This window comes from Crossiella cryophila (genome assembly GCF_014204915.1).
GTDB lineage: Bacteria > Actinomycetota > Actinomycetes > Mycobacteriales > Pseudonocardiaceae > Crossiella > Crossiella cryophila.
In genome coordinates this window covers 5815666-5929702 of record NZ_JACHMH010000001.1, presented here as the reverse complement: position 1 = coordinate 5929702, position 114037 = coordinate 5815666, and the positions used below count along the sequence as shown (strand labels likewise).

The 114037-nt window shown below is 70.8% G+C and carries 106 protein-coding genes (2 of these 106 running past the window's edge); 41 read left to right on the top strand and 65 right to left on the bottom strand.

What is annotated here, in order from left to right:
- The 3 genes in view from HNR67_RS25945 to HNR67_RS25940 are tightly spaced (each overlapping or abutting the next) and all read right to left on the bottom strand, a layout consistent with a single transcriptional unit that may run on beyond the window.
- Positions 1-23 carry the beginning of a metallophosphoesterase family protein gene (locus tag HNR67_RS25945; RefSeq protein WP_185004827.1) on the bottom strand. It extends 712 nt beyond the left edge of the window, so 23 of the gene's 735 nt are visible here — the first part of the coding sequence; its start codon is at positions 21-23; the stop codon falls past the left edge of the window.
- Positions 20-277 carry a BON domain-containing protein gene (locus HNR67_RS44860; RefSeq protein ID WP_312988056.1) on the bottom strand — a complete coding sequence of 86 codons (258 nt, stop codon included), beginning with the start codon at positions 275-277 and terminating at the stop codon, positions 20-22. Before HNR67_RS44860 ends, HNR67_RS25945 begins: the two co-directional genes overlap by 4 nt.
- Positions 249-908: a nucleotidyltransferase family protein gene (locus HNR67_RS25940; RefSeq protein ID WP_246492595.1), complete on the bottom strand. Its 660-nt coding sequence runs from the start codon at positions 906-908 to the stop codon at positions 249-251. Before HNR67_RS25940 ends, HNR67_RS44860 begins: the two co-directional genes overlap by 29 nt.
- A gap of 98 nt (positions 909-1006) precedes the next feature.
- Between HNR67_RS25940 and HNR67_RS25935 the strand changes: the two genes are divergently transcribed.
- A complete protein-coding gene (locus HNR67_RS25935; RefSeq protein ID WP_185004826.1) occupies positions 1007-1756 on the top strand; it encodes a class I SAM-dependent methyltransferase in 750 nt (249 codons plus the stop codon).
- The gene (locus tag HNR67_RS25930; RefSeq protein WP_185004825.1) at positions 1743-3758 is read left to right on the top strand and encodes an ATP-binding protein; all 2016 of its coding nucleotides are present in this window, start codon (positions 1743-1745) and stop codon (positions 3756-3758) included. Before HNR67_RS25935 ends, HNR67_RS25930 begins: the two co-directional genes overlap by 14 nt.
- On the opposite strand, the gene HNR67_RS25925 is transcribed toward HNR67_RS25930, so the two are convergent.
- The 4 genes from HNR67_RS25925 to HNR67_RS25910 form a co-directional block, all read right to left on the bottom strand.
- Positions 3732-4379 (bottom strand): maleylpyruvate isomerase family mycothiol-dependent enzyme, encoded by a 648-nt coding sequence (locus HNR67_RS25925; RefSeq protein ID WP_185004824.1) that lies wholly within the window; start codon positions 4377-4379, stop codon positions 3732-3734. The genes HNR67_RS25930 and HNR67_RS25925 overlap by 27 nt on opposite strands.
- A complete protein-coding gene (locus HNR67_RS25920) occupies positions 4369-5628 on the bottom strand; it encodes an RNA polymerase sigma factor (protein ID WP_185004823.1) in 1260 nt (419 codons plus the stop codon). The genes HNR67_RS25925 and HNR67_RS25920 overlap by 11 nt, the downstream gene beginning before the upstream one ends.
- Before the next feature lie 5 nt (positions 5629-5633).
- Entirely contained in the window at positions 5634-5975 is a 342-nt protein-coding gene (locus HNR67_RS25915) for a YciI family protein (RefSeq protein WP_185004822.1), read from the bottom strand.
- A 96-nt stretch (positions 5976-6071) separates the two neighbouring features.
- A complete protein-coding gene (locus HNR67_RS25910; protein ID WP_185004821.1) occupies positions 6072-6551 on the bottom strand; it encodes a hypothetical protein in 480 nt (159 codons plus the stop codon).
- Between the two features lie 83 nt (positions 6552-6634).
- On the opposite strand from HNR67_RS25910, the gene HNR67_RS25905 reads away from it, so the two are divergent.
- The 6 genes from HNR67_RS25905 (at position 6635) to HNR67_RS25880 (ending at position 15730) form a co-directional block, all read left to right on the top strand.
- Positions 6635-7432: an ArsR/SmtB family transcription factor gene (locus tag HNR67_RS25905; RefSeq protein WP_185004820.1), complete on the top strand. Its 798-nt coding sequence runs from the start codon at positions 6635-6637 to the stop codon at positions 7430-7432.
- Positions 7433-9115: 1683 nt separating this feature from the next.
- Positions 9116-10141: a FecCD family ABC transporter permease gene (locus HNR67_RS25900; protein WP_312988052.1), complete on the top strand. Its 1026-nt coding sequence runs from the start codon at positions 9116-9118 to the stop codon at positions 10139-10141.
- Positions 10138-10914: an ABC transporter ATP-binding protein gene (locus HNR67_RS25895; RefSeq protein ID WP_185004819.1), complete on the top strand. Its 777-nt coding sequence runs from the start codon at positions 10138-10140 to the stop codon at positions 10912-10914. Before HNR67_RS25900 ends, HNR67_RS25895 begins: the two co-directional genes overlap by 4 nt.
- The gene (locus tag HNR67_RS25890; RefSeq protein WP_185004818.1) at positions 10911-11948 is read left to right on the top strand and encodes an ABC transporter substrate-binding protein; all 1038 of its coding nucleotides are present in this window, start codon (positions 10911-10913) and stop codon (positions 11946-11948) included. Before HNR67_RS25895 ends, HNR67_RS25890 begins: the two co-directional genes overlap by 4 nt.
- Positions 11949-11981: 33 nt before the next feature.
- Entirely contained in the window at positions 11982-12224 is a 243-nt protein-coding gene (locus tag HNR67_RS25885) for an Rv0909 family putative TA system antitoxin (protein ID WP_185004817.1), read from the top strand.
- 17 nt (positions 12225-12241) lie between these two features.
- On the top strand, positions 12242-15730 hold the full coding sequence (locus tag HNR67_RS25880; RefSeq protein WP_185004816.1) for a TM0106 family RecB-like putative nuclease: 3489 nt from the start codon (positions 12242-12244) through the stop codon (positions 15728-15730).
- Here HNR67_RS25880 and HNR67_RS46360 read toward each other — a convergent pair.
- Both HNR67_RS46360 and HNR67_RS25870 read right to left on the bottom strand, forming a co-directional pair.
- Entirely contained in the window at positions 15720-16898 is a 1179-nt protein-coding gene (locus HNR67_RS46360) for a cytochrome P450 (RefSeq protein WP_185004815.1), read from the bottom strand. The two genes, HNR67_RS25880 and HNR67_RS46360, sit on opposite strands and share 11 nt — an antisense overlap.
- A 471-nt stretch (positions 16899-17369) precedes the next feature.
- On the bottom strand, positions 17370-17540 hold the full coding sequence (locus tag HNR67_RS25870) for a hypothetical protein (protein ID WP_185004814.1): 171 nt from the start codon (positions 17538-17540) through the stop codon (positions 17370-17372).
- A gap of 254 nt (positions 17541-17794) precedes the next feature.
- Here HNR67_RS25870 and HNR67_RS25865 point away from each other — a divergent pair, with 254 nt between their 5' ends.
- Together HNR67_RS25865 and HNR67_RS25860 are read left to right on the top strand one after the other, a co-directional pair.
- Positions 17795-18046, top strand: coding sequence for a hypothetical protein (locus HNR67_RS25865; protein ID WP_185004813.1), 252 nt, complete (start codon positions 17795-17797; stop codon positions 18044-18046).
- A 521-nt stretch (positions 18047-18567) separates the two neighbouring features.
- Positions 18568-19821 (top strand): glycoside hydrolase family 88/105 protein, encoded by a 1254-nt coding sequence (locus HNR67_RS25860; protein ID WP_312988048.1) that lies wholly within the window; start codon positions 18568-18570, stop codon positions 19819-19821.
- 50 nt (positions 19822-19871) lie between these two features.
- Here HNR67_RS25860 and HNR67_RS25855 read toward each other — a convergent pair whose 3' ends face one another.
- Both HNR67_RS25855 and HNR67_RS25850 read right to left on the bottom strand, forming a co-directional pair.
- Positions 19872-21104: an alginate lyase family protein gene (locus HNR67_RS25855; RefSeq protein WP_185004812.1), complete on the bottom strand. Its 1233-nt coding sequence runs from the start codon at positions 21102-21104 to the stop codon at positions 19872-19874.
- A 194-nt stretch (positions 21105-21298) separates the two neighbouring features.
- Positions 21299-24223 carry a glycosyl hydrolase gene (locus HNR67_RS25850; RefSeq protein WP_221490054.1) on the bottom strand — a complete coding sequence of 975 codons (2925 nt, stop codon included), beginning with the start codon at positions 24221-24223 and terminating at the stop codon, positions 21299-21301.
- A 120-nt stretch (positions 24224-24343) separates the two neighbouring features.
- On the opposite strand from HNR67_RS25850, the gene HNR67_RS25845 reads away from it, so the two are divergent.
- Positions 24344-25336 carry a LacI family DNA-binding transcriptional regulator gene (locus HNR67_RS25845; protein WP_221490053.1) on the top strand — a complete coding sequence of 331 codons (993 nt, stop codon included), beginning with the start codon at positions 24344-24346 and terminating at the stop codon, positions 25334-25336.
- 9 nt (positions 25337-25345) lie between these two features.
- Here HNR67_RS25845 and HNR67_RS25840 read toward each other — a convergent pair whose 3' ends face one another.
- Both HNR67_RS25840 and HNR67_RS25835 read right to left on the bottom strand, forming a co-directional pair.
- Positions 25346-27505, bottom strand: a complete 2160-nt coding sequence (locus HNR67_RS25840) for a heavy metal translocating P-type ATPase (RefSeq protein WP_407645184.1) — start codon at positions 27503-27505, stop codon at positions 25346-25348.
- Positions 27506-27725: 220 nt separating this feature from the next.
- Positions 27726-28355 (bottom strand): DUF4360 domain-containing protein, encoded by a 630-nt coding sequence (locus HNR67_RS25835; RefSeq protein WP_185004809.1) that lies wholly within the window; start codon positions 28353-28355, stop codon positions 27726-27728.
- 222 nt (positions 28356-28577) lie between these two features.
- Between HNR67_RS25835 and HNR67_RS25830 the strand changes: the two genes are divergently transcribed.
- From HNR67_RS25830 to HNR67_RS25800, 7 genes are all read left to right on the top strand, one after another.
- Positions 28578-29006, top strand: a complete 429-nt coding sequence (locus tag HNR67_RS25830; protein ID WP_185004808.1) for a MerR family transcriptional regulator — start codon at positions 28578-28580, stop codon at positions 29004-29006.
- 17 nt (positions 29007-29023) lie between these two features.
- Complete coding sequence (locus HNR67_RS25825) at positions 29024-30391, top strand: MFS transporter (protein WP_185004807.1); 1368 nt, start codon at positions 29024-29026, stop codon at positions 30389-30391.
- A gap of 145 nt (positions 30392-30536) precedes the next feature.
- The gene (locus tag HNR67_RS25820; RefSeq protein WP_221490052.1) at positions 30537-30854 is read left to right on the top strand and encodes a PadR family transcriptional regulator; all 318 of its coding nucleotides are present in this window, start codon (positions 30537-30539) and stop codon (positions 30852-30854) included.
- A gap of 1 nt (position 30855) precedes the next feature.
- Positions 30856-31224, top strand: a complete 369-nt coding sequence (locus HNR67_RS25815) for a DUF1048 domain-containing protein (RefSeq protein ID WP_185004805.1) — start codon at positions 30856-30858, stop codon at positions 31222-31224.
- Positions 31221-31985 carry an ABC transporter ATP-binding protein gene (locus HNR67_RS25810; RefSeq protein ID WP_185004804.1) on the top strand — a complete coding sequence of 255 codons (765 nt, stop codon included), beginning with the start codon at positions 31221-31223 and terminating at the stop codon, positions 31983-31985. Before HNR67_RS25815 ends, HNR67_RS25810 begins: the two co-directional genes overlap by 4 nt.
- Positions 31982-32743, top strand: coding sequence for an ABC transporter permease (locus HNR67_RS25805; RefSeq protein WP_185004803.1), 762 nt, complete (start codon positions 31982-31984; stop codon positions 32741-32743). The genes HNR67_RS25810 and HNR67_RS25805 overlap by 4 nt, the downstream gene beginning before the upstream one ends.
- A gap of 104 nt (positions 32744-32847) precedes the next feature.
- Positions 32848-34185, top strand: a complete 1338-nt coding sequence (locus HNR67_RS25800; RefSeq protein WP_185004802.1) for a serine hydrolase domain-containing protein — start codon at positions 32848-32850, stop codon at positions 34183-34185.
- 45 nt (positions 34186-34230) lie between these two features.
- Here HNR67_RS25800 and HNR67_RS25795 read toward each other — a convergent pair whose 3' ends face one another.
- From HNR67_RS25795 to HNR67_RS25785, 3 genes are read right to left on the bottom strand one after another with little or no spacing between them, the layout of a single operon-like run.
- The gene (locus HNR67_RS25795; RefSeq protein WP_185004801.1) at positions 34231-35100 is read right to left on the bottom strand and encodes an LLM class flavin-dependent oxidoreductase; all 870 of its coding nucleotides are present in this window, start codon (positions 35098-35100) and stop codon (positions 34231-34233) included.
- Positions 35097-36041, bottom strand: coding sequence for a zinc-binding dehydrogenase (locus HNR67_RS25790; RefSeq protein WP_185004800.1), 945 nt, complete (start codon positions 36039-36041; stop codon positions 35097-35099). The genes HNR67_RS25795 and HNR67_RS25790 overlap by 4 nt, the downstream gene beginning before the upstream one ends.
- A 59-nt stretch (positions 36042-36100) precedes the next feature.
- A complete protein-coding gene (locus HNR67_RS25785) occupies positions 36101-36976 on the bottom strand; it encodes an NAD(P)-dependent oxidoreductase (protein WP_185004799.1) in 876 nt (291 codons plus the stop codon).
- A 108-nt stretch (positions 36977-37084) separates the two neighbouring features.
- On the opposite strand from HNR67_RS25785, the gene HNR67_RS25780 reads away from it, so the two are divergent.
- The gene (locus tag HNR67_RS25780) at positions 37085-40081 is read left to right on the top strand and encodes a BTAD domain-containing putative transcriptional regulator (RefSeq protein ID WP_185004798.1); all 2997 of its coding nucleotides are present in this window, start codon (positions 37085-37087) and stop codon (positions 40079-40081) included.
- Here the strand turns inward: HNR67_RS25780 and surE are convergent.
- The 13 genes from surE to HNR67_RS25710 all read right to left on the bottom strand — a co-directional run bounded on the left by surE (position 40061) and on the right by HNR67_RS25710 (position 54640).
- Positions 40061-40822 (bottom strand): 5'/3'-nucleotidase SurE, encoded by a 762-nt coding sequence (surE, locus tag HNR67_RS25775; protein ID WP_185004797.1) that lies wholly within the window; start codon positions 40820-40822, stop codon positions 40061-40063. The two genes, HNR67_RS25780 and surE, sit on opposite strands and share 21 nt — an antisense overlap.
- Positions 40819-42975 (bottom strand): NACHT domain-containing protein, encoded by a 2157-nt coding sequence (locus HNR67_RS25770; protein ID WP_185004796.1) that lies wholly within the window; start codon positions 42973-42975, stop codon positions 40819-40821. The genes surE and HNR67_RS25770 overlap by 4 nt, the downstream gene beginning before the upstream one ends.
- Before the next feature lie 38 nt (positions 42976-43013).
- Positions 43014-45305, bottom strand: coding sequence for a M64 family metallopeptidase (locus HNR67_RS25765; protein WP_185004795.1), 2292 nt, complete (start codon positions 45303-45305; stop codon positions 43014-43016).
- Positions 45306-45415: 110 nt separating this feature from the next.
- Positions 45416-45796: a 4-carboxymuconolactone decarboxylase gene (pcaC, locus tag HNR67_RS25760; protein WP_185004794.1), complete on the bottom strand. Its 381-nt coding sequence runs from the start codon at positions 45794-45796 to the stop codon at positions 45416-45418.
- Positions 45789-46565 (bottom strand): 3-oxoadipate enol-lactonase, encoded by a 777-nt coding sequence (gene pcaD, locus HNR67_RS25755; RefSeq protein WP_185004793.1) that lies wholly within the window; start codon positions 46563-46565, stop codon positions 45789-45791. The genes pcaC and pcaD overlap by 8 nt, the downstream gene beginning before the upstream one ends.
- A complete protein-coding gene (locus tag HNR67_RS44850) occupies positions 46562-48583 on the bottom strand; it encodes a lyase family protein (RefSeq protein ID WP_246492593.1) in 2022 nt (673 codons plus the stop codon). The genes pcaD and HNR67_RS44850 overlap by 4 nt, the downstream gene beginning before the upstream one ends.
- A complete protein-coding gene (gene pcaG / locus HNR67_RS25740) occupies positions 48576-49142 on the bottom strand; it encodes a protocatechuate 3,4-dioxygenase subunit alpha (RefSeq protein ID WP_185004792.1) in 567 nt (188 codons plus the stop codon). The genes HNR67_RS44850 and pcaG overlap by 8 nt, the downstream gene beginning before the upstream one ends.
- The gene (gene pcaH, locus HNR67_RS25735; RefSeq protein WP_185004791.1) at positions 49139-49879 is read right to left on the bottom strand and encodes a protocatechuate 3,4-dioxygenase subunit beta; all 741 of its coding nucleotides are present in this window, start codon (positions 49877-49879) and stop codon (positions 49139-49141) included. Before pcaH ends, pcaG begins: the two co-directional genes overlap by 4 nt.
- Before the next feature lie 33 nt (positions 49880-49912).
- Positions 49913-51088: a 4-hydroxybenzoate 3-monooxygenase gene (locus tag HNR67_RS25730; RefSeq protein ID WP_185004790.1), complete on the bottom strand. Its 1176-nt coding sequence runs from the start codon at positions 51086-51088 to the stop codon at positions 49913-49915.
- Positions 51089-51165: 77 nt separating this feature from the next.
- Positions 51166-52077 (bottom strand): IclR family transcriptional regulator, encoded by a 912-nt coding sequence (locus HNR67_RS25725; protein WP_185004789.1) that lies wholly within the window; start codon positions 52075-52077, stop codon positions 51166-51168.
- Between the two features lie 2 nt (positions 52078-52079).
- The gene (locus tag HNR67_RS25720; RefSeq protein ID WP_185004788.1) at positions 52080-52799 is read right to left on the bottom strand and encodes an SRPBCC family protein; all 720 of its coding nucleotides are present in this window, start codon (positions 52797-52799) and stop codon (positions 52080-52082) included.
- The gene (locus tag HNR67_RS25715; protein ID WP_185004787.1) at positions 52799-53419 is read right to left on the bottom strand and encodes an ArsR/SmtB family transcription factor; all 621 of its coding nucleotides are present in this window, start codon (positions 53417-53419) and stop codon (positions 52799-52801) included. The genes HNR67_RS25720 and HNR67_RS25715 overlap by 1 nt, the downstream gene beginning before the upstream one ends.
- A 48-nt stretch (positions 53420-53467) precedes the next feature.
- Positions 53468-54640: a lipase family protein gene (locus HNR67_RS25710; protein WP_185004786.1), complete on the bottom strand. Its 1173-nt coding sequence runs from the start codon at positions 54638-54640 to the stop codon at positions 53468-53470.
- A gap of 240 nt (positions 54641-54880) precedes the next feature.
- Here HNR67_RS25710 and HNR67_RS25705 point away from each other — a divergent pair, with 240 nt between their 5' ends.
- On the top strand, positions 54881-56068 hold the full coding sequence (locus HNR67_RS25705; protein ID WP_185004785.1) for a helix-turn-helix domain-containing protein: 1188 nt from the start codon (positions 54881-54883) through the stop codon (positions 56066-56068).
- Positions 56069-56109: 41 nt separating this feature from the next.
- Here HNR67_RS25705 and HNR67_RS25700 read toward each other — a convergent pair whose 3' ends face one another.
- From HNR67_RS25700 to HNR67_RS25685, 4 genes are all read right to left on the bottom strand, one after another.
- On the bottom strand, positions 56110-56484 hold the full coding sequence (locus HNR67_RS25700; RefSeq protein WP_185004784.1) for a phage tail protein: 375 nt from the start codon (positions 56482-56484) through the stop codon (positions 56110-56112).
- Positions 56485-56610: 126 nt separating this feature from the next.
- On the bottom strand, positions 56611-57831 hold the full coding sequence (locus tag HNR67_RS25695; RefSeq protein ID WP_185004783.1) for a hypothetical protein: 1221 nt from the start codon (positions 57829-57831) through the stop codon (positions 56611-56613).
- A complete protein-coding gene (locus HNR67_RS25690) occupies positions 57828-58469 on the bottom strand; it encodes a hypothetical protein (RefSeq protein WP_185004782.1) in 642 nt (213 codons plus the stop codon). The genes HNR67_RS25695 and HNR67_RS25690 overlap by 4 nt, the downstream gene beginning before the upstream one ends.
- Positions 58470-58547: 78 nt before the next feature.
- Complete coding sequence (locus HNR67_RS25685; protein WP_221490051.1) at positions 58548-59825, bottom strand: DUF6801 domain-containing protein; 1278 nt, start codon at positions 59823-59825, stop codon at positions 58548-58550.
- 230 nt (positions 59826-60055) lie between these two features.
- On the opposite strand from HNR67_RS25685, the gene HNR67_RS25680 reads away from it, so the two are divergent.
- Positions 60056-60382, top strand: a complete 327-nt coding sequence (locus tag HNR67_RS25680) for a phosphopantetheine-binding protein (protein WP_185004780.1) — start codon at positions 60056-60058, stop codon at positions 60380-60382.
- Complete coding sequence (locus HNR67_RS25675) at positions 60379-61209, top strand: alpha/beta fold hydrolase (protein ID WP_185004779.1); 831 nt, start codon at positions 60379-60381, stop codon at positions 61207-61209. The genes HNR67_RS25680 and HNR67_RS25675 overlap by 4 nt, the downstream gene beginning before the upstream one ends.
- Here the strand turns inward: HNR67_RS25675 and HNR67_RS25670 are convergent.
- The gene (locus HNR67_RS25670; protein WP_185004778.1) at positions 61163-61489 is read right to left on the bottom strand and encodes a winged helix-turn-helix transcriptional regulator; all 327 of its coding nucleotides are present in this window, start codon (positions 61487-61489) and stop codon (positions 61163-61165) included. The two genes, HNR67_RS25675 and HNR67_RS25670, sit on opposite strands and share 47 nt — an antisense overlap.
- Before the next feature lie 55 nt (positions 61490-61544).
- Here HNR67_RS25670 and HNR67_RS25665 point away from each other — a divergent pair, with 55 nt between their 5' ends.
- The 3 genes from HNR67_RS25665 to HNR67_RS25655 all read left to right on the top strand — a co-directional run bounded on the left by HNR67_RS25665 (position 61545) and on the right by HNR67_RS25655 (position 64821).
- Positions 61545-62354 carry an NmrA family NAD(P)-binding protein gene (locus tag HNR67_RS25665; protein WP_185004777.1) on the top strand — a complete coding sequence of 270 codons (810 nt, stop codon included), beginning with the start codon at positions 61545-61547 and terminating at the stop codon, positions 62352-62354.
- 105 nt (positions 62355-62459) lie between these two features.
- On the top strand, positions 62460-63863 hold the full coding sequence (lpdA, locus tag HNR67_RS25660; RefSeq protein ID WP_185004776.1) for a dihydrolipoyl dehydrogenase: 1404 nt from the start codon (positions 62460-62462) through the stop codon (positions 63861-63863).
- 130 nt (positions 63864-63993) lie between these two features.
- Positions 63994-64821, top strand: a complete 828-nt coding sequence (locus HNR67_RS25655) for a LytR/AlgR family response regulator transcription factor (RefSeq protein WP_312988036.1) — start codon at positions 63994-63996, stop codon at positions 64819-64821.
- Between the two features lie 37 nt (positions 64822-64858).
- On the opposite strand, the gene HNR67_RS25650 is transcribed toward HNR67_RS25655, so the two are convergent.
- The 8 genes from HNR67_RS25650 to HNR67_RS25615 all read right to left on the bottom strand — a co-directional run bounded on the left by HNR67_RS25650 (position 64859) and on the right by HNR67_RS25615 (position 69693).
- Positions 64859-65494: an SRPBCC domain-containing protein gene (locus HNR67_RS25650; protein ID WP_185004775.1), complete on the bottom strand. Its 636-nt coding sequence runs from the start codon at positions 65492-65494 to the stop codon at positions 64859-64861.
- Positions 65491-65841 (bottom strand): ArsR/SmtB family transcription factor, encoded by a 351-nt coding sequence (locus HNR67_RS25645; RefSeq protein WP_185004774.1) that lies wholly within the window; start codon positions 65839-65841, stop codon positions 65491-65493. Before HNR67_RS25645 ends, HNR67_RS25650 begins: the two co-directional genes overlap by 4 nt.
- 39 nt (positions 65842-65880) lie before the next feature.
- Positions 65881-66984: a carboxylate-amine ligase gene (locus HNR67_RS25640; protein ID WP_185004773.1), complete on the bottom strand. Its 1104-nt coding sequence runs from the start codon at positions 66982-66984 to the stop codon at positions 65881-65883.
- A 181-nt stretch (positions 66985-67165) separates the two neighbouring features.
- A complete protein-coding gene (locus HNR67_RS25635; protein ID WP_185004772.1) occupies positions 67166-67663 on the bottom strand; it encodes a hypothetical protein in 498 nt (165 codons plus the stop codon).
- A gap of 128 nt (positions 67664-67791) precedes the next feature.
- Positions 67792-68202 carry an SSI family serine proteinase inhibitor gene (locus tag HNR67_RS25630; RefSeq protein WP_185004771.1) on the bottom strand — a complete coding sequence of 137 codons (411 nt, stop codon included), beginning with the start codon at positions 68200-68202 and terminating at the stop codon, positions 67792-67794.
- A gap of 113 nt (positions 68203-68315) precedes the next feature.
- Positions 68316-68762 carry a DUF6292 family protein gene (locus tag HNR67_RS25625; RefSeq protein ID WP_185004770.1) on the bottom strand — a complete coding sequence of 149 codons (447 nt, stop codon included), beginning with the start codon at positions 68760-68762 and terminating at the stop codon, positions 68316-68318.
- Between the two features lie 158 nt (positions 68763-68920).
- Positions 68921-69268, bottom strand: coding sequence for a peptidase inhibitor family I36 protein (locus HNR67_RS25620; protein WP_185004769.1), 348 nt, complete (start codon positions 69266-69268; stop codon positions 68921-68923).
- A gap of 248 nt (positions 69269-69516) precedes the next feature.
- A complete protein-coding gene (locus HNR67_RS25615) occupies positions 69517-69693 on the bottom strand; it encodes a hypothetical protein (RefSeq protein WP_185004768.1) in 177 nt (58 codons plus the stop codon).
- Between the two features lie 2039 nt (positions 69694-71732).
- Here HNR67_RS25615 and HNR67_RS25610 point away from each other — a divergent pair.
- A complete protein-coding gene (locus tag HNR67_RS25610; RefSeq protein WP_185004767.1) occupies positions 71733-72887 on the top strand; it encodes a glycoside hydrolase family 88/105 protein in 1155 nt (384 codons plus the stop codon).
- On the opposite strand, the gene HNR67_RS25605 is transcribed toward HNR67_RS25610, so the two are convergent.
- Genes HNR67_RS25605 through HNR67_RS25595 form a run of 3 tightly spaced genes read right to left on the bottom strand, consistent with a single transcriptional unit; the run spans position 72856 to position 75818 of the window.
- Positions 72856-74490: an isovaleryl-CoA dehydrogenase gene (locus HNR67_RS25605; protein WP_185004766.1), complete on the bottom strand. Its 1635-nt coding sequence runs from the start codon at positions 74488-74490 to the stop codon at positions 72856-72858. The two genes, HNR67_RS25610 and HNR67_RS25605, sit on opposite strands and share 32 nt — an antisense overlap.
- On the bottom strand, positions 74474-75085 hold the full coding sequence (locus HNR67_RS25600) for a TetR/AcrR family transcriptional regulator (protein WP_185004765.1): 612 nt from the start codon (positions 75083-75085) through the stop codon (positions 74474-74476). Before HNR67_RS25600 ends, HNR67_RS25605 begins: the two co-directional genes overlap by 17 nt.
- Before the next feature lie 19 nt (positions 75086-75104).
- The gene (locus tag HNR67_RS25595; RefSeq protein ID WP_185004764.1) at positions 75105-75818 is read right to left on the bottom strand and encodes an STAS domain-containing protein; all 714 of its coding nucleotides are present in this window, start codon (positions 75816-75818) and stop codon (positions 75105-75107) included.
- A gap of 170 nt (positions 75819-75988) precedes the next feature.
- Here HNR67_RS25595 and HNR67_RS25590 point away from each other — a divergent pair, with 170 nt between their 5' ends.
- Positions 75989-78280 (top strand): ATP-binding protein, encoded by a 2292-nt coding sequence (locus HNR67_RS25590; protein WP_185004763.1) that lies wholly within the window; start codon positions 75989-75991, stop codon positions 78278-78280.
- On the opposite strand, the gene HNR67_RS25585 is transcribed toward HNR67_RS25590, so the two are convergent.
- The 3 genes from HNR67_RS25585 to HNR67_RS25575 are packed head-to-tail and all read right to left on the bottom strand — an operon-like array spanning position 78270 to position 80048.
- A complete protein-coding gene (locus HNR67_RS25585; RefSeq protein WP_246492592.1) occupies positions 78270-78491 on the bottom strand; it encodes an RNA-binding S4 domain-containing protein in 222 nt (73 codons plus the stop codon). The two genes, HNR67_RS25590 and HNR67_RS25585, sit on opposite strands and share 11 nt — an antisense overlap.
- Before the next feature lie 13 nt (positions 78492-78504).
- On the bottom strand, positions 78505-79107 hold the full coding sequence (locus tag HNR67_RS25580; protein ID WP_185004761.1) for an alpha/beta hydrolase: 603 nt from the start codon (positions 79105-79107) through the stop codon (positions 78505-78507).
- Entirely contained in the window at positions 79104-80048 is a 945-nt protein-coding gene (locus HNR67_RS25575; protein ID WP_185004760.1) for a ring-cleaving dioxygenase, read from the bottom strand. The genes HNR67_RS25580 and HNR67_RS25575 overlap by 4 nt, the downstream gene beginning before the upstream one ends.
- A gap of 77 nt (positions 80049-80125) precedes the next feature.
- On the opposite strand from HNR67_RS25575, the gene HNR67_RS25570 reads away from it, so the two are divergent.
- Positions 80126-80599 carry a MarR family winged helix-turn-helix transcriptional regulator gene (locus HNR67_RS25570; protein WP_185004759.1) on the top strand — a complete coding sequence of 158 codons (474 nt, stop codon included), beginning with the start codon at positions 80126-80128 and terminating at the stop codon, positions 80597-80599.
- Between the two features lie 182 nt (positions 80600-80781).
- Here HNR67_RS25570 and HNR67_RS25565 read toward each other — a convergent pair whose 3' ends face one another.
- Positions 80782-80946, bottom strand: a complete 165-nt coding sequence (locus tag HNR67_RS25565; protein WP_185004758.1) for a hypothetical protein — start codon at positions 80944-80946, stop codon at positions 80782-80784.
- 183 nt (positions 80947-81129) lie between these two features.
- Here HNR67_RS25565 and HNR67_RS25560 point away from each other — a divergent pair, with 183 nt between their 5' ends.
- Positions 81130-82374, top strand: a complete 1245-nt coding sequence (locus tag HNR67_RS25560) for a J domain-containing protein (protein ID WP_312988023.1) — start codon at positions 81130-81132, stop codon at positions 82372-82374.
- A gap of 16 nt (positions 82375-82390) precedes the next feature.
- On the opposite strand, the gene HNR67_RS25555 is transcribed toward HNR67_RS25560, so the two are convergent.
- A complete protein-coding gene (locus HNR67_RS25555) occupies positions 82391-82774 on the bottom strand; it encodes a sunset domain-containing protein (protein WP_185004757.1) in 384 nt (127 codons plus the stop codon).
- An 11-nt stretch (positions 82775-82785) separates the two neighbouring features.
- On the bottom strand, positions 82786-83835 hold the full coding sequence (locus HNR67_RS25550) for an OmpA family protein (protein ID WP_185004756.1): 1050 nt from the start codon (positions 83833-83835) through the stop codon (positions 82786-82788).
- Between the two features lie 139 nt (positions 83836-83974).
- Here HNR67_RS25550 and HNR67_RS46355 point away from each other — a divergent pair, with 139 nt between their 5' ends.
- Positions 83975-84427: a YkvA family protein gene (locus HNR67_RS46355; RefSeq protein ID WP_185004755.1), complete on the top strand. Its 453-nt coding sequence runs from the start codon at positions 83975-83977 to the stop codon at positions 84425-84427.
- Between the two features lie 21 nt (positions 84428-84448).
- Here HNR67_RS46355 and HNR67_RS25540 read toward each other — a convergent pair whose 3' ends face one another.
- Positions 84449-87502 (bottom strand): discoidin domain-containing protein, encoded by a 3054-nt coding sequence (locus HNR67_RS25540; RefSeq protein WP_185004754.1) that lies wholly within the window; start codon positions 87500-87502, stop codon positions 84449-84451.
- A gap of 125 nt (positions 87503-87627) precedes the next feature.
- On the bottom strand, positions 87628-88026 hold the full coding sequence (locus HNR67_RS45820; protein ID WP_185004753.1) for a winged helix-turn-helix transcriptional regulator: 399 nt from the start codon (positions 88024-88026) through the stop codon (positions 87628-87630).
- Positions 88027-88459: 433 nt separating this feature from the next.
- Between HNR67_RS45820 and HNR67_RS46350 the strand changes: the two genes are divergently transcribed.
- Complete coding sequence (locus HNR67_RS46350; RefSeq protein WP_185004752.1) at positions 88460-89656, top strand: sensor histidine kinase; 1197 nt, start codon at positions 88460-88462, stop codon at positions 89654-89656.
- Between the two features lie 739 nt (positions 89657-90395).
- On the opposite strand, the gene HNR67_RS25525 is transcribed toward HNR67_RS46350, so the two are convergent.
- The 7 genes from HNR67_RS25525 to HNR67_RS25495 form a co-directional block, all read right to left on the bottom strand.
- Complete coding sequence (locus tag HNR67_RS25525; protein ID WP_185004751.1) at positions 90396-91880, bottom strand: PQQ-dependent sugar dehydrogenase; 1485 nt, start codon at positions 91878-91880, stop codon at positions 90396-90398.
- A 117-nt stretch (positions 91881-91997) separates the two neighbouring features.
- Positions 91998-93410, bottom strand: coding sequence for a GH1 family beta-glucosidase (locus HNR67_RS25520; RefSeq protein ID WP_185004750.1), 1413 nt, complete (start codon positions 93408-93410; stop codon positions 91998-92000).
- Between the two features lie 16 nt (positions 93411-93426).
- Positions 93427-94428: an ABC transporter ATP-binding protein gene (locus HNR67_RS25515; RefSeq protein ID WP_185004749.1), complete on the bottom strand. Its 1002-nt coding sequence runs from the start codon at positions 94426-94428 to the stop codon at positions 93427-93429.
- Positions 94425-95426, bottom strand: coding sequence for an ABC transporter permease (locus tag HNR67_RS25510; protein WP_185004748.1), 1002 nt, complete (start codon positions 95424-95426; stop codon positions 94425-94427). Before HNR67_RS25510 ends, HNR67_RS25515 begins: the two co-directional genes overlap by 4 nt.
- Before the next feature lie 3 nt (positions 95427-95429).
- Positions 95430-96410: an ABC transporter permease gene (locus HNR67_RS25505; RefSeq protein WP_185004747.1), complete on the bottom strand. Its 981-nt coding sequence runs from the start codon at positions 96408-96410 to the stop codon at positions 95430-95432.
- A complete protein-coding gene (locus HNR67_RS25500; protein ID WP_185004746.1) occupies positions 96407-97528 on the bottom strand; it encodes an ABC transporter ATP-binding protein in 1122 nt (373 codons plus the stop codon). Before HNR67_RS25500 ends, HNR67_RS25505 begins: the two co-directional genes overlap by 4 nt.
- A 34-nt stretch (positions 97529-97562) precedes the next feature.
- Complete coding sequence (locus HNR67_RS25495) at positions 97563-99224, bottom strand: ABC transporter substrate-binding protein (protein WP_185004745.1); 1662 nt, start codon at positions 99222-99224, stop codon at positions 97563-97565.
- 284 nt (positions 99225-99508) lie between these two features.
- On the opposite strand from HNR67_RS25495, the gene HNR67_RS25490 reads away from it, so the two are divergent.
- Positions 99509-100738, top strand: a complete 1230-nt coding sequence (locus HNR67_RS25490; protein ID WP_185004744.1) for an ROK family transcriptional regulator — start codon at positions 99509-99511, stop codon at positions 100736-100738.
- On the opposite strand, the gene HNR67_RS45815 is transcribed toward HNR67_RS25490, so the two are convergent.
- Complete coding sequence (locus tag HNR67_RS45815) at positions 100693-101616, bottom strand: S41 family peptidase (RefSeq protein ID WP_185004743.1); 924 nt, start codon at positions 101614-101616, stop codon at positions 100693-100695. The genes HNR67_RS25490 and HNR67_RS45815 overlap by 46 nt on opposite strands.
- A gap of 59 nt (positions 101617-101675) precedes the next feature.
- Between HNR67_RS45815 and HNR67_RS45810 the strand changes: the two genes are divergently transcribed.
- From HNR67_RS45810 to HNR67_RS25465, 4 genes are all read left to right on the top strand, one after another.
- Positions 101676-102173 (top strand): ArsR/SmtB family transcription factor, encoded by a 498-nt coding sequence (locus HNR67_RS45810; RefSeq protein WP_221490048.1) that lies wholly within the window; start codon positions 101676-101678, stop codon positions 102171-102173.
- A 516-nt stretch (positions 102174-102689) separates the two neighbouring features.
- Positions 102690-103661 (top strand): hypothetical protein, encoded by a 972-nt coding sequence (locus HNR67_RS25475; RefSeq protein ID WP_185004742.1) that lies wholly within the window; start codon positions 102690-102692, stop codon positions 103659-103661.
- A 196-nt stretch (positions 103662-103857) separates the two neighbouring features.
- Complete coding sequence (locus tag HNR67_RS25470) at positions 103858-104673, top strand: hypothetical protein (protein WP_185004741.1); 816 nt, start codon at positions 103858-103860, stop codon at positions 104671-104673.
- Between the two features lie 33 nt (positions 104674-104706).
- Positions 104707-105267 (top strand): NlpC/P60 family protein, encoded by a 561-nt coding sequence (locus HNR67_RS25465; RefSeq protein WP_185004740.1) that lies wholly within the window; start codon positions 104707-104709, stop codon positions 105265-105267.
- Here HNR67_RS25465 and HNR67_RS25460 read toward each other — a convergent pair.
- From HNR67_RS25460 to HNR67_RS25450, 3 genes are all read right to left on the bottom strand, one after another.
- Positions 105264-106514, bottom strand: coding sequence for an Ig-like domain-containing protein (locus HNR67_RS25460; RefSeq protein WP_185004739.1), 1251 nt, complete (start codon positions 106512-106514; stop codon positions 105264-105266). The two genes, HNR67_RS25465 and HNR67_RS25460, sit on opposite strands and share 4 nt — an antisense overlap.
- Positions 106515-106617: 103 nt before the next feature.
- On the bottom strand, positions 106618-107466 hold the full coding sequence (locus HNR67_RS25455; protein ID WP_185004738.1) for an alpha/beta fold hydrolase: 849 nt from the start codon (positions 107464-107466) through the stop codon (positions 106618-106620).
- Positions 107463-108173, bottom strand: a complete 711-nt coding sequence (locus HNR67_RS25450; RefSeq protein ID WP_185004737.1) for an SDR family NAD(P)-dependent oxidoreductase — start codon at positions 108171-108173, stop codon at positions 107463-107465. Before HNR67_RS25450 ends, HNR67_RS25455 begins: the two co-directional genes overlap by 4 nt.
- A 476-nt stretch (positions 108174-108649) precedes the next feature.
- Between HNR67_RS25450 and HNR67_RS25445 the strand changes: the two genes are divergently transcribed.
- Positions 108650-109738: a YeiH family protein gene (locus tag HNR67_RS25445; RefSeq protein WP_185004736.1), complete on the top strand. Its 1089-nt coding sequence runs from the start codon at positions 108650-108652 to the stop codon at positions 109736-109738.
- Here HNR67_RS25445 and HNR67_RS25440 read toward each other — a convergent pair.
- Complete coding sequence (locus HNR67_RS25440) at positions 109735-109896, bottom strand: hypothetical protein (RefSeq protein ID WP_185004735.1); 162 nt, start codon at positions 109894-109896, stop codon at positions 109735-109737. The two genes, HNR67_RS25445 and HNR67_RS25440, sit on opposite strands and share 4 nt — an antisense overlap.
- 340 nt (positions 109897-110236) lie before the next feature.
- On the opposite strand from HNR67_RS25440, the gene HNR67_RS25435 reads away from it, so the two are divergent.
- From HNR67_RS25435 to HNR67_RS25420, 4 genes are all read left to right on the top strand, one after another.
- Complete coding sequence (locus HNR67_RS25435; protein ID WP_185004734.1) at positions 110237-111442, top strand: MFS transporter; 1206 nt, start codon at positions 110237-110239, stop codon at positions 111440-111442.
- 241 nt (positions 111443-111683) lie between these two features.
- Positions 111684-112445 carry a DeoR/GlpR family DNA-binding transcription regulator gene (locus tag HNR67_RS25430; protein WP_185004733.1) on the top strand — a complete coding sequence of 254 codons (762 nt, stop codon included), beginning with the start codon at positions 111684-111686 and terminating at the stop codon, positions 112443-112445.
- 158 nt (positions 112446-112603) lie between these two features.
- Positions 112604-113959, top strand: coding sequence for an ABC transporter substrate-binding protein (locus tag HNR67_RS25425; protein ID WP_185004732.1), 1356 nt, complete (start codon positions 112604-112606; stop codon positions 113957-113959).
- An 11-nt stretch (positions 113960-113970) separates the two neighbouring features.
- Positions 113971-114037, top strand: the 5' end (the start) of a protein-coding gene (locus HNR67_RS25420) for a carbohydrate ABC transporter permease (protein ID WP_185004731.1). The gene runs 857 nt beyond the window's last position; the window shows 67 of its 924 coding nt (coding positions 1-67); the start codon lies at positions 113971-113973; its stop codon lies off the right edge, out of view.

Sequence of the window (114037 nt, the reverse complement as noted above, 5' to 3'; positions counted from 1 at the left end):
CCGACCGCGGCTATCCGGATCACCGCAACTCCTCCCGTCCAACCGGGGCGGCCGCACCGGCCACGTGGGTCTCGTTGTGCACCACCAGATCCGGCGCCACCTCCCCGATCACCTCGTCCAGACCACGCCTGCGCGCCTCACTGGCCACCTCGCCGACCAGGAACACGTGCTGCCCGCGCACGGTGACCCTGACCCCCTGCTCGGCGGTGCGGGGGTCCTCCACCAGCGCCCGGCGCAGCCGGCTGACCTCATACTGCGGTGTTCGCGCTTCGTTCACCCTGTCCTCCTCGCTGGCCGAGCGCGCCGAGTGCCGGGGCGATCCGCAGTCGCTTGGCCAGCAACAGGAATGCCTCGGCGTACGGCGAGCCCGCGGTGTCGGTGGCGACCCGTTCCCAGTCGACCTGTTCCCGCAACGCCCTGGCCATCGGCAGCAACTCGGTGAAGTCACACCGATGCGGCCCGAGCACCAAAAGCTTGTCCACCACCAGATCGGTGGCCCGTGCCACCGGCGCGGTGACCGAGCCGACCCGCAGGTCCTCGGCGGCGGCGAGCTGTTCCGCGGTGACCGGCCGGTCGTTGGGCCGGAAGATCAGGTCGATCAACCGGTCCCCGTCATAGGCCTTGAGCAGCCAGTCCTCCGGCGGCTGCGCCCCGCGCATCCCGTTGTCCATCAACGCCTGCACCGCACGGCGGGCGTCCTCGACGGTGACCAGCAGATCGATGTCGTGATCGGAGGCCGCCCCACCCCGCGCGTACACCGCGGCGCCACCGGTGACCGCGAACGGGATGTCCTGGCCGCGCAACGTGGTCACCACCTTGACCAGGGTGCGCAGCAACGCCTCCGGATCGGCGGTGGGCGGCTGGTCCGGTGGGTCCTCCAGGGGTAACGGCGGCAGGTCGTCGGCCATCGCTGCTCCAGTGCTGACCATGCAGCCCGGATACCCACCTATCCCCGGCTCACACCTCCGGACTGCACTAGGATTGACCTGCGGAAAGGGGGATCCGGATGGACCGGGACATTCGCGATGTGGACGATGTGCTCCGGCTGCTGGACGGCCTGTTCGCCCGCGAGGCGGACCGCTGGACCAGCCAGGCGGGCTCCACCTGGTGGGACGACTTCTACGCCGACCGGGACAAGCCGGTGCCGTTCTTCGTGGCCAAACCCGACGAGAACCTGGCCTCCTACCTCGACCGCGGCCTGATCACCCCCGGCCGGGCCCTGGACCTGGGCTGCGGACCGGGCCGCAACGCCGTGCACCTGGCCACCGCGGGCTTCACCGTGGACGCCATCGACCTCTCCCCCACCGCCCTGGACTGGGCCCGCGACCGAGCCCGCGAAGCCGAGGCCGACGTCAATTTCCTTTGCGGGGACGCCTTTTCCACCGAGCTGACCGGCCCGTACGACCTGATCTACGACTCCGGCTGCCTGCACCACCTGCCCCCGCACCGCCGGATCAGCTACCTCGCCCTGCTCCACCGGCTACTCACCCCCGGCGGACACTTCGCGCTGACCTGTTTCGCTTCCGGCGCAATGGGTTCCGAGCTGTCCGACACCGAGCTGTACCACCAGGGCGGCCTCGGCGGCGGACTCGCCTTCACCCCCGAGTCGCTGCGCTGGATCTTCGCCGACCTCACCGAAGTCGAACTCCGCCGCATGCACGACGAACCCGCCGACTCCCCCAGCTTCGGCGAACCCTTCCTCTGGACCGCGTTGTTCCGCCGACCCACTACAGTCAACCCGCGTGACGCACAGTAACGACAACGCGGGCTCGGTCGGCGGCCACCTGATCCAGGCCGCCTCGATCACCGGCGACATCCACCTGGGCGCCACCCCACCGCCGATCCCCCGCCAACTCCCACCCGCCCCGACCAGCTTCGTCGGCCGCACCCCGGAACTCACCGCCCTCACCAACGCGCTGGGCGGCAACGCGACCGTGGCCATCACCGCACTGGCCGGCACCGGCGGCATCGGCAAAACCGCACTCGCCCTGCACTGGGCCCACCAGCGACTCGAGGACTTCCCGGACGGCCAACTCTTCGTCGACCTCCGCGGCTTCAGCCCCGACAGCGAACCCCTCGCCCCCGAAACCGCCGTCCACGGCTTCCTGGACGCCCTCGGCCAGGACCCGGCCCACCAGCCCGCCGACCCGTTCGCGCACTACCGCAGCCTGGTCGCGGGCAAACGCCTGCTGATCATCCTGGACAACGCCGTGGACACCGCCCAGGTCGTCCCGCTGCTCCCGGGCAGCCCGACCTGCACAGTGCTGGTCACCAGCCGCAACCACCTCCCCGGTCTGATCGGCGCACACGGAGCCCAGCACGTCGCCCTGGACGTCCTCCCCCGACAGGCCGCGCACGAACTGCTCGCCACCCGCCTAGGCCACGCCGACCCGGCTGACCTGCGTGAACTCGGCGAACTCTGCGGCGGCCTGCCCCTGGCGCTCACCATCGTCGCCGGACGCGCCCGCATCCAGCCGCACCTGCCGCTGTCCGAGGTCATCGCCGAACTCCGCGACACCGGCCTGGACGAGGACGACCCGACCGCCAGCGTCACCGCCGTCCTGTCCTGGTCCCACCGCGCCCTCAGCGTCGAACAGGCCCGTGTGTTCGGCCTGCTCGGCATCGCCCCCGGCCCCGATATCAGCCTGCCCGCCGCCACCGCGCTGGCTGGTTCCCCCGACACCCGCCGCACCCTGCGCGCCCTGGAACAGGCATCCCTGATCCACCGGGACACGGCCAACCGGTGGCGCATGCACGACCTGGTCCGCAAGTTCGCCGCCACCGTGGCCATCGACCGGGACCTGACCGGGCTCACCGACTTCTACCTGCACACCGCCCTGGCCGCCCACCACCACCTCGACCAACTCCACGTGCACCCCCTGCCACCCGGCCCACCCCGCACCCCACCGCTGGAACTACCCGACGAACAGGCCGCCCTGACCTGGTTCGACGCCGAACACCCCGGCCTGCTCACCGCCCTGCACCTCGGCGATCCCCTGCTGACCTGGCAACTCGCCTGGGCCCTGACCACCTTCCAGCAGCGCCGCGGCCACCAGCACGACCACCACACCACCTGGGCCCTCGGCCTGGCCGCCGCCGACCAGCTCGACCACGCCGAAGCCCGCCACACCGCGCTCCGGCTACTCGGCCGCGCCTGCCTACGCCTCGGCCAGCCCCGGGAAGCACTCGACCACCTGCGCCGCGCGGTCGAACTGGCCACCGAAGCCAACGACCTCGCCGGTCAAGCCCACGCCCAGCGCGCGCTCGCGCTCGCCTGGCAGGCCCTGGGTGATCACCAGCGGGCCCTGGAAGCCGCCACCCACGCCCTGGACGCCTTCGAGCAGCTCAACGCACCGGAGTGGCGGGCCAAGGCGCTCAAGGGCTACGGCTGGCACCTGGTCAACCTCGGCCTGGAACTCAAGGCCGTCGACTACTTCACCACCGCACTGGCGCTCTCCCGCACCCACGACTACCGGGACGGCGAAGCCGGCGCCCTGCACAGCCTCGGCAGCATCGCGCTGAAACTGGGCCGCCACCACGAGGCCATCGACTACCTGCACCAAGCCCTGGCCCAGTACCGGGAACTCGGCGACACCTACGAACAGGCCGACATCCTGCGCCGCCTGGGCAGTGCGCACACCGCCCTCGGCCAGACCGGGCAGGCGGCCACCGCCTGGCGCGAATCCCTTGTCCTGCACCAGGCCCAGCACCGGCACCAGCAGGTCAACTGGCTACTGGCCCGCCTGGGCGAAGGCTGAGGCCAGCCGCTCCGCACCCGCCCCCGTCAAGCCCGCCAGCCCCGCCGCCCGCCCGGTCGCCAGCAACAACAGCTCCCCCACCGGCCCACGCACCTCGTCAGCCCCCTCCCCCGAGGTCCACTCGACATCCGTGGCGACCAGGCGCATCCCGCGGAACCGCTTGCGCGCACCGTAGAACGGGCTCTTCATGACGTGCTCCAGCGCCGGAACCGTCGGCTCCACCGGCATCGCCAGCACCCGCCCCAGCGGCCGCGCGATGTCCTGGGCGTGCACCAACGCGTCCGTCAACGGGTCCAGCAAACCCGAACCGGGCGTGCGCTTGGCCGACCCCGCGTGCTCCCGCACCTGCACGATCAACTCCGCCGGAGTGAACCGGGCCGCCCGCTCGATGGCCAGGGTCGCCTCCATCCGGTCGAAGTCGCCGCGGGCCCGGATCGCGGCCTTGACCAGGCCGCCGAAGGTCATCCGGGTGGAGATGGTCATGTGCGCGGCGACCTCGTAGACCGTCCACTCCGGACAGAGCGAACGGGACTGCCACTCGGCTTCGGGCAGGCTCTCCAGGAAGTCGGCCAGGCGCAGGCGCTGCCGGCAGGTCCAGTCCAGGATCTGGTCACGGTCCATGGTCTTTGCCCTCCAGGGCGACAAGTCGGTCGCGCAGGTGTGCGCGGTCGGGTTCCGAGCCAGCCAGTTCCAGGGCTTCCCGGTAGGCGGTGGCGGCCTCTTCGGTGCGGCCCAGGCGTTCCAGGAGGTCCGCGCGGGCCAGCGGGTACAGGTGGTAGCCGCGGAGTTTCGGCTCCCCGGCGAGTTCGTCCAGCAGCGCCAGACCGGCGGCGGGGCCGTCCCGCATGGCCACCGCGGCCGCCCGGTTCAACTCCACCACCGGCGACGGCATGATCGTGAGCAGCACGTCGTAGAGGGCCACGATCTGCGGCCAGTCGGTGCTCGCGAAGTCGGCGGCCTCATCGTGCAGCGCGGCGATCGCGGCCTGCACCCCGTACCGGCCGGGCGGGCCGCCGGACAGCGCGGCGACCACCAGCGGCTCGCCCTCGGCGATCATCGCCCGGTCCCAGCGCGACCGGTCCTGATCGGCCAGCAACATCAGCTCGCCGTACATGCCGGTGCGCGCCGCCCGGCGGGCGTGGGTCAGCAGCAGCAACGCGAGCAGCCCGGTCACCTCCCGTTCGCCGGGCAGCAGCCGGTGCAGGATCCGGGCCAGCCGGATCGCCTCCTCGGCCAGGTCCAGGCGCTGCAACTCCGGCCCGGAGCTGGCCGCGTAGCCCTCGGTGAAGATCGAGTACAGCACCTGCAGGACCCCGGGCAGCCGCTCCGGCAACTCGTCCGCGCCCGGCACCCGGAACGGGATGCGCGCCTCCCGGATCTTCTTCTTCGCGCGCACGATCCGCTGCGCCATCGTGGCCGGCGGCACCAGGTAGGCCCGTGCCACCTCCGGCGTGGTCAGCCCGGCCAGGCAGCGCAAGGTCAGCGCGCCGCGGTCCTCCGCGGGCAGCGCCGGGTGCGCGCAGGTGAAGAACAACTGCAACCGGTCATCCGGCAGGTCCCCACCGCGATCCGCCGGCGGGGCCGGGTCGGCGCGGTCGGCTTCGACCTGCAGGATGGCCAGCCGGGCCGCGTAGGCCTGGTCCCGCCGCAGCCGGTCCACCGCCTTGCGCCGTGCCGTGGTCAGCAACCACGCGCCGGGCTTGTGCGGCACCCCGTCGACGGGCCAGTGCGTCAGCGCGGCCTCGATCGCCTCCGCGGCGACCTCCTCGGCCAGGTCGAGATCGCCGAAACGGCGCACCAGGGAGGCCAGCAGCCTGCCGTGCTCCTCCCGGAAAATCGACTCGACCGAGGAGGACGCCTGCTCGCTCATCGCGATCAGTTCCCGAAGTCCGCGACCGGCCGCACCACGACCGCCCCGCCACCCCGGGAGCCGGGGCAGCGCGCCGCCCACTTCAGCGCCTCGTCCAGGTCGGCGACGTCGATGATGTCGTACCCGCCGAGCACCTCCCGGGTCTCGGCGAACGGCCCGTCGGTGACCGTGCGCTCCCCCGAGGCGCCGACCTGCACCGTCGTCGCCGTCACCAGGTCGGCCAGCGCGTGCCCGCTGACCCACACCCCCGAGTCCTTGAGTTCCTTCGCATAGGCCACCCAGTCCTCGAAGGTGCAGCCGTTGTCCGCGTCCTTGTCCGCGGCCATGATCATCAACATGTACTTCACCGTGGTGCTCCCGTCAGTTCTGGTGCTGGCGTACACCATGACGACGAACGGCCACCGGCGATATCGACACGCCCAGGAGATTTTCCCGCTGACCCGTCAGAGGCGGTCGCCGGGACCGAGCCGGCGCGGCGGGTAGTAGCCGTCGAAGTCCTTGGGGTCGGCGGGGTTCGAGCTGGTGTGCAGCTGGTCGGGGAAGACCACCACCGCGGTGGTGCGGGTGAGGTCGAAGCCCTCGGCCGGGCCGAACCACTGGTCGTCGATGCCGGGGTGGTGGATGCCCGCGCACAGGATGACCACCCGGTTCGCGTCGATCGCGCAGGCCAGCAGTTCGACCCGCACCTCAGGTGCGGTGCCGCTGAACCGGTAGCGGTAGTTGACCGCGGGCCCCCGCTCTGGGACCTGCGGATGCGGCCGGACCTCCCAGCCAAGGATCTCCGCGGTCATCGGATAGGTCCGCTCGCCCCGGACCACGGTGACCTTCTGCCCCGGCGTCCCCAGTCTGGGTGGTTCCGGCGCCCCGCACCCGGCCAGTCCGGCGAGCAGCACAACACCGATCAGCAGTGATCCCCCACGCACGGTCCAAGCCTAGTGGTTGACATGCAGCCGTTTGGCTGCCTATGGTTCAGGCAGCCAAACGGCTGCATGTGCGAGAGGATGCGATGGACGAGGTGTTCAAGGCACTGGCCGATCCCAGTCGCCGCCGGTTACTGGACAGCCTGAACAGCCGGAACGGGCAGACCCTGCGGGAGCTGTGCGCCGGGCTGGACATGGCCCGCCAGTCCGTCAGCAAGCACCTGGCGGTGCTGGCCGCGGCCGAACTGGTCACCACCCAATGGCGCGGCCGGGAGAAGTTGCACTACCTCAACGCCGCCCCGATCAACGCCATCGCCGACCGCTGGATCACCCACTACCACCGACCACGCGCCCAAGCGCTGGCCGACCTGAAAACCGCATTGGAGCAAGGACCCATGGACCCCTTCGTCTACACCACCTACATCCGCACCACCCCCGAACAACTCTGGGCGGCCCTCACCACCCCGTCCTTCACCCAGCAATACTGGGGCGCCACCCTGGAATCAGACTGGCGCCCCGGCTCCACCATCACCTGGACCCAGGGCGACTGGTCCCACACCGACCCCGACCAGGTAGTCCTGGAAGCCAACCCCCACACCCGCCTCGCCTACACCTGGCACACCTTCACCCCCGACTTCGCCCCCAGCGTCGGCCTGGACGCGGACCTGGGCGCGAAACTCGCGGCAGAGCCACGGTCGAAGGCGAGCTTCGACATCGAGCCACTGGGCGAGCTGGTGAAGCTGACGGTGACCCATGACGGGTTCGCGCCGGACTCGGTGCTGCGAGGGATGATCACCGAGGGCTGGTCGCACATCATCGCCAACCTGAAGACGTTGCTGGAGACGGGGTCGGTGTTGCCGGAGCCGGCGGCGCAGGACGCCTGAGTGTGGGCACTTGAGTCTGGGCACCTGACGCGGCTTGGCCAGGGCAGCGCCGCCTCGCTTGCGAGGCCCTGGCCTGCTTGATTCGGGGGTGGGGGCCGGGATGTGTGGGGTGGCGGGATGTGCGGGCTGGTGCGGGATTTGGGCTGGCGGGGATTCGGGCTTGGTGGGATGTTCGGCGGGGTGGGCTGGGTTGGGCACGGTCCGGGTGAGTTCGTTCCGCGCGGGAGTGGCTGGGGCGGGGTTGGTAGGGGCAGCTGGTCGGGGCAAGTTGGTCGATGGAGTTGGTCGCGAGAGTTGGTCGGGGTAGTGCGAGGTCGTCCTGCAATCGGTGCTGGTCCGGCCTGCGTTGCTCCCGGCAGTGTTGCTGCGGTCAGAGTTCGTCGTTGCTGCGGTCAGAGTTCGTCTGGTCGGCGCCGGTTTGGCGTTACCAGGTCGGTTCTGTGTTCGCCAGGGTTCGCGCGGGTTTTGTGTTTGGCTCGCCCGAACAGGTTAGTTTCACTTGACACTGAAGTTATCGTAAGCAGCAACAGGGCATGCTTGACCTGGTCGCATTGCCTCGGCGCCGAGGACAGCTCCGGAACTGCGGCAGGCAGCCTGCGGCTGTTTGCCAAGAGATAAATGGCTCGGGGAACTTTGGGCGCTGATCGTTTCGTTCCGCAGAAAGAAGCGGTGCGCGGGGCGGGACACGGCGAGGCGAGCACCGGGTGGTCACGCATAGGAGATAGGGACTAGGCCCGAGGCAGGGACGGGCCCGGTGACATCGCGGCAGGCGCGACATCGGCGATGCAGGCAGGCCACCGGGAGCGGGCAGGCCACCAGGGACCTGGGCGCGCACTCACCTCGACCCGGCCCCACTCATCCCCGAGCGCGTCCCCCCGGGGCACGAGCGCGAGCGCCATCGCGCGATCAGGAACGCGCGATCAGGAACGTCGGCCACCAGCCACCGTCACCGCGCGGGCTGAGCGCAGGCCGAGCGCGGGTCAACGTCACCGCCCGCCCGCAGCTCCACGGGGCGGGGCCGGTGCGTGAACGTCCGTGAACGGCAGCCCTTCCGCTCCCCCACGAGCCCAGCCCACCCGCACGCCGCGCGCGATCTGCCCGCCGCCCGCGATCGCGACCCGAGCAACGCCACCGCACGGCCAGCACCCCGCCCGAAACTCCCACCCAAACTCCCTCCGCACTGACCCGCCTGACCCGGGAGCCCCGCCCCCAGCGACCCTCCCCGCCTCCTGCCAGCCCGCGCCCTCCCCCGCCCGCTCACGGCCGTTCACGCAACCGGCCCTCCCTGCCGTGGCAGCTGGCTGCGGACTGACCCTCCCAGCCCCGGCGGCCCGTCGCGGGCAGCCCGTCCCGGACCGCGACCCTCCCCGCCCGAGCAACCCGACCCAAGCAGCCCGTCGCGCCCACCCTCCATGCACGCTCACCACTCCTATCGCCCTCACCGCCCTCCCGGTAGCCTGTGCCTTCGCCCCTCCACCCTTCACTTTCACTCCCCACTGAACCCATCATGCCCACCAACCACAAACTTTGACCCCCACCCCACCTGTGCCTACGATGCGCTCGCCTTGTCGACGACAACGGGAATCCGACACCTTCGGAGCGGTCGCGCCACTGTGAAGCCAGACCCCGTGCCGTCCACACCGCCACCTAGCGGGCCGCGTCAGCCCGGGGAGGTTCCACCTCGTGCGTCGTTCCCGGACCGGGTTGGTCCTGCTCGCGCCGACGGCGTTGCTGCTGGTCGCGGCCGCCTTCTCCGCCTCCGTCGGCGCTGAGCAACTCCCCCTGGGCGCCGTGCTCGGCGCGCGGCTCACCGGTTCTCCCGGCGCCGACCTCACCTTCGACACCATCGTGTGGAACCTGCGTGTTCCGCGCAGTCTGCTCGCCCTGGTCGTCGGCGCCGGGCTGGCGGTGGCCGGGGTGGCGGTCCAGACACTGGTGCGTAATCCGCTGGCCGATCCCTACCTGCTCGGGGTGTCCTCCGGGGCGGGGGTGGGGGCTACCGCGGTGATCACCTCGGGGTTGTTCGCGGGGGCCGGGGTGTGGGCGTTGTCGGCGGGGGCCTTGGTCGGGGCGCTTGGGGCGGCGGCTTTGGTGTTCGCGATCGCGGCGGCGCAGGGTGGGTTGACGCCGTTGCGGTTGGTGCTCACCGGGACGGTGCTGGGGTCGGCGTTCTCCGCGATGGCCAGTTATCTGGTGTTCCGGAGTGCGGAGCCTGGGGCCGCCGAGTCGGTGTTGTTCTGGCTGCTGGGCAGTCTGGCCGGCGCGGACTGGGATCGGCTGGGGTTGCCGCTCGTGGTGGTGCTGGTCCTGGGGGCGTTGTTGCTGGCTGGGAGTGGGTGGCTGGACGCGTTGGCCATGGGGCCGGACACCGCGGCGGGGCTGGGGGTGCCGGTCCGGGTTTTGCGGAACTCGTTGTTCGTCGGACTGGCGGTGCTGGTCGGGGTGCTGGTGGCGGTCTCTGGCGGGATCGGGTTCGTGGGGCTGGTGATTCCGCACATCGCGCGGCTGCTGGTGGGGGCGCGGCATCGGGCCATGTTGCCGGTGGCGGCGGTGACGGGGGCGTTGTTCCTGCTGTGTGTGGACATGGCGGCGCGGGTGCTGGTCCGGCCGGTGGAGGTGCCGTTGAGCGTGGTCACCGGACTCATCGGCGCGCCGGTGTTCCTGCTGTTGCTGGGGCGGCGGCGGTACCGGTTCGGGAGCGAGGGATGAGGCTTCGGGCATCAGGGCTGGACTGCGCGATCGGTGGGCGGACCATCCTGCGCGGGGTCGATCTCGCCGTCGAACCCGGTGAGGTGCTGGGATTTGTCGGGCCCAACGGGAGCGGCAAGTCCACGCTGCTGCGGGTGCTGGCCGGGATCCGGGCACCCGCGGCCGGGCGGATCCTCCTGGACGGCCAGCCGCTCTCGGCGCTGTCCGCTCGGCAACGGGCGCGGCGGATCGCCATGGTGGGGCAGGAAGAGGAACTGCCCGCGGATCTGCTTGTCGGCGAACTCGTCGCGCTCGGGCTGGTCCCGCATCGCGCGCCCTGGGCCGGAGGCGACCGGCGAGAACGTGAGACCGTCCGAAAAGCACTGTCCACAGTAGACCTGGAAGACGCCGTGGACCGGCCGGTGGAACAGCTCTCCGGTGGTGAACGACGCCGGGTGCTGCTCGCCCGCGGACTCGCCCAGGACGCGCCGTTGCTGGTGCTGGACGAACCCACCAACCACCTCGACATCCGGCACCAGCTGCACCTCCTGGACCTGGTCCGCGGGCTGGACCGGACCGTGCTGCTGGCCCTGCACGACCTCAACCTGGCCGCCGACGTCTGTGACCGCGTGGTGGTCCTGCACAACGGCGAGGCCCGCCCCGCCGCCGTCCCGGCCGAAGCCCTGACCCCGTCGCTGGTGCGCGAGGTCTTCGGGGTCAGGGCCACCCGGGTCACCCACCCGGACACCGGGCGACCGCATCTGCTGTTCACCCCCACCCTGGAGCGCCCATGAGCCGTCCCATCCCCCTGCTGATCGGCGCCGTCGCGCTGCTGGCCCTGCCCGCCTGCGGCGGCGGCCCGGCCGCGCAGCCCGGCGCGGGCACCATCAGCATCACCAACTGCGGCAGCCAGGTCAGCTTCCCCGCCCCTGCCAAGCGGTTGTTCGTCAACGACGGCAACCTGATCGCGATGACCCTCGCCCTCGGCGCGCAGGAACAGATCGCGGCGGTCTCCAGCGTGCAGCGGGACGCCCCCACCCTCAAACGGCACTACGGCGACCTGGTCGACAAGCTCAACTCGGTCTCCCCCGAGTACCCGGCCCGGGAAACCGTGCTCGCCCAGCGCCCGGACGTCATGGTGGCGGGCTGGAGCTACGGCTACGCCGAGGAGAAGCAGCTCACCCCGGCCACCCTGCGCCAGCAGAACGTGGCGGCCTACGTGCTCACCGAGAGCTGCCGCCAGGCCGACGGCAAGGCCGCTCGCGGCGTGATCGAACCCTGGCAGGCGCTGCGCGAGGACCTGGCCAACCTCGGCAAGATCACCGGCCGCACGGCCGAGGCGGACAAGGTCACCGCCGATCTGGACGCCCGGCTCAAGACCCTGCGCGAAGCACCGAAACCGGCCAAGGCGCCCACCGTGTTCCTCTTCGACAGCGGCACCGACAGCGTGTACTCCAGCGGCCGCTTCGGCGCGCCCGAGGCGATCATCAGCGACGCCGGCGCGCGCAACGCGCTCGCCGATGTGGACGACACCTGGACCAAGGTCTCCTGGGAACGGGTCGCCGCGGCCAGACCGGACGCCTTCCTGTTCGTGGACTACCCGCCGCAGAGCTACGCCGACAAGGTCGCGCTGCTCAAGGCCCGCGCCGGGATCAACGAGCTGCCCGCGGTCAAGGAGAACCGGTTCCTCAACCTGCCCTACGCGCTGTGGACCTCCGGGCCGCTCAACATCGACGCCGCCGAACAGGTCCGCAAGGCCCTGGAAGGCTGGCAGCTGGTGCCCGCCTCCACCGTCACCCCGAAGTTTGACGACCGGCCAGGGAACTGAGCACATCCGCCGATCCGATGGCACGATGGCGGCATGAGCTTCCTGGACAAGGCGAAAGAGCTGGCTGAGCAGGCCAAGGAGAAGGCGGCCGAGTTCGCGCAGAGCCCCGCTGGGGACAAGGCGCGCGAACTCGCCGCCAAGGGTGTGGACGCCGCGGCCAGCGGGATCGACAAGGTCACCGGTGGCAAGTACACCGACAAGATCGAAACCGTCAGCAACAAGGTCGAGGGTTTTCTGGACAAGGACGGCAAGCCGGAGGGTGACGCCAAACCCTGACCCGGCAGACTGACCTGATGCTGCGGACCGATCACGGGCTCGTCCACTCCCCGACCGACCTGGTCGACCTCATGGAGTGCGGGCACCGCAGCAGGCTCAACCAGGCCCTCGCGCTCGGCCTGCCCGGCGCGCCCGCGCCCGAACGCGGATCCGAGGCCCTGGTCGCCAAGCACGGCCTCGCGCACGAGCAGGCCGTGCTGGAACGGCTGAAACGACGGTACGGGGCCGGGGTGGTCGAGATCGACACCCCGGCGCCGACGCCGGCGGCGCTGACCGCGGCCGCCGAACGCACCCGGCAGGCCCTCACCGCCGGGGCTCCGGTGGTCTACCAGGGCGTGTTCTACGACGGGGAGTTCTCCGGCCGCGCCGACTTCCTCATCGCCACCGAGGACGGCGGCTACGAACCACACGACGCCAAACTCGCCCGGCACGCCCGTCCCTCCGCCGTGCTGCAGCTGACCGCCTACGCGCACGCGCTCACCCAGGCCGGGTTCACCGCCGGGCCGCTGATGCACCTGCTGCTCGGCGACGGCAGCGCGCATTCCCTGCGGGTACAGGAATTCCTGCCGCTGCTGGCCCACCTGCGGGACCGTCTGCGCACCCGGCTCAGCGAACCGGCCACACTGCCCGAGCGGCTCTGGGACGACGAGCGTCCGGCCTGTACGACCTGCCGGTTCGCCCAGCACTGCGCCCAGGGCCGTTCGGCCGCCCGGGATCTGTCCCTGGTCGCGGGCATGCGCACCGATCAGCGGCGCAAACTGGCCGCCGCCGGGATCGGCACCATCGAGGCACTGGCCGCGGCCACCGAGAACGAACGCCCGCCCACGCTGTCCACGGCCACCTTCACCGGGTTGCGCGCCCAGGCCACCCTCCAGGTACAGCAGGACCTCACCCGCACCCCGGAGGACCCGATCGGCAAGGTCTCCTACGAGATCGTCGCCCCGGACGAGCTGGCCGGGCTGCCGCGACCCAGTCCGGGCGACGTGTTCTTCGACATGGAGGGCGATCCGTTCGCACTGGACTCCGACGGGCTGGAGTACCTCTTCGGCGCGATCACCCTCACCCCCGGCGGCCTGGAGGAGTTCACCCCGTTCTGGGCGCACAGCCGAGTGCAGGAGAAACGCGCGTTCGAGTCCTTTGTGGACTTCGTGACCGAGCGGCTGGCCGAGCACCCGGACCTGCACGTCTACCACTACGCGCCCTATGAGACCAACGCGCTGAAGAAACTGGCCGCGCTGCACGGCACCCGGGAGGAGGAGGTCGACACGCTGCTGCGCGGCGGGGTCCTCGTTGACCTGTACACCGTGGTGCGCAAGGGACTCCGGGTATCCCAGCGGTCCTACTCGATCAAGTACCTGGAACCGTTGTACATGCCCGAATCCCGGGCCGGGGACGTGCAGAACGCGGTGTCCAGCATCGAGGCATACGAGGACTACCTCACCCTGACCGAGGTCGGCGACACCGCCCGCGCGGCCGCGGTGCTGCGCGGTATCGCCGACTACAACGAGTACGACTGCGTGTCCACCAACCGCCTTTACCGCTTCCTCCTCGACATCCGCGCCGAAGCCGGGATCGAACCGGCCCCGCCGGTCGATCCGTCCACTTTGGACGCCGCGATCGATTCCGCGGCCGATGAGCTGGCCGCGCAACGCCGCGCCGAACGCGCCGCGAAACTCGCCGCCCTGGTCGACCCGCTGATGGCGGAGCTGCCGGAGAATCCGGCCGCCTTCACCCCCGACCACCGCACCCGGTCCCTGCTGGCCGCCTCGGTCGGCTACCACCGGCGGGAGACCAACCCGGCGTGGTGGGAGTTCTTCCGCCAGGTCGCCGCCCCGCTCACCGATCTGGAGTCCGACAACACCTGCGCCGTGCCGGTGTCAGTGTCCACACAGGACTGGACCGCGCCGTCGGGGCGGGTGCGCAACGCCAAACGCGAGGTCCGGCTGGCCTGCGACCCGGACCGGCCGCACCCGTTCGCCCCCGGCGACACCGTGCGCCTGCTCTACCCCGGCCACCGCACCAGGGACGCCCTGGTCGTCGACGCCGGGGCCGATGGCCTCACTGTGCAGGAGAGCGCGAAACCCGCCGAACTCGAGGGTTTCGACGGCCGCCCCGCCGCGGTGCTGCCCGGCAGTCCGGTGCGGCCCAGTCCCAAGGACGAGGCAGTGGCCGACCTGGCCCGGATCACCGTGGACACCCTGCCGGTGCTGCCCGCGCACCCCGGACTGGACCTACTGCGCCGCAGACCGCGTCTGCGCGGTGACCGGGATCTGCCCTCCCCCAACGACTTCGGTGGCGATCTGGTGGCCACCGTGATCGCCGCCGTGGACGCCCTGGACGGCTCCACCCTGGCCGTGCAGGGCCCGCCGGGTGCGGGCAAGACCTACCTCGCGGGGCGGTTGATCGCGCACCTGGTCGCCAACGGGCGCAGCGTCGGGGTGACCTCCAACAGCCACAAGGCGGTCGAGAACGTGCTCACCGCGGCCCGCGGCGCGGCCAGGGCGACCGGGGTGGCGCTGCCGATGGCCAAGCGCCCCAAGAAAACCCCCGAACCGGACTGCCTGTGGGAGCAGCCCAAGTCCAACAACGACCTGGCCCGCTGGCGGGAGGAACAGGGCGGCGGTCACCTGGTCGGCGGCACCGCGTGGACCTTCGCCAACGCCGCGCTGCGCGCCCAGCCCTTCGACGTGCTGATCATCGACGAGGCCGGTCAGTTCGCCCTCGCCGACGCCCTCGCGGTCTCGCTGTGCACGCGGAACCTGGTGCTGCTGGGCGATCCGCAGCAACTCCCCCAGGTCGTGCAGGGCACCCACCCGGCCGGGGCGGACGCCTCCGCGCTCGGCCACCTCATCGGCGCCGCCGACGTCATGCCGCCCGCGCTCGGCTACTTCCTGGACCAGTCCCGCCGCATGCACCCCGCGGTCTGCCAGCCCATCTCGAACCTGTCCTACGCCGGTCTGCTGCACGCCCACCCCAGCGCCGCCGGACGCGGGATCGACGGCGTGGCACCGGGTCTGCACCTGCGCCAGGTCGACCACCGGCACAACCTGGCCTCCTCCCCCGAGGAAGCCGCGGTCATCGTCGAACTCACCCGCGACCTGCTCGGCCGCACCTGGACCGATGGGGAGCAGAGCAGGCCGCTCACCGAGTCCGACATCCTGGTGGTGGCCCCGTACAACCTGCAGGTCCGGGTGGTCCGGCGCGCGCTGGAACGCGCCGGCTACCCGGACGTGCGGGTCGGCACCGTGGACAAGTTCCAGGGCCAGGAAGCCCCGGTGGTTCTGGCCACCATGACCAGCTCGGCCGCCGCCGACCTGCCACGCGGACTCGACTTCCTGTTGTCCCGCAACCGGTTGAACGTCGCCCTCTCCCGCGCCCAGGTGCTGGCAGTGCTGATCTGCTCACCACGGCTGGTCGAGGCCGACATCCGCAACGTCGAACACATGCGCCTGGTCGCCGGGATGCTCGGCCTGCTCGCCGACGCCCGGCCCTGGCCTACCAGATGACCGGCAACCCGTCCACGCCACCGCCCAGCTTCACCGCCTCCGGATCCACGTTCATCGGGATCTCGTCCACCGGGACGGTCAGCGCCAGCCCCGGCAGCCGGGCGATGAGCGCGCCGAAGGTCTCGCTGAGCTGGACCTTGGCCAGCGGGGCGCCGATGCAGTGGCTGATGCCGTGGCTGAAGGCCAGGTGCGGGTTGGGGGTGCGGGTGATGTCGAAGCGCTCGGAGTCGGGGAAGACGAGTTCGTCGTAGTTGGCCGAGTAGTGGTCGCACAGCACGAGTTCGCCCGCGCGGATGGTGATCCCGGCGATCTCGATGTCGGATTCGGCGTAGCGCGGCATCACCGACTCCACCACCTGCCCCATCCGCAACACCTCGTCCACCGCGGTCTCGATCAGCCCCGGATCGCCCACGAGCAGATCCCGCTGCTCCGGGTGCGCGGCGAACAGCCCGATGCCCACGCTCTGCACACCGGGGGTGACCAGGAACGGGAAGCTGATCGTGGACACCAGCGACACGATCTGCTCCACCGGCACCCCCGCCTCGGCCAGCGCGGTGATGATGTCCGGCCCCGGATGCTCCATCCGCCAGGTCACCGCCTCGACCAGGTGCCCGAAGACCGCGCCCACCGACGCCTCGTCGTCCACGGCCAGCAGCAGGCTGATGAAGGTCCGCTCGTCCGGCACACCCAGCAGATCGCTCAGCACGCCGTGGGAGAGCGGCAGCGAGAACTCGCTGTGCAGATCGGCGGGCGAACCCCGCTCGATGAGCTGGTCCAGCAGGGTGTGCACGCGGGCGCGGATGCCTTCGCGCAGCACGGCCACCCGGCGGGCGGAGAACAACGGGGTCAGTGCGGACCGGAAGTCCCGGTGCAGTTGATTGGCCTCGGTGAAATCGGTGCCGAGCAGGTTGTAGTCGAACACCGGACTGTCCACATAACGCGGCCGGTTGGCCGGATCCGGATGCGCGTTTTCCAGGCGCCCGTCCAGCAACAGCTTTTTGAGTTCCGCATGCCTGCTCACCAGCCACGCCTCGTCCCCGGCCCGGGTCCGGACCTTGGTGATCGGCGCCCGCGACTGGAGTTCCCGGAGCACCGGGTCCAGCCTGCCGACCACGGGCTGCGTGCACAGCAGCAGCGGTAGTTCCTCCAGGTTCGGCGCAGTCGTCACTCCGGCAGCCTCCAGCTCGGTTACGGATGGCGGTTCGAAACCGTTGCGATGAGAAGTTACCTACCCGAATTGCCGGAATTCACTGGTTTGTGTCGTGTTAATGTCACGCGCCAGATTCGGCGCACCACAGAAATTCGGCGGCGTCAACCGAGGTGGATGGCCAGAACCCGCCATTGGGGTTTAATCCGTTGATCGCGGGGGGGGCGGCGCTGTTGGCGGGTGCTGAATTGTGGTCCTTGTGGCAGGACGGGTAAGGGCATGCCAGCGGGCGAGGGCACGTCCGTGGGTTGGGCGCGGATCGGGCGCGGGTGATGGCGCGTCGTCCGCGACCCGGGTGCCGTGCGGGCCGGATCTGGGTCGTGGACGGCGAACCACACCACGCGGACCGGCCCGAGGTGCGGTCAGAACCCGCGAAGGCCGGGCCGACCTGGCTCGGCTGGCCTGGCCCGGCTGACCTGGCGCCGTGGCAGCTCAGGCAGGTGGCAGCTCCGTCATGGGGTCCAGCAGGTGGATCAGGGACTTGCCGAGGCGGATCCGGCTGCCCGCCACCAGCGTGTCTCGGGCGGGCGGTTCGGTCAGCACGGCCTCGTGGGGTTCGGCGAACTGGGGCTGGATGCCCGCACCGGGTCCGGTGCCGGGCATGGCCGAGCATCCGGCGGACGGGCGGACGAGCGGACGCAGGCCCCCGGACCTGCACGCCCGCCGACGCGCCGCACACCGATCGCCAGCGGGCGAGGCTGGCGACGAGGTCGGTGGCGAGATCGGCCTCCAGGCCCCGGGCGCAGATCCGCCGGGTGCGGATCCGCGGAGCAGGCCAGCCACCCCACGGTGGCCAGCGCATCTCCCTGCCGCTTTCCTTGATCACCGCAATGGCGCGTTCTGGCACACTGAGGGGCATGTCGACTTCTCGGCTCGCCACCGTACGCGGGCGGGCATTGCGCTGTCTGATCTGCGGGGACCGGGAGTTCAGGTCCCGTGAGGTGAAGCTCAACACCACCGGCGCGGAGTTCCTGGGCCTGGCGTGGGCCAACCGGTCGGCACTCGCCCTGGTCTGCGATTCGTGTGGCTACGCGCATCTGTTCACGGGCAAGCACCCGGAGCCGTGGGACCCGGCGCAGGGATACCCGGCCGGCACCGTGACCGACTGACCACCTGCCAGGCGCCGGTCTGGGCGGGCCACCTGCCCTGCGAGATGGCGGCCCACCTGCCAGATGCTGGGCTCGGCGTCAGCTGTGCCTGCTTCCAGCTCGGCGGCACCTGTTCATGCTTCCGGCTGCGCGGCACCGGATCCTGCTTCCGGCTCGGCCGCGCCCGTGCCCGTTTCTGGGATCCGGGGTCCGTCGGCCTGTTTCCACGATGCTTCCGGGCTCGGTGCCGTTGCGTGGGACCGGCTCGACGGTCGCCTCTCCCCCGCCCCGCGCACCGCTTCTTTCTGCGGAACGAAACGATCAGCGCCGGAAGTTCCCCGAGCGACACATCACTTGGCGAACAGTCCCAGCCCAGCGTCCCCGCCCAGGTCACCGGCCCCAACGATACCCCCAAGGGGCGCTGAGCAGAAAAGCCGCGTCAGGTGTAGACGGGTGGGTCTGGGTGAGGTAGGCGTGCGGGGCCGGGCTCAGCCGGGGGGTGTGGCGATCTTCGGGTGGTTGAGGGTTGGCCGCCTTTTCGCGTGATTGACAGGCTGTTCTGGGGGCTGTTCTACTCGTTTTGTCTTTCCTGTTGGCGCCGCCGCCGTATCAGCCCATACGACGACGGAGATCGCCTCATGCGAAATGTTCAGCCCGCTGAACCCTCCCGCCGCACATTCCTGCTCGGCACACTCGGGGCGCTCGCGGCCGCTCCCCTGTTGCCTGGTACCGCTTTTGCCGCGCCGGACTGGTCGGTGTCGGTGGTCGACTCGACGATGGCCCGGTTCACACCTACCACCCTGGGTGGGTGGACCTATGAGCGTGGGCTTTACCTCTACGGGCAGTACCTGGTGTACAAGCGGACGGGGAACGCGCGTTATCTCGACTATGTCCGGCAGTGGATGGACCGGCATGTCGATGCCAACGGCAACTTCGCCAATCGGCTCAACGACCTGGACGCCTTCCGGCCTGGCTACCTGTTGCCGTTGCTGCACCAGGAAACCGGGCAGCAGCGGTACAAAATCGCGGCTGATCGGATCCGGGACCGCTTTCCGAGTTATCCCCGTACCAGTGACGGTGGGATGTGGCATGCCACCGGCAAGGTCGGCGAGCTGTGGGCGGACGGGGTGTACATGGCCCAGCCGTTCATCGCCTTGCACTCCCAGCGGTACGGCCAGACCTACGGTTTCGACGAGTCGACCCGGAACATGCTGACCTATCACGCCAGGTTGAAGGCGCCGAGTGGGTTGCTGTTCCACGCCTATGACGCGGACGGGTCGGCTGGGTGGGCGCCGGATCCGCATCGGCACTCCGCGCATCACTGGGCGCGGGCTATCGGGTGGTACGCGATGGCGGCGATGGACATCCTGGATGTGTTGCCTGCCAACCATTCTCGGCGGGCCGCACTGTTGGACACGGTGCGGCAGCTCGCGGTGGCGTTGCAGCGGTTCCAGGATCCGGCCAGTGGGCGGTGGTTCCAGGTGGTTGATCGGGGTAGTACCGCGGGGAACTGGACCGAGACCTCGGCTTCGGCGATGTTCACCTTCATGCTCTCGCGTGGGGTGGAGAAGGGGTATCTGGATCCGGGCTTCCGCGCGGTGGCGGCCAAGGGGTATCAGGGGGTGCTGCAACGGATCTCGCTGGGGACCGATGGGCGGACGAATCTGCGGGAGATCTGTGTCGGCACCGGGCCGGGTGATCTCAACTACTACTTCAACCGGCCACGTAGCACGAATGATCTGCATGGTCTCGGGGCGTTCCTGATCATGAACGAGCAGTTGTCGCGGGCTGGGTAAGCGCTTGCCGCGCCCGTCCCTCGGCGGAGGGGCGGGCGCGGGCAGCCGGGTCAGGCCGGGTTGTTGGCGTGGGTGAGGGTTTGCCAGGCGACGAAGAGGATGTTGGTGCCTGCCGGGCGCCGGGATTCCACCAGGCGCTGGGTGTTGGCCATGGTGTGGCCCATCCGGTTGGCCAGGGCGTTGTAGCCGACCTCGGAGACCGGGCCGACGCCGCGCTTGATGTTGCCGCCGCACAGCCAGCTCGGTGCCGCCTCGCCGAGTTCGTACTTGGCGTGGAAGCCCAGCGCGTGCCGCAGCCGGTCGCCGATCTCCGGGTACAGGTCCTGGCCCTGGTGCCGGGTGGTCTCGGCGAAGTTGGCGATGCTGGCCAGGCCGTAGCCGGTGTGGGTGAAGTCGCGGCAGGTCTCCTGGCTCAGGCCGTCCACGAAGGTGGACTGGTTGTGCCAGTAGCGGATGATCTCCTCCCTGGTGTCGATGCCGCTGCCCACCGGGCCCTTGGCGTAGGCGCCGTCACCGGTGACGTAGAGGAAGGCGGGCACCCGCTGGCGGAACTTGGTCACCGCGCGGTCGTAGGCGCTCCGGTCCTCCAGGAACACCGCGATGCCGATGGAGGCCTCCATCATGGTGAGTTCCCAGTTGCCGTTGCTGGTGGCGTGGCCGTTGATCACCTTGGGCAGGTAGACGTTGCGCAGCATGGTGCTGAACCGGGTCACCCCGGCCGCCGCCCAGCCGCCGCCGGTGTGCCGGATGATCTCCGCGGCCTTGGCCCAGGACACCCCGGCCCAGGCGGTCTGCAGCGGGGCGTTGCTGTTGGTGTGGTCGCGGATGGTAGCCGACCAGGCGTCCATGATCTGGATCGCCTTGGTGGCGTAACGCTGATCCCTGGTGATGTACCAGTTCAACGCGTTGGTGTAGGCCGCGATGGCGTCCTGCCGCTCATCGGTGCAGCCCAGGTTCGGGTTCGAGTACGGACCGCACTCGACCACGGCCCTCGGTTTCGGATTTCGGGACAGCGAGGCGAGGGCATGCCCGTTCATCTGGTCATAGGCGGCCTTCCACGGCTGCGCGCCGGCCTGGACCCGGCCCCGCACGAAATCGAGCTGACCCCGGCTGACGTACACACCGGGGTGGGTGAAGGTGGGTGGGGCCAGGGCGGCCGCCGGGGCTCCGGTGGCGGCCGGTGCGGGTTCCGCGAGCGTAGGCGAGGCGCCTGCCAGCAGGAACGATGCGGTGAACGAGGCGAGCGCGGCGACGATTGTCCGGCGTCGATGCTGGGCGGTCATCGGTCTCCTCAGGGATGGATACCCGGGTCGCGCGTCGCGGCGAGAAGCGCGGATAACGCAAACGATGGTGTGGTCCAGACCACGTCGGGGTCAATACGCCGATATTCGTAAATCCCCGGAAAACGGCAACGCCTTAGTTCACAACCATGAATTTTCACGGTTGTGAACTAAGGCGATGTATTTACCGGATAGGCTTACTGGAATGGAATTGTCAACACCGACTGCTGACCCTGACCCGCGGTCGCGTTGACCCGCAGCGAGGTCGGGCCGGTGCCGATCGCACTCCACACCTCCAGCCGCACGCACCCGTTGCGCAACTCGCTGAAGCCGCCCGAACTGGAGTGCTGGGCGCCCGCGGCGTAGTTCTCCCAGCCGGCGACCGGGTCGGTGGCGAAGTAGCGGTAGGTCTCCACCCGGCCGTAGTTCCCGGAGCCGGTGAAGTCGTAGGAGACCCGCGCCTGCACCCCGTTGGCCACGCCCGTCCCGGAGTCGACGAACAGGTTGAACCCGGTCTGCTTGGCCGGGTCATGGGTCCCGGTCAGGCCGCAGGCGGTGTAGGTCTGGGCGTTGCGCGGGGTGCCGTCGTTGTTGCCGCCGCCCGCGCCGGCGATGGTGTCCACGCGGCCGCCGGTGGACTCGGTGAGGCTGAGCGCGCCCGGGTTGTTGACGAAGAACCGGTTGCCGCGCACCGGCGGCGGCCCGGTCGTGGTCGTCGTGGTGGTGGTCGTCGTCGTGGTCGTGGTGGAGCTGCTGCTGGAGGTGGGCTGGCCACCGGAGCCGTTGCCGCCGCTCCAGGTGATCGCACCGGTGGTGGCCGTCTTACCCGCGCCCACGGTGAGGGTGGTGCCGTTGGAGAAGGTCACCGTGATCGGCTGGTTGGAGATGTTGGTCGCCACATAGGTTTTCGCCCCGTTGCGGGTGAACACCGCGTGCAGCGGGTGGTTGGCGGTGACCGTGCGGTCCACCTGGCCCAGCGCGCTGAGGTTGCGCAGCCACTGGAAGGTGCGGGCCTTGGTCTCGCCCTCCTCCACCGTGTAGTTCCCGGCACGGAACTCCGCTAGCGCGGTGTCCGGTTTGGACAGTGCCTGGAAGGACCAGATGATGTCCCGCCACACCGTCGGTGGGCCGCCGTTGTTGGTGACCAGCTCGCGCAGGTTCCGGTCGATGTAGGCCGGATCATGGCCCAGGTACAGGGATCCGCCGTTGATGGGCAGCATGTTGATGCCCTGGATCATCTCCGGTTCGGCGCTGAACCAGGTCGAGTACGCGCCGCCGTCGCCCCACACCATGCCGACCGTGGAGTGCTGGAAGGCGCTGGGGAAGTTGACGTCCCGGTTGTCGAACCAGTACTCCTTGATCGCCTCGCCCTGGGTGGTGTACATGAACAATCCGGCGTCCCGGGCCGCGGTGTCGCCGGTGGCCAGGCCCCACTGGATCACCGCGTTGGCGAAGTTCATGCCCTCGGAGCTGGATTCCTGGTTGTTGCCGGCGAAGAACGCGCCGTGCCCGGCCGCCCAGTCGTGGCCGGCGAAGATGTCGAAGTCACGCAGGAACGGGAACATGGTGTCGTTGCGGTTGAACCCGTTGGCGTCCCGGATCAGCAGGTTCACCATGCCGCCGTACTGGCCTGCCGAGGCCCAGGCCGGGTCGTACTTGGCCAGGGTGGCCGCGGCGGAGATGTAGTAGCCGTAGTGGAAGTGGTGGTCGTTGAGGTCGGTGTCCGAGCCGTAGGAGGCCGGGAAACCGGTCAGCGAACCCCAGTTGCGGTCGTAGTAGAAGACCCGCTCGTTCTTGCCGTTGGGCGCGGTGAACCAGTCGGTGAGCCGGGTGCGGATGGCGCCGATCAGCTTGTCCCGCACCGCCAGGTTGCCCACCTGGTCGGCGATCTCGATCATCCGCGCGGCCCGGCCCAGCGCCTTGCCGGTCCAGTAGGTGTCGTTGTTGAACCCGGCGAAGGGGTCACCGGCGGATGCCTCGTTGAGGTAGTTGTTCAGCGTGGTCAGGTCGCCGCCGGTCATGCCGACCTGGGGTAGTTCGGGCAGCACACCGTGGTAGCGGATGGCGGTGGTGAACGCCGAGGCGCCGACCAGGGTTTTGAGCTGACCTCGTGGTGAGACATAGGTTTGCGGGATCGGGGTGGCGCCGCTGAGGTTCTGCCACTGGTGCGGGTACAGCGCGACCACGGTGCCGCTCTGGCCGCCCTCCATGGCCTGGGTGGTGTAGCGGTAGGTGGCGCGCACCGTGCTGGCCGCCTGGTCGTAGGCCCACTCGACCTTGGTGCCGGTGACGTGGGCGTGCGCGTGCCGCCCGTAGGAGGTCAGCAGCGCCTGCCGGTCCGCCGCACTGCTGGCCGGGGTGGTCGGCAGCACCGCCACCGAGAAGAAACCCTTGCCCGCCAAGGAGGAGGTGATGGCGTTGCCGCCGACGTTCCAGGTCGACCCGGACGGCGCGTAGGCCACGTAGTCGTGGCCCTCGGCGGTGAAACCGATGGTGGCCCCGGAGTTGGACCACACCGTCGGCGCGGCCGGGAAGCCCAGGCGCGCGTCGCCGCCGGTGACCCTGGCGTAGACGAAGGGCAGGCCGTGGCCGATGGTGGTGCGCAGGGTGCGCGCGCCATCGCTGAAGTAGGGGCTGACCGTCCAGTCGGTCCAGCCGTCCACCTTCACATCCGGCGAGTTCAGCCCGGTCACGCCCAGGGTGAAGTCGGTGGAGTACGGGTAGTGGTACTCCCCCACCCCGGTGGCCGTGCCGCTGATGGTGACGTTGGTGGCGTAGTCGACGCCGAGGCCGTTCGCGCTGGTGTTGAAGGAGAACGGGTGCGCCATCAGGTTGTCGGAGTACGCGCAGTTGTTGCGCTTGAAGATCAGCGAGGACCACCAGTCGTTGGTCGGCACCGCACCCGAGGGGGCGTTGCCGGTGACGTACTGGCGGGGGTTGCGCGGGATGTCCCCGCAGGCGGTGGGCAGCACCGCGCCCGCGGGCAGGGTGGTGGTGTAGCTGCCCGCGCCGATCGGCTCGGCCTGGGCCGATCCCGTGCCGACCGCGACGGCCAGCGGGACTAACACGCCTAACGTGAGGACCGCGGTGGCAGCGGCCAGCCCACGGCTGAGCAAACTCATGGTTCCTCCAAGCAGGGGGTGGTGAACCATTGGCTTGAAACCGGTTTCAAACGCGTTTCGGGAATGTAACATCCGTCACAGGGGCGGTCAACGCCCAGGTGAATGGGGAGGGTGGGGCTGGTGGCGGGCAGGAAGGCGACGATCACCGACATCGCGGCGCGGGCCGGGGTGTCCAAGGCGACGGTGTCCCGGGTGCTGACCGGCAACGCCGTGGTCACCCCGGAGAAACGGGACGCCGTGCTGACCGCGATGGCCGATCTGAGCTACCGCCCCAACCTGATGGCCAAGGGCCTGGCCTGGGGCCGCACCTTCACCGTCGGCGTGCTCACCCCCGACCTGGCCAGCCCGCTCTACGGCCTGATCATGGCCGGGGTGGAGGCCGAGCTGCACGGTCTGGGCTACCAGGCCCTCTTCGCCAGCGGGGCCTTCGAGACCGAGACCGAACGCCGCGCGATCGAACACCTGGTGGGGCGGCAGGCCGACGCGCTGATCGTGCTGGGCGGCCGGCTGCCCGGCCCGGATCTCGTTGCCGCGGCGGGAGATCTGCCCCTGGTCACGGTGCTGCGCGGGGCGCCGGGGCAGCCGGCGATCACCCTGGACAACCACCACGGCGCGCGGGTGGCCACCGAACACCTGATCACCCTTGGCCATCGGGACATCGTGCACATCTGCGGCGAGGCCGGGCAGCAGGACACCGAGGAGCGGCTGCGCGGCTACCGGGACGCGATGACCGCGGCCGGGCTGACCCCGGTCGCGGTGCCCGGCGGCTACCACGAGGACGACGGGCAGCGCGCGGTGCACCTGGTGGCGGGCAACGGGATCCGGTGCACGGCGGTGGTCGCGGCCAACGACCAGGTGGCGATGGGCGCGCGGCTGGCCCTGGCCGAGCACGGGTCGCGGGTGCCCGAGGACGTGTCCCTGGTGGGCTTCGACGACCTGCCCAGCGTGCGCTACGCGGTGCCGCCGCTGACCACGGTGCGCCAGCCCGCCCGCGAGATGGGGCAGGCGGCGGCCCGTGCCGTGCTGGGTCTCCTCGACGGCGCCGAACCGGACCTGCCCGCCTTCGCCGCCGAACTGGTGGTGCGTGGCTCCACCGCGCCGCCGCGGGCCTGACGACACGCCCTACTGGCCGCCGCCGAACTTGCGCAGCCGCATGCTGTTGGACACCACGAACGCCGAGGACAGCGCCATCGCGGCCCCGGCGATCAACGGGTTGAGCAGGCCAAGGGCGGCCACCGGCAGCGCGGCCACGTTGTAGCCGAAGGCCCACCACAGGTTGCCGCGGATGGTGTTCAGCGTGGCGCGGGCCAGCCGGATGGCGTCCGGGACGGCGATCAGGTTGTCCCGCACCAGGATCAGGTCGGCGGCGTGCAGCGCGACGTCCGCGCCGGTGCCCATGGCCATGGCCAGGTCGGCGGCGGCCAGCGCCGGGCCGTCGTTGACGCCGTCACCCACCATGGCCACCCTGCGCCCCTTGGCCTGCAGGGCGCGCACCACCTCGACCTTGCCCTGGGGCAGCACCCCGGCGTGCACCTCCTCGATGCCGACCGCCTCGGCGACCAGGCGGGCGGTGGCCTCGTTGTCACCGGTGAGCAGCACCGGGGTCAATCCGAGCGCGCGCAACGCCTTGATCGCACCGGGGGCGGATTCCTTGACCGTGTCCAGCACGGCGAGGAGGCCGCGGGCGGCGCCGTTCCAGCCCGCCACCACGACGGTCCGGCCCAGTTTCTCCCATTCCGCGCAGAGTTCCGCCAATTCGGAATCGACGGTCCAGCCGCGCTCGGCGAACAACAACAACCGGCCGATGAGGACTTCCGCGCCCTCCACCCGCCCACTCGCGCCCAGCCCCGGCAGCGCGGTGAACTCGGTGACCTCGGGCAGTTCCGGGAATCGCGCGCGGGCGGCGGTGGTGATCGCGGCGGCGATGGCGTGTTCGGAGGCGGACTCGACCGCGCCGGCGTGCCGCAGCAGCTCGTCCGGGTCGCCACTGGTGTGCATCTCGGTCAGGGACATCCGGCCGGTGGTGACCGTGCCGGTCTTGTCCAGCAGCACCGTGTCCACCGCGCGGGTGGACTCCAGGGCCTGGGCGCCGCGCAGCAGGATGCCCAGCTGCGCGCCGCGGCCGGTGGCCACCAGCAACGCGGTCGGCGTGGCCAGTCCGAGGGCGCACGGGCAGGCGATGATCAGCACCGCCAGGGCCGCGCCGAAGGCCGATTCGGTGGACCCGCCCGCGAGCAGCCAGGTCGCCAGGGTCAGCGCGGAGAGCACCAGGACCACCGGCACGAACACCCCGGCCACCCGGTCGGCCAGCCGTTGCGCGCCGGATTTGCCGGCCTGGGCCGCTTCGACCAGCGCGGTCATCCTGGCCAGCTGGGTGTCCGCGCCGACGCCGGTGGCGCGCACGATCAGCCTGCCGCTGTGCGAGAGGGTGCCGCCGATGACGGTCGCGCCCGCATCGGCCTCCACCGGCACCGACTCGCCGGTGACCATGCTCAGGTCGACCACGGACCGCCCGGACTCGACCACCCCGTCGGTGGCGATCTTCTCCCCCGGCGGCACCACGAACAGGTCCCCGACCACCAGCTGCCCGACCGGGACCCGCACCTCTTTGCCCTTGCGCAGCAACAGCACGTCCTTGGCCGCGAGCAGGGACAGCGAGCGCAGCGCGTCCCCGGCCATCCGCCGGGCGCGGGCCTCGAAGTAGCGGCCGGCCAGCAGGAAGGTGGTCACCCCTGCGGCGACCTCCAGGTAGATGCCGCCGGTGACGGTGGTGCTGAACATCGCGTAGGTGGACCAGCCGAACGCGCTGAGCACCCCCAGTGAGACCAGCGTGTCCATCGAGGCCGCGCCGTGCCGGGCGTTGCGCAGCGCGGCCCGGTGGAAGGGCAGCGCGGCCCACAGCACGACCGGCGCGGCCAGGCCCAGGCACACCCACTGCCAGCCGGGGAAGCGCAGCCAGGGCACCCAGGCCATGGCCAGCGCGAGGTCGGCGAGCGGGAAGGTGAGCAGCACCGACACGACCAGCCTGCGCCACAGCGCGCGTACCGGGTCCGGGGTGTCGGTTGCCGTCGTCTCCTGGACCTCTCGCGCGCTGTAACCAGCGGCAGTGACCGCCTCGACCAGGCGGGGGATGTCGACGGTGGGCGGGAAGGAGACCGCGGCACGCTCCGTGGCGTAGTTGACCACGGCGTGCACACCGTCGATCTTGTTGAGTTTGCGTTCGATCCGGGCCGCGCAGGCGGCGCAGGTCATGCCGCTCAGCGCCAGTTCGACCGTGCCCAGCCGGGTGCCGGACCCGTCGTCTTCGGCCGTGTTGCCCGCGGTCGCGCCGGTCGCGACACCTTGCTGCACTGCTCACTCCAGGGGACGCCGCGCTCTGCTGTGGACGGTGGCCGGCTCCGCGTGGCGGTGCGTGCACACCGCGCGGAGCCGACCACGCCAGTCAGGTCGGTCAGCTGGTCCACCTGGTTCCCCCCTGTGACCTGAGCCACCCGGCAATCCGCTAGTCGCACCGCTTCCAGGAGAAGTGGTAGGTGGTGCGAATGCTGCCATCCGTGGAGTCCATCGTCATAAAACTGGTCGTCGTCGATGGATTCGAGGACCCCGCCTGCACACGCAGCTCGGTGTTGACGTTGAGGTTCCTGGTCTCGCCACAGGGAGCGTAGATCAGGTTGGGACCTTCGGAGGTGTCGGTTGCCTGCCAGCTATCCGCCCACGGACCGTTGAACCAATGGCTCCGCGACTCGGTGGCCGACATTCCCTGGAAGTAGTAGTTCGCCCGCTGGAGTCCGCGCGCCCCTGGCTGGAGATTCGCGTAACCCCGGTAATCCGCTTTCTGGATCGCGTAGCTGAAGCCCTGCGGGTAGTGGATCCGCAGGGCGAGCTGGCAGTTCTTGCGAACGTCGGTCGGTTTCGCGCCCACGCCGACCTGGGCGAGATAGTCGCTGTAGGTCACGGTAAAGGCGGTCTTGTCGTGTGCGACGGCGACAGCGGACGTGCCGGGCGGGCAGCCGGATCCGTTCGCTGTGACCACCTCGACGGTCACCTTGTCCGGCGGCGCTGAATCGGCCGCCGGCACCGGAGAGGCAAGCAGGGAAAAAGCCATTCCAGCCGCGGCCAGCATGGTAATCATGGAATCCCTTCCCAATCGTCTCAATTTATCGACGACGGCGACCCACGATATCGTAAACGGGAGTATTCAACAGCGGCCGTATGGGGCAACTACGAAAGTAGTGCGACCGACTGAGATCACATTTGGGGATCCCATGTGCCCATGAACCCATGAGCGGTAAATGGTTTCTGGACTCATTGTATGCGACTGCATTCTCTGACGCCAGGGATTACGGTGGGCCGGGTGAGCGAGTTGCTGGGGATCGGCCAGGTGGCACGGCGTTTCGGACTGCGTGCCTCGGCGTTGCGCTACTACGACGAGATCGGACTGGTGCCGCCCGCCGGGCAGGAGCGCGGGAAACGCTGGTACGGCGCGGCCGAGTTGCGCCGGCTGACCCTGGTGCTGACCTTGCAGCGGACCGGCATGCTGAGCCTGGAGGACATCCGGCGACTCCTCGACTCGGGTCAGGGCGAGTCGGCGCGGACCGTGCTGGCCGGGCGGGCGGCCGAGCTGGCCGAGCGGGTGCGCGAGCTGCGGCAGGCCCAGGAGTACCTGGAGCACCTGCTGACCTGCCCGCGCGAGCACCCGGTGCGGGACTGCGCGCACCTGGCGGCGCGGCTGGACGGGCAGGTGCGGGAGCTGACCGCGGAGGTTGACTTCAAGTCGGCTTGAAGCTCCACGCTGCGGCGGTGATCGTCACCAGAACCTTCCTGACCGCGTTGTTCCTGTGCACCGCGCTGGCCCTGTTCGGCACCACCGTGATCGGCGTGGCGCTGCCCGCGATCCAGCGCGACCTCGGGGCCGGGGTGGACGGTCTGCAATGGATAGTCAACGCCTACACCGTGTGCCTGGCCGGGCTCACCCTCACCGGCGGCGCGCTGGGCGACCGGTACGGGCGGAAACGGTTGCTGCTGCTGGGAATCGCGGTGTTCCTACTGGGTTCACTGATCAGCGCGCTGGCCGACGGGGTCGGCCTGGTGATCGCGGGCCGGGTCGGGCAGGGCGTCGGGGCCGCGGTGCTGCTGCCGGGGTCACTGTCCATTCTGGCCAGGAGCACCCCGGATCCGGTGCGGCGGGCCGCCTTGATGGGCTGGTGGGGGTTGTTCGGCGGGCTGGCCGCGGCGCTGGGGCCGGTGCTCGGCGGGGTGCTGGTGGACGGGTTCGGCTGGTGGAGCGTGTTCCTGCTCAACCTGCTGCTCGGGCTGGCCGCGCTGGTCGCGGTGTGGGTGGCGGTGCCGGAATCGGCTGATCCGGCGCACACCTCCCTCGACCCGCTGGGCCAGTTGCTGGGCATCGCCTGGCCTGCCGCGCTGAGCCTGGGCCTGATCCGGGCGGGCCGCCACGGCCTCGGCTCGGGGGTGTGGATAACTGTCGGGCTCGCGGTGCTGGCGGCGGTATTGTTCGTGGTGGTGGAACTGCGGCAGCCGCGGCCGATGGTGCCGGTGCGGTTGTTCGCGGATCGGGCGTTCGCGGTGGCCAACTACGCCTCGTTCGCGCTGGGTTTCGGGCCCTACGCGGCGTTCGTGTTGCTGGCGCTGTACCTGCAGCAGGGGCGCGGGCTCGGCGCGGCGGAGTCGGCGCTGTGGTTGCTGCCGCTGTCGGTGGCCATGCTGGTGGCCTCCCCGATCGCAGGCCGGTTGACCGCGCGGCTGGGTGGCGGCGCGGCGATGGCACTCGGCTACGGCGTGGCGGCACTGGGCCTGGGTGGCTGCCTGCTGCTGGACGGCGGGACGCCGTTCACGTTGGCGGCACTGGTGTTCGGGTTGGTGGGCTTCGGCATGGGGCTGGCCATGACGCCGACCAACGTCACCGCCTTCGGCGCGGTGCCGATCGAACGCTCCGGGCTGGCCTCGGCGGTGGTGAACACGACCCGGCAGACCGGCACGGTGGTCGGAGTGGCGTTGCTGGGCGCGCTCTACGCGGCAGGCGCGGAGGGCGCGGACGTGCTGCCGGGACTGCGGCTGGCCATGGCCCTGGCCGCCGCGGTGACCCTGCTCGCCGCACTCGCCGCGGCACTGCTGGCCGTCCGCGGCAAGACCCTGGTCTCGGCTCGCTGACCGCGGTCGTTCAGGGTCCGCACCCGGCCTGATCCGGCATCCGCGCAGGTCAAGGGAGACTTGCGCCGTAGCTATTCAGCGATACTATGTACCGGTAGTCAGTGTCGCCAAGTAGTACGGGAGGGCCCGTTCCGTGGGTAAGCAGATGACGGAGATGCTCAAGGGCGTGCTGGAGGGCATCGTGCTGGCGATCCTGTCCGGCAGGCCCGCCTACGGCTACGAGATCACCGCGTGGCTGCGCGATCAGGGCTTCGCCGACATCGCCGAGGGCACTGTCTACGCGCTGCTGGTCCGGATCGAGCAACGTGGCCTCGTCGACGTGGAGAAGGTCCCGTCGGAGAAAGGCCCGCCGCGCAAGGTCTATTCGCTCAATGAGCAGGGACGGCAGCACCTCGACGAGTTCTGGAGGACCTGGAGCTTCCTCGCGGAACGACTCATCCAGCTCCGAGAAGGGGGTAACTGACATGTTCATCTCGAAGATCGTCGACACCGTGATCGGCGACAAGAAACGCTGGTGGCAGTACAAGGCCCGGGTCAAGAAACTGCCCGAGAACTATCGCCTGGCGGTCGAAGGCCTGGAGCGGTACCTGCTGCACTTCGGGACCACCGACGGCGACAGCCTGGCCACCATGTTCGAGGACCTGGCCGACCTGTTCGAGCAGGCCGCGGCCGACGGCAAGCGGGTCCGCGAGATCGTCGGCGAGGACCCGGTGGAGTTCGTCGAGGCATTCCTCGCCAACTACACCACGGGCGGCTGGATCAACCGGGAACGGGCCCGGCTGACCGAGGCGATCGACCGCGCCGAGCAAGCCGACGGGGGGCCGCGGCCATGACCGCCGGACCCGCGATCCAGGTGCGCGGCCTGGAGAAGTCCTACCCGAAGCTGCCGGTGCTGCGCGGGGTGGACTTCGAGGTCGCGCCGGGCCACATCTTCGCACTCCTCGGCTCCAACGGGGCGGGCAAGACCACGGTGGTCAAGATCCTGTCCACCCTGCTCAAGGCGGACGCCGGCACGGCGAGCGTGGCCGGTTTCGACGTGGCCGCGCACCCGGCGCGGGTACGTGAGTCCATCAGCCTGACCGGACAGTTCGCCGCCGTGGACGAGATCCTCAGCGGCCGGGAGAACCTGGTGCTCATCGCCCGGCTGCGGCACCAGAAGCAGCCCGGCCGGATCGCCGCCGACCTGCTGACCCGGTTCTCGCTGACCGAGGCCGCCGACCGGAAGGTCGCCACCTACTCCGGTGGCATGCGCCGCCGCCTGGACATCGCGATGAGCCTCATCGGCAATCCGCCGGTGATCTTCCTCGACGAGCCGACCACCGGACTCGACCCCGAGGCCCGCCTGGAGGTGTGGGACGCGGTGAAGAGCCTGGCCGCGCGCGGCACCACGGTGCTGCTGACCACCCAGTACCTGGAGGAGGCCGAACAGCTCGCCGACCGGATCGCGATCCTGCACCAGGGCCGGATCATCGTCAACGGCACCCTCACCGAACTCAAAGCACTGCTGCCACCGGCCGAGGTCGAATACGTCGAGAAGCAGCCGAGCCTGGAGGACGTCTTCTTCGCCATCGTCGGCGCCAGGGAATCACCATGACCACACACCTGATCAGCGATGTCACCGTCCTGTTCGGACGGTCCCTCAAACACGTCACCCGCAGCCTGGACACCATCATCACCACCGCGATCATGCCGGTGGCGATGATGCTGATGTTCGTCTACGTCTTCGGCGGCGCGATCAACACCGGCTCGGCCTCCTACATCGACTACATGCTGCCCGGCATCCTGCTCATCACCGTCGCCTCCGGCGTCGCCTACACCGCGTTCCGCCTGTTCAACGACTTGCGCAGTGGCATCTTCGAGCGTTTCCAGTCGCTGCCGATCGCCCGCTCCGGCGTGCTGTGGGCGCACGTGCTGACCTCGCTGATCGCCAACCTGCTCTCACTGGTGATCGTGGTGGGGGTGGCCCTGATCCTGGGCTTCCGCTCCGGCGCGGGCGTGCTCGCCTGGCTCGCGGTGGCCGGGATCCTGGTCCTGTTCACCCTGGCGCTGACCTGGCTCGCGGTGATCGCCGGGCTGTCCGCGAAATCGGTGGACGGCGCCAGCGCGTTCTCCTACCCGCTCATCTTCCTGCCGTTCCTCAGCTCCGCGTTCGTGCCCACCGGCACGATGCCCGGCCCGGTGCGCGCCTTCGCCGAACACCAGCCGGTGACCTCCATCGTCAACACCATCCGCGGCCTGTTCACCCAGCAGCCCGCCGGGAACGACATCTGGATCGCGCTGGCCTGGTGCGCGGGCATCCTGCTCGTCGCCTATCTCCTCGCCACGGCGACCTACCGGCGCAAGATCTCCTAGCGCCCGCGCTGTCTCAGCAAGAACCCTTTCCGCACAACATCTTCAGCCCTGATCCGGGCTTGTTCGCCATGCCCGGAAACAGGTCGACCAGAGAGGATTCCATCATGGAAGACACGACCAGCGGCACGCCCGGACCCGTCGGGCGACGGACCGTGCTGAAGGGCGCGCTGGCCGCCGGTGCGCTCACCGGTCTCGGCACCGCCACCGCGACCGCCGCCGAGAACGGTGACAGCGACTGCGTCGAGCGCGGCTGGGGCCGGGTCGCCGACGCCTTCCACGCGAACTTCAGCAACCCCGGCGAGGTCGGCGCGGCCTGCAGCGTCTACGTGGGTGGCCGCCCGGTGGTCAACCTGTGGCGCGGCCTGGCCGATCGCGAGGCGAACCGGCCGTGGCGCAAGGACACCGTCGTCCAGGTCGCCTCCACCACCAAGGGCGCCACCGCGATCTGCGCGCACATCCTGGTACAGCGCGGGTTACTGGACCTGGACGCCCCGGTGGTGCGGTACTGGCCGGAGTTCGGCGCCAACGGCAAGGAACACATCAAGGTGCGCTGGCTGCTCTCGCACCAGGCCGGGCTGCCGATCGTGGACGGACCGCTGACCTTCGCCCAGGCCTGCGCCTGGGACCCGGTGATCCGGGCCCTGGAGGCGCAGCGTCCACTGTGGACTCCGGGCACCGAGCACGTCTACCACGCCGTGACCTACGGGTTCCTGGTCGGTGAACTCGTGCGCCGGATCACCGGCAAGTCCCTTGGCACCTTCTTCGCCGAGGAGGTCGCCCGGCCGCTCGGGCTGAGCGCCTGGATCGGGCTGCCGGAGCGGCACGAGCCGCGGGTGTCCAAGCTGCACTACGCCGCCCCGTTCAGCGTGCCGGAGCTGATCGCCGGGATGGTCCGGCTGACCGGGCTCGACGAGGACACCGTCACCCGGTGGGTCAACGCCCTGTACAGCCCGGGTTCGGTCCAGATGAAGGCGGGCTCACTCGGCGGCGCCCTGGACAACACCAGCGACTACTTCACCACCAGGGCCTGGCGCGCGGCGGAGTTCCCGGCGGCGAACATGGTCGCGGACGCGCATTCGCTGGCCCGGATGTACGCCGCCACGGTCAGCCGGGTCGACGGGGTGCGGCTGCTGAACCCGGCCACCGTCAAGCGGATGTCGGTGGTGCAGACCGACCGGACGCCGATGCACGGGCTGCCGCCGGGGCTGGAAATCCCGGCCGACCGTTCCTTCTACATGTCGCTCGGGTTCATGCGCTCCGCCCGGATCATGCCGCTGACCGGGCCCGCCGCCTTCGGGCACCCGGGTTCGGGCGGTTCGATCGGTTTCGGCGACCCCGAGGCCGAGGTCGGCTTCGGCTATGTCACCAACCTGTGGAACTTCCGGCCGGACGACCCTCGGGTGGTCAACCTGGCCACGGCGGTCCGCGCCTGCCTGGACTGAGCAGGGCCGGGCGCGGGCGGGTGTGTTCGCCCGCGCCCGACAGGCTCAGCCGGTCAGCTTCCGCATGGCCTCGGCCAGCAACTCCCGCTGCTGGAAGCGGTCGGCCGGGAACGGCATCGCGACCACCCGTTCCGCGCCGGTCTCGGCGAAGGCCGCCAGCTGCTCGGCAGCCTGGGCCGGTGAGCCGACCACGATCGCCTGGCGCGCCTCGGCCTCGCCGACCCCGTAGTCCAGCAGCCCGCGCACCCGGTCGGCCACCACCGACGGCTCGACCGGGCCGAGACCGACGCTGACCCCGACCGTCACCGGGGCCTCGATCCCGAGGTCGCGGAGCCGCTGGATCCCGGCGGCCACCACCGAGGGCGGCACGAACGCCGGGTACCAGCCGGCGCCGAGCTGGGCGATGCGTCGCCAGGCCGCCGGGCCGCTGCCGCCGATCAGCAGCGGCGGCACGGTGGCGCCAGGGGACATCCGCACGGTCTCGCCGTCGATGGCCGCCTCCCGCCCGGCGATCAGGTCGGGCAGCACCGCCAGTACCGCGTCGGTGCGCTTGCCGCGCTCGGCGAAGGGCACGCCGACCGCGCGCCAGGCCGCGTCGCCGTGCGGTTCACCGCCGGTGCCGATGCCGACGATCAGCCGGTCGCCGGAGAGGTGTTGCAGGGTGGCGATCTGCTTGGCGGCCCAGGCCGCGCCACGCAGGGCCGGGATCAGCACACCGAAGCCGAGCTTGATCGTGCTGGTACTGGCCGCGACGGTGGCCTGGACCAGGGTGCTGTCCAGGTAGGGCAGGGCGGGGATGAGGTGGTCGCCGGTCCACACCGATTCCAGGCCGAGGCCCTCGGCGTGCCGGGCGTGCTCGGCCGCGGTGGCCGAGGGGTCCACGCCGAAGGAGGGCAGTTGCACGCCGATCTTCACTTGACCTCCAGCAGGGTCTTGCCGATGGTGCCCCGGGCGGCGATGGCGGTGTGCGCGGCGGCGGCCTCGGCGAGCGGGAACCGTTGGCCGATCACCGGGTGCAGGCGTCCGGCGGTGGCCTCGGCGAGCACCTGCTCGGTGCTGGCGCGCACCAGTTCCGGCGAGGGCCGCAGCGAGACCAGGGTGGCGCCGCGTCCGGCCGCGGTCTCCTCGGCGATGCCCGCCCATTCGCCGCTGGCCAGGCCGTAGCTGAGCATCCGGCCGCCCTGGCCGAGCAGGCCGAAGGCGGCCCGGCCGATCTCGCCGCCGACCCCGTCGAGGACCACGTCCACCGGCGCGATCCGCTGTGCCCAGCCGGGTTCGGTGTAGTCGGCCACCTCGGCCGCGCCCAGGGAGGCGGCCAGTTCGGTCTTGTGCGCCCCGCCCGCGGCCGCGATCACGGTGGCCCCGGCCGCGGCGGCCAGTTGCACCAGCAGCGAGCCGACCCCACCCGCGGCCGCCTCCACCAGGACCCGCTCCCCCGGCTTGACCTCGGTGGCCCGCAGCAGCATCGCCGCGGTCCGGCCGTCGGCCAGCAACGCGACCGCGAGGTCCATGGCCAGTTCCGCCGGGACCCGGTACAGGCCGGCGGCCGCGGCCACCGCGAGTTCGGCGTAACCGCCCGAGCCGGTCAGGCTGGTGATCACCCGCTCCCCCACCAGACCCGGGTCCACACCGGGACCGGTGGCCAGCACCGTGCCGCCGACCCCGTTGCCGGGGATGACCGGCAGCTCCACCCGGAACGGGCTGTCCCCGCCTGCCCGGAACTGGGTCTCCACGAAGGTGATGTTCGCGTAGGCCACCTCGATCAGCACCTGGCCCTGGCCGGGTTCCGGATCAGGGGCCTCACCGGGCTGGAGCACCTCGGGTCCGCCGAACTCGCGTAACCACACCGCACGCATCTGTGTTTCCCCTCAGTCGGTTTGCCGAGCCCAGCCAACAAGCTCGACATAACTGGAGGTCAACCCCTGGTGCGCATGACTTCGAACACACTGGAGGCGCTCTCGTCCCCGTTCCCGGCCGCGATCCGCTTGCGCACCGCGTCCACGGTGGGCAGGTGGAAGGCGGGGTCCACGCCCGCGGTGCGGCTGGCGGCGACGATGTTCTCCAGCGCGAACAGGTTGATGTCCAGGCTGGACTCGCCGGTGCTGTAGTCCCCGGTCTCGGTCTCCCTGGCGATCTCGCTGAGGAAGGCCACCATGCCGTTGAGCCACGGCACGGCCAGCGCGAGGAACTCGGTCGGGCGCACCCCGGCGGAGTCCAGCATCGCGGTGCCGTGCAGGAAGCCGAACAGGGTGCCGTACCCGGCGCTGAGCAGGGCGTAGCTGTACAGCTCGGCCACCCCGGGGTCCTCGCCGACGTACCGGGCCGCGCCGAGCACGCCGAGCTGCTCGCCGTAGCTGTCGAAGGCCGCCGTGGATCCGCTGTAGAGGACCTGGGCGTCGGCCGAGCCGATGGCCTGCGGGACCGCCATCACCGCGCCGTCCAGGTAGTCCGCGCCATGCCCCTGCGCCCAGGTGGCCAGCTTGCGGATGTCCTCTGGGGTGCTGGAGCTGATGTTGAGCAGGGTCCGGCCGCTGAGGCTGCCGACCACCGGGTCGAGCAGTTCGCGCACCGCGCCGTGGTGGGCGAGGACGGTGAGCACCAGCGGGCTGGCCTCGATGGCCTTGGTCAGCGAACCGGCCACGGTCGCGCCCTTGGCGGCCAGGTCCTCGGTCTTGCCCGGCGAGCGGTTCCACACCGTGGTCGGGTGCCCGTTGGCCAGGAACGCCTCGGCGAGCGCGGCGCCGAGGCGGCCGAGCCCGATGACGCTGACCGGGGTCTTGGTGCTGGTCACGATGATCACTCCTTGATCGCTGCTGCGTGTGCCACCACCGTCTCTGCCTGCGCTTTCGATTCGCTGGCGGTGCGCTGGCGACGCACCGACAGCGGGTACGGTTGCCGGGTGCGATTCGGGGTGCTCGGTCCGCTGACCGCCTGGACGGCGGACGGGACACCGGCGCCGGTCCAGGAGGCGAAGGTGCGCGCGCTGCTGGCCGCGCTGCTCACCCAGGGCGGCCGCCCAGTCTCGGCGGACCGCCTGGTCCTGGACCTGTGGGGCGATGAGATCCCGGCGAATCCCCTAGGAGCGTTGCAGACCAAGGTGTCCCGGCTGCGGCGGGCGATCGGCCGCGACCTGGTCGAGTCCGGACCGGCCGGGTACCGGCTGCGGGCCGAGGTGGACGCGGCGGAGTTCGCCGACCTGCTCGCCGCCGCCCAGGACGCCCCGCCGCGGGAACGGGCCGGACTGCTGGTGCGGGCCCTGGAGCTGTGGCGGGGACCGGCGTACGCGGAGTTCGCCGACGAGGACTTCGCCCGCCCGGTCGCCCAGCACCTGGAGGAACAGCGCCTGGTCGCCGTGGAACTGCTCGGCGCGGCGCGGCTGGAACTGGGCGAGGTGGCCGAGGCACTGGCCGGGATCGACGAGCCCGCACGACGGCATCCGCTGCGGGAACGACTGCACGCGGTGCGGTTGCGCGCGCTCTACCTGGCCGGACGGCAGGCCGAGGCGCTCACCGAGTACGCCGGACTGCGCACTCGGCTGGCCACCGAACTCGGCGCCGACCCCGGCCCGGAACTGGCCGGGTTGCACGAGTCGATGCTGCGGCAGGATCCAGGGCTGCGGGTCGCGGTCCGCTCACGCACGAACCTGCCGGCCGCGCTCACCGAACTCATCGGCCGCGAACACACCGTGCGCGCGGTCCGCGCCCTGCTCACCCGGCACCGCCTGGTCACCCTGACCGGGCCGGGCGGGGTCGGCAAGACCAGCCTCGCACTGGCCGCCGCCGAACCCGGACCGGAGTACCCCGACGGGGTGTGGCTGATCGAACTCGCCGGTCATCCCGGCGCGACCGCCTGCACCGCCGCCGAGATCGCCGAGTCGGTGGCCGGGGTGCTGCACGTGCGCGACGACTCCGGCGCCGGACTGGCCGCGCACCTGGCCGAGGCACTCCGGGACCAGCGGTTGCTGCTGGTGCTGGACAACTGCGAACACGCCCTCGCCCCGGCCGCCGACCTCATCGCGCACCTGCTGCGGGCCGCACCGGGCCTGCGGGTGCTGGCCACCAGCCGCGAACCACTCGGCGTGCCCGGCGAACGCCTGGAAGCCGTGCCGCCGCTGGCCCCGGCCGACGCGGTCCGCCTGCTCACCCAGCGCGCCGAGGCCGCCGGGGCCGACCTCAGCGCCGTCACCCCGGAACAACTGTCCGCGCTGTGCCTGCGCCTGGACAGCCTGCCCCTGGCCCTGGAACTGGCCGCGCCGCGGCTGCGGGTGCTCGGGCTGACCGAGCTGCTGTCCAGAGTGGACGATCGTTTCCGGCTGCTCACCACCGGCGGCCGACTGGTCCCGCCCCGCCAGCGCACACTGCGCGCGGTGATCGACTGGAGCTGGGACCTGCTCACCGAACCCGAGCGGATCGTGTTGCGCCGCTTGGCCGTGCACGCCGAGGGCGCCACCCTGGCCGCCGCCGAAGCGGTCAGCGCCGCCCCGCCGATCCCGGCCGAGGACGTCCTGGACCTGGTGGCCCGCCTGGTCGACCGCTCCCTGGTGGTGGTCGCCGACGGGCCGCGCTACCGGCTCCTGGAATCCATCGGCGACTACGCGCGCACCCGGCTGGGCGAGGCCGGTGAACTCGCCGAGGTCCGCGACCGCCACCTGGCCTGCTACCTCGAACTCGCCGAGAACGCCCGCCTGCGCGATGCCGGACAACGCGAGTGGCTGCCCCGGCTGGACCGCGAATCGGCCAACCTGCGCCGGGCCCTGGACACCGCGGTGGAGACCGCCGACGCCGACCGGGCACTGCGGCTGGTCCGCGCGCAGACCTGGTACTGGTTCCTGCGCGGCCGGTTGAGCGAGGCCGAACGTCAGCTCCGCCTTGCCCTGTCGGTGCCCGGCGCGCATCCGTTGCGGGACACCGTCACCGCCCTGCTCACCGGGATCACCCTGCTCCGCCGCGGCGCCGCCGACCCGGACATCCGCGGCCAGGCCCTCGAAGAGTCCACAATGGACGCCGACACCACCTGGTTCCTGAGCTTCTGCCTCGGCTACACCGGCGCCGACCTGACCGCCAGCGCCAGCCGGCTCGCCGAAGTGTCCACAGTGGACCCCTGGCTGCGCGCGATCACCCTGGCCACCACCTCCTACCTGACCATCATGCGCGGCGACCTGCGCACCGCCGCCGAGCAGGCCGCCGAATCACTGGCGGTCTTCGTCGACCTGGGCGAGGTCTGGGGCCGCTCCCAGGCCACCTTCGCGCTGTCCACCGTCGCCGAGATCACCGGCGACTACCCCCGCTCGGCCGACCTGCGCGGCACCGCACTGGAACTGGCCCAGGAACACGGCCTGTGGCCCGATGTGGCCGATCAGCTCACCGGCCTGGCCCGGCTGGACCTGTTGACCGGCAACCATTCCCGCGCCCAGGCCCGGCACGAGCAGGCCCGCCGCCTCTCCGTCGAACACGGCTACCACACCGGCGTCATCCACGCCGAACTCGGCCTGGCCATGGGCACCCGCCGCACCGGCGACCTGGACACCGCCGCCGAGCTGTTCCACCGCGTGCTGTCCTGGCACCAGGACGTCAGCTACGCCCCCGGCATCGCCCTGGCGCACGCCGAACTGGGCTTCATCGCCGAACTCCGCGGCCACCCCGAGGAAGCCCTGGCCGCGCACACCACCTCCCTCACCGCCGCTGAGATCAGCGGCGACCCCCGCGCGGTCGCCCTGGCCAAGGAAGGCCTGGCCGGCGCCCATTCCCTGGCAGGCGACTACAACCAGGCCAGCACCCTGCTCGCCGAGGCCGCCGCGCACCGAGCCGCCACCGGCGCTCCCCTGCCACCGGCCGAACGCGGCGACGTCGACCGCATCGAAGCCCGCATCGCCGCCTCAGTCCAACGGCAGCGCTGACCCCAGGTCCTCGGCCACCGAGCACAACGGCGTCACGGTAGGACACCCCTGCGCCAGCAACGCCACGTCACTGCCGTCCTCCACCACGCCCTCGGACTCCACCGTCACCAGTTCCAGCCCGCCACCGTCCAGGTGCCGCACCCGCGACTGCACGGTCCCGTGCGCGGCCAGCGAGGCCCGCCGCAACGGCCCCAGCTTGCCGATGGGGACATTGGGCACGTTCAGGTTCAGCACACTCCCCGGCGGCAGTTCCCACAACAACTTCAGCACCGTCCCCGCCACCTCCACCGCGGTCTCCCAGTGCTGCTCAGCCACCCCGCGCCCGACGTCCAGGGACACAGCCAGGGCCCGGATCCCGTTGATCCCGGCGGTCAACGCCGCCCCCACGGTCCCCGAATGCAGTACCGCCCGCCCCACATTGGCCCCGCGATTGACCCCGGACAGCAGCACATCCGGCCGCCCCCCGAACGCCCCCTGGGCGGCCAGCAACGCGATCAGTCCCGGATGCCCGGCCACCGCGTACCCGGGCACCTCCGGCAGTCCTTCCAGGCTGCGCCGCCGGACCGCCACCCGCCGCTTGTCCTCGGCCGCGGTCAGTCCGGCGCTGGTGCCGCTGGCCTCGGTGGCTGGGGCGGCGACCACGGTGGTGAGACCGGCGCGGTCGGCCAGGCCGGCCAGGGCGGCGAGTCCGGGGGCGAGGATGCCGTCATCGTTGGTGATCAGTGCGAGCTGGGTGGTCATGAGCTGCCCTTCATCGCCGGAGATGCTCCTCGCACCTCACCTTGGCGAAGGGTGGGCTGGGTGGCAATGGGGGTGTACTCGGCGGAGCGGCGTTGGAGTTCGCGGTGGCGGAACTGGACGGCGATGCCGGAGAGGCGGACCAGGCCCGCGGTGTAGGCCCAGTCGAGGAACTGGGCTGGGCGGGTGGGGAGGTCGTTGGTGCGGGACAGGCGCCATACGGCGAGGACGTATCTCGGCCAGGGAGAGAACGATGCCGCTGCGGCCGCGCCAACTACGGTTCCGAAGAGCAGACCCCACGCAATCATGGATGGCAGGCCCCTCACGAAGACTTCCCAACGGCCATGGAAAATGCCGACGATCATACCCACTGTAGACACCAACATCACAACCAATACCAACCCGAACGCGCCAACCACGACAAGATCCCTGATGATTGCCTGCCGCATCGGCTCACTGGGACACACCGCCTCCTGCTGCCTAACCACCAGCCCGAGGGCGACAACAAACACGAACGCCATTCCCAGGCCGAATACTGCACCAGCCAGTATGCCACGAATGGCATTGGTGGCAATCCCGATCTCTAATCCACCAAAGGTGCCGGTCAACAGTCCCGGCAAGGCTACATACAGGGCGAACCTACGCCCGGCCGCTGTACGGACAGCACGCAAATCAATTCTTCGCGGCACTCCTGGAGAAAGAGCATTGAACACTAAGGTAATCAGCGCCAGCCCGGCCAGCACGAACCAGTTGCTGTCGCCCGACGACATCAGCAGTTCATACACCAGTATCAGATGAAGAACCACACCAGCACACAGGACGGCAGACCCAAGGCGGATGCCCCAGCCAGTCGAGCCAGGTCGACCGGTGGTTCTCCAGAGTTCATGCAGTTTGAGGTCCACTGTGGATTTGTTGAGCTTTCCCATCCGGCCCAGGTGCGCGGCGAAGGTGTGCAGCCAGCGCTGGACATCCTCCGCGCCGTAGTGGCTGCCATCAGCGCGCGCGTGGTGTGCCGTCACTGCGGCCACCAGGTTGCCGAACAGGTGCTGTTCCAGGGCATCCGCGTCCAACGCACGCAGGTTCTTCGGGCTGGTGTCCCTGCCCTGATAAACCGTGACCGCCAGGTAGAGCCGCAGCGGGTTGGTCAGGCATTGCGCCAGGCGACCATTGGGATGTCGGCGCAATTGCTGCACAACTGGTCGCCAGCGCGCTTGAATCCCGTCCGGTTGGCTTGGGTCCGGAAACCGGTGTGCCAGCCAGGCAATGACCTGCTCAACCTTCAGGTTCCGCATCGTGACAGCCGTGGCGTCCTGAAGTGGGTGTTCGAGAGCCTGATAGCGCGTCGAGCGGCATGTCACGATCACCGGCCAGCGGCGGGTACCGGCGGGCAGATTGAGGGCTGCCAGCACGGATCGCGCGCGGTGCGGCTCCGTGTGGTCGGGGTCCATCTCGTCGAGGCCGTCCAACACCGGGAGGATCCGGCCGTCGGCGATCAACACCTGGGCCACCGCAGGCTCAATGCCGCGCACGGTGATCAGGTGTTCGGCGATCCACCGATCGAGCCGATCGCGGGTTTCGGCCGGGGTTCCAGCGAGGTGGCGGAAGGCGGGCAGGCTGAGGCGGACCGGGACCACTTCCGCCTTGGCCGCCAGGTCCAGCAGAAGCCTGATGGCCAGGACTGTCTTGCCCGCGCCGGGTTCGCCGAGGATCACCAGACGACCCCGGGTCAGGCTGCGGTAGAAGGCGGCGATGGTGTTCAGGGTGCCTTCGCTGGCTCCGCCGTCGGTTCGCCAGCTCAGCAGCGCCGCCTCGGGCTGAGCGAAGGCGACGTTGGCGGGCTGAGGCTCGCCGGTGTCGCCCAACAGCCGTTGCAGCGTGCGGGCTTCGGCGGTGTGGACCTGGTCAAGCAGGGTGCGAGTACGGGCGGCTAACAGGGTCGGGTCATCCGCACGGGGTCGGGTGCGCAGGGCGAGCAGGGCAGCGAGGGTGCCGAGCGCGGTGGCGGGCAGGGCAAGAACGTTCGCGATACCCGCGCCGTCCTCAGCGCCGGTCTTGCCAAGCAGCCACAGGGTCAGCCAGGCCAGGCCGGTCACCAGGAGCACGGCACCGCAAGCGAGCAGCGCGCGTGTTCCTGGTGACCAGATCCGGGGAGCCATCCACGAAGGGTAGCTACTCGGCTACCCTCCGGCGTTGATTACCGCAGCACCGCGCACTGACCGGTCGCCGGACCGAACCCGGTGATCGGCGCACCCAGGTTGTCCGGCGCCGTCGCGTTGCCACGGCACTGGACCGGCCCGGTGACCTCCACACCCGCGAGCACCGGCCCACGATCGGTCGCCGTGGAGTCCGATACCCGCAGCGCCCCCACGATCCGGCCGCCGACCACGGTCACGTCCCCGGTGGTGCCGGTCAGCGCCGTCGGACCGATGATGGTCGAGTTCAGCAGGTGCACGCCTACCGCTCGGTCGGTACGGACGGGGCCGGTGATGGTCGACTCGGTGGCGACCAGCGTGGCACCAGGGTTGACCGTGAGCGGGCCGGTGACGGTGGCCGCGTTCAGGCAGGTCACGCCGGTGCTGACGACCAGTGGGCCGGTGTGCGGGCCGGTGATCGTGGTCGTGCAGGCCGGGGGTTCGCGGAGCAGGGTTACGGCGAAGCGGCCCGGAGTGGCGGTGTTGCCCGCGGGGTCGATGGCTCGGTAGTCGATGGTGTGGCGGCCGTAGCCGGGGGGCACGTTGTCCCAGGGAGACAGTCTGGGGGTGCCGAGTTTGCCGTAGATCAGGTCGTCGATGTTGGTGCCGTTGGGGGTGAAGCGGAACGGGGCGTTGGCGTCGGTGGGCCAGCCGAAGTAGTTGAACCAGCCGTCGCCGTTGGTGCGGAACTCCGGGACCACGAAGCCCTGGGTGTCGTCGGTGGCCTTGAGGCGCATGGTGAACGGCGCGTTGAACACGTACTCCGGATCGCCCGTCGGGGAGGTCCTGGTCAGCAGCGGTTTGGACAGCTCGAAGCTGGTGGCGGGCGGTTGGGCGTCGACCGACCAGGTGCGGGTGGCGGTGCCGGTGGTGGCGGTGAGGGTGTGGCGGCCAGGGGTGAGTTTGAGGGACTTCAGGTTGAGGTCGCGGTTGTCGGCCGCGGTGCTGACCTGGCGGCCGTCCAGGGTCCAGGTGACCGGGGGTTCCTGGGCGGCGGGGCGGGTGGTTTGCACGTAGACCACGTCACCGCCGCCTACCGGACGGTTGGTCGGGGTGTGCGCGAGGAAGTCGGCTGGGACGTTCGGGCGCGGGGTGGTGAGGCTGGTGTCGATCGTCCAGGTGCGGGTGCGGGTCAGCGCGGTGGAGGCGCGGATGGCCGGGTCGCGGACGAAGTCGGTGGGGTCGGTGACCGTGGCGATCAGGGTGTGGCGACCGGGGGTCAGGTTCTGCCTGGTCAGGTCGACCGAACGGGAGCCGTTGGTGGACAACGGTTTGCCGTCCAGGGTCCAGCTGACCGTCAGGCTGTGGCTGACCGGGTGCAGGGGCTCGGCCCACACCACGCGGTCCGCGCCGATGGGTGCGGTGTTCGGGGTGCCGTCCTGCAGGATGCTGGTCTTGCCGGAGAGGCGTTCGACCATGCGTTCCCTGGTGGGCTGGTCGAAGTAGTAGCCCAGGGTCTTCATCATCGAATGCTTGCTGGGCCGCCACACGCCGGTGCTGGAGTACATCCCGGCCTCGTGCCGCCCGATCACACCACCGGAGTCGCTGGGCTCGCCGAGCCAGCGCCACCACTTCTTCTTCTGCTCGCGCATCTGCGCTTCGGTGAGCAGGGAGTGGTGCACGGAGTCGGGTTCGCCGCCGGTGTAGGCGCCGCCGCGGACTCCGCGGTTGAGGTAGTCGTACTCGTCCTGCAGCCCGCCCAGGGAGTGGCCCAGTTCGTGCGGGGTGATCAGCGCGGACAGCGCGTTGCCGCCGGAGGCGGTGGCGTAGGTGCCGCCCGCGCCGCCGTAGGTGTCGCTGTTGGCGATGGCCAGGATCTGCCGGTTGGCGGCGGTGGTGCCGGGCACCAGGTTGGCGTAGTTGACCACCGCGGTGCTGTCCACGGTGAGCAGGCGGCGCACGCCGCTGGGGTTGCAGCCACCCCAGAAGCCCATCCGCAGCGGGGTGTTGCGGCGCGGCGAGCTGATGTCCGGGTCGCAGCTCACGCCGGACTCCGGGGAGGCGATCTCCACCGTGTAGACGTTGAGGTAGCTGCGGTAGGACTTGAACGGCTCGATCGTCCACAGCACGTTGAGGTGCTTGTCCACGTGCTCGCGGAACTTGGGCAGGTCGGCGCTGGTGTAGCCGTCCGGCACGATCACCAGGTTGAACCGCTTGGCCGGGTCGCCGGTGACCTGCACTGGCACCACGGTGCCGGGCGGCGCTGCCGGATCGGCCTGGGCCGGACCGGCGGCCAGCAACACACTCGCGGCCAGGGCCAGCGCGCCCAGCAGCGCGGCGGTTCGTCTCACCATGGTCGGCAGCCTAGATCGCCACCCCGGCGGGCACGCAGTGCCGACCGTCGACAGTGTTGAACTGTTTTTGGCCAAGTAGGCCACCTGGACCAGCGCGCGTCAGCCAGGCGTCACAGCTCGCCTAGCTCGGTCAGCACCCGTTGCGCCACCGCGTAGGCGGCGTTGGCGGCGGGCACCCCGGCGTAGACCCCGGTGTGCAGCAGCACCTCGCCGATCTCGGCCGCGGACAGGCCGTTGCGCACGGCCGCGCGCACGTGCATGGCCAGTTCCTCGTGCTGGCCGAGCGCGGTGAGCAGGGCCAGGGTGAGGCAGCTGCGGGTGCGCCGGTCCAGGCCGTCCCTGGTCCAGACCGATCCCCAGGCGGCGCGGGTGATGTAGTCCTGGAAGGGCGCGGTGAACTCGGTCGTGTTCGCCACCGCGCGGTCCACGTGCGCGTCGCCGAGCACCTCCCGCCGCACCCGCATCCCCTCGGCGTACTGCTCGTCAGACATCGAGTGCTCCCAGGTGTTCCAGGACGAGCTGGGTGAACTCCGCGGGCTGTTCCACGTTGCCCAGGTGCGCGGCCTGCTCGACCAGGGCGAATCGCGCGCCGGGGATCCGGTCCGCGATGAGGCGGCCGTGCTCGGGTGGGGTGGCGGGGTCTTCGGAGCCGGAGATCACCAGCGTCGGCGCGCTGATCGTGGGCAGCAGCGGGAGCAGGTCCATCCGCTCGATCGCCCCGCAGCAGGCCGCGTATCCCTCGGCGGAGGTCGCGGTGATCATCCCGCGCAGTTCCGCGACGAACTCCGGCCGCCGCTGGGCGCAGTCCGGGGTGAGCCAGCGGCTGACCACCGCCTCGGCGACCGCGCCGGTGCCCTCGGCCCGCACCAGCCGCGCCCGCTCCGCCCACCCGGATCGCGGGTTGAGGTCGGCCGAGGTGCAGCACAGCACCAGGCCACGCACCCGGTCCGGCCGGTGCGCGGCCAGCCACATGCCGACCATCCCGCCCAGGGACAGCCCGGCGAAGTGCGCCTCCGGCAGGTCCAGCTCATCCAGCAACGCCGCCGCGTCCGCGGCCAGCCCGGCCATCTCGTACGGCCCCGGCGGGGTCGGCGAGGCGCCGTGCCCGCGGTGGTCGTAGGAGATGACCCGGTACCCGGCCGCGGCCAGCGCGCCCGCCTGCGGCCGCCACATCCGGTGGTCGCTGCCGAGCGAGCCGGACAACACCACGGGCGGCCCGTGCACGGGCCCGTCGACCCGGTACGCCGGAAGGATCGTCACCTGTCCTCCATGTGCCACGCGGCCAGCGCGCGATCGACGAACACCCCGGCGCTGCCCAGATAGCCCGCCGGGTCCAGCAACTCCACGATCCGCTGCCGCGACAACTGCGCCGCCACCACCGGATCCGCGCCAAGCACCGCGGCGAAATCCTCCCCCGCCACCGCCCGCCGCGCACACCGGCCAACCACGTCATGCGCCACCAACCGCCCAACCCGCCCGGTCAGCGCCGCCGTGACCCGTTCGGCGAGCAGCACTCCCCCGGTGCGATCCAGGTTCGCCCGCATCCGCACCGGATCCACCCGCAACCGCTCCAGGCTCTCCGCCATCCAGTACGCCGCGGCCCCGGTCACCCGGACGAGTTCGGCCAGGGGCCGCCACTCGGCATGCCAGTGCCCAGCCGCCCGCTGATACTCCTGCGCCCGCACGGAGAACAAGGTCCCCACCAGCCCCGGGGCCTGGGCGGCGGCGCCGGCGGCGAGGACGGCGGCGACCGGGTTCTGCTTGTGCGGCAGGGTGGAGGAGCCGCCGCTGCCCGGGGGGCCTTGCTCGTGGACCTCGCCGATCTCGGTCTGGGCGAGCAGGGTGATGGTGCGGGCGATTCCGGCGGCGGTGGCGGCCAGGTCGGCGAGGGCGGCGGCGATGGTGGTGATGCGGGATCGCTCGGTGTGCCAGGGGAGGGTGGGTTCTTCGAGGTTGAGCGCTCGGGCGAGTCCGGTGAGCACGGCCGGGCCGGTGGGCGGGGGCGGGGTGGTGGTCAGGGGCGAGTCGGCGGGCAAGAGCGGGGTGGTGGTCAGGGGCGAGTCCGCGGGCAAGGACGGGGTGGTGGTCAGGAGCGAGTCCGCGGGCAAGGACGCGGTGGCGGGCGGGGGCGAGTCCGCGGGCAAGAGCGGGGTGGTGAGCGGAGGCGGGTCGATAGCAACGGCCGAGCCGGGGATCGCAGACAAGCCGGCGGTCTCGGCCGGACCAGGGAACGCCACTGGACCTGGGATCGCGGCCAGACCGGGGATCGCCGCCGATCCACTGCTCTCCGCCGGACCAGCGGCCATCACCGGACCAGTGATCGCAGCCGAGGTGACGACGGTCCCTGGACCAGCGGCCATCGCCGGACCGGCAATCGCAGCCGAAGTGGCGACAGTCCCTGCCTCGGCAGCCATCGCCGGAGCGGTGATCGCGGCCGAAGTGGCGACGGTCCCTGCCTCGGCGGGCATGGCCAGACCAGCATTCGTGGGCAGGCCCGTCGTCGCCCCGCCGTCGTGCACCGCAGGACCCGACGCCGGATCAGCGGTCGGCGTCAGGCCGGGCATCACCGCCAGGCCAACTGGCGAGGGCAGGTCGCCGCCCGTCGTCCGGCCAGCGGGCACAGGCGAGCCGGCACTCGCCGTCGGGCCGGGCGCCGCGGAAGCACCCGCGAGACCCACCCGGGCGACCTCCTCCAGCGAAGCCAACGTCCCCGCCGCCCCGCCCAACTGCACCGCGAACCGCAACCCGCGCAACCGTTCCCGGGCAGCCGTCAACGCCGACACCCACCCCGCCGCCGTCAACCCGAAGGTCACCGGCAACGCCTGCTGCCCCAGCGTCCGCCCCGCCTGTGGCGTGTCCCGGTAACGCGCCGCCAACTCCGCCGCCCGCGCACCCGCCCTGTCCACAATGGACAGCAACTCCGCCACCGCACGCCGCAGCACCAGCATGGACGCGGTGTCCAGCACGTCCTGGCTGGTCGCGCCCAGGTGCACGTAGCGCGCTGCCTCGCCGCCCACCTCCGCGGTGAGGGCGCGGACCAGGGGCGCCGCGGGGTTGCCGATGCCGGACGCGGTCGCGCCGATCTCGGTTGGGTTGTAGCGGGCCGGATCACACGCCACCGCAATGGCTTTCGCGTGTTCCGGGGACAGCAGACCGGCCTCGGACTGGGCTTGGGCGAGGGCGCGTTCGAAGTCGAGCATGGCTTGGAGCCAGGCCTGATCATCGACCGTGGCTCTTACCGGGCCGGCGGCGGACAGGGGGTCGAACAGGTCAGACATCGAAGAACACGGTCTCCCGCTCGCCCTGCAGGCGGATGTCGAACCGGTAGCCGTCCTGGGTGCGCTCGGCGATCAGCGTGGCTCGCCGGTCTTGCGGAACCGTGCGCAGGACGGGGTCGGACTGGTGCTGGTCGGTGTGTTCCGGGAAGTAGACGCGGGTCACCACCCGGTGCAGCAGACCTCGGGCCAGCACCGAGATGTCGATGTGCGGCGCCTGAGCCTGCCCTTGCTCAGTCGACCCCACTTCGGCCGGCACCGCACCCGGCACCACGGTGCGTACGCCGTAATCGCCCTCGGCGTTGGTCGTGCACCGGCCGAACCCGCGAAACCCTGGCACCGCAACGGCACCGCGCGGATCAGCCGGGTGGTTGAAACGTCCGTCGGCGTCGGCCTGCCAGGTTTCCACCACCGCGTCCGGGACCGGCTCGCCCGCGCCGTCCCGTACCGTGCCACGCAACCATACCGCATCGGGCATACTCGGTGCCACCGCGTCCGGGCCGTCCGTCCATTCCAGACCCAGGGCGAGGTAGGGGCCGACGGTTTGCGAGGGGGTGCTCATTCGTCTTCCTCCTCGTCCTCGAAGACCGAGGAGTCGTTGCCGCGCAACACGATGTCGAACTCGAAGGCCAGCGCCCAGTTCGGTTGGGTGCGGTCCAGGTCGAAGCGGGAGATCATGCGTTGCCTGGCCTTCGGGTCGGGCACGGAGTTGAAGATGGGGTCCTGGGCGAAGAGTGGGTCGTCCGGGAAGTACATCTGGGTGACCAGGCGCTGGGTGAACGCGGTGCCGAAGACGGAGAAGTGGATGTGCGCGGGACGCCAGGCGTTGTCGTGGTTCTGCCACGGGTAGGCGCCGGGTTTGATGGTGGTGAACTCGTAGCGGCCCTCGCTGTCGGTGAGGGTGCGGCCGGTGCCGTCGAAGTTGGGGTCGACGGGGGCGGGCCAGCGGTCGCGGACGTGCTTGTACCGACCGGCCGCGTTGGCCTGCCACAGCTCGACCAGGGAGTCGCGCACGGGTTCGCCGTTGCCGTCGAGCAGGCGGCCGTGCACGATGATGCGCTGGCCGTGCGGTTCGCCGGGGTGCTGGCGGGTGAGGTCGTTGTCCAGGGGGCCGATCCGGCCGGGGCCGAGCAGCGGTCCGGTGACCTCGGTCAGCCGGTGTGGTAGAACGACAAGGGGTTGCTTCGGGTGGCGGAGCGCGGTGGACCCGTATGCCGGGCTGTCCAGTGGTGGATGGGTGCCTGGTGGGTCCCGGTGGTAGCGCGGCAGCGCGAGCCGGTGCCCTTCGGTCGTCGACATCGTCTCCCCTTCTGACTCCAGCGACTTCTGGCCTCAGCAGCCGATCGGCAGACCGGCGTAGTTCTGGGCCAGCTCGGTGGCCGCGGCGGTGGAGGTGCGCACCGCGTCGAGCTGGGCGAGTTGCAGGCGGGCGTCGAAGTCGTCGCCGTGCCGGTGCAGCATGGTGGTCATCCACCAGGAGAAGTGGGTGCACCGCCAGACCCGGCGCAGCGCGGTGTCCGAATAGGACTCGGCCAGCTCCGGTTTGCCGTCCAGCAGCCAGGCGACCAATGCGCGGTGCAGCAGCACCACGTCGGCGACCGCGAGGTTGAGGCCCTTGGCGCCGGTGGGCGGCACGATGTGCCCGGCGTCGCCCGCCAGGAAGAGCCTGCCGTGCCGGAGCGGGGTGGCCACGAAACTGCGCATGGGCAGCACGCTTTTCTCGGTGATCGGACCGGTGGTGAGCTGCCAGCCGCCGTCGTGCGCGCCGAGCCGGGTGGCCAGTGCGGTCCAGATCCGTTCGTCCGGCCATTCCGCCGGGTCCTCGCCGGGCCGGACCTGGAGGTAGAACCGGCTGATGGTGCTGGATCGCATGCTGTGCATGGCGAAGCCGTCCCGGTGCCAGGCGTAGATCAGTTCGTCGGTGGAGGGCGGCACCTCGGCGAGCACGCCGAGCCAGGCGAACGGATAGTCCCTGGTCCAGGTCTGGCGCAGGGCGGCGGGCAGGGCCTGGCGGCTGGGGCCGTGGTGGCCGTCGCAGCCGGCGATGACCTGGGCCTCGATCCGGTGTGCCTGCCCGTCGGCGTCCACGAAGGTCACGTGCGGCCGATCGGTGTCCACGCCGTGCAGTTCGACCTGGCTGGCGCCGTAGAAGACCGGGCGGTCGGCGCGTTCGCGGGCGGCCATCAGGTCCTTGGTGACCTCGGTCTGCCCGTACACCGACACCGAGCGGCCGATCAGGTCGACGAAGTCCACGTGCTCGCGGTGGCCGGGCCACTGGAGGTAGATCCCCCGGTGCCGCAAGGCTTCCGCGCCCAGCCGCTCGCCCACCCCGGCATCCCGCAGCACCTCGACCGTGCCCGCCTCCAGGATCCCGGCGCGGATGCGGGACTGCACGTGTTCGGCGCTCTGGCGTTCGATCAGCACCGAGTCGACGCCGTCCAGCCCGAGCAGGTGCGAGAGCAGCAGACCGGCCGGCCCGGCGCCGATGATGACCACCTGGGTGCGCATCCACTCCCCTTTCTCCGTGGACGCACCTTGGCCGTCGCGGCCCGCGCGGAGCTACCTCACTTTCATTGAATGAGACACTAGGCCGGGTGTGGTGGATCTTGTGCGTGAGCGCCGGAGTCCAGGTCGTTCATGGCGGTGCCGCGGGGACGGCCGCGTACCGGGATGTACGTGGTCGTCCCCGCGGTGCCGTCAGGGGCGGCCTGGGCCCGGCGATCGTGTGCAAGATCCACCACACCCGGCCTACCAGCGCCGAGGGCGCGGGATATCCCCCGGGCGGCGGCACGCAGGGCGGGCAGGTGGCCCTGGACCTGGGCGTCGTCGGGCACGATCACCGCGAGCGCGGCGGTCACCTCGTTGTCCGGACCGCGCACCGGGGCGGCGATGCCGGTGACGCCGTCGTCGATGAACCCGCGACACAACGCGAATCCGCCGCGCCGGACATCGGCCAGAAAGGCACGCAGCCGCCCGGGATCGGTGATGGTGCGCTTGGCGTAGGCGGGCAACGGTCCGGTGAGCACGGATTCCTGCAGGTCGACCGGGGCGTGTGCGAGCAGCACCAGTCCGGCCGAGTTGACGTGCAGCGGCAGCCGCCCGGCGATCCGGATGACGTTGTCCACCGCGCCCGGTGCGGACAGCCGTTCCAGGAACAGCACCTCGCGGCCTTCGAGCACGCCGAGCTGGGTGTGGTGGCCGACCACGGCCTGGAGGTCTTCCATGAACGGCATGGCGGCCTCGCGCAGGCTCAGCGCGGGCGAGGCCCTGGAGGCCAGTTCCCAGATCCGCAGGCCCAGCCGCACGCTGCGGTCGGGTTCGCGGTGCAGCCAGCCGTGGCCGACCAGCTCCTCGATCAGGCGGGAGGCGGTGGGCACGGGCAGCCCGGCGCGGCGGGCGATCTCCGAGACCCGCAGCGCCGGGGTGTCCGTGCCGAAGGTCTCGAAGATGCGCACCACCCGCGCCAGCACCGACTCCCCGGCAGGCGAGTTGGCCATGCTCAGCCCTGGGCGGGGTACAGCCCGTGCAGCCAGACCCGCCATGCCTCGTCGGTGGCGGGCTGTTCGGCCGGGTAGTAGAAGTGGTGGCCGACCGCGATGGTCATGCCGAGCGGGGCGCGGCCGTGGAAGCGGTAGAGCGCGTCCTCGGTGCGCACCGCGAGGAAGGGGGCCTCCTCGCCCTCGAACCAGTCCACCTCGCCGTCGATGGCGGGCAGGCCCTCGGGCGTGAGGTGCACCCGCTCGCCCAGGGCGGGGTTGTGGTCCAGGCCGAGTCCGCGCAGCAGCACCTCCCACGCCTCGGGCTTCGCGGTGACCTCCGGACCCTCCGCGGTGATGTAGACCGCGGGCCTGCCGGTGAAGTGCTGGAGGTACAGCGCGAGGGTGTGCAGGTACATGTCCCAGCCGCGGGCGGTCATGGCCTCGAACTCCGCGCCCCAGTCATCGCTGAGGAAGCCGCTGTGCACGAAGCGGAGCACGGTGCTGCCGCCGTCCCTGGCCTCGATCAGGTACTCGAAGGCGTGAAAGGAGCCGTCCGGCGCCGCCGGGGTGGTCACGGACAGGTGCTCGCCCGGCTGCCAGACCTCGCAGGCGCCCTCCTCCGGCGCGGGCTGGGACATGAACCATGCCTCCAGGCCGGGTCCGGTGGAGATCGCGTCCCACACCTGCTGCGGCGTGGCCGCCAGCTCGACTTCCTTGTGCAGCTCGAACTTCCGGCCCATTACGACTCCTTGTCAGTGTTGTTGTCAGGGGGATCCAGCACCGGCCGCACGCTCGGGTGCACGGCCACCAGCACCCGGTGGGCGCGGCCGCCCGCCGTTGTCTCATCGTGGTACTTGCTGATCAGCCCGGCCACCGCAGCGGCCAGCTCCCGGGCGAAGGCCGCCCGTTCGGTGGCGGAGGCGAAGCGGATCTCGCCGTCGAGGGCGAAGGTCGCCACGGGTTTGCCCGCCTTGCGGCTGCCGGTGATGAGCCTGCCGACGTCGCGGACCAGCCGGGCGGCCAGGGCCAGCAGCCAGCGGGCGGAGAGCTGGTCCGGCGCGCGGGCCGGATCGGGCTGCACCGCGGACAGGGCGTCGGGCGAGATCACATAGGAGGCGGCGGTGGCCCGCAGCACCCGTTCGGTGAAGTTGCCCTTGCGCCGTTCCTCCACCAGCTCCACCAGCCCGTGTTTTTCCAGCTCACGGAGGTGGTAGTTGACTTTCTGCCGCGGGATGCCGACCCGGGCGGCCAGGGTGCTGGCCGAACCCGGTTCGACGAGTTCGGCAAGCAGACGCGACCGCAGCGGATCCAGTGAGATCTCCGCCGCGGCCGCGTTCTCGATCACCGCTACCTCAAGCATGCGGCAATACTGGCTTGGACAAATTTTTTTGTCAAGGCTTCCCGGTGATCAGCACCCGGAGGTGGCGGGCACCCCCGCGAAGCGGTCGGCGAGGAAGCGGTGCGCGGCCTCGTTGCCGGTGTAGACCAGGGTGATGTGGTCGCTGGGGTAGCCCTGCCAGCGCGCGTTGACGCCGAGCCGGCAGTAGTCCGCGAACAGCTCCTTGGCCTGGGGCAGGTGCACGAGTTCGTCGTTCTCGGCGTGGTACTGGAACACCGGCACCGGGATCTTCTTCGTGCCGAGCTTGTTCTCCCTGACCCTGGCCAGCCACTGCGGGGTCAGCACCGGGCTGCTGGTGGTGTGGTCGCTGAGCTTGCCCTTGGGGTACCAGGTGAGCAGCTCGAAGGTGCAGGCCTCGCGCCGCATCCGGGCGAACTCGGTGCGCCCCTTGTCGTTGAGGTAGTCGTTGAGCTTCAGCTCCGGATATGCCTGGTCCAGGCCCATCAGCGCGTAGGCGAGCACGCCGTAGCCGGGCTTGCCCTCCAGGGGCAGGGCGACCTGGATCAGGTCCGCGGGCACGCCGCCGCCGACCACGCCGACCAGGTTCAGCTCGGGCGCGTAACCCGGCTGGGTCTCCCCCGCCCACATGGCCGCGCCGCCGCCCTGGGAGTAGCCGCGGAAGGCGACCTTGGCGTTGGCGGACAACCCGGTCGCGGGCAGTCGCAGCGCGGCCCGGACCACGTCGATCACCGCGGCGCCCATGGAGCGCCCGACGATGTAGGTGGTGCGTGGTTCGGGGGTGTAGCCCTCGTAGTCGGTGATGGCAACCGCGTAGCCGCGGGCCAGCAGGTCGTTGACCGCGGGCTGTTCGTAGAGCGCGCCGACCTCGACCATGGTCGAGGGGGTGCAGCGGAAGGCCGGTCCGTGCGTGCCCACGGCCAGGCCGACCACCGGCGCGGTCCTCGGGTCGACGTGGGTGGGCACCAGCACGGTGCCGGTGACCGCGTGCCGCTGACCCAGGGCGTTGGTGGACAGGTACATCACCTGCCAGGCCTTGGCCTTGCCCCGGGTGGGCGGGTTGTCCGAGACCCGGGAGCGCACCAGGTCGCCGGGCGCGCCGGCGGGCAGCGGGTCCGGCGGCTGGTAGAAGCTGTCCGCGAGCGCCGCCGGCGACGGCAGCAGCGCCACCACCAGCAGGGCGCCGGACAACGCCAGCAGGACACGGCGAATGGAACGTGACATCGCTCGACCTCCGAGCCGCACGACTAGTCTGAAAAACAGGGAATTGGCCAGCTGGCCGACCCCGCAAAACTACCACTCACCCCGAGGCGCCCGAAGTACTATTCTTTGTCACCTGATCACAAAAACCGGACCCGGAAACACGCACCTCTACACGATGACCTCACACGATCAGGCGACGTCGACTGTCAGAAGTAATGTTCACATTTGACAGGATTGGCAGCGACTCAGCTAATACACGGTATGCGACTGGCGAGTCGACTGTGGTCGACCATCCCGAAGGAGTTCGCCCGCCCGTTCCGCCCGCACGTGGCGCGCATGACCGCGGACATGATCCAGGAGATCCGGCGCGCGGTGCCGGAGTACGAGGCACTGCTGGGCAGCCAGCACGAACCGATCATCGTCGAGGCCATCGAGAAGGCCATCCTGCACTGCATCGACAACCTCGGCGACCCGCAGTTCCGCAGCGACGAGTGGGCGGGCTACCTGCGCCACCGGGGCCGGGTGGAGTTCCAGGAGGGCCGCAGCGCGAACGCGTTGCAGACCGCCTACCGGGTCGGCGGCAAGGTCGCCTGGCGGCACGTCTGCGCGGTCGGCCAGAACCTGGGCTTCCCCTCCGAGCTGCTGTTCGTGGCCGCCGAGGCGATCTTCGCCTACGTGGAGGAGCTGTCCGCGCTGGCCGTGGAGGGCTACACCGAGGCGCAGCGGCAGGCCGCGGGCAGCCGGGAACGGCGTCGGCGTCGGCTGCTGGAACTGATCCTGACCGAGCCGCCACCGTCCCGGCGGGTACTGGTCGAGCACGCCGAGGCGGCCCGCTGGACCATGCCGGACTCGGTGGTCGCGGTCGCCCTGGAGCCCCGCGGCGACCAGCACACGCTCAGCCCGCCCGCGCTGGACCCGGAGGTGCTGGTCGATCTGGAGGGCGAGGTGCCCTGCCTGGTCACCGCCAACCCGGAACGGCATCTGCGCAACCTGGCCCGCAACCTCAACGGCTGGCGGGCCGCGGTCGGCCTGCCGGTGCCACTGGCCGAGGCGGCGATGTCGCTGCGCGGCGCGCGGCGGGCCCTGCGGCTGGTGCAGCGGAACCTGCTGCCGGATCGTCCGGTCACCTGGTGCGCGGACGAACTGCCCACGCTGTGCCTGTTCGCCGACGAGTTCCTCATCGGTGAACTGGCCCGCCGCTGCCTGACCCCCCTGGACGACCTCACCCCGAAACAGCGCCGCCGCCTGGCCGACACCCTGCTGGCCTGGCTGAGCAGCCGCCGCAACGCCCTGGAGATCGCCGCCGACCTGGACGTGCACCCGCAGACCGTGCGCTACCGGTTGCACCAGCTCGAACGCCTCTTCGGCGACCGCCTGACCGACCCCGACCAGCGGCTGGCCCTGGAGCTGGCGCTGCGCGCGGAACGGCTGCTGCACCCCAGTCCGTGACCTGGAGTGCCACTGACCGGGCGGGTCAGTGGCACTCCAGGTCAGTGGTACTCCACGCTCATCGACTCCGCGCACATGGTCAGCTCGGCGATGGCCACCTGGTCGTGCCTGGTGTCGAAGCTGGGCGCGGCGATCCGGGTCGGGTAGGCGCTGCGCACCCGCCAGGTGACCAGCAGTTCCGGGCCGGGATCGTTGGTCAGGCTGATCGCCAGGTCCCGCTCGGCGACCCGGTCCCCCCAGGCCGAGCCCAGCCAGTTCCACAGCTCGCCGCGGGCCGCGCAGACACCGCGGGTCAGGGTGAAATCGACGTTGTGCCTGCGCGCGCCGATCGGTTCGCGCCCGGTCTGCAGGCCGGTGACCCGGACGAAGGCCATCACGTCGCCCTCCACCGCCACCCGGAACCGATAGGACGGCATCGGGGGACGCCTAGTGGTCAACTCGGCCGACGTGCGCATAGGGAGCCCTCTCACCTGGAAGACGATCAGGCCCCAGCATGCGACGACGCTGAGTGACACCGCCGTGACGTGGCGCACAAACCAGCGTCACGGACGCAACCGCAATGTGGTGACCACCCGGTTGTCCCCGCCGGCGACCAGGCCGGTGAACAGCGGACTCAGGTCCTCCCGGAGGCCACAGCCGGTGAACGGCGGGATCTCGAAGACCGAGGTGTAGCGGTAGTCGGTGTTGGGCAGGATCGGCAGCTCGCCGATGAGCCGGAACACCGCGGGCGCGCTGGTCCGGCAGTTCTCGCCGACCTCCACCGGCACGGTGTCCTGGCGCACGTCGCGCAGCCGCAGGCGCAGCGGCACGGTGATGTCGAGTTTGCCGCCGGGCAGGGTGCCGGTGGCGGGTCCGTCGGGCTCGAACTCGATGGTGGCGGTGTGCGGGACGAAGCCGAGCACGATGAAGTACGACCTGGTCGGCGGGATGGCCAGGGTGCCGGAGAGCTTGCCGGTGCCGAGGTTGACGGTGGTGTTCATCAGGCCGGGGGTGGTGGTGACCTCGGAGCGCAGCTTGCGGATGGTGGCGGTGGTGCGGACGTCGTGGCGGAGTTCGATGTCGGCGTCGGGGGCGGCGCCGGGGATCAGCGGGGCCAGGCAGGGGGTGGGGTTCGGGGACGGACCGGGGCTCGGAGCGGGGCTGGGGCTGGGTGACGGGCTGGGGCGGGTGGTCGGGGACGGGGTGAGCTGGCTCGTGGGTGGCGGGCTGGACGGGGTGGGGCTCGGGCTGACCTGCGGGGATGTGGTTGCGCTGGTGGTGGCGGGATCCGGGTCGGTCGCGGGATCCGGGTCGGTGGCGCCCGGTTGGGCGGCGCGGGGCTGGCTCGCGGCGCGCGGGATCGCACCCCGAGGCTGGATCGCGGCGAGCGACCCAGCCCGCGACGACCCGGCACTGGGTGCCTGCGCCGATCCCGGAGTCGTCGGAGACCCCGGGATCGGCGCGGCCTCGCGGTCGGTCGGCGGCTCGATGGCGGACCGGGCCGCCGACCGGTCACCGGGCAGTGGTGCCCGGCGTTGCGGGACCGGCTGGTCGCCGGTCGGCTTGGTGTCGCCGGCCGGGGAGGCGGCGCCGGTCAGGCAGGGACTTACCTGACCGGCGCCGCCGCTCGGGGCCGGCTCGGGAACCGGCGCCGCGTACTGCCCGGCGGGCGCGGCCCCGGCGGTGATCACCACAGCCGTGGTGGCCAGCACGGCGGCGAGTCCGGTCAGTCGCCAGTGCCACCGCCTGGCGGCCGGGGACCGCCTACGCGGCGCGGGGCTCATCTCGGGGCCGGGACCTTGGGCAACTCGGCCAGCTGGTCCGGGCTCGGCGGGTCCACCACAACCGGGGCACCCCAGTCGTGGAAGGCCGCCGAGACCGAGCCGATCGAGGCCCGCACCGGCCGGTCGTTGCCGTCCACCGACAACAGGACACTGTGCCCGGCCGGCACGGCAACCTCGTAGCGCACACCTTCGGGTGCGGTCTTGGCCGAGGCCAGGCTCGCCCCGGCCGGGACCAGCTTGCGCGGGTCGGACAGGTCGCGGATGCGCTCGGCCACCTCCGCCATCGGCTTGGCCAGCTCGGCGCCGTCGCCGGTCAGGCGCAGCCAGGATCTGGCGCCCGGTGCGCGGTGGTCATCGGGGATCCGGACGTAGGACGCGTCGGGCAGGAACGCGTACGTCACGGGCTGACCGCCGGGTTTGGTCAGGTCGCACCGGGCGCTGGTGATGTCCCGGCGGCACACGGCCTTGCCGGTCACCCCCAGATCGAGGTCGACCGCCACCGACTTCTGCGTGTCGGCCGCGGTGCTGATGGCCCTGGCCAGGGCCGGTGCGTCCGGGTGGCCGGGCGCGGCGGCGGGTGTGCCGCCACAGCCGGTGACGGCGAGCAGCAGTGACAGGGCGGGGATGGTGGCGCGCATCAAGGCCTCCGGCAGGCGAGGGGTGGGACCCGGGTGCGGACGGGTTGGCGGCGACCGCCGTCCGCACCCGGGAGCTGGTTACTTCTTCTTGAGGTCGAGCGTGATCGTGTTGCCGGGGCCGGAGGTCACGGCGCTGACCACGTCGGTGATGAAGGTGCCGCACCCGGCGAAGGCCGGGATGTCGTAGTCACCGGTGAGCGTGCCGCCGACCATCGGGTTGAAGTTCGGACCCGAGTTGAGCGCGATGTCGGCCGGCTTGGTGGTCTGGCAGGTGTTGCCCAGCACCACCGGGATGCCCCAGATCCGGATGTCGGGCAGCCGGATGGTGACCTTGGAGCTGGACTTGACCACGCCGCCGGTGAAGGTGCCGGTGGTCTTGCCGACGGGCAGCAGTTCCACCACGGACTCGGTGGGGATGAACCCGAAGAGCTTGAAACTGGCCTTGGTCTTGGGCAGGGACAGGTCGCCGGAGAGCGCGCCGGACTGCAGGTTGACCTTGGCGGCGAACTCACCGGGGCCGAGCACGACCGGGGTGTTGAGCTTCTTGATGTGGGACTTGCCGTTGAGGCCGTAGCTGATCTCCAGGTCCGCCGGCGGCGGGGTGGTTGAGGTCGAGGTCGGGCTGGTGGAGCTGGTCGTGGTGCTGCTCGGACTGGTCGTGGTGCTGGTCGGTTTGGTGGTGCTGCTGGAGGTCGTGGTGCTGGTCGTCGTGGTGGTGGTGCCGCCAGGCGGCAGCACGTCGACCTCGTACAGCCTGGTCTTCTGCGGCGGCTCGGTCGCCTTGATCGTGCAGGCCGAGTCGAAGGTGCCCAGACCGGTCGGCGTGCCGTCGGCCTTGAGCGGGGTGAGCGTGGTGAGGAAGTTGCCGACGTCGATCGTGGTGCGGCCCGGGTTGGGCAGCGCGAACGACGGGGCCTTGCCCTTGGCGATGACGTCGAAGGGCCCCGAATCCGGGATCGGGGTCTTCGGGAAGGTCATCGGCACCTTGAGGTCAAGGGCGAGTCCGGCGTTGTCGAGCTTGGTGTCCGCGACCGCCTTGCCCTCGATGGTGGCCGCCGAGACCAGCTTCAGTCCGGCGGTGGCATCGGCGGGCACGGTGGCCACCGCGGTCACATCCACCTCAGGGGTGGGCTGACCGGCGACCGGCTTCTCCGGCAGACCGGTCACGGTGATCTTGACCGACATGTCCTTCACGCCGATCAACGGGAACGGGCAGCTGTACACCAGGGTCAGCTCGGCTGGGGGCGCGGCGATGCCGGTGCCCGCACCCGCCAGCACGCCGGCCGTGGTCAGCATCGCCCCGACGGTCACCGTGGCCAGTGCCCCGGCAAGCCTGCTGCGATTGTTCATCTTCATTGACTCCTCATCGCACGGGATTGGCTCACCCCACCCAACGCCATTCCCGGAAGCAAGGTTACGCGGCAATTTCTGGATTTCTTTTTCTTGTCAACGCCCGCCAAAACTTGATCATCGCGTTTGTCATCGGATGCGCATCCTAGAAAGGCCCGACGTTTGGGTGTTGACCAGGTTCATTATGCGGCAATAACGTCCGCCGGACCCCGATCCTAATCGAAAGGCGATTTCCCATGCCCGAACTGGCGATACCGGTCGCGGTCGACGCCGACGAGGTGCTGGCCGAGGTCACGGTGATGATCCGGACCCTGCTGGAGCACTACGGACTCGACGATGTGGCCATCGGCCGCTGGTGCCGGTTCCACGACGACCTGGACCTGGAGAGCATCGACCTGGTCAAGCTGGCCACCGCGCTGCGGGACCGCTACGGCGAGCCGGTGAACCTGGCCGCCTTCCTGGCCGGGCTGGACCTGGACGCGCTGATCGGGCTGACCGTCGGGCACCTGGTCGACTACATCGTCGCCGCGCTGCGGGCGACCGGGACGGAGCGGCGCCGGTGACCCTGTTGACGGTCTGCGGACTCGACGTGCACGTGCAGCGGCTGCTCCCCCGCGGCGACGGCCGCGAGGCGCCGCTGGTGGTGTGCGTGCACGGCATCCTCACCGACAGCCTGGCCAGCTACTACTTCACCCTCGGCCCGGCGCTGGCCGCCGCCGGGTACGAGGTGCTCATGTACGACCTGCGCGGGCACGGCCGCAGCCACCGCCCGGCCGGCGGCTACCAGCTGGAACGTTTCGTCGGGGATCTGCGGCACCTGCTGGACCGGTTGAACGTGCGCCGCCCGGTGCACCTGATCGGCAACTCCTTCGGCGGCACGGTCGCCTTCGGCCTGGCCGCGGCCAACCCGGAACTGGTGGCCAGCCTGGCCTTCATCGAGTCCGAACCCGCGCTGGCGCCGTGGCAACCGAAGATGGCGGCCAACCTGGCGCGGGCCAAGCGGGAGCTGGTGCGCGAGGAATCACTGGCCTGGATCGCCACCGAGTACAACCCGCACACCGCGCGACTGGCCAAGGGCGCGGCGAAGTTGTTGCACAGCACCACGATCGCCGAGGACATCCCGGCCAGCCAGGTGCTGACCGAGGAGGAGGTGGCCGCGATCCAGGCGCCGGTGTTCGGCATCTACGGCGACCGGTCCGACCTGGCCGCGCAGGCCCCGTGGCTGGAGAAGTTGCTGCCACGCTGCCGGACCGTGGTCATCCCGGACCAGGAGCATTCGGTGCTGATCGAACGCACCCCGCTGACCAGGGCGTTGTTACTGGAGTGGCTGGGCGAGCACGCGCTCAGCGCACCGGCAGGTCCCGTTCGGCCCATTCGGCCATCGCGGTGAAGACGGTCTGCAGCCGGTAGCCCGCCTCGGTCAGTTCGTACTCGACCCGGGGCGGGACCTCGGCGTACGGGGTGCGGGTGAGCAGCCCGGTGCGTTCGAGGCCCTTCAACCGCGCGGACAGGGTTTTCGGGCTGATCCCGGGCAGCGCGGCCCGCAGCTCGGTGAACCGGCGCGGCCCCATCAGCAGCTCGCGGACGACCAGGGTGGCCCACGGGCCTTCCAGCACGGTCAGGAACCGGGCGATCGGACACTCCGGCAAAGTGTGGTCCGGCTCACTCATCCAAACTCCATTAGTTCATTTGAGGAAACTGATTCCCCGTCGGAACTATAGCGGCATGACCTACCTCGTGCACGGCGCCACCGGCGCCCAGGGCGGCCCCGTCGCGGCGCTGCTGAAGGCCAACGGCCACGACGTCCGCCCGCTCACCCGCGCGACCGCGGAACTCGACGACATCCTGGCCCTGACCAGCGCCTACGCCGGGGTGGAAGCCGCCTTCATCCACTTCCCGATCACCCCGGACCCGGCCGCGCCCGGCCGCTGGGCCAAGGCAGTGGCCACCGCGGTGCTGGCCGCGAAGCCGCGCCGGGTGGTCATCTCCACCAGCGGCGGGGTCGGCGACGAGCGGCTGGCCGTGATCTCCGGTCTGGCCGCCGAACTGCGGGCGGGCGGGGTGCCCGCGACCCTGCTCGCGCCCCGGCTGTTCCGGGAGAACCTGCTGCTGCCGCCCATCCAGGACCGGCTGCGCGCCGACGGCACCCTCATCTACCCGGTGCGCGCGGACCAGCCGATCGCCTGGGTGAGCCACCTGGACGTGGCCGAGGCCGCCGTGGCCGCGCTGACCAGTGCGACCGCCCCTGATGAGGTGCACCTGGGCGAGACCCTCACCGGCCCGGAACTGGCCGCCGGATTCGCCGCGCACCTGGGCCGCCCGGTGACGTACCAGCAGCTCAGCCCCGCCGAGTTCCAGGTGCTGCTCGCCCCGCTGCTGGGCGAGGCCGCCGCCGCGGGCATCGCCGCCTCCTACGGCGACATCGCCGGTCTGCCGCACCTGAGCTTCCCGGCCGAGCAGGGCGGCGAGGCGCTGCTGGGCGCGCAGCCGCGGGGCACCGCGGCCTGGCTGGCCGAGCTGGACATCCCGGCCTGATCCCCGCCGGCGCCGGGCGCCACGACCACGAAGTGCAACACCTCACCCCGGGCCGCCCCCTCCTCTGGCGGGTCCACTAGACCGACCGTGCGTAGGGTGTTGCGGGTGAGTACACATTTCGATGTCGTGGTGCTCGGCGCCGGACCCGGCGGGTATGTCGCGGCAATCCGAGCCGCGCAACTCGGCCTGCGGACCGCGGTGATCGAGGAGCGCTACTGGGGCGGGGTCTGTCTCAACGTGGGCTGCATCCCGTCGAAGGCGCTGCTGCGCAACGCCGAGCTGGCGCACATCTTCCAGCACGAGGCGCAGGAGTACGGCTTCTCCGTCGAGGGTGGGAAGGTCAGCGTCGACTACGGCGCCGCCTACCGCCGCAGCCGCAAGGTCGCCGACGGCCGGGTCAAGGGCGTGCACTTCCTGATGCGCAAGAACGGCATCACCGAGTTCACCGGCCGCGGCGCGTTCCTGGACGCCAAGCGGATCCAGGTCGCCCTGGCCGACGGCGGCACCGAGACGATCAGCTTCGACCACTGCATCATCGCCGCGGGCGCCTCGCCGCGTCTGCTGCCAGGGACCACGCTGTCGGATCGCGTGGTCACCTACGAGGAGCAGATCCTGGCCGAGGAGCTGCCCGGCAGCATCGTCATCGCCGGGGCGGGCGCGATCGGCGTCGAATTCGCCTACGTGCTGGTCAACTACGGGGTCGACGTCACCATCGTCGAGTACCTGGACCGCCTGGTCCCCCTTGAGGACGAGGAGGTGTCCAAGGAGCTGGCCAAGCACTACCGCAAGCTGGGCATCAAGATCCGCACCGGCACCAGGGTGGACCGGATCGACGACTCCGGCGAGCAGGTCCGGATCGAGGTCACCGGTCCGCAGGGCGCGGAGACGCTGCACGCGGACAAGGTGTTGCAGGCCATCGGTTTCGCCCCCAACACCACCGGCTACGGCCTGGAGAACACCGGGGTGGCGCTGACCGAGCGCGGCGCGATCCAGATCGACGGCCGCGGCCGCACGAATGTGCCGGGCATCTACGCCATCGGCGATGTCACCGCCAAGCTGATGCTCGCGCACGCCGCCGAGGCCATGGGCGTGATCGCGGTGGAGACCATCGCGAACGTGGAGACCATGGAACTGGACTTCACCATGATCCCGCGCGCGACCTACTGCCAGCCGCAGATCGCCAGCTTCGGCCTGACCGAGGCGCAGGCCCGGGAGGCCGGGTACGAGGTCAAGGTGGCCAAGTTCCCGTTCACCGCCAACGGCAAGGCGCCTGGGCTCAACGACACCCGCGGCTTCGTCAAGCTGATCTCCGACGCCAAGTACGGCGAGTTCCTCGGCGGGCACCTGATCGGCCCCGAGGTCACCGAACTGCTGCCGGAGCTGACCCTGGCCCAGCAGTGGGACCTGACCGTGCACGAGGTCGCCCGCAACGTGCACGCGCACCCGACGCTGGGTGAGGCGGTCAAGGAGGCCATCCACGGCCTCGCGGGGCACATGATCAACATGTGAGTCCCGAGCGTTCCCCGGAGTCACGGCGAGGTCACGCTCCGGGGAACGCTCAGCCGAACATCCTCTTGGCGGGTTGCCTTCCGGCGCGGGAAGATCTGGTTCCGCTCTTCACCGCCATGGGGGTGTCCCGGTGCCTGATCCCGGCTCGCACGGAATCCATCGTGACGACCGGACCGGCCACGGGCCGCGGGTGCTGGTGATCGACGACGAGGAACCGGTGCTGCAGGACCTGCTGCACCAGTTGCGCCAGGACTCCCGGCTCGGGCCGGTGGACGGGGCCACCCACGGCCTGACCGCGTTGCGCTATCTGGCCCAGGCCACCGAGGCAGGCACGCCGCCGGACGCGGTGTTCCTGGACGTGCGGATGCCCGGACTGAGCGGGCCGGACCTGGCCAGGCTGCTGTCCCGCTTCGCCACTCCCCCGATGATCGTCTTCGTCACCGCGCACGGGGACTTCGCGGTGGACGCCTTCGAGCTGAAGGCGGTGGACTACCTGCTCAAGCCGGTGCGCACGGAACGGCTGGCCGAGGCGGTGCGCCGGGTGCTCCTCGCCCTGGAACAGCGCGCTGCCCCGGAGTCGCCGTTGCCGCCGCCGCCCCGGCCCGCCGCGGACGAGCTGATCTCGGTGGAGCTGGCCGGGATCACCCGGACCGTGCCGCTCTCGGCGGTGCGCTGGGCCGAGGCGCAGGGCGACTACGTCCGGCTGCACACCGCCAAGGGCAGCCACCTGGTGCGGGCGGCGCTGGCCACCCTGGAGAAGCGGTGGGCGGATTCGGGGTTCGTGCGGATCCACCGGAGCAGGCTGGTCGCGTTGCAGGCGATCACCGCGTTGCGGGTGGAGGGCGGCGCGATGACGGTGTGCCTGGACGAGGTGGTGCTCGCGGTCAGCAGACGGCATGCCGGCCAGGTGCGGGATCTGCTGGTGCGGCAGGCCGGGATCAGTTCGCGGCGGCGCTGAGCGCGCGGTCTCCCGCCCCGGTGTCGCCACCGTCCACTCAGGACTCCAGGTCTCGCACCGCAGGCGCGAACTGGGCCAGGGACACCTCGACCGCGGCGGCCAGTTCCTCCTCGGTCGCGGTGCCCGACTCGCGCACGGTCCGTTCCCAGGCCCGCACCGAACCCAGGGAGAAGGTCTGGCCCTCGGTGGAGTTGGCCGCGGCCACCGGGTCCGCGCTCTCCTGGCCTGCCAGGTACAGGGCCAGGCCGAGCAAGGCGCCGTCCCAGCCGGGGCCGACGTAGAGCGCGCCCGCGCCGCTGCCGGCCATCTCCTTCGGCACCGTGTGGTCCAGTTCGAGCAGGGTGGTCTCCGGCTCGGCGCCCTCGGTCAGGGTGAGGGTGACCAGGCTGACCGGGCCGCCGAAGGTGACCTTGAGCAGCCGGGGCGCCTGGCAGGTCAGGATGTCCCCGCCCGCGTTGCCCTCCAGCTGGAACGACCCGCCCTCGCGGAGGTCCCCGGACAGCGGCAGGAACCAGCGGCGCACCCGCTCCGGCTCGGTGATGGCCTCCCAGACGTCGGCGATCTCCGCGTCGTACTCCCGGCGCAGGGTCACCGCGACCATCTCGCTCTGCTCCAGGGTGCGGTTGCCGACCGCACGGTGGATCGCGGCGAGCTGCTGGGCGATGTCGATCATGGCTTGTCCTTTGGTTCGGCGAGGCGGCGGGCCCGTTTTCCGCGGGCCAGTTCGGTGGCGAGGGCGTCCAGGTGCTGGTTCCAGAATCCGCGGAACTGATCCAGCCACCCGTCGACCTCCCGCAGCGGCGCCGGGTCCACCGCGTACAGGCGGCGGGCCCCTTCGGCGCGCACCGTGGTGAACCCGTTGTCCCGCAACACCTTCAGGTGCTGGGAGACGCCGGGCTGGGAGATCCCGAACTCGGCGCGGATGATCGCGGTCAGCTCCCCCGAACTCTGCTCACCACTGGCGAGCAGCTCCAGGATCCGCCTGCGGACCGGGTCACCGAGTACGTCGAACGCGTGCACCCGGCCATCATCACGGCACCCACTTATATAAGTCAATACTTAAATGAGCACCGGCTCGTCGGACCGGACCACCTCCGCGGACAGGAGATCCAGCACCGCGTCCGGCCCGCCCGCCGCCGCCGCACGCTGCCGGTCAGCGCCGATTCCCCTGGCGCACAACAGTTCCAGCAGCCTCCGCACCAGTTCCAGGTCACCCAGTTCGGCCAGGGCCGGGCGGACCCAGTTGAGCAGTTCGGTGAGCAGGTCGGTGGCGGGCAGCCGTTCCTCGTAGATCGGGTGCACGGCCAGCCCGCGCATGCCGTAGCGCGCCGCCGACCACAGCGCCGCCGCGGCGACCTGCCCGCCCAGTGCGGGCGCCGGCCGATCAGCCTCCACTTCGGACAGTCCGGTGTGCACCAGCGCCCGGCTCAGCGCGGCCTGGAGCAACGCGTCCGCGGCGGTGGGCACCGCGTCGGCGACCCGGAACTCCAGGGTCGGGTACCTCGGCGAGGGACGCAGCAGCCAGAAGGTCATCTCCGGATCGACCAGCACCCCGCAGTCGACCAGGCGGGCCACCTCGGCGTCGTAGTCGGCGGCGGAGCCGAACCGCGGCGGCAGTCCCGATCCGGGGAACCGGGACTGGCAGACCGTCCGCCAGCTCGCGTAACCGGTGTCCCGCCCGGCCCAGAACACCGAGTTGCCGGAGAGCGCGAGCAGGGTCGGCAGCCAGGGCCGGACGTGGTCCATCACCGCAACCGCGGTCTCCCGGTCCGGCACCCCGACGTGCACGTGACAGCCGGAGACCTGGAAGTCGGCGGCGATCCCGGCGTAGCGCAGGCCGATCTCGGCGAACCGCTCCCCCTCGGCCAGCCCCGGCGGCGCGCCGTCCAGCACCGGCGTGCCGGTGGAGAGCAGCAGCAGCCCCTCGGCCCTGGCCGCCGCGTCCAGACAGGTGCGGGCCCGCGTGAGTTGCCCGCCGAGTTCGGCCAGTCCGGCGCAGACCCCGGTGGCCGCCTCGACCTGGGTGTTCATCAGTTCGGTGTGCAGGTGACCGGATTCGAGCGACGTGGCCCGGCCCAGCACCGCACCGGCAGCGCGGATCGGCCGTCCAGAGGCCGGATCCACCAGCAGGAACTCCTCCTCGACCCCGACTGTCAGCGTCATCGCACCCGGGTACCCACTCGCACTGATCCTCAAGACAGCACGGATCCTCAAGACAGGTCTTCCGGCCCGCTGACTTGCCCGGAGCTACCCAGTCCGTGGCCGGCCGGACGTGGACGCGGGGCCCGGGAGGTCGTCCCGGGCCCCGCTGCTCACTGCCGTGCGATCAGACCGAGGTGTGCGGTCAGACCACGAAGGAGCGGTCGAACGAGCAGTTCAGCACCCGGGTGTACAAACCGGTGCACTGCCGGGGAGCCTGCCGCCACACCTGGCCCAGCGGGGCGATCAGCGTGGTGGTGTAGCCCAGGATCTGCTCGGCGCCACGGGTCACCGGGGTGTGACTGGCGGCGCTGAGTCCCTGGTACACGTAGGCGAAGCCGAACCTCGGCGCGACCTGCTCGAGCTGGCGGGTCTCGGTGTAGAGCGCCGACTGGCCGGTCATGATCAGCGGAGCGCCGCAGTTCGTGCGGCCCTGGAAGGAGATCCGCACGTTCGCGGTGTCCGAGGGCCACTGCGCCCTGAGCTGGATGGTGCAGATCGTGGCGACCGTGCCGCTCTGGGCGCGGACCTGGAACTGGTCGGTGATCACCGTGTCCGGGATCGGGGCGGCGTTGGCGGACACGCCGGTGACCAGGGTGGTCAGACCGACGAACGCGGCGACTACCAGTGCGCGCAACCGCATGACTTTCTACCTCCGAAAATGGCGGCGAACTTACGAACGCTCACTATTAGGCAGCAGATCGGCGCCGCGGTCCAGGATTTCCGGTTGCGATCAATCGGGGATACCGCGCGTCTGTGTGCAAACAATTATCAGGGCTGGATGTCGAAAACCGGCCCGGTGGTCGCCTGGAGTACGCACTGATTGGCGTAAGTGTGCTGGAAACGAATCGGGCTGCCCTGCCAGTGCCCGCGGGCGGTGACCGTCACCGGCCGGTAGTCCCGAGGACAGCCCGGGTTCAGCGGATCACCGGGCAGACGCCGGAAGTCACCATTAGCCCTGGTCAGATCGGCGCAAGCCGGAACGGCCCGGGGGTGGTCGCCGCCGGGCGGCTGGCAGGTCAGGGTGCGGCGGTACGCGACCGGGGTGGGGTCCTCGCCCTGGGCGATGGTCAGCGTCAGGCGACTGGACTGCGCTGGTTCCGCATTCGAGGTCAGACCGGTCAGGCCGGTGACGCAGAACAGCGCGGTGAATGCGGCGGTCGCGAACAAGCGTTGGCGCATAGTGGTGCCTCCACACAGAAAACCGACGGGAGCGGTTCTCGCTCCCGTCGGTATACGCGTGGCGGATCGGAAAGCTCGCTGGTGAATCCGCGGTACCCACTGAAAGCAGCAATTCAGACCGTGTGCACGTGTTCCCGGTAGACGGCCAGACCCCGCACCAGGTCCGCTCGCGGCACCCGGCGCGGCTGCGGCGGCACGGGCTGCCCGAGCCGGTGCTCGCCCACGCGGACGTCCGCGACGAAGCCGAGCACCTCGGTGGGCGCGGGCAGCACACCGCCCAGGTGTGTCTCAGCGGTGAGGTAGGCCAGGATGATCAGTTCCTCGCCGGTGCGGGACTCCAGGGCGGCGTGCCAACCGAGGCGTTCCTCCCACAGCAGCGCCAGATCCAGTCCCGGGAACCGGTCGAGGCGCCAGTCCAGGGCCAGGTAGGCCGAGGCAGGCGATTCGGGGTCGATCGTGCAGGACTCCAGACCGATGCCGAGCAGCCGCGCGACCTCGGCGACATAGCCCTGTAAACCGCGGGCGAAGGCGTGGTCCGTGTCCATCACCGCACCGGTCATGGCCCCCTCTTTCGACTTGTCGTTCGACGTTCGTGTCCGAGGGGTTGACCGGATGCCCGTACCGCAAACCCTTGCGGTGGAGAACTTCCGTGGTCCTGATCACCGTTCGGGCCGGCGGGCGGCGCGGCCGCCGACACGAGCAGGTCAGGCGATCGTGATCAGTAGACGTAGACGCTGTTGGACTTGATCGGGATGCTCGGGTGACCACTGCCCGAGTCGATCGGGTAGGGCCGCCCGGTGCAGCTCCGGCTGGTGAACAAGGACGCGGTGCGCGCGCCGTTGTTGAAGCCGGACTTGGCCCGGCCCTCACCCCACCTGTGGTCGAACAGGTCGACACAGGTGCCGACCGCCGGGTCGAGCGCCCGGACGTTGAACGGGTTGCCCTGGTAGTTCTCCTGGTCCCACAGGCACAACGCACCCGAGTGCGGACAGGGGGAGTTCGGCGCCGCGGCGGCGGTACCGGTCAGCGCGGACCCAGCCAGCGTTGATCCAATCAGGGCCGTCACCGCGAACATGGTGAAGGCGAGCCGGGCGGTACGAGAAACAGACTTGCGCACAACGACCTCCAGACACGGCCCCGTTCCTGGGAACATCGGCGGCCGTTCCCAGGACGGGGAGTGGATTTCCTCGCTGCTGTGCAGCGGGCGAGGCAAGAGAGATCGCACCATCACCGACATGGGTGGTGGCGTGCAGTCCCCCAGGACCTCACCTTCGAGACTGGCACGAACCGGACCTCGCGTCCATGCCCGGAGAGTTAAGCACCGAAGTGGACGAATGGCCCCCAGACGGCGATGGACAGGCCGTGACGGTGCGCGGCGGCGACCACCTCGGCGAGTGAACACGCACCGGGGACACCGATGAGCGCGCGGTGCAGGTGGCCGAGGAGTTCGGCGGTGCCGTCCGGGTCGGGCAGCGGCCAGAGCGCTCCCACGACCGGGAGGGTGTCGAACTGGAGGGAATCGAAGCTGCTCAGGCGTCCCCCGGACACGACAACCAGGGGGCCCGGGACAAGGGGGGTGGGGGTGGGGGGACCCGGTGCAAGGGGGCTGGGAGCTAGGGAGCTGGGCGGCAGGGGGCTGGAGGTCAGGGCGCTGGGGGTCAGGGCGCTGGAGGGTGGGGTGCCGGAGGACAGGGGGCTGGAGGACAGGGGGCTGGCAGGCGGGGGGCTGGCAGACAGGGAACCGGAGACCGGGGAGCCAGGGACCGGAGAGCCAGAGAACGGAGAGCCAGGGGCAAGGGAACCAGGGACGGGTCCCAGGGACGGGGCACCCACCGTTCCCAGGGACCGCGCGCCTGGGACGGGAGGGTCCGGGACAGGGTTGGGCGGGACAGGGTTGGCCGGGACTGGGGCGCTTGGGACAGGGTTGGCCGGGGAGGGGACGGCTGAGGCTGGGGCGACTGAAGCTGGGGCGGCTGAGGCTGGGCTGACCGGGACTGGGCTGACCGGGCCTGGGCTGACCGGGACTGGGGCGTTTGGGACCGGGCTGACCGGACCACGACTGACTGGAGGCGGGCTGTCTGGAGGCGGGCTGACCGAGCCAGGGCTGCCAGGAACGGGCCTGCCAAGGACCGGGCTGCCCGAAGCCGGGCTGCCGGAGACGGGATTGGCTGAGCCGGGACTGACTGGGACGGCGCTGCCCGAGGCTCGGCTAGCCGCGCCTGGGCTGGCCAAGTCGGGGCTAGCCGGGGCACGGCTGGCTGGGGCCGGGCTGGCTGGGGCCGGGCTGGCTGGGGCCGGGCTGGTTGGGACCGGGGCGGCCGAGTCGGGGCTGCCAGCGACGGGATTGGCCGAGTCGGGAGCGGGTGAGGCGGGGGCGGTCAGGGCAGAGTCCGCCAGTGCAGGGTTGGTTGAGGCGGGGCTGCCCGGGACGGGATCTGCCGCGGCAGGGCCACCCGAGCCAGGGTCGACAGGGACGGGGCTGTCCGAGGTAGGGCAGCCCGAGTCTCGATCGGCGGAGTCGGGACTGGCCCCAGCGGGATACCCCGAGGCGGGCCTACCCAGGGCGGGACTGCCCGGAGCGGGATGGGCCTGGGCAGGATTGCCCGGGGAAGGGTCAGCCGGGGCAGGGGCGGCTGAGGCGGGGCGTTGGTTTGGGGTGGCGGATCGGTCCGGTGCCAAGGGCCGGTGGCCAAGCAGAACCGAGCTTCGCCACGGCTCGTCCGAGTCCAGGATCCCGTGGCAGGTCCGCCGCTCCGCCACCGGATCGCGCAGGTTGTCCGGGCCGTGCGGGCTCCCCGGCGTGGCGGCCAGATCCGGTGCCGGGTGGCCGAGCGGGACCGGGACCGTGGCCGGGGCGTGCAGGGGTACTCGGACCGCCAGGTCCAGGACGGTGCAGGCGGGGGCGCCTTCGATCAGGGCTGTGTGCAGGGGTAGGTACAGGATGTCGCCTACCGGGGCCAGTTCTACTCGGTCGGTGCGCAGGTCCGGCCATTCGGCCAGGACCGGTTCCCAGATTCGGCGGCCGGTGTCGGCCAGGGCGTGGGTGAGGAGGGCCATCCGGACTGCGGGGTCCAGGTCGGGGCCGGGGGCGGTGGCGGCGGTGAGGGCTTGGACGGCTTGGCTGACGGCGGCGGTGCTCAGGTCGGGCAGGTCGACGGTGCCCGCGATGGAAGCCGTGTCGCCGCCCACCGATTGGCGTACCGCGACCCCAGCGCTAGGCCCGGCCATCAGGTACAGCAGGGTGCGCCGGGCCGGTTCGGCGATCTTGGCTCGGCCCGGCCGGAACCACGACACGCCGGTCCTCCTCCACCTTGACTGTCCATTGTGGACACTTACTCGATCGATCTGGTCAGCCTTGCGCCGTCAGCATCGGCGAGGGTGGCCGAGATGCGCGACGGCCGGACACCTGATCGGTATGTGACGCGGGCTTTCCTGCCCTCATCGCCGCCCCATCGGGCAGGACCGTCACCTGTCCGGTCCCGGCCATTAGCTTTGATTACCGTGCTCCGGCACCGGTAGTTGTTCTGGGCATGTCACGCGGAAGCGTTCTCGCCCTGCTGCTCAGCGCCGCGCTCGCGGCCGGCCCGCTCGCCCCGGCAACCGCCGCTCCGGCAACCGATCTCTCCCGAGCCGTGGTCGATTCCACGATGCGCCGCCACTCCCCCACCACCCTGGGCGGCTGGGCCTACACCCAGGGCCTCTACCTGCACGGGCAGTACCTGGTCTACAAGCGCACCGGCGATCGCCGTTACCTGGACTACATCCGCGCGTGGACCGACCGGTTCGTCAACTCCGCCGGGGAGATGAGCATCCGGTTCGACAACCTGGACGCCATGCGCGCGGGCACGTTGCTGATCGTGTTGCACGCCGAGACCGGGGATCCGCGCTACAAGCGTGCCGCGGACCGGATCCGGGGCGCCTTCACCTCCTATCCCAGGACCGGTGACGGTGGCATGTGGCACAACGCTGCTCCTGGAAGTACGGGCTTCGTGGGTCAGCTCTGGGCCGATGGGGTGTACATGGCGCAGCCTTTCCTTGCCATGTACGGCAAGGCCTACGGCGACGAGACGTACGCCTACACCGAGGCCCTGGACAATCTCGCCGTCTACTTCCGGCACCTCAACGCGCCCAACGGGCTGCTCTTCCACGCCTACGACGAGCAGGGCGACACCTCGTGGTCGCAGAACCCGGCCAAACGTTCCGGTGAGCACTGGGCGCGGGCGATCGGCTGGTTCGGGATGGCCGCGGTGGATCTGCTGGACATCCTGCCCGCCGATCATCCGCGCCGCGGTGAGTTGATCGGGTATGCGCGCCACCTGGCCCAGGGCTTCGCCCGTTACCAGGACCGGGATACCGGGCGCTGGTTCCAGGTGGTGGACAAGGCGGCGGATCCCAGGAACTGGACCGAGACCTCGGCCTCGGCGATGTACACCTACCTGCTGTCCAAGGGAGTCCGGCAGGGGTACCTGGATCGCCGTTACCTGGTCAACGCCCAGCGCGGCTACCGCGGGGTGCTGGCCAAGGTGGTGCTGGACGCACGTGGGGTGGCCGATGTGCAGGACATCGTGGAGGGCACCGGGGTGGGCAACGCCGAGTACTACTACCAGCGCAAGCGGATCACCAACGATCCGCACGGCCTCGGCGCGTTCCTGATCATGAACGAACAGCTCGCCCACGGTCGATGATCGCCTTGACGTCCAGGCCGGCCGGCAGGGTGCCGAAGGCGTGGCCCCAGTCCCCGGCCAGCCTGCTCGCGCAGAACGCCTCGGCCACCGCCGGGCTGCCGTGCCGGAGGAGCTGAACTCCCTGTAGCAGCAACGCCATCCGCTCCACCACGCGCCGGGCGCGGGCCTCGATGTCGGTGAGGTCCGTCAGCTCGGCGCGTACCTTGTCGGCGAAGGCGTCCAGGCGGGGGTCCAGGCCGTGTGCGGTGTCCACCTCGGTGAAGAAGGCCCGCACGGTCTCGGGCTGGCGGCCCATGGCGCGCAACGCGTCCAGCGCGGCCACGTTGCCCGAGCCCTCCCAGATGGAGAGCAGCGGGGCCTCGCGGTAGAGCCGGGGCATGCCGGACTCCTCCACGTACCCGTTGCCGCCCAGGCATTCCAGGGCTTCGGCGGCGTGTGCGGGGCCGCGTTTGCACAGCCAGTACTTGGCCACGGCCAGCCCGATCCGGCGGAAGTTCGCCTCCTGCTCGTCGCCGCGCTGGGCCCGGTCGGTGGCCCCGGCCAGTCGCAGCGCCAGGCTGGTGGCGGCCTCGGACTCGACCACCAGGTCGGCCAGCACGGTGGCCATCAGCGGCTGGTCGACCAGGGCTTTGCCGAAGGCCCAGCGGTGGGTGGCGTGGTGCACGGCCTGGACCACCGCGGCGCGCATCCCGGCCGCCGCGCCCAGGCAGCAGTCCAGGCGGGTCATGTTGACCATCTCGATGATGGTGCGGACCCCTCGGCCCTCCTCGCCGACCAGCCAGCCCACCGCCTGGTCGTACTCGATCTCGGCAGAGGCGTTGGACTTGTTGCCCAGCTTGTCCTTGAGCCGCTGCAACTGGATCCGGTTGCGGGATCCGTCCGGCAGCACCCTGGGCAGCACGAAGCAGGACAGGCCGCCGGGGGCCTGGGCCAGGGTGAGGAACAGGTCCGACATGGGCGCGCTGGTGAACCACTTGTGTCCCACCAGGCTGTACTCGCCGCCGCCGGACGGGGTGGCCCTGGTGGTGTTGGCGCGGACGTCGGAGCCGCCCTGCTTCTCCGTCATCGACATGCCCGCGATCAGCCCGCGCTTGCCGGAGGGCTCGCGCAGCCCGAAGTCGTAGACGGACGCGGAGAGCAGTGGTTCGTAGCGGGCGGCCAGTTCGGGGGTGGCGCGCAGGGCGGGCACCGCGGCGTAGGTCATCGAGATCGGGCAGCCGTGCCCGGCCTCGACCTGGCTCCAGGCCAGGAACTTGGCCGCGCGGGCCACGTGCGCGCCGGGCCGCTGGTCAGTCCACGGGGCGGCGTGCAGGCCGTGGCCGACCGCGACGGTCATCAGCTGGTGCCAGGCCGGGTGGAACTCGACCTCGTCCACGCGGTGCCCGTAGCGGTCGTGCGTGCGCAGCACCGGCGGGTGCTCCTCGGCCTGGCGGCCCCACTCCTGGGCCTGTGCGCTGCCGGCCAGCTCGCCCAGTTCCCGCAGCCCGGGTTCGGCCCAGCCCGCGCCCTCCCGGTGCAGTGCTTCCAGCAGTGCCGGGTCGGCGGCGGTGTCGTGGCCGGTCAGCGGCGGGACCTGGTTGGTGACCTCATGGGTGGACGGCATCGTCGGCTCCGATCGCGCGCAGGCAGAAGGAGATCAGGTTCGGGATGGTGTCCGGGTCGGCGTGGCCAGCCGCGAGCGGTCCGACCAGGACCTCGCCGACCGCGCCGACCAGTGCGGCCGCGGTGACCGCCGGGTTCTGCGGCGGCAGCTCGCCGCGCCGGACCGCCTGGTCCAGGACCTCGGCCACGATGTCCCGGAAGGCGAGCCGGAAGCGCAGCCGCTCCCGTTCCACCGCGGCGTCGATGGGTTCGGCCAGCAGCGCGTAGGCCAGCCGGGGCGCCTTGAGCGCGCGGCCGGCGAAGGTCTCCACCACCGCGATCACCCCGGCGCGATGGTCAGGGGCGGCCAGCACCGCCTGCGCCACCGCCTCGACCTCGTGCCGCACCACCACGCGGAAGGCCTCGGCGAGCAGGTCGGCCTTGTTCGGGAAGTGCAGATACACCGAACCCGCCGCGACCCCGGCCCGTTTGGCCACGGCCGCGATCGAGCACCCGGCGTACCCGGTCTCGGCCAGGAGTTCCCTGGTCACGCCGAGAACGCGGTCCCTGGTCGCGGCGCGGCGCGCGTCGACCCCGGGGGTGCGTCGGTAGGCCATGCAAGGAGTGAACCGCGATTCAGTCCTTCACGCAAGCCAGTCCCAGCGAGGTCCACACGACCACGCCGCCGTCCCCGGTCGGGGTGTGCCCGGAGACCGTGTCCCGCCAGGCGGGCACCGCCAGCGCGGCCTCACCGCGCAGCAGGCCGCGCACCGAGACCACCATCCGCTGCACGTCGGTCCAGAACTGCAGCGTCACGCACTCCCCTCGCTCGGCGGCGATGTGCGCGATCAGGTCCGCGGCCACCGGCGGCAGCACCTGGGTGAGTCCCGGCAGCCGCCAGCTGTGGCAGACCTGCTCGGCCGCGGCCCTGGCCAGCAACTCCCCCGAGGGCGAGGCGGGCACCGGTAGTCGCAGTCGCCGGGCGCGCGGACCGGTGTCCAGCGCGGCCATCGCCTCGGCCATGCTCTGGCAGGCCAGCACCCGCTCCGGCAGCCCGGCCGCGGCGAAGATCATCCGCACCGGTGTACTGGTGATCACCAGCAGCACCGGCACGCCGGGCCACTCGGCGGTCTCGGCCGCGACCACGTCGAAGACCACCAGCAGCGCCGGCGAGACCACCTTGATCTCGCCCAGCTCCACGATGATCGCCCGCGGCCGCTCCACCGCCAGCCCCAGTAGTAGCTCGCGTACCTCGTAACACGCGATCCGGTCCAGCTCGCCGCTGAGCCCGACGACCCGTACCCGCGCCTCGTCCCGAACCTCGACATCCAGAAAACCGGTGCCGTCCACCGGGCGCCTCCTGTGAGTTGCCCTGCCTTGAGGTACCGGAACGGTCACACGGAGTCGCCGCCCGGCACATCGGGAGTACTACTGCATTTTGTGTTATTTGCAGTTTGCATGTGTCTGGAACCAACCACAACAAGATGATCTTCTACGGAGAGTGCCGTAATGTGCACGCAATGTCCTCGGCGGCACCGCTGCGCAACCTGCCGGTCGACATGACCAGTTTCATCGACCGCACCCGCGAGGCGGCCAGGGCCAGGCAACTCCTGCACGACCACCGCCTGGTCACATTGACCGGACCGGGTGGGGTGGGCAAGAGCAGGCTCGCGGTACGGGTGGCCGGACAGGCCAGGCGGGCCTACCCCGACGGCGTGTGGCACGTCGAACTGGCGCCACTGGACGACCCCCGGCTGCTCGCCCAGACCGTGGCCGACCGGCTCGGCGGCGCCGAACGCTCCACCCGCCCGCCCCTGGAGGCCATGCGGGAGTTCCTGCGCACCCGGCGGCTGCTGCTGGTGCTGGACAACTGCGAACACCTCATCGCCGCCTGCGCCGAACTGGTCAGCGCGCTGCTGGCCTGGGCGCCCGGCCTGACCGTGCTGGCCACCGGCCGCCAGGGCCTTGGCATCGACGGCGAACACCTGCTGCCGGTGCCACCGCTGACCGTGCCCCCCGGCGACCGGCGGCTCACCCTCACCGAGTTACGCGACTTCGGCTCGGTCCGGCTGCTGCTCGCCCGCGGCGGACTCGCCGCGACCCCGGTCAACCGGGAGGCCATCGCCCAGCTCTGCCGACGCCTGGAAGGCATTCCCCTGGCGATCGAACTGGCCGCGGCCCGACTGCCCGGCAGTGGCCCCGAGGAACTCCTCGATCGCCTGGACCAGCGGTTCGAGGTGCTCATCGCCGGCGGCGGCACCGTGCCAAGGCAGCAGACCATGCTGGCCACCGTGGAGTGGAGCTTCGGCCTGTGCTCCCCGGCCGAACGCATCCTGTGGGAGCGGCTCTCGGTGTGCGCGGGCGGATTCGACCTGGCCGCCGCCGAACACCTCGCCACCGGCCCCGACCTGACCCGCGCCGAGGTACTGGACGCGCTGACCGGGCTGGTCGACAAATCGGTGGTGACCAAGGACAGCGACGGGCACCGGGCCCGCTACCGGATGCTGGAGACCATCCGCCAGTACGGCCGGGACCGGCTGCTGGCCAAGGCCGAACTCACCGGCTGGCGGCGCAGGCACCGGGACCACTACCTGGCCATGGCCCTGGAGTTCCGGGCCAGCTGGCACGGCCCCGACCAGGCCCGCTGGAGCCGGCGCTGCGACGCCGACCTGGCCAACGTGCGGGCGGCGCTGGAATTCAGCCTGTCCGAGCCGGGAGAGGCGCCCGAGGCACTGCGCCTGGTGGCCGCGCTCGGCTGGTACTGGGCGGCCTGCGGCGCCACCCAGGAAGGCCAGCTCTGGCTGAACCGGTGCCTGGCCGCCGCGCCCGAACCCACCGAGTGGCGGGCCACCGCGCTGTGGATCGCCGCGCAGACCGCGGTGGTGCGCGGCGACCTGGAGACCGCGACCCGGCGGGTCGAGGAATGCGCGGAGCTGGCCGGGAAACTGGACTCGGCGGCCACGCTGGCCTATGCGATCCAGTATCAGGCCACCCTGGCGATGTACCAGGGCGAGACCACCAAGGCACTCGCCCTCTACCGGGAAGCCACCGACCGGCACCGGCGGGAGGGCGACGAGCTGGCCATCTGCCTGACCCTGGCCCAGGCCGCGCTGTGCCACTGCCTGCGCGCCGACCCCGCGCAGGACGACCTGACCGCGGCGATCGCGCTGTGCCGGGAGTCCACCGCCGCCGCCGGCGCGGTCGGCGAGGTGTGGCTGCGGTCCTGGGGGCAGACGTTGATGGCCCTGGCGCTGTGGCTCTCCGGGCGACCGGCGGACGCGGCGCCGTTGCTGCTGGAGAGCATCCGGGCCAAACGCACCTTCGCCGACCGGTTCGGGCTGAGCATGAGCCTGGAGGTGCTGGTGTGGAGTGCCGCGGCCACCGGCCGACCCGCCGAGGCCGCCTGCCTGACCGGGGCGGTGGAGTCGATGCTGACCCCGGTCGGCACCAGCTTCTTCACCATCGACATCATGGCGGGCTACCGCGCCGAGGCCACCGCGCGGATCCGGAAGTCCTTGTCCGCCAAGGAGTTCGACGCGGCCCGGCGGCGCGGGCTGCGGTTCGACCTGGCCCAGGCGGTGGCCTACGCCGAGGAGCTGCTCACCACCTCACCAGCCCCGCAGGCGCTGACCCGGCGGCAGCTGGAGGTGGCCGAACTGGTCGCGCAGGGGTTGAGCAACAAGGAGATCGCCCGCGAGCTGACCATCGCGCAACGCACCGCGGAGGCGCATCTGGAGCACATCCTGGCCCGGCTGGGACTGCGGTCGCGGTCCCAGGTGGCGGCCTGGGTGGCCCAGCGGGTCAGGCGGTGATCACCCTGGCCTTGTTCTCCCCCACCGCGACCACGTCACCGTCGTGCAGCTGGGCGCCGCGCCGGGTCTCCACGCGCCCGTTCACGGTGACCTCCTCCTCCTCGATCAACGTCTTCGCCTCGCCGCCGTCCTCGGCCAGCCCGGCCAGTTTGAGGAACTGACCGAGCCGGATCATGTCGTCGCGGATCTCCACCGTGCGGATGCTGCCCATGGACCGAATCATCTCAAATGGACAGCCAGCTCGCGGCGGCGCGGGCGGCTTCCAGGGTGAGCTGGTGCCCGCCGGGGTGGCGGAACGGGGTGACCGCGGCGCCGCGCGCCCGCAGCAGCGCGTCCAGGCGTTGCACCGAGTCCAGCGGGGCCATCTGGTCGGCGGTGCCGTTGGCCAGGAACACCCGGCTGCCACTGAGGTCCGTGCCCGGGTCCTCCGGCAGTGGGCTCATCCCGGCGAACAGGGCGGCCTCCGACAGCACCTCCGGGCGCAGCAGCGCGGTGGCGGCGGCGATGTTGGCGCCGTTGGAGAAACCCACCGCGACCAGCCGTCGCCCGGCCAGCCCGTACTCGGCCTGGGCGGCCAGGATGAACTCGGCCAGTTCGTGTGCGCGGCGGCGGACGTCCTCGTGGTCGAAGACACCCTCGGCCAGCCTGCGGAACCAGCGGGCCATGCCGTGTTCGGAGACCGGCCCGCGCGGGGCGAGCACCGTCGCGGCCGGGTCGAGGTGCTCGGCCAGGCCCAGGAGGTCCTCGGGGCCGCCGCCGGTGCCGTGCAACAGCAGCAGCACCGGTGCGGCCGGGTCGCCCTCGCGGAACTTGTGCTCGAGGTTCATTCCGGCAGCCGCAGCGTGGGCAGGGCGTGCTGGATCTGCTCGCGGCTGGGCTCCAGCCACGGCGGCAGCTTGAGCGCGCGCCCCAGTTCCAGCAGCGGTTCGTCGGCGGCGAAACCGGGTCCGTCGGTGGCCACCTCCAGGAGGGTGCCGCCGGGCTCGCGGAAGTAGATGGACCGGAAGTACTGCCGGTCCAGGATCTCGGTGACCCGCACCCCTCGGTCGAGGAGTTCGTCCCGCCAGGACACCTGGGTGGCCTCGTCCGGCACCCGCCAGGCCACGTGGTGCACGGTGCCCACCGCGACCACCCCGCGCTCGCCCTTGGGCCGCACGAGCACGTCCACCAGCGCGCCGGGACCGCCGTCGCCTGCCTCGAAGCGCAGCCGGTTGTCCTCCTGGCCGAGGAAACGCAGGCCGAGGTCGTCGGTGAGGGTGCCGGCGGTGGCTTCCTCCGCGGTGACCGACAGGGTCACCGAGTGCAGGCCGCGGATGGCGTGCTCCGGCGGCACCAGGCCGTGGTCCCACGGGTCCCGCGGGTCCTCCTGGGGGTGGGCGACCAGGGCCAGTTCCAGGCCGTCGGGGTCGCGGAAGAGCAGTGCCTCCTCGCCATCACGGCCCTTGATGTCGCTGACCTGGGCGCCCGCCGCGGCCAGATGCCGCCGCCACCAGCCCAGCGAGGCCTCAGGCACGGAGAAGGACGTGGTGGTCGCCTGCCCGGTGCCGATCCGGCCCTTGGGGGCGTCCTTCCACGGGAAGAAGGTGATGAGCGAACCCGGCCGGCCGGAACCGTCGCCGTAGTAGAGGTGGTAGGTGCCGGGGTCGTCGAAGTTGACCGTCGTCTTGACCAGGCGCAGACCCAGTGCGCGCAGGTAGAAGTCGACGTTGCGCTGGGGGTCGCCACCGATCGCCGTCACGTGGTGCAACCCGCTGGTCTGGATGCTCATGGCGGCAACGCTACGCCCCATTTATCTTCCGCGCAAGATACTTCTACGGAAGCGGTTCGCCGGATAGACTGGCGGGCATGAGCAAGCAGGAGAACATCGCCGATGACGACATCATCACCTGGTGGGGCCTGGTGATCGAGGGTTACCTGGCCACCCAGGAGCGGTTGATGAGCGAGATCGCGGAGAAGTTCGGCCTGCAACCGGCGCCCTTCGACATCCTGCTGCGCCTGGTCCGCTCCCCCGGCCACCGGATGCAGATGACCCGGCTGGCCACCGAGGCCGCGCTCACCAGCGGCGGGTTCACCAAGGTGGCCGACCGCATGGTCAAGGCCGACCTGATCCGCCGGGAACCGTGCGAGACCGACCGCAGGGTCACCTACGCGGTGCTCACCGAGCACGGGCTGGCGGTGGCGGCGGCGGCCCGCCGCACGGGCGCGGACAACCTGCGCCGCACCGTGCTCACCCCGCTCGGGTCCGAGCAGGCCGCCGCCCTCGCCGAAGCCATGCGCACGCTGCGCGAGACCAACGGCACGCGCTCGACGGTGAGCTGAGGGGGAACTCTCCCTGGACCGGGCCGGGCCTCAACGGGGTGGGGGCGCGGCGCTGGTGCGCGGGATCACCGCGTCAGCGCCTCGATGCCGTGCCACACCGGAAATCACCCGGTCGGGGAGCCTAATACTGTCGGCCCTTGGTCTCCGAGATCATCGAGACCGGGGCGTTATTACGAAACGAGTCAGTCCAGTCCGCGGACAATGTGCGGCTCGAAGGTGTCGTCGTCGAGCAGCCACTGCGGGATCGGGCTCCGTCCCCGGCCGCCTGACCTGGCCGCACGCTCGGCCTGGACCGGGAGTCCGACCTTGGGCGCCTGCTCGGTGCGTTCTCGGACCTGTTCCATCATCTCGGCTACCGCCTTTCGTGTGTGTCGGCTATCACGTTAGAGGAAGAGGTGCCTTTCGCGCGCGGGTATATGCAGAACACTGGTCGAAATACGGATCGCTTATCACTCCTTCCGCCGCGCAGGGTGGAGTCGGTTGATCATCTTCCGCGGGCACCCCATAGGGTGTTCGCGCAGACACGGAAGGTGGGCGGGATCGTGGGCGCGGTCGACTATTACGAGCTGCTCGGCGTCGGCCGGACCGCGACCACGGCGGAGATCAAAACCGCCTATCGGGCGCTGGCCAAGGTCATGCACCCGGACGCCGGGGGCACCTCCGGCTCGTTCCGGTTGCTGCGCGAGGCCTACGAGACCCTCAACGACCCGGAGCGCCGCGCGGACTACGACCGCGGCGACGACGGTGACACTTCCTGGGAAGACGACTGGGACGAGGAAGAGGACTGGGTCGACGAGTCCGACATCGAGGTCACCGTCGAGACCCCGGAACCACCGCGCCGCGGCACCCGGCAGCGCGCCCGGCCGTGGCCGCGCACCGGATCCGCCAGGCGCACCAGGACCTTCGGCCCGGACCCGGAGTTCACCCCGGCGATGCCGAGGCTGGACCCGGACACGATCCCGTGGTGGCCCGAGGTGGACCCGGTGGAGCGGATCCGCCTGGTGCCGCCCACCGGCCCCGGCCACGGCCCCGCGTTCGGCTCGCTGGCGGTCTGGCTGCTGATGTGGGTGCTGCTGCCGGTGCTGACCGGCTCGGTGTGGCTGATCGGGTTGTGGCTGGCGGTCTTCGCCGTGGTCACCGGGGTCACCCTGCACCTGTGGCGCAATCAGCTGGCGGCCAGTCGCACCGATCGGGAGTTCACCGCGGAGTTCGGCATCCGCACCGTCTTCGGCCGTCCTGGCGCGGAGGAGGGCGATGTCGCCGAGCAGCTCACCGCGCGGCTGCTGGGCCGGTACCTGACCCGGCTGCCCGGGGTGCGCATCTTCCACGGGCTGGCCTGGCCGGACTCGGTGTTCGCCGACATCGACCACGCCGTGCTGTGCGGGCGGCGCCTGGTGCTGATCGAGTCGAAGCTGTGGCTGCCGGGGCACTACACCGCGGACGAGGCGGGTGACCTGCGGCGCAACGGACACGCCTACCGCGGTGGCGGCACCCGGCTGCCCGAGGGCGTGGAGGCGTTCCGCGATCTGCTGCCCGAGGTGGAGGTGCGCGGGGTGCTGGTGCTGTACCCGAACCGGGCCGGGGAGATCACCACCGGCGAGGCGCCCGAGGTGCCCGCGCCGCCGATGAGCCCTGAGCAGTTCATCACCGAGATCGGGCAGTGGCTGGCCGCGGAGCCGAGCACGGTGGACCGGGACCTGTTCCGGGTGGTGCTGGGTCAGGTCGTGCGGCCGGAGGGCGTGGCCACGCCGCCCCGGCCACGAGCGGAATCGTGACCGGGACGGGCGGCGGTCAGCGCACGGCTTCGGCGCGGCGGCGGGCCACTCCGGCGGTGTAACCGGCCTGCTCGGCCTCGGCGACCGAGGCGAACCAGATGTCGCCCTTGGTGCGGTTGAAGTAGGGCGAGTCCGGGGTGTGGTACCGCTTGGTGCGGGTGTTGCCCTTCACCGCGGCCTCGACCGGTTCGGGGAGCACCTGGACCGGGATCTCCGGCTCCGCCAAGGACATCGGCGGTTCCGGCGTCTCCACCGGGGCTGACGCCGGGGCCGGTGCCGGGGCGGGTGCGGCGGCGCGGCGTTCGGCGAGCGGGCGTACCAGGAGCAGCCAGCTCACCAGTCCGCCGATCAGGAAGGCGGCCAGGCACAGCAGGAAGACCTGCCAGAACAACCACATCATCGTTGCAGCTCCTAGCTGACGGTGACCCGCGCGCGGCGCAGGTGCGGGACGAAGGTCTCGGGGCCGGGCTCGACCCTGGCGACCGTGCTGACCAGTTCGCGCGGAACCCCTTGGGCCACCAGGAGATCGCGCACCAGGTCGGCCCGGCGGCCGGCCAGCCGGCGCGGGTCGACACCCGGCGGCTGTTCCTCGGAGGCCCAGGCGGTCACCGTGATCAGCGATTTGGGCGCCACCCGCAGCAGCCTGCCGATCCGCTCGAGCAGGGCGGCGCCGTGGCCCTCGCCCCAGCGCACGGTGGCCGCCTCGAAGTTGACCCCGCCGCTGCCGTCGATCATCCGGCCCACCGCGGCGTCCAGGGCTCGGATATCCACAGTGGACGGATGGGGTGGCGGTCCGACGGTCAGTCCACCGGCCTGCACCGGGCCGAACTCGCTGCCGCGCAACCGTTCCAGGAGCACGTTGCGCTGGTCGGCATCGGCCACCACGCCGCGCACGGTGACCCCGTCGGGCCGGATCGCGACGGTGAGGTCCGCGCCGCGGGCCTCGGCGGCGGCCTGGGCGACGGCGGCCAGGGCGGTGCTGGCGAAGGCGGGTCCGGTGCCGGGGACGGGCAGGGTGAGGTCGGTGACCCGGTGGCCTGGGCAGCGGGCGATGATCTCCTCAAGCAGGCGGCCGGTGGCCAGCACGCTGTGCCCGGTGGCCGAGACGAGCAGTTCGCCGTCGCGGACCCGCAGCAGCACCGGGGTGGGCGCGAGTTCGCGCACCACCACCGAGTCCACCCCCGGCAGGTTGGCCACCATGGTGCTCACCGCGGCCAGCCGCTCCCCCGGTAACCCGGCCAGGCTCAGCTCGCGGCCCACCGCGGCCACCTGGGCGTCGGGGTGCCCGGCGCCGCCGAGGGCGTCCTCGGCGGTGGTGACGAGTTCGCGTTCGATCCGGGGTCCGGCCACCGCGACGCCGAGTCCGGCCAGCAGCGCGGGCACCGTGACCGCGGTCAGGGTCCAGCCGATCCACTGTGGACGGGGCTGGTGCGGTGGCGGGTCTGCTGCTGTCTGGTCCATGGGGACCGGGTTGTAGCGAAGCGCGCCAGGATTGCGCCAGTTCGCTCCGGGCTATCCTGGTGACACGCCGGATAGTTCACCTGGTTCAGCGATCAGTTGGCCGGGAACCGTTGTCCGGTCAAGGAGTGGGGGAGGTCGGGTGCTCGTTCTCGGGGTGGCGCTGCTCGCACTGGGCGGACTGGCCTTCTGGCGGCTGGATTCCAGTGTGCTGTGGATGGCGCCGAACACGGTGGGCATCGTGCTGACCGTGCTGGGCGGACTGGCGCTGATCGGTGGGATCATCCGCGCGATCCGGCGCCGCAAGGGCCTGGGTTCACCGAGCACCGTGGCGCGGGTGCGGGCGTTGCCGCGGATGCTGCGCGCGATGCGTCAGCGCCGCTATCCGGCCCCGCCGTGGTCCAAGCGGTTGTTCTGGATCGCCGGGATCATCTACATCATCTCCCCGATCGACCTGCTGCCCGAGGTGTTCCTGCCGATCATCGGCCTGACCGACGACGTCGGCCTCGGCGCGTTCCTGCTGGCCCAGCTGCGCACGGAGACCGGCCGGTTCGTCGAGGTGGAGCGCGGACGGCCCGTCCCCCCGCTGGACTGAGGGAACGGGCCGCGCCCGGGTTCACCAGCCGGTGCGGCCGGATCCGAACTGGTGCAGCGGGTTGCCGTAGACCGGCGGCACCGGCCGTCCGGCGTCGATGTGCGCCCGGATCTCGGCCCGCTGGGCCGGGGTGGCGCCCAGGTCGAACGGGATGTCCCAGGCCTCGTTGGCGTCTTCGAGGATGTCCTGGCCGCCGGGGCGGAGCACGTCGGAGAGCAGCCGCGGCAGCTGCCACGGCAACTTGCCGCTGGGCTGGAAGTCGCCGAAGAGCAGGCTGGCCACCGCGGGTCCCATCTCCTCGCCGCCGCGGTAGGTCACCACGATCGCGCCGGCCTGGTCCTGCCATTCGGTGATCACGTAGGGCCTGGGCATGACCAGCGCGACCACCACCGGGATGCCCCGGCGCCGGAAGTCCTGGATGAGCGCGAGCTGGTCCGGGGGCAGGAAGGGCTGTTCCTTCACCCAGTTCGTGCCATGGGTGTAGGAGGTCTCCCCCACCGCGACCACGGCGAGTCTCGGATTGGGCGCGGTGTCCTGGTGCACGGTGACCCCGGCCGCCTCGGCGCGGGAGCGGATCGCGGCGAGCATGGTCTGCGAGCCGTACTCCTCGTGGAAGAAGCTGGTCCAGATGCAGCAGGCCGCCTTGTCGTCGGCGCGGGGTCCGGCGACCACGATGTTGTCGCCGCGGTTGAGCCGCAGCGGCAGCACACCGTCGTTCTTGAGCAGGGTCAGCGCTTCGCGGGAGGCCTGGTTGGCGAGCTGGACGTGGCCGGGCTGGTGGAACCGGTACGGGCCGTTGACCGGATCGCCGTAGGGCGCCTCGAAGACGCCCAGGCGGAACTTCAGCGACAGCACCCGCCGGACCGCGTCGTCGATGCGGGGCAGTGGGACGCCGGCGATGAACTGGCCGATGGAGTAGCCGGGCGCGCCGGGATCCGCGCCGCCCATGACGTCGGAGCCGGCGTTGGCCGCGCCGACCCAGGACCCGGACGGCAGCCAGTCGGTGGTGATCAGTCCGGTGTAGCCGAGGTGCTGCCGCAGGTAGGCCAGGATCTTGGCGCTGTCGCCCGCGCCGGGGCCGCCGGGATCGAGGAAGGAGCTGCCAGCGTAGCCGGGCATGATGTTGACCGCGCCGGCCTCCAGCGCGGCCCGGAACGGGATCATGTGGTACTTGATCGTCACCCCGTCGTAGACGATCAGCGCCTCCCCGCCCGCGCCCTCGCCCGGCCAGTGCTTCACCGTGGCCAGCACCGAGTTCGGGTTCAGTTCCGGCCCGCCCTGCAGGCCGGAGACGAGTGCGCGGACCTGGGCGGCGGCCACCTGGGCGTCCTCGCCGTTGCCCTCCTGGATCCGCGGGTAGAGCACCTTGGTGCCGACCTCGGCGATCGGTCCGAGGGTGCCGCGGGCGCCGACCTCGAGTTGTTCGCGGCGTTGCATGTCGCCGAGCCGGTGGGTCAACAGGTGGTTCCCGGCGGCGGCGAGTCCGCTCTGGGTGGGGTAGGTGGTCTTGTAGCCGCTGACGGTGTCCCCGGCGGTGACGAACGGGATGCCCAGGCGGGTCCCACTGGCGGCCAGGAGGGTGTTGTGCAGGTCCTGGGCGTCGGCCGGGCCGAAGTGCCACCCCGAATTAGGGAAGCGCTGGGCGTTGTAGAACAGCTGGTACGCCTTCTCCTCGGTGGTCATCCGGCCGAGCAGATCGTCCACCCTGGCCTGCACGGGCAGCCGCCAGTTCTCATACGGCTGGATCGCGCCGTCCCGGTTGAGGTCCCGGCTGCCGCCGATCAGGCCGATGCCGTCGGCGACGGTTTCCAGGGTGGGCTTGTACAGGCTGAAGGTGTGACTGGCCGAGACCTGGGTGCCGCCGCCGGTCACCGCGAGGACGTGCCAGCGGTAGGTCCAGCGGTCGGGGATGTCCCAGGCCGGGGTGTAGGTCGGCACCGTGGTCTCGGCGACCTTGGTGTGCAGGTCAAGGAGGTTCCCGGGGGCGGTGTAGTCGTAGTCGGCGCGGCTGACGTTGAGCCACAGCTCATAGCGGGTCGCGCCGGGCACGGCGGACCAGCGGAACTCCGGGCGGCGGGTGTCGGTGATCATGGCCTGGTCGCCGGGGGCGTGCAGGGCGAACCGGGCCGGGCCACCGGGCGGGCGGGTCGGCGCGGACAGCAGCGGCGGGGTGCTCGCGGTGTTGTCCACGGTGCCCAGCACCTGGAGTTCCCACAGCGAATAGCCGTACCCGGTGGCCCTGGTGACGCCGGTCCAGCGCAGGTACCGGCCGCTGCCCGCGGCGGTGATCCGTTCCACGCCACCGGTGCCCTCGGCCGTGCTGTGCAGCGGCCGCCAGGCGGTGCCGTCGTCGGAGACCTCCAGGCGATACGCCCTGGCGTAGGCGCCCTCCCAGTGCAGCACCAGGCCGGTGATCTGGGCGCGGCCGCCGAAGTCGATCCGCAGCCACTCGTTGTCGTTGCCGAACTGACTGGACCACCGGGTGCCCAGCCGCCCGTCCAGTGCGGCCGCCGGGGCGTTGCCGCCCTCGTGCGAGGAGGCGCTGACCTGGGCGTAGGCGGCGATGTTGGCGCTGGGCGCGGTGCCGTAGACCTGGAACTCCCACAGCGAGTAGCCGTAGCCGGTGGCGCGGCCGAGTCCGACCCAGCGCACGTAGCGGGCCACCCCGGCCACGGCCAGGGTCTGCGTGCCGGGGGTGCCCGCGCCGGTGTGCGGGCTGGTCCAGGCCGAGCCGTCGGTGGAGAACTCGAGCCGGAACCGGGTGGCGTAGGCGGCCTCCCAGTGCAGCGTGATCCGGTCCACGGTCACCGGGGCGCCCAGGTCGACCTGGAGCCACTGCGCGTCAGCGGCCTGACTGGACCAGCGGGTGCCCGGATCGCCGTCGGTGGCCGCGGCAGGCACCATGACCGCGTTCTCCACCGAGGAGGCGGTGGTCGGTTTCCCTTGGGAGACAAGGACTCCCTCGGCTCGGGCGGGCGCGCCGCCGACGAGCAGCCCGCCACTGACCAGGGCGAGCAGCAGCAGGAACACCAGTGCGGGATGACGGAGTGACCCGCGATGGGATGCAGGGGACATGGCGACTCCAGGCGTTCGACGACGATGTCGGCACACTGCTGAGAGCGCTCTCTCCGCGATTCTGGGCCGTTCTGAATCGTGTCGTCAACCGGTTCCGCCAAGGTTGCCGCGTTTGGCCGAAGTGGCTACGGCCGGGCGTCGAACTCCGCCCGGTTACGCTCGATCCGGGACGCGGTGTGCACCGCCCAGTCCGAGAGCGCGGACAGCGGCACCAGGAGGCCGCGCCCGAGTTCGGTCAGCTCGTACTCCACCCCTGGCGGCACGGTCGGGAACACGGTGCGGGCGACGAGGCCGTCGCGTTCCAGGCTCCGCAGGGTGAGGGTGAGCATGCGGCGACTCAGGCCCTCCATGGCGCGGTGCAGTTCGTTGTAGCGATGCGGACGCTGGTTCAACAGCACCAGCACGAGCACGGTCCAGCGGTCGCCAATGCGCTGGAACACCCCGGAGACCGGACAACTCGCCTGCTCGTCCAGGGGCACCGGAGCGGGCAGTCGCGCGGTGAGCATCGAGGGCGTGACGGACATGGCTCCAGGTTATTCACCGAACAAAAAGTAGACTGACCGGTTTCAATTTTCTGGTGCGCCGATTAGCCCGAAGGGACGCACCCCGCCCGCGGCCGCGGTGCGTAGCATCGATCGGCGGGTCATCGATTGCACATGCGGTTTCGTGTCCTGACGTCGTTCGCGGGGTCGCCAGGACCCGGAACCGATAAGTCCGGTGACCACTTCACCGCTCCAGGGTCCGGACCGGTCCGGACCAGGCGCCGCTCCCGGCTGCCCACATGGGCAGCGGAATGCGACCAAAGGAGCACCCGGTGCCCCGAACGACAACGTTCGTAGGGACTTGAGGGGGCCGAAAGGCGTTTCTCTCACCTGAACCGACCATCCAGTCAGTACCGTTCTCGGTGTGCAGGCACCTTCCCGCCGGCCATGGTGGCCACCGCGCCGGGCTAGACCCGTGGACGCGGCGGCCGCGCTTGCCCTGCTCGCCATCGGACTGCTCCCCCCACTACTCGGTTCACTGTGGTGGCCCGCCGACGCCTACCCACCCGCCGGGGTGCTGCTGCAGGCCGTCGCCAGCGTGCTGGTCTTCACCCGCGCCACCACTCCCGCCCTGGTCGCCTTCGGCCTCACCGGCGCCGCACTCGCCGAACTGGCCGCCCCCGGCCTGCTCCTGCCCCCCGACCTGCTCGCGGTCCCCTGGCTGGCCGCCGCGCTCACCGTCGCCGCCGTCACCATCCCCCGCGCCCTCCAGCCCTACTGGTGGCCCCTGGTCGCCGCCGCGGCCGTGCTGGCCGCCCGCCCCTGGCACCCGGAACTCGCCGAGATCACCACCGGCATCCTGCTCACCCTGGTCCCCGTGCTCCTGGGCCGGCACCTGCTGGCCCGCCGCTCCCTGGCCCGAGCCGAGTCCGAACGAGCCGAACGAGCCGCCACCGAGTCCCGCCTGCTGGCCGAACAGGCCCGCGCCGACCAACGAGTCCGCCTGGCCGGCGAGATGCACGACGTGCTCACCCACCGGGTCAGCCTGATGGTCCTGCAAGCGGGCGCCCTGCGGATGACCGCCCCCGACGAGGCCACCCGCCAGGCCGCCGAAGACCTCCGCGCCGCAGGCTGCCACGCCCTGGACGAACTCCGTGACCTGGTAGGCATCCTCCGCACCCTCCCAGCCAAGAGCGCCAACGGCGAGGCGGCCGTGGAGGCCCCCGCCACCGCCCTCCCCGACCTGACCGCCCTGGTCGCCGAAACGGTCTCGGTAGGCATCGGCGTCGACCTGGTCCAGGACGGCTCCCCCGTGCACACCTCCCCCGTAGTGGGCCGCACCGCCTTCCGCATCGTCCAGGAAGCCCTGGCCAACGTCCGCAAACACGCCCCAGGCACCCAGGTCCGCGTCCAGGTCCGCTACGGCGCCGACCGAGTCTGGCTCAGCATCCGCAACACCGCCCCACCCCGCCCCCCAACCCCCATCCACCTCCCCAAATCCCCCGGCCCCGCCACCGGCGGCGGCCTACTGGGCCTACGCCAACGAGTAGCCCTGGTCAGCGGCACCATCAACGCGGGCCCCCGCCCCGACGGCGGCTTCTCGGTAGACGCCATCCTCCCCGCCTACATGCCCAGCGGCTCCCACGCCGACCTAGCCCGCCACGTCCGCTAACCCCAGGCCCCCACCCGGTGTGTTGGCCGTTCTGGTACGGCGTGTTGGCCGTTGTTGTACGCCGTGTTGGCCGTTTTTGTACGGCGTGTTGGCGGTTGTGGACGGGGCGGCGGTGGGTGTTGAGGGGGCAGCGGGCGGGCAGGCGGGCGAAGCCCGGAGGCAGGCGGCCAGGTGGTGATGGGCGCGTGGGCGGGCGAAGCCCGGGACATGGCGGCCGGGCATTTCCAGACACGGAGGCGGGCGAAGCCCGGGAACGATGCGGCTAGGCCGTTCGAACGCGCCGCGACCGGGCGAAGCCCGCACACAAGCAGCCGGGGTGGCTTTTCAAACCCCACCTGAGCGGTTCCCCATCCCCGTCAGCCTGGAGAGGACACACCGCATCCTGGGCGCGCGGACCCGCAACCCGCCGCCGCCCTAGCCACCCAACCGCAGGGGTCCGCGCGCCCAGGATGTGGTTTGGTATCGGAAGGCTGACGGGGATGGGGAACCGCACGAGCACTGCTCTCTGCCCTTGACTTTGAACCTCCCCCCATCCTTTGATTCCTGCCCGTCCGGCGAGGACGCCCTTGATCTTGATCTTCCGCTCGTGCACCAACCCGCCCACAACGGCCAACACCCCGTACAACAACGGCCAACACGCCGTACCAGAACGGCCAACACGCCGGGTGGAGCAGCGCTGGGCGGGCTGTCGGGCGGGCTGGGACCGCCCGCCCGACAACCTCAGCTCACCAGCCCGAGATCACCGGATCTCGCTACGCAAGATCCGATCCGACCCAGGCCCCTGCCCCCCATTCCCATCAGCGTTCGTCGTCCCGATCCAGATCGCGTTCGCCCCCGGCACCTTCACCACGGACCGCAACCGCCCGAACGAGTTGAAGTGCGCGGTAGTGGCCCCCGCGCTCGTCCCGTTCAGCTCCACCCGCCACAGCCGCTGCCCCCGCAACGCCGCGACATAGGCCGTGTCGTTCACGATCGCCAGCGAGGACGGCGATGCCTCCGCGGTGGTCCAGGTCCGCTTCGGGTTCTCCATCCCGCTGACCCCGCAGTTGCCCTCGCACTGCGGCCATCCGTAGTTGCGTCCCGGCAGGATCAGGTTCAACTCATCCGTCGACACGTTGCCCAGCTCGGCCGACCACAACCGCCCGGCCGAGTCCCAGGCCAGCCCCTGGGCGTTGCGATGCCCGTAGCTGTAGACCAGCGAGTTGAACGGGTTGCCCGGCGCCGCCGCGCCGGTCCGGGTGAACCGCAGGACCTTGCCTGCCGGGCTGTTCAGGTTCTGCGCCAGGCTGGTGTTCTGCGCGTCACCGGTGGTGGCGTACAGGAACCCGTCCGGGCCGAACTTGAGCTGTCCGCCGTTGTGGAAGCGGCTGGCAGGCAGGTTGTTGACGATGATCTGGCGGTTGCTCAACGTGGTGCCGTTGAAGCTCATCCGCACGATCCGGTTGGCCTGCGCGCCACCGTCGTTGGAGGTGTGGAAGAAGAACACGTCCTGGTCGCTGGAACCGTTCCAGCCGGGCGAGACCGCCACACCCATCAGACCGCCCTCACCGCCGGTGGTGGTGCTGTTGGGCACCGTGCCGACCTGGGTCTTGCTGCCGTTGAGCCCGGCCCGGAACACCCGGAAGGTGTCCCGCTCGGTCACCAGCGCGGACTGGCCGTCGGGCAGGAAGGAGACCGCCCACGGGATGGACCAGCCGGTGCTGACGTTGGCCGGGGGCTGCGGGTTGCCGCGGCCGGGCACCGGCGCGGTGTCCACGTCCAGGGCGTCCAGGTTGGGGCCGCCGGTGGCGGTGGCCCCGGTGGCCCGGATGGTGTTGGACCCGGCGTTGAGCGCGGCGTTGATCGTCACGCTCTGGTAGTTGGTCCAGCCGTTGCTGGGGAAGGCCAGGTCGTTGGAGACCAGGTTGCCGTTGACGGTGATGTCCAGCGGCCGGTTGGCCCCGCCGCCGTTGGCGTAGCGGAAGGCGAGCACCGCGTTGCTCGTGGCGGAGGCGGCGTTCACCGTCCACTCGACGTAACTGCCCGCCACATTGTCGTTGTTGACGAAGCCGGTGCCGCTGAACCCGGCGTGGTTGGACTCCACCAGTCCCTGGGAGATGGTGGCGTTCTCGGCCTCGTACCTGACCGGCGCCGCGCCCGCTGGCAGCGCGGGCAGGACCAGGCCACCCGCCAGGACCACCACCGGCAGCGCCACTCTGGTAAGCGCTTTCAAGCCAGTTCTCATAACCGTTCCTCTCAAGGTGTGCAGTGAGGGAAAGCGGTTTCCCGTGGCGGCGGGAGTGTGCGGGAGAACCGTGCTACATGGTGCGGCAGCCGGACCGGCCGCCGCACCCGCCATTCGTCAGGTTCCGGATCGAACCTGCCGGATGGTGTCCCGGTACCAGAGCGCGCTGCGCTTGGGGGTGCGCTGCTGGGTCTGGTAGTCGACGCGGACGATGCCGAAGCGCTTGTCGTAGCCGTAGGACCACTCGAAGTTGTCCATCAGCGACCAGGCGAAGTAGCCCCGGATGTCCGCGCCCTGATTGCGCGCGGCCGCGACCGCGCCGATGTGCGTGCGGAAGTAGTCGGTGCGGCCCTCGTCCTCGACGAAGTCCTCCGCGTCGGGGGTGTCCACGAAGGCCGAGCCGTTCTCGGTGATCACCATCGGCACGCCGGGGTAGTCCTTGCTCAGCCGCACCAGCAGTTCGGTGAACCGCTCGGGCACGATCTCCCAGCCCATCGCGGTGACCGGCTTGCCCTGCGGGATCTGGCGTTCCACCGGGTTGCCCTCGGCGTCGCGGGTGTTGCCGTGCTCGTCCCGGCCGGAGAAGACGTGGCCGGAGTAGAAGTTCACCCCGAGCACGTCGATGGGCGCCGCGATGATCTCCAGGTCACCGTCCCGGATGGGCAGTTCGATCTTGCGCTCGGCCAGGTCGGCGACGATGTCGGCGGGGTATTGCCCGCGCAGCAACGGGTCCAGGTAGATCCGGGCGCCGAGGCCGTCGGCGCGGCGGGCGGCCTCCCGGTCCTCGATGGAGTCGGTGGCCGGGGTGGCGGTGCCCATGTTGAGGGTGATGCCGAACTCGTGCTCCGGCTTGCCCGCGGCGCGCATCCGCTGGGTGGCCAGGCCGTGGCCGAGCAGCAGGTGGTGCACGGCGTGGATGGCGTCGGGGAAGTGCTGCCGCCCTGGCGCCTGGCGGCCTTCCCAGTAGCCGAGCATGGCCGAGCACCAGGGTTCGTTGAGGGTGGTCCACTCGCGCACCCGGTCCTGCAGCTTGTCGAAGACCAGCATGGCGTAGTCGGCGAAGCGGTAGGCGGTGTCGCGCACCGGCCAGCCGCCGGCGTCCTCCAGTTCCTGCGGCAGGTCCCAGTGGTACAGCGTCACCCAGGGCGCGATGTCCTTGGCCAGCAGCTCGTCGACCAGGCGGTCGTAGAAGCCGAGTCCCTTGACGTTGACCGGCCCGGTGCCGCCGGGCTGGACCCTGGGCCAGGAGACGGAGAAGCGGTAGGTGTCCACGCCGAGGGAGCGGATCAGCTCGACGTCCTCGGGCATCCGGTGGTAGTGGTCGCAGGCGACGTCGCCGTGGTCGCCCTCGTGCACCATGCCCGGGGTGCGGCAGTAGGTGTCCCAGATGGAGGCGGTGCGCCCGTCCTCGAACGCGGCGCCCTCGATCTGGTAGGCCGAGGTGGCCACCCCCCACCGGAACGACGGCGGCAGGGTCCGGATCTGCTGCTCCGCCAGGCTTCCGGCCGGGGCCGCGGTGGTGATGTCCACGCTGTCTCCTTCTCGCTCAGGTCGGAACTCGGTCGCCCACGTGCAGGTGGCACGCCACGGTGCGTTCGGCGGTGCCGGCTGGCGGGCCGAGCACGGGAACCCGTTGCGCGCACGGCTCGAACGCCTGTGGACAGCGGGGGTGGAACGAGCATCCGCTGGGCAGCGCCCGGGGGTCCGGTGGCGAACCCGGGATCCCGGTCAGCTCCCGGCGCGGTCCGCGCAGGGCGGGGAAGGAGTGCAGCAGGCCGTCGCTGTAGGGGTGCAGCGAGTCCCGGTAGAGCTGCGTCGAGGGGGCCTGCTCGACGATGCGTCCGCCGTACATGACCGCGATCCGGTCGGCGAACTCCACCAGCAACGACAGGTCGTGCGTGATGAACAGGACGGAGAAGTCGAGTCGTTCGCGGAGGTCGACGAGCTGGCGCAGGATCTGCCGCTGGGTGACCACGTCCAGCGCGGTGGTCGGCTCGTCCATGATCACGATCTGCGGTTGCAGCGCCAGCGCCATGCCGATCATGACGCGTTGGCGCATGCCGCCGGAGAGCTGGTGCGGGTAGGCGTCCAGGCGATCCGCCGAGATGCCGACCAGATCCAGCAGTTCTTTCGCGCGGGCGCGGCGGGCGGCGCGGGTGCTGCCCGGTTCGTGCGCCTTGATCACGTCGGTGAGCTGGGTGGAGACCTTGTGCACGGGGTTGAGCGAGTTCATCGCGCCCTGGAAGACCAGCGAGGTCTCCGCCCAGCGGAACCGGCGCAGTTCCGGGATGGACAGTCGCAGGATGTCCACCGGTTCGCCGTTGGGGTCGTGGTAGATGACCTGGCCGGAGCGCACCACGCCGGGCGGGGGCAGCAGCCGGGTGAGTCCGTAGGCCAGGGTGGATTTGCCGCTGCCGCTCTCCCCGGCCAGGCCGAGCACCTCGCCGCGGTGCAGGGTCAGGTTGACCTCGCGGACCGCGCGCACGGCCTGCTCGCCCACGCCGTAGTCGACGTTGAGGTCCTTGATCTCCAGTACCGGCCTGCTCATCGCGCACCGTCCTTTGTGGACTCCCCGAGGACGGGGGTGAAGCCGACCCGCATCCGGACCACCTTGCCGTCGGGGCCGCGGGCGCGGCGGCCGCCGGAGCTGCGCAGGCGTGGGCTGACGAACTCGTCGATGCCGAAGTTCAGCAGGGACAACGCGGTGCCCAGCAACGCGATGGCCAGGCCAGCGGGCACGAACCACCACCAGGCGCCCTGGGCCAGTGCCTGCTGGCTCTGTGCCCAGAACAGGATGGTGCCCCAGTTCCATTCGGAGATGCCGGAGACGCCGATGAAGGCCAGGGTGATCTCCGACATCACCGCGAAGATGACCGTGCCGACGAAGTTGGAGGCGATCACCGCGGACAGGTTGGGCATGATCTCGAACAGGATGATCCGCCAGGTCGGTTCGCCGGTGGCGCGGGCGGCCTCGACATAGTCCCTGCGCCGCAAGGACAAGGTCTGCGCGCGCAGCACCCTGGCGCCCCAGGCCCAGGAGGTGAAGCCGATGACCATGGCCACGGTGATGTCGCCGGTGCCGGGCAGGGTCGCGGTGACGATGATGACCAGGGGCAGCGCGGGCAGCACCAGGAAGACGTTGGAGACCATGGACAGGCTCTCGCCGACCGCGCCGGAGAGGTAGCCGGAGGTGACGCCGACGAGCACGGCCAGCACCGAGGCCACTCCCCCGGCGAGGAAGCCGACCAGGATGACGCTGCGCGCGCCGACCAGGATCTGGCTGAAGATGTCCTGGCCGATGTGCGTGGTGCCGAACCAGTGCGCGGCCGAGGGCGGTTCCAGCAACGCCGAGCTGCGCTGGGACGGGTCGTAGGGCGCGATCCAGGGCCCGATGACGGCCAGCAGCACGAAGAAGCCGATGAGCAGCAGTCCGATGAGGGTTTTGCTGTTGCTGGCGAAGCGGAATCGGCGCCGCTTGTTCGCGAGCAGCGGTTCTCCTGGTGGTCGCGCGGCCGCGGCGAGCAGGTCGGTGGTGGGCATGGCCATGGCTCAGCCCTCCTTGCGGGTGCGCGGGTCGAGGGCGAGGTAGGCCAGGTCGGCCAGCAGGTTGGCGACCAGCACGGAGAGGGTGATCACCAGGAAGATGCCCTGCAGCAGCGGGTAGTCCTTGGCGCCGACGGCCTGGAAGAGCTGGAAGCCCACCCCGGGATAGGAGAAGACGATCTCCACCAGCAGGGTGCCGCCGACGATGAAGCCAAGGGACAGCGCGAGGCCGGAGACGTTGGGCAGCACCGCGTTGCGCGCGGCGTAGCTGAGCGCGACCCGGCTTTCGGACAGGCCCTTGGCGTGCGCGACGGTGACGTAGTCCTCGGCGGCCACGGTGACCATCATGTTGCGCATGCTGAGGATCCAGCCGCTCATCGAGGAGATGATGATCGTGATCGCGGGCAGGATGCTGTGGTAGAGCGCGCTGCCGATGAACTCCAGGTCCCAGCCGGGCACCAGGCCGGCCTCGAAGCCGCCGGAGGCCGGGAAGGCGCCGTCGATGCCGGCGAAGAGGCTGATGGCGATCAGGCCGAGCCAGAAGTAGGGCACCGAGGACAGGAAGGTGGTCACCGGCAGCACCAGGTCCACCCAGGAGCCGCGCCGCCACCCGGCGAGCACGCCGAGGCCGGTGCCGATGAGGAAGCTGGCGATGGTGGTGATGCCGACCAGGATCACCGTCCACGGCAGGCTTTGCGCGAGCACGTCGGAGACCGGGGAGGGGAAGAAGGTGAAGGACAGGCCGAGGTCGCCGCTGAGCAGCTGACCGCAGTAGTCCAGGTACTGCTCGAAGATGCCCTGGTCGCCGTCGAGTCCGAAAAGGACATACAGTGACTGGATGTTCTCCGCGCTGATCGCGCCCTGCTGGCGGGAGATCAGCGAGGTGACCGGGTCGCCGGGGATGAGCCTGGGGATGAAGAAGTTGATGGTCACCGCGGCCCAGGCGGTGAACAGGTAGAACGCCAGGCGCTGGAGCACGTATCTCACGAGACCGGCTCCCCCGCGGGTTCCCCTGCCGACTCGCGGGCCGGATCGTCGACCGCGTACAGCCAGCAGGCGGCCCAGTGTCCGGCGCCGTCGCCGATGTCGAAGCGGGGCGGGACCTCGGTGCGGCAGCGGGCCATCGCCTGCGGGCAGCGCGGGTGGAACCGGCAGCCGGCGGGCGGGTCGATCAGGCTGGGCGGCTCGGCGCGGGCGTTGTCCTTGCCCAGCGCGGCCAGCGAGTCCACCTTCTCCGGCAGGTCGTTCTCGTGCGCGCCGCGGTCCGGGTCGGGGGCGGAGTCGATGAGCAGCCGGGTGTAGGGGTGCGCCGGGTGCTGGGTGAGCGTCTCGCTGTCGCCGCCCTCCACGATCCGGCCCGCGTACATCACCAGGGTCTCATCGGCGAAGTAGCGGGCCGATGCGATGTCGTGGGTGATGTAGAGGATGGCCAGTTGCAGGCGTTCCTTGAGGTCCCGCAACAGGTTGAGCACGCCGAGCCGGATGGAGACGTCCAGCATGGACACCGGTTCGTCGGCCAGCAGCGCGTCCGGGTCGGCGCCGAGGGCGCGGGCGATGGCCACCCGCTGGCGCTGGCCGCCGGAGAGTTCGTGCGGGAACTTGTCGAGGTAACGCTCGGGCGGGGTCAGCGAGACCCTGGTGAGCAGTTCCCGCAACGCGGTCTCCAGCTCGGCCCGGTTCCTGCCGCCGTTGCCGTGGATCTTCAGGGCCCGGCCGAGGTGGTAGCGCACGGTGTGCACCGGGTTCAGCGAGGCGAACGGGTCCTGGAAGATCAGCTGCACTTTTTTGCTGTAGGCGCGGAACTTCCGGCCGCCGCGCACGGTGACCGGCTCGCCGTGCAGCCGGATCTCGCCGCTGGTGCGCGGGTAGAGCTGGGCCAGCAGCCTGGCCACCGTGGACTTGCCCGAGCCGGACTCGCCCACCAGCGCGGTGACCCGGCCCCTGCGCAGCCGCAGGGTGACCTGTTCCACCGCGTGCACGGTCCGTGCCGTGCCCTTGACCACCTCTCGGGCCGCCCTGCGGACCGGGAAGTGTTTGGTCAGGGCCTCGGCTTCCAGCACCACCGCCGTAGTGCCGGAAGCCGAGGCAATCGTGCTCTCACTCATCCCCGTGAGTCCTCCTGTCCTTCCCAGGCGCCGCTCAGGAGGCGGGTTTGAGGTGGAGCACGACATCCAGTGAGCTGCGCAGGCTCGGCTGAGCCGGCGCGTAGGAGTTGCTGTCATCGGGCCAGCCGACCCAGTTCTTGGTGCTGTACATGCCACCCAGGTTGGCCGCGCCGGTGACCGCGACCGGCTGCTGCTCGATCATGATGCGCTGCAAGGTGTTCAGCGCGGTCGCGCGGGCCGCCTCGTCACTGGCGTTGGCGTACTGGCGCAGTGCGGCGGTGGCCTCGGCGTTGCGGAAGCGGCCGTAGTTGCCGATGGTCTGTCCGGTGCCCAGTGGCTTGTACAGGTCGCTGTCCATCATGTAGCGGTAGGACTGGTACGGGGTGGGGCCGTCCTCGGTCCAGTGCATGACGGCGTCGAAGTTGCCCGCCTCCACCGCCTCGGTCCAGGCGTCCTGGTTGGTCTTGTCCACGGTGGCGGTGATGCCCAGCCCGGACAGGTTGTCCTTGATGATCTCCAGCGTGGTCACGTAGTCCGACCAGCCAGAGGGCACCGACATGGTCAGCTTGACCGGCTTGCCGGCCGGGTCGAGCAGGGTGTTGCCGTCATAGCGGAACCCGGCCTCGGTGACCAGCCGCTTGGCCTCGGTCACGTTGGGGGTCAGCGACTTGCCCTTGTACTCCGGCGCGATGAAGGAGTCCCCGTTGGGTGTGGGGATGCCGGTGACGTTGTCCACCTTGGGGTAGAAGTAGCCGGCCTCGGCCTGGGTGAAGATGTCCTCGCGGTTGATCACCAGGTTGATCGCCCTGCGCAGCGCCGCGTTGTCGAAGGGCGCCTTCTCGGTGTTGAACCACAGGCCGTGGATGCCCAGCGAGGCGGGGAACCACAGCTTGTGGTGCTGCGGGTTCTTGCTGGTGTAGACGGCCTTGTAGTTCGGGATGAACACGAAGGCCCATTCCGATGCGCCGGAGGCCAGCGCGGTGGTCTGCGCGTTGTTGTCGTTGTAGGAGGTGTACCGGAGTTCCTTGACCTTGGGCAGTTCCTGCCAGTAGCTCTCCCGCGCGGTGAGCGTCACGGTCTGCTGGGTGAAGGACTTCAACGAGTACGGGCCGGTGCCGACCGGGTTCTTGTTCAGCTCCTGGGAGGGGTCGGCGACCTTCTCCCAGATGTGCTTGGGCACCACCGCGGCCTCCAGGATCATCACCTGGTTGGTGTACTGGGACCGGGGGAAGGTCACCGTCACCGTGTTGCCGCTGGGGGTGATGTCGCCGAAGGGGATGGCGTGCAGGTTGAACGCCGGGTACTTCTTGAGCAGCCCGAGGCTGAAGGCCACGTCCTCGGCGGTCATCGGCCGGCCGTCGGCGAACTTGACGTTGTCCCGGACGGTCAGGGTGAGCTTGGTGAAGTTGTCCGCCCACTCCCACTTGCTGGCCAGCCACGGCTTGCTGGGGTCGGTCGGCCGGACCTTGTTCCGCATGCCGAGCGGCTCGTAGATCATCCACCGGTAGCCGAGGGAGCCGGCGGCCGAGGTCTCCAGGAACGGGTTGTGGTTCTCCGGCTGCGGCCCGTTGGGCGCGCCGATGTTGAGCACCGCGCCCGGGTTGCCCCCGGCGCCGCTGTTCCCGGTGCCGCAGGCGGCCAGGCCCAGGGCAAGGATTCCCGTGAGGGTCAAGGCCGCGATGCGCTTGACTCGCATGGGACCTCCTTCGACGTCGGTGGCGGTAAGCCCTTGCCTGCCAGTGGTAGAGCGCTCTCGCAGGTCAGCTTGTGCGAGGAGTCAACCGGCCGCACCCGGCCACGTCAATAACGAGAACATAACGTATCCCGTCTAAATTTAAGCCATGAAGTAAGCAGGACGGCGTGCCTGGGCGCGGGAGTTCCCCGTTTGGCCCACACTGGGCGCAGAGGTTGTTCACATACTTGGTTCATGTCGTGACAAATGGTCACGACCCAGGTGCGGGAAGGGGGGATGAAGTCATCATGACGGCACGACGTTCCACGGTGCGGGATCTGCGCCGCAGCAACCGGTCGATGCTGCTGTCCAAGCTGTTCTTCGACGGTCCGCTCAGCCGTCAGGAGCTGAGCCAGCAGACCGGTCTGAGTGCGGCCACGGTCAGCAACGTCACCGCGGAGCTGACGGAGGAGCGGCTCATCGTCGAGGCGGGACTGGTCGAGTCCGACGGCGGCAGGCCACGGGTGTTGCTCCGGGTGGACCCGGAATACGCCCATGTGGTGGGCATCGACGTCGGCGAGACCGGGGTAAAAGTCGAACTGTTCGACCTGGCGATGACCAGGCTGGCGGCGGTGGAGCACCCACTGCCGTCCTCCCGGCCACGCCCGGCCGCGGTGGTCACCCAGGTGGTCTCCGGCCTGCGCGAGGTGATGGCGGCGGCCGGGGTCGGCGCGGCGAGCATGCTCGGCGTCGGCATCGGGGTGCCCGGCACGGTGGAGCAGGGCAGCACCCTGCGGGTGCACGCCCAGACCATTGGCTGGGACGGCGTGGAGCTGGTGAACCTGTTGCGCGCCAAGGGCGTCGAGCTACCGCTGTTCATCGACAACGGCGCCAAGACCCAGGGCCAGGCCGAGCTGTGGTTCGGCGCGGGCCGGGGCGCCCGGCACGCGGTGATCGCGCTGCTGGGTTCCGGCGTCGGCGCGGCGGTGATCACCGACGGCGCCACCTACCGCGGCTCCACCTCCAGCGCGGGCGAGTGGGGACACACCACCATCGCCTACAACGGCCTGGAATGCCGTTGCGGGGCAAGGGGTTGCCTGGAGGCCTATGTCGGGGCCGAGGCCATCCTGGAGCGCTACCGCAAGGCCAGGGGTGGCCGCGCGGTGCCCGGCGCGGACGAGCAGAGCAGCCTGGCCGCCCTGCTCACCGCGGCCGAACGCTCCCGCACCGCGGCCAAGGTCCTGGAGGACACCGCGGGCTACCTGGGCGCGGGCATCGCGAACCTGGTCAACCTGTTCAACCCCGAGCGCATCGTGCTCGGCGGCTGGGCGGGCCTGTCCCTGGGCGCGGCGCTGCTGCCGTTGATCGAGCAGTCCACCGCCGCGCACGCGCTACGGCATCCCTACGGTCAGACCACGATCGAGATCGCCCAGCTCGGCCCGGACGCGGTGGCGGTCGGCGCGGCCACCCTGCCGGTGGCGGCGATGCTGGATCAGGGCAGCGACCCACGGGAGGCGGCGGGCGACGACGCGGCCTGAAGCAGTTCCAGTCCGGTCGCGAAGGCGTCCTCGGCGCTGGTCTCGACATCCGGGAGCACGCCGACCCCCTCCCAGTTCGTCCCGGTGACCGGGTTGACCGCACGGGCGACCGGCACGGTCACCTCCAGGTGCGGATGCACCCGGAATCCCTCCCGAGGGTGCGCGCCGCCACGCGTACGCTCGCCCACCACCCTCGCCCGCCCCAGGTGCTTGAGGTCATAGGCCAGCTCCTCCCCGCCGGAGAAGGTCGCCGAACCGGTCAGCACCACAACGGGTTTCGTCCCACCGAAGCGCGGCCCCGGCACGTGCGGCAACGTCCAGGACTGGGTGATCCGGTCCCCCGCCCGTTCATGCATCGAGTTCAGGTGCGTCCGCTCGTCCAGCAGGTAGCTGCACACCAACGCCACCCCGTCCGGCGACCCACCCCGGACCCCACGCAGATCCAGCAGCAACCCCCGCGTCCCCGCGACCAGATTCATCGCCGCCACCAACTCCTCCGCCCTGATCCCCGGATCCATCAGCAACGGCCCCAGCTCCAGATGCGCCACCACCCCCGGCAACAACCGCACCCCCAGCACGCCACCCATGGTCCGCTCCGCCTCCCGCCGGACCACCACCTCGAACAACTCCCCCGGCTCCGCCGGCAACTCCTCCCCGTGATGCAACAACCGCAGATGCAGGTCCTGGTTGCCCGCCTGCAGGTCCGCGGTGACCGCCGCCGCGAGCCCTTCGGCCCCGTCCACGCCGTCATACCGCCCCGCCGCGAGATTGCCGGTCAGCCGTTCCCCCGCCGCCCGCCCCACCTCGGCGAACACGTAGTGCCGGTCGACGAGCCGGGCGGTCTCGCCCACGATCCGATGAATCTCATTGGTCTCCACGGCCCGGGAGTGAACCAGCCCCCTCGACAAAGCGTCAAGAACATTAGACACTTTCCCCCGTGCCCAGCCTCCCCCAGGACGAGGTGCTGGCGGTAACCACCCCAGCCCAGTTCAAAGCCATGGCCCACCCGCTTCGCCAGCGGCTGCTGTTCGCACTCGGGCAGACCCCGGCCACGATCAGCCAGCTGGCCGGGTCACTGTCGGTGGCCAAGGGCAGCGTGGCGCACCACCTGAAGGTGCTGCGGGAGGCCGGGATGGTGCGGATCGGGGAAACACGGCAGGTCCGGGGCGGGACCGAGCAGTACTACCAGCGGGCGGCGCGGCGATTCGAGGTGCCGGACGGGTTGGCGGGGCCGACGACGGCGTTGTTGCACGCGGTGGCGGAGGAGGTGGTGGGGTCGCCGGATCCGATGCTGACGGTGCGGCACCTGCGGTTGACGGCGGAGCAGGCGGCGGAGTTCCGGGGGCGGTTGCAGGGGTTGGTGGATTCATTGAGCGACGCGGGTGACGGGGAGACGGGGTACGGGGTGCTGGTCACGATGTACGAGTCGGGCTGATCCCAGGACCGCTGTCGTCGGGTCCCTGGGTGACGCCTCGTTGCCCAGGTCGAGGGGGTGGAAGGCGAATGGGTACACCGGCTCGTCCGACACCGGATGCTCGCCAACCGGACCAGCCGATCCCCGGACCACACGGCCAAGGCCGCCCAGCCCATCACGCTGTACAGCCCATCACGCTGTACAGCCCATCACGCTGTACAGCCCATCACGCTGTGCAGTCCATCGTGCTGTGTATGAACACCGCATAGGCATCCCGCCCAATAGACATCCCACCCAGCCGCGAGCCTGGCAACCAGACTGGTCAAGTCCCCGGGACTCATCCAGGCCAGTCCTGGGAACGAACCCGCGCACACCACTCCTGGTTCCGGCCACACGGCGCGGTCGAGTGACAACGACCCGGCCGCACGCAACCAGGTCGCCCAGCCGTGCCCCTGGTCAACCCCCATGCGACGGGTACAGCGGCAAACCCCCGCCTGGCAGCCTATCCGGGACCTGCCACCCACGAAGGGCCCAACCATGTTCCGAGCCGCAGTCCTGGGACTGGCCCTCACCGCCACCCTGGCAACCCCCGCCACCGCAACCCCAACCCCCACTCCCCCGCCCTGCCCCCCACTCATCCAGGGCACCGGCCCCAGCATCCACCCCGAAGGCGTCGCCTACGACGCCGTGCGGGCCAGGTTCCTCATCGGCTCCATCACCCACGGCACCGTCTCCACCGTCGGCCCCGACAACCGCGCCGTCACCCTCGTCGACGACCAGCGCCTCATCACCACCATGGGCCTGGCCGTGGACAACCTCCGTGGCCGCGTCCTGGTCACCAACGCCGACCTCGGCCGCGGCGACCGCACCACCCCAGAGACCAGGAACCAGCTCGCCGGGCTCGGCGTCTACGACCTGCGGACCGGCAAGCCGCTGCACTACCTCGACCTCGGCAAACTCATCCCCGACACCCAGAACTTCGCCAACGACGTCGCGCTCGCCCCCGACGGCACCGCCTACGTCACCGACTCACTCGCGGGCGCGGTCTACCGGGTCACCCCGGACGGACGCGCCAACGTGCTCATCCGCGATCCGCAGCTCGCCGGCGCGGTGGGGGCGGGCTGGGGGCTCAACGGGATCGTGTGGACGCCGCACGGGCTGATCGGCGCGTTGTCGGCCAGGGGTGCGCTGGTGCGGATTCCGTTGCGGGAGCCGGCGAAGTTCCACCTGGTCGCCCTGGACGCCTCGATCGGGAAGCCGGACGGGTTGCTGGTGCGGCCGGGGAACCGGTTGCTGGCGGTGGACAACACCGCGGCGAACCGGATCGTGGAGGTGCGCTCGGGTGACGGGTGGCGGACGGCGGGCGTGACCGGGTCCACACCGTGGGCGGACAAGGCGCCGACGACCATGGTCAACACGCACTGCGGGCCGTACGCGCTGGCCGGGCGCCTGGATGTGTTGCTCGGGGGTGGGCGCAGTGACGAGTTCGTGCTGCGCCGGCTGGGTTAGGTCTCTGGGCAACTTCGCCAACCGGGGCACGGGGCTGGGCAGAGGGGTGGCGGGGTGACGGCGGGTCACCGCGGCGGCTGAATCCGGTGCACGGTGGCGTTATCGGCGGTGCGGACGGGCGACAACCCCTGCCGCGCCTGCTTCGTGGGCCGGAAGCATCGAGGCGGACGAGGGCTCGCCTGGAGGTGGAGGGACCGTGCCGCATAGACACCGCAGGACCTGGTCGTGGATCGCGGTGGCCGGACTGGTCGCCGTGTTGTCGCCCGCCCTACCCGCCTCCGCCACCTCGACCCCCGCACCACCGGTCTCCTGCACCGAGGAAGAACGGGCCGCGGACCTGGCACGGGAACGGGATCGGGTACTGCCCGCGCTCGAACGGGTGCGCACCGTGCGGAACTGGGCGCAGCTCGGACTGCTCGCGGCGAGCGGGTGGGGTGCGCTCGGGCACGGGTTCGTCAGCTTCGACGGCGCGGGGGTGGCCATCGCGCGCACCGACTCGCCGTTGAGCGGATCGCACGTGGTGATCCCGCTGCCGGTCGGGGAGAAACCGTTGCTGCCGTTGAACATGCCCGATCTGGTGTTCTACGCGCCGAACCCGGAGTCCGGCACCGTCACGCACCCGCACAGCCCCGACTTCCCCTACACCCTGGTGGGCTGGGGCTATTGGGACGGCTACAACCTGGAGCGCCACCCCACCGGCCGCGGACCGGTCTGCCTGACCCGGCGGGACTGGCACGTGCACGAGCGCGGCATCCACGACTTCGCCACCTTCGGCTTCGTGCCGGTGCCGCCGAGGGAGAGCTTCCAGGGCGAGTCCAGCGGGGCCGATCCGGTGCCGCCACTGGCTTTGCTGCGTGATCCGGGGATCGTGCACAAGCGAGCGTGGAACACCCACCTCTGGCTCACCCCCGACGCGAGCACGGTCACCCCCGCCTTCGCCAACCCGTACCAGCGGATCCGCGGCCAGGACCTGCGCTACGGCCAGTGGTTCTTCCAACCCCCGAGCCGGTGAAAGGCCCTCGCCCGGCCATGTCAAGATGAGGGCATGGGGTGGCGCAGGGGTGGGCGGCTGGGGGCCGTCGCGATGGGTGTCGGGCTGTTGCTGGCGGTGGCGGCTGACGGGTCAGGGGTGGCCGCGACGCGGGCGAGCGGGTTCGGGGAGCAGGTGCTGGCGCGGGCCGAGACCTGGTACCGGCAGAACCTCCAGTACTCCCAGGAACGGTGCTATCAAACCGGGATCGGCTACGCCGACATCGACTGGGGCGGGCCGCTGGGCGGCTGCCGGTGGCCGTACTACCGCACCGACTGCTCCGGGTTCGTCTCCATGACCTGGGGCCTGAAGTTCAGCTACGCCACCCCACGGCCCGGCGACAGCCCGGACCTGGCCGATGTGGCGCACCGGATCCAGCTGCCGCAGTTGCGCGCCGGGGACATCCTGGTCGCCGACGGCAAGCACGTCCGGCTCTTCGAGCGCTGGCTGGACTACGCCGAGGGCCGCTACCGCGCCTACGATTTCGGCTCCACACCGGTGAAACACCAGGATTACGTGTGGGGCGCACCGGGCGAACACGCCTACCGGCCGATGCGCCCCAACAGTCATCCTTAGCGCTTGACGTAGAACTCGTACTCGGTCGCCGGGGACAGGTTGCCCGCGCGATCCTTGGCGTAGACCCGCATCAGCTGGCTGTGCGCCCGGGTCGGGGTGAACTCCACCGTCAGCGTGCCGTCGGCGTTGGCCGGGGTGCTGCGCATCCGGTCGCCGTCACCCCAGTAGTAGGCGGCGATATCGCCGACACCGTTGGGGCTGAAGGTGAACTTGCCGGTCACGCCGATGCCGCCGTGGCCCGGTTCCTCGTCACCGGCCGGGTAATCCGTCGAGACCACACCGGGCGCCTTGTCCGGGCGGGTGAAGTCGGTGGTGAACCGGCAGGGCGCGCTCGGCGGCGAGATCGCGTTGAACGGGTCCGCCGCGCGCAGGGTCAGCTCGTAGGTCTCGTTGTCCCGCAGGAAGTTCGCCGGCACGTAGCCGTGCGCGTAGTCGGTGCTGAGGAAGCCCCCGTCCACCTCCGCCCGGTGCGCCGGGTCGGTGGTCGAGGCCAGGGTGAACTTCGCGAGCAGCTGCTCGTTGGGGTCCGGATCCGACATCGCGCCGACCATCCGCGGACTGGGATCGTTGATGAACTGGTGCTCCCGCACGCAATCCCGCTTGGTGGACCCGGTCATCAGCGCCAGCCCGGTCGGCGCGTTCGGCGCCCGGTTGTAGCGCACCACCAGCGCGAGCCGCTCGTAGGAGCGGCTGTCGGCCGGGTTGAGCTGGGCGGCGCCGGAGATCCGCAGTGCCAGGGTGATGCTGGGCTTGCGGGAGTTGACCGCCTCGCGCACCAGCTCCTCGGCGCCCCAGCCCACGAAGTCACCAGCGCACGGGCCGAAGGCGCTGGGACCGGCCAGTTTCACCCGCTCCCTCGGCGGGTTCAGCCAGGTCGGCTCACCGTGCCCGTCGACCACCCAAGCCTCGGTGACCCTGGTCCGCTCGCAGTCGCCAGCGGTCTCGATCGCGGACAGGTGCGCGGTCAGCAGTTCCGCGCCGTGCATGCCGGTCAGGTCGAAGGTGAGATAGACCTTCGAGGAGTGGAAACCCTTGTCCAGCCAGGAACCCACCCGCACCTTGTCCTCGGTGACCGGGAATGTGCGCAGTGGCTCGGCGAGGTCGGTGTGCACCACCTTGGCCGCCTTGAGCGCGGCGTAACTCCCCCCGTTGGGCAACGGATCCGCCGGCGCGGCCTGCGCCGGGACGGCCAGACCCGCGCTCAGCGCCGCGGCCACCACCGCGACGGACAGCAAAGAACCCCTCATGTGTTGCTCCCTCCCCAGCCGCCCGCATCCGGGCGGTCCGTGGAGTAGCACCCCTGAGACGGGCCCCGGGTTGCCCAGACAACCCGGGGTTCACTCGTTCGGCCTAGGACGGGTGCGCGGCGAGGTGGTTGAGGAGCAACGGAATGGTCTGGTTGGCGCATTCCTCCGGCAGCCAGTGGCTGGCCCCTGGCAGGATCTCCAGGCGGTAGGGCGCGTCCACGAACTCGGCGGTGCGCAGCGCCGCGCCCCGGCCCAGCGCGCGGTCGGCCGAACCCCACAGGTACAGCGTGGGCGTGCGGATCCGGCCCGCCGGGATGGTGAGCTTCTCGTCCACCGCGCGGTACCAGTTCAGGGTGGCGGTCAGCGCACCCGGTTCGGACAGCCTGCGCACGTTGCGCGCCACCAGGTCCCCGTCCACCTTGCCCTCATAGGCCGCGCGCAGCCGGGCGGCGTCCTCGGCCAGCAGGCTGGCCTCGGCCTGACCGTCGGGCAGCTGGAAGAAGCGGACGTAGTCCAGGCGGCTGTGCTGGTCCGGGTCGGTCTCCTGTTGCTCTCGCAGCGCCACGGGATGCGGGGTGGCCAGCACCGAGAGCGAGCGCAGGCGCTCGGGGTGCGCGGAGGCCAGTGCCCAGGCGACCAGGCCGCCCCAGTCGTGCGCGATCAGGTGGAAGCGGGCCGCGCCCAGGGTGTCGGCGAACGACAGCGCGTCGGCGACCAGCAGCGGGACCGTGTAGTCGGTGATCCCGGGTGGGCGGGCGCCGGGGGCGTAACCGCGCTGGTCCACCGCGACCGCCCGGTAGCCCGCCGCGGCCAGGGCGCGCACGTGTTCGGTCCAGCAGTCGGCGAACTCCGGCCAGCCGTGCAGCAGCAGGACCAGTTCGCCGTCGGCGGGACCCGCGGCGATCGCGGTGTGCCGGTGCGGGCCGTTGGCCAGGGTCAGGTGTTCGATCACGCGGTGCCCACCAGGTCTCGGATGTGGTTCAGCCAGGTCTCATGATCACTCGCGCGGCGCATCAAGTGATCTTGCACTTCGGGGTGCGGCAGGATCAACAGCCGTTCGTCGGCCATCCCGGCCACGACCGCCTCGGCGATCAGCCCGGGGTCGGCCGGGGAGGCGGGGCAGACGCAGGACACGTGGAGATTGTCCTTGGCGTGGTTGAGGTTGAGCCACTCGGCCAGTGCCACCGCGGCGTGCTGGACCACGGTGTGCACCAGGGCCGAGGGCTGGGTCAGCAACCCGGCCGCCGAGGCGGCGAGCACCAGGTAACCACCCGTCAACCGCATCCGGGGCACCAGCTCGCGGGCCGCCCACACCGGGGAGAGCACGTGCGCCCGCCACAGGGTGTCCCAGATGTCGTCTCCCACCTCCGCGCCACCGGGTGGGCCTGCCAGGCCCGGGTTGGCGCAGTAGACGTCGATGTCGCCGTTGCGGCGGACCGCGCCGTTGATCAGCGCCAGCACCTCGGACTCGTGCCCGGCGTCGAAGCGGTGCGCGGTCACCACCGGACCGGCGGCCGCGGCCACCGCGCGCGCCCCGGCCAGGTCGAAGTCCGCGGCCACCACCGCCCGCGCGCCCTCCCGCGCGAACCGGTGCACCAGCGCGGCGCCGAGCGGGCTCGCCGCCCCGGTCACCACGATGTGCTTCCCGCTGATCCGCATGCGAGGACACGGTAGGAGCGCGTCCGGTTCCGGTCGAGCCGGGCACTGTGGCGCGCTGCGACATTCTCGAACCCGGTGGTCGGACCGCTGCTCCGGCAGGAGCAACGGAAAGCGTTTCCTCCGTTGGTAGGACACGGCATTGGCGGAACTGCCCGCGCACACGTGTGCATCGCGCGGAAACCGGCAGTGCGCAGCAACTTCCCTGAAGTCGAATCTGTCCGGAAGTGCCAGTCACAACGCCCCCGGACTCGTCAAGAAGGCTTACCCCGAACGGCCGCAGCGCCCACCGATCGTCCCGGTGTCTGGGACGAAACCGGCGTCCCTCCCGATGGCGGACGGCCGTGATTACCGTCCCCGGCCATGACCGAACCGCGGCCCACCCGCGCGATCAGCGAGGACTGGCTGTCCGTCCTCATCGGACTCGCGCTGCTCGCTCTCGCCCTGACCGGCGTCATCCCCGCTGGGCTGGTGCCGTGATGACCACGACCGCCCCCACCCGCTCCCGGACCCTGGGCTACGCCGCGCTCGGCGTGCTCGTGGTGCTCGCCCTGTCCGCGCTGACCCGCTACCTTTCCGGTGCCGTGCCCGCGCTGACCAAGGGCACCGCGCTGGCCGGGATCGGCGCCTCGATCGAGTTCCCGGTCTACGCGATCCTGCTCGGCCTGCTGGGCAACGCGGTGCTCACCGCCACCGGCCTGCGGGACAAGCTGTCCGGGGGGTTCCGCACCGAGTTCTTCATCAAGACCGGTCTGGTGCTGCTGGGCGCCTCGATCAACCTGGCCGTGATCGTGCAGGCCGCCGGACCGGCGATCATCCAGTCCATCCTGCTGATCACCATCGTCTTCGGCTTCAGCTGGTGGCTGGGCGGACGGCTCGGCCTGGAGGACAAGCTGCGCGCGCTGCTGTCCTCGGCGGTGGCCATCTGCGGGGTCAGCGCGGCCATCGCGGCCGCAGGCGCGGTGCAGGCCAAGAAGGAACAGCTGGCCTACAGCGCCAGCCTGGTGATCGTCTTCGCACTGCCCTCGATCTTCGTGCTGCCCTGGGCGGCCACGGCGCTGGGCCTGCCGCCGGAGGTGGCCGGGGCCTGGATCGGCGGCAACATCGACACCACCGCCGCGGTCACCGCCGCCGGTTCACTGGCCGGGCAGCAGGCACTGGAGATCGCCACCATCGTCAAGGTCACCCAGAACGCGCTGCTCGGCGTGGTCGCGGTCGGCCTGACCGCCTACTTCGCGCTCAAGGTGGAACGCGACGGACCCAGCGCGCGCTCGGCAGGCCGCCAGCTGTGGCAACGGTTCCCGAAGTTCGTGCTCGGGTTCCTGGCCGCCTCGGTCATCACGACCGTCTACATCGGACTCGTGCCCGCCGCGGAGAGCAAGGCCGCCATCGGGGTGGCCAACGACCTGCGCACCTGGTTCCTGATCCTGGCCTTCGTCAGCATCGGCCTGGAGTTCCGGGCAGGCGCGTTGCGCGCGGCTGGCTGGCGGCCGGTGGGTGTCTTCGGCGCGGCGACGGTGGTCAACATCGTCGCCGCCCTCGGCCTCGCGTTGCTGCTGTTCGGTTAGACGAACAACCGCTGCACGAAGGTGATCACCGACTCGGCGGCACTGCGGAGCATGCCCAGGATGCCGTGCACGCCACCGGCGGCACCCGTCGGGTCGCTGACGATCAAGTAGATCACCAGAACGACCGCCAACACCACGATCAGCTTCTTCACGTTCACCGGCTCGAGTCCATCCTCATCACTGCCCGTCAACTCGGAACGCGCAACAGCCTCCCATCGAGGGACCGCGAACGTCGAACCGACACCCCGTTGGCTTGCACACACCCGTCTGGGGGAGAGTCTAATTTGAAACCGGTCCCTATCGGGTGGAATTCAGGATTCCAGATCGACAACTCCTGCCGGTGATCATCCATCCGACCATCGGACAATGCCCTGACCTGCGACGATCATCGTCCGATGGTAACTGGTTGCGATTGAAAACAGATTCTTTCTCCCGCTAGTTCCATTCCACCGATGCAACAACTCGACCGAACGGGTCGGTCTCTGCCACAAAGACCGGATGCTCTCACCCGTCCCGGTGAACGCCCAGGTGGCGGCCGGTCCCTGGCAGGCTCGTCAGTGGTTCTGGCTCAGCTGCGGCGTCTTCGGCGTGCTCGGCTTCGGCAGCGCCCTGCTCGGCCCGACCCTGGGCGACCTGGCGCAGGCCCTGGCCATCACGCTGCCGCTGGCCGGGTCGATCCGCTCCGGCCGCCAGCTCGGCCAGTTCGTCGCCTCGGTGGGCTGCGCCTGGCTGGGCGCGAAACTGTCCACCGCGCTGCTCGGACTGGCCGGGTTCCTCTGCTACTCCGCCGGGCTCCTGCTGCTGCTCCTGCCAGTCGGGCTCCCGGTGGCGGTGCTCGCCGCCGTCCTCTGGGGTCTCGGCCAGGGCGGACTGCACGTGGTGTGCAACGCCGAGGTGGTGGCCCGGATGGGCGATCAGGCCCCGCGGCACGTCGCCCAGCTGCACTTCTGGTACTCCCTGGGCTCCATCGCCGGCCCGCTGCTGGTCTACCTGTGCCGGCTCACCGGGCACTGGGGCGCGGCCTACGCGCTGGCCGCCGGCACCATGGCCGTGCTGGGCAGCCGCTTGTTCCGGCACCAGGCCACGCCCGTTTCGGAACTCAACCGGGCAGCCAAACCGCGGCTGCCGATCGGGCTCGCGGTGCTCGCCGCACCGATGGTCGCGGTCTCCGCGGTGAACATGATGAACGCCGGACTGGCCGACTGGTCCTACCAGAACGCGGTGCTGGTCGCGGCCGCCGGACCGGCCGCGGCGACCGCGGTGACCTCGGCGTTCTGGATCAGCGTCGCGGTGGGCAGGCTGATCTCGGTGCGCCTGGTCGACCTGCTGGGCACCGGCCCGCTGCTGGTCGGCTCGGCCGCGGTGGCCACCCTGGGCACCGGCGGCATCGTGCTGTGGGGGCCGCACATCCCCAGCCTCACCGCGGCCACCGCCCTGGCCGGACTCGGCATCGCCCCGCTGTACCCGCTGGTCACCGCGCTGGGCGCGGCCGCGACCGACTCCCCAACCACCGCCGCGGGCGTGCTGTCCGCGGCCGCGGCGGCCTCCGCCGCACTCGGGCCGATGGCGCAGGGCTTCCTCGGCGGCGGACAGGACGGCGGGATGGTCCTGGTCGCCGCGCTGGCGCTGCCCCTGGTGCTCGGCGTGGTGCTCACCGTGCGCCAGGACCGGGCGCGGAAAGTCACCCTCTCGGGTGCTCATTGAGAAGGTCCGGGCCGCCACCCGGGCAACCGGATCACGCGAAACAGGCAGCGGGCCGGTCCAGGTGGATCGATTACCTGGGGAAACCCCAGGTACGGCGACGGCAAGATGGGCAGTAAACGGGCATCGCCCGGCCAGCCTGTGGCGCTGGCCACACCGTTTCAGTGGTGTTACACCTATGCACCAAGCCCGAACGGGCACAGTCGAGCCCGGGTTCGACGCCCGAACGGACAAGGAGGTCTGGATGCAGGCGGAGGACCGCAAGCGACGCATCCTGGCCAGGGCCCGAGCCGACGGCAAGGTCGACGTGATGGCCATGGCCAGTGAGTTCGGGGTGGCGCCGGAAACGGTGCGCCGCGACCTCAAGACCCTCGGCGAACACGGGCTGCTGCGCCGCACGCACGGCGGCGCGCTGCCGGTGGAGAGCGCCGGGTTCGAGACCGGGCTGGCCTTCCGGGCCGCGTCCATGGTCCCGGAGAAGCAGCGCATCGCCAGGGCCGCGGCCGACCGGCTGGACGAGGCCGAGACGGTGTTCATCGACGAGGGCTTCACCCCGCACCTCATCGCCGAACACCTGCCTGCCAACCGGCCGCTGACCGTGGTCACCGCCTCGCTGCCCACCGCGGCGGCCATGTCCGAGCAGCCCAGCGTCACCGTGCTGCTGCTGGGCGGGCGGGTCCGCGGCCGCACCAAGGCCACCGTGGACCACTGGGCGATCCGGATGCTGAGCGAGCTGGTCATCGATCTGGCCTACATCGGCGCCAACGGCATCTCCCGCGAACACGGGCTCACCACCCCGGACCCGGTGGTCAGCGCGGTCAAGGCACAGGCGATGCGGTCCTCCCGGCGGAAGGTCTTCGTCGGCGTGCACACCAAGTTCGGGGTGGCCAGCTTCAGCAAGTTCGCCGCCGTCGGCGACTTCGAGGCGATCATCACCGACACCACGCTCTCCCCCACCGAGGCCCACCGCTACGCCCTCCTGGGCCCCAAGGTCCTCCGCGTCTAACCCCCAACCCGAGTGTTGGCCGTTCTCGTACGCCACGTTGGCCGTTGTCGTACGGGGAGTTCGCCATTGCCGGACGGCTCCCGCCCCCGGTCCCACCCACAACGGCCAACACGACGTACAAGAACGGCCAACACGGCGTTGGCTGGGAAGGATGGACGATGAGGTCTCCTACCCGACGCGGGCTCGGGGCGATCGCGGCGTGCTCGCTACTGCTGACCGCGGGATGCGCGGGCGCGGGCGGCATCGGCGATCCGGACGACCCGAACTCGATCAACGTGCTGATGGTGAACAACCCGCAGATGCTCGACATCCAGCGGCTCACCGCCCAGCACTTCACCAGCCGCACCGGGGTGAAGGTGAACTTCACCGTGCTGCCGGAGAACGACGTCCGGGACAAGATCAGCCAGGACTTCACCAGCCAGGCCGGGCAGTACGACATCGCCACCCTGTCCAACTACGAGGTGCCGATCTACGCCAGGAACAAGTGGCTGGCCCCCCTGGACGGCTTCATCGCCGCCGATCCCGGCTTCGACCAGCAGGACATCCTGGAGCCGATCCGGCAGTCGCTGACCGCCGCCGACGGCAAGGTCTACGCCCAGCCCTTCTACGGCGAGTCCTCCTTCCTGATGTACCGCAAGGACATCCTCGCGGCCAAGAACCTCACCATGCCGGACAAGCCCACCTGGCAACAGGTCGCCGACATCGCGTCCAAAGTGGACGGTGCGGAGCCAGGGCTGAAGGGCATCTGCCTACGCGGCCAGCCCGGCTGGGGACAGCTGATGGCCCCGCTGACCACGGTGGTCAACACCTTCGGCGGCACCTGGTTCACCCAGGACTGGCAGGCGAAACTGGACTCCCCCGAGTTCACCGAGGCCACCAAGTTCTACGTCGACCTGGTCCGCGATCACGGTGAAGCCGGTGCGCCGCAAGCCGGTTTCGCCGAATGCCTCAACAACATGACCCAGGGCAAGACCGCCATGTGGTACGACGCCACCTCCGCCGCCGGACTCCTGGAGGCCGCGGACTCCCCGGTGCGCGGCAAGCTCGGCTTCGCCCAGGCGCCGGTGGTCAAGACCAAGAGTTCCGGCTGGCTCTACACCTGGGCCTTCGCCGTGCAGCAGGCATCGGCCAAGCAGCAGGCGGCCTGGAAGTTCCTGTCCTGGGCCAGTGGCAAGGACTACGAGACCGTGGCCGGGCAGCAGCTCGGCTGGTCCAAGGTCCCCGACGGCAAGCGCGCCTCGACCTACCAGCGCCCGGAATACCTGAAGCTGGGCGGTTCCTACGCCGATGCCACCCGCACCGCCATCGCCACCGCCGACCCGCGCAACCCGGGCGTGCAACCCCGGCCCGCCTACGGCATCCAGTTCGTCGGCATCCCCGAGTTCACCAACCTCGGCACCCAGGTCTCCCAGGAGATCAGCTCGGCCATCGCCGGACGGCAGAGCGTGGACGAGGCCCTGAAGTCGGCGCAAGGCCTGGCCGACAAGGTCGCCGCGAAGTACCGGAAGTCCTGAGAGGAGGAACGATGACCACCCTCGCCACCCGCCCCAGCCCGGTCACCGGGCCGCCCGCCCAGCCACGCGGACTGTCCA

Bases quoted from the DNA above. Each gene is read 5' to 3' on its own strand.
- HNR67_RS25940 (WP_246492595.1), bottom strand. From the start codon at position 908: ATGGCCGACGACCTGCCGCCGTTACCCCTGGAGGACCCACCGGACCAG.
- HNR67_RS25935 (WP_185004826.1), top strand. From the start codon at position 1,007: ATGGACCGGGACATTCGCGATGTGGACGATGTGCTCCGGCTGCTGGAC.
- HNR67_RS25925 (WP_185004824.1), bottom strand. From the start codon at position 4,379: ATGGACCGTGACCAGATCCTGGACTGGACCTGCCGGCAGCGCCTGCGC.
- HNR67_RS25920 (WP_185004823.1), bottom strand. From the start codon at position 5,628: ATGAGCGAGCAGGCGTCCTCCTCGGTCGAGTCGATTTTCCGGGAGGAG.
- HNR67_RS25905 (WP_185004820.1), top strand. From the start codon at position 6,635: ATGGACGAGGTGTTCAAGGCACTGGCCGATCCCAGTCGCCGCCGGTTA.
- HNR67_RS25895 (WP_185004819.1), top strand. From the start codon at position 10,138: ATGAGGCTTCGGGCATCAGGGCTGGACTGCGCGATCGGTGGGCGGACC.
- HNR67_RS25890 (WP_185004818.1), top strand. From the start codon at position 10,911: ATGAGCCGTCCCATCCCCCTGCTGATCGGCGCCGTCGCGCTGCTGGCC.
- HNR67_RS25885 (WP_185004817.1), top strand. From the start codon at position 11,982: ATGAGCTTCCTGGACAAGGCGAAAGAGCTGGCTGAGCAGGCCAAGGAG.
- HNR67_RS25880 (WP_185004816.1), top strand. From the start codon at position 12,242: ATGCTGCGGACCGATCACGGGCTCGTCCACTCCCCGACCGACCTGGTC.
- HNR67_RS25870 (WP_185004814.1), bottom strand. From the start codon at position 17,540: ATGCCCGGCACCGGACCCGGTGCGGGCATCCAGCCCCAGTTCGCCGAA.
- HNR67_RS25865 (WP_185004813.1), top strand. From the start codon at position 17,795: ATGTCGACTTCTCGGCTCGCCACCGTACGCGGGCGGGCATTGCGCTGT.
- HNR67_RS25855 (WP_185004812.1), bottom strand. From the start codon at position 21,104: ATGACCGCCCAGCATCGACGCCGGACAATCGTCGCCGCGCTCGCCTCG.
- HNR67_RS25850 (WP_221490054.1), bottom strand. From the start codon at position 24,223: ATGAGTTTGCTCAGCCGTGGGCTGGCCGCTGCCACCGCGGTCCTCACG.
- HNR67_RS25835 (WP_185004809.1), bottom strand. From the start codon at position 28,355: ATGATTACCATGCTGGCCGCGGCTGGAATGGCTTTTTCCCTGCTTGCC.
- HNR67_RS25820 (WP_221490052.1), top strand. From the start codon at position 30,537: ATGACGGAGATGCTCAAGGGCGTGCTGGAGGGCATCGTGCTGGCGATC.
- HNR67_RS25815 (WP_185004805.1), top strand. From the start codon at position 30,856: ATGTTCATCTCGAAGATCGTCGACACCGTGATCGGCGACAAGAAACGC.
- HNR67_RS25810 (WP_185004804.1), top strand. From the start codon at position 31,221: ATGACCGCCGGACCCGCGATCCAGGTGCGCGGCCTGGAGAAGTCCTAC.
- HNR67_RS25805 (WP_185004803.1), top strand. From the start codon at position 31,982: ATGACCACACACCTGATCAGCGATGTCACCGTCCTGTTCGGACGGTCC.
- HNR67_RS25800 (WP_185004802.1), top strand. From the start codon at position 32,848: ATGGAAGACACGACCAGCGGCACGCCCGGACCCGTCGGGCGACGGACC.
- HNR67_RS25790 (WP_185004800.1), bottom strand. From the start codon at position 36,041: ATGCGTGCGGTGTGGTTACGCGAGTTCGGCGGACCCGAGGTGCTCCAG.
- surE (WP_185004797.1), bottom strand. From the start codon at position 40,822: ATGACCACCCAGCTCGCACTGATCACCAACGATGACGGCATCCTCGCC.
- HNR67_RS25770 (WP_185004796.1), bottom strand. From the start codon at position 42,975: ATGGCTCCCCGGATCTGGTCACCAGGAACACGCGCGCTGCTCGCTTGC.
- HNR67_RS25765 (WP_185004795.1), bottom strand. From the start codon at position 45,305: ATGGTGAGACGAACCGCCGCGCTGCTGGGCGCGCTGGCCCTGGCCGCG.
- pcaC (WP_185004794.1), bottom strand. From the start codon at position 45,796: ATGTCTGACGAGCAGTACGCCGAGGGGATGCGGGTGCGGCGGGAGGTG.
- HNR67_RS44850 (WP_246492593.1), bottom strand. From the start codon at position 48,583: ATGTCTGACCTGTTCGACCCCCTGTCCGCCGCCGGCCCGGTAAGAGCC.
- pcaG (WP_185004792.1), bottom strand. From the start codon at position 49,142: ATGAGCACCCCCTCGCAAACCGTCGGCCCCTACCTCGCCCTGGGTCTG.
- pcaH (WP_185004791.1), bottom strand. From the start codon at position 49,879: ATGTCGACGACCGAAGGGCACCGGCTCGCGCTGCCGCGCTACCACCGG.
- HNR67_RS25730 (WP_185004790.1), bottom strand. From the start codon at position 51,088: ATGCGCACCCAGGTGGTCATCATCGGCGCCGGGCCGGCCGGTCTGCTG.
- HNR67_RS25725 (WP_185004789.1), bottom strand. From the start codon at position 52,077: ATGGCCAACTCGCCTGCCGGGGAGTCGGTGCTGGCGCGGGTGGTGCGC.
- HNR67_RS25720 (WP_185004788.1), bottom strand. From the start codon at position 52,799: ATGGGCCGGAAGTTCGAGCTGCACAAGGAAGTCGAGCTGGCGGCCACG.
- HNR67_RS25715 (WP_185004787.1), bottom strand. From the start codon at position 53,419: ATGCTTGAGGTAGCGGTGATCGAGAACGCGGCCGCGGCGGAGATCTCA.
- HNR67_RS25710 (WP_185004786.1), bottom strand. From the start codon at position 54,640: ATGTCACGTTCCATTCGCCGTGTCCTGCTGGCGTTGTCCGGCGCCCTG.
- HNR67_RS25705 (WP_185004785.1), top strand. From the start codon at position 54,881: ATGCGACTGGCGAGTCGACTGTGGTCGACCATCCCGAAGGAGTTCGCC.
- HNR67_RS25700 (WP_185004784.1), bottom strand. From the start codon at position 56,484: ATGCCGTCCTATCGGTTCCGGGTGGCGGTGGAGGGCGACGTGATGGCC.
- HNR67_RS25695 (WP_185004783.1), bottom strand. From the start codon at position 57,831: ATGAGCCCCGCGCCGCGTAGGCGGTCCCCGGCCGCCAGGCGGTGGCAC.
- HNR67_RS25690 (WP_185004782.1), bottom strand. From the start codon at position 58,469: ATGCGCGCCACCATCCCCGCCCTGTCACTGCTGCTCGCCGTCACCGGC.
- HNR67_RS25685 (WP_221490051.1), bottom strand. From the start codon at position 59,825: ATGAAGATGAACAATCGCAGCAGGCTTGCCGGGGCACTGGCCACGGTG.
- HNR67_RS25680 (WP_185004780.1), top strand. From the start codon at position 60,056: ATGCCCGAACTGGCGATACCGGTCGCGGTCGACGCCGACGAGGTGCTG.
- HNR67_RS25670 (WP_185004778.1), bottom strand. From the start codon at position 61,489: ATGAGTGAGCCGGACCACACTTTGCCGGAGTGTCCGATCGCCCGGTTC.
- HNR67_RS25665 (WP_185004777.1), top strand. From the start codon at position 61,545: ATGACCTACCTCGTGCACGGCGCCACCGGCGCCCAGGGCGGCCCCGTC.
- HNR67_RS25650 (WP_185004775.1), bottom strand. From the start codon at position 65,494: ATGATCGACATCGCCCAGCAGCTCGCCGCGATCCACCGTGCGGTCGGC.
- HNR67_RS25640 (WP_185004773.1), bottom strand. From the start codon at position 66,984: ATGACGCTGACAGTCGGGGTCGAGGAGGAGTTCCTGCTGGTGGATCCG.
- HNR67_RS25635 (WP_185004772.1), bottom strand. From the start codon at position 67,663: ATGCGGTTGCGCGCACTGGTAGTCGCCGCGTTCGTCGGTCTGACCACC.
- HNR67_RS25630 (WP_185004771.1), bottom strand. From the start codon at position 68,202: ATGCGCCAACGCTTGTTCGCGACCGCCGCATTCACCGCGCTGTTCTGC.
- HNR67_RS25625 (WP_185004770.1), bottom strand. From the start codon at position 68,762: ATGACCGGTGCGGTGATGGACACGGACCACGCCTTCGCCCGCGGTTTA.
- HNR67_RS25610 (WP_185004767.1), top strand. From the start codon at position 71,733: ATGTCACGCGGAAGCGTTCTCGCCCTGCTGCTCAGCGCCGCGCTCGCG.
- HNR67_RS25605 (WP_185004766.1), bottom strand. From the start codon at position 74,490: ATGCCGTCCACCCATGAGGTCACCAACCAGGTCCCGCCGCTGACCGGC.
- HNR67_RS25600 (WP_185004765.1), bottom strand. From the start codon at position 75,085: ATGGCCTACCGACGCACCCCCGGGGTCGACGCGCGCCGCGCCGCGACC.
- HNR67_RS25590 (WP_185004763.1), top strand. From the start codon at position 75,989: ATGTCCTCGGCGGCACCGCTGCGCAACCTGCCGGTCGACATGACCAGT.
- HNR67_RS25585 (WP_246492592.1), bottom strand. From the start codon at position 78,491: ATGGGCAGCATCCGCACGGTGGAGATCCGCGACGACATGATCCGGCTC.
- HNR67_RS25580 (WP_185004761.1), bottom strand. From the start codon at position 79,107: ATGAACCTCGAGCACAAGTTCCGCGAGGGCGACCCGGCCGCACCGGTG.
- HNR67_RS25575 (WP_185004760.1), bottom strand. From the start codon at position 80,048: ATGAGCATCCAGACCAGCGGGTTGCACCACGTGACGGCGATCGGTGGC.
- HNR67_RS25570 (WP_185004759.1), top strand. From the start codon at position 80,126: ATGAGCAAGCAGGAGAACATCGCCGATGACGACATCATCACCTGGTGG.
- HNR67_RS25565 (WP_185004758.1), bottom strand. From the start codon at position 80,946: ATGATGGAACAGGTCCGAGAACGCACCGAGCAGGCGCCCAAGGTCGGA.
- HNR67_RS25555 (WP_185004757.1), bottom strand. From the start codon at position 82,774: ATGATGTGGTTGTTCTGGCAGGTCTTCCTGCTGTGCCTGGCCGCCTTC.
- HNR67_RS25550 (WP_185004756.1), bottom strand. From the start codon at position 83,835: ATGGACCAGACAGCAGCAGACCCGCCACCGCACCAGCCCCGTCCACAG.
- HNR67_RS25540 (WP_185004754.1), bottom strand. From the start codon at position 87,502: ATGTCCCCTGCATCCCATCGCGGGTCACTCCGTCATCCCGCACTGGTG.
- HNR67_RS45820 (WP_185004753.1), bottom strand. From the start codon at position 88,026: ATGTCCGTCACGCCCTCGATGCTCACCGCGCGACTGCCCGCTCCGGTG.
- HNR67_RS25525 (WP_185004751.1), bottom strand. From the start codon at position 91,880: ATGAGAACTGGCTTGAAAGCGCTTACCAGAGTGGCGCTGCCGGTGGTG.
- HNR67_RS25515 (WP_185004749.1), bottom strand. From the start codon at position 94,428: ATGAGCAGGCCGGTACTGGAGATCAAGGACCTCAACGTCGACTACGGC.
- HNR67_RS25510 (WP_185004748.1), bottom strand. From the start codon at position 95,426: ATGGCCATGCCCACCACCGACCTGCTCGCCGCGGCCGCGCGACCACCA.
- HNR67_RS25500 (WP_185004746.1), bottom strand. From the start codon at position 97,528: ATGAGTGAGAGCACGATTGCCTCGGCTTCCGGCACTACGGCGGTGGTG.
- HNR67_RS25495 (WP_185004745.1), bottom strand. From the start codon at position 99,224: ATGCGAGTCAAGCGCATCGCGGCCTTGACCCTCACGGGAATCCTTGCC.
- HNR67_RS25490 (WP_185004744.1), top strand. From the start codon at position 99,509: ATGACGGCACGACGTTCCACGGTGCGGGATCTGCGCCGCAGCAACCGG.
- HNR67_RS25475 (WP_185004742.1), top strand. From the start codon at position 102,690: ATGTTCCGAGCCGCAGTCCTGGGACTGGCCCTCACCGCCACCCTGGCA.
- HNR67_RS25465 (WP_185004740.1), top strand. From the start codon at position 104,707: ATGGGGTGGCGCAGGGGTGGGCGGCTGGGGGCCGTCGCGATGGGTGTC.
- HNR67_RS25460 (WP_185004739.1), bottom strand. From the start codon at position 106,514: ATGAGGGGTTCTTTGCTGTCCGTCGCGGTGGTGGCCGCGGCGCTGAGC.
- HNR67_RS25450 (WP_185004737.1), bottom strand. From the start codon at position 108,173: ATGCGGATCAGCGGGAAGCACATCGTGGTGACCGGGGCGGCGAGCCCG.
- HNR67_RS25445 (WP_185004736.1), top strand. From the start codon at position 108,650: ATGACCACGACCGCCCCCACCCGCTCCCGGACCCTGGGCTACGCCGCG.
- HNR67_RS25435 (WP_185004734.1), top strand. From the start codon at position 110,237: ATGCTCTCACCCGTCCCGGTGAACGCCCAGGTGGCGGCCGGTCCCTGG.
- HNR67_RS25430 (WP_185004733.1), top strand. From the start codon at position 111,684: ATGCAGGCGGAGGACCGCAAGCGACGCATCCTGGCCAGGGCCCGAGCC.
- HNR67_RS25425 (WP_185004732.1), top strand. From the start codon at position 112,604: ATGAGGTCTCCTACCCGACGCGGGCTCGGGGCGATCGCGGCGTGCTCG.